The following is a 115,343-nucleotide window of genomic DNA, read 5'->3' on the forward strand; positions in this document are numbered from 1 at the left end:
GACGAAACCGAGCTTGCTTTCTTTGGGCTGCAGGCTCCACGTCGCGGCAGCCAGGGCCGCTACGGCAGCGAGGCCCGCGGTGAGGCCGACGACCAGCCGCCCGGCGAGACGATGACCCCTCGATGACAATACAGACGACGTCATGATCGATCCTGTTTCAGTTTGACCGGCAGCATGCGGCGAAGCACGTTGTCCTTGTCGATGAAATGATGCTTGAGCGCCGCCGCGATATGCAGCACCGCCAGCCCGAACAGTGTCAGCGCCAGCAGCTCGTGCGTCTCATGAAGAAAATCATAAGCGGGCCGATTGGGCTTGATGAAATCCGGCAGGGTCACCAGACCGAACCAGCTGACAGGAAAGTTGCGGGCCGATGACATGAGCCAGCCGACCAGCGGCGTGATCAACAGCAGCGCGTATAGACCGATGTGTGACACGCGCGCCGCTATTCTTTGCCACTGTGGAATATCCAGCGGCTCGGCCGGCACCGGATTGAGCCAGCGCCAGATCAGGCGCAGCAGTGCCAAGCCGAGAATGGTGATGCCGAACGATTTGTGCTGGGCGAGCACTGCGATTTTCGCCGGGCCCAGCGGCAGGTCGTCGGCCCGGCTGGCCAGGATGAACTGCACTATGATCAGGACCACGATGGCCCAGTGAAATAACTGCGCGACGACGCCGTAGCGAAATTCGTCGTTCTTCAGTTGCATCACTTTGCGGATCCAGTGGGTACTTAGAGACGACAGTGTAAGCGATTCGGGGAGCCGGGCCACGGGGCCTGCAAATCTGACACGAACCAGGGGTCGAAACGGATGCCAGACAGCTCCACAGATCGAATGAAAGCGGCTCGGATCGGAGCCGTCCTGCTGTTGTGTCTCGGGCTTGTCGCCTGTCCGCGACCGGTGCGTCCGCCCGCGCCCGCGCCGGAAGTCCCGCCGCAACCGACGCCGACCCAGCCGGCGCCGCCCCCCGGCGAGGCGGGGGCCACGGTTTACCAGGTCGATCCGCAGGCCTCGGTGCTGCATATCTTTGTCTATCGCGGCGGGACGTTCGCGCGGCTCGGCCACAATCATGTGATGACCAGCAAATCGGTCGCCGGTCGGGTATGGATGCGTTCCCCTTTCCCGGCGTCCGGTTTCGAGCTGTCGTTTCCTGTGGCCGACCTGATCGTCGACGATGCGGATGCCCGGCGCGCGGCGGGCAGCGACTTTCCGCCCGAGATTTCCGCTTCCGACAAGGAGGGCACGCGCAAGAACATGCTTCGTAAGGAAGTGCTCGATGCCGAGACCTATCCGAACGTGACGGTCAAGTCGGCGACCGTCGACGGCTCGTTGCAGGCGCCGAAGATCACCGCGCGCATCACGATCAAGGACGCAAGCAAAGACGTGGCCGTGCCCACCAGCATTGTCATGAACGGCGATCGCCTCACGGCCAGCGGGGAGTTCGACCTGCTACAGACCGACTTCGGCATGAAGCCCTTCAGCGTGGCGCTGGGAGCTCTGGAAGTGCAGGACCGTTTGCATGTGCGTTTCGAGCTGGTCGCGGTCAAGCGCTGAAAGTCAGCGCTTGCCCAGCAATTCTTTGGCCAGATCGTTCGCGCCGTAAACGTCCTTCAGCGCGGTGAGGATGATGGCGGGATGTACGGCCACCGTGCGATTCATCGTGCCGTCGTACCAGAAGCTGCCGGCGATGGAATGAATGTTTCCATCGAAGGCCAGACCGACCAGTCGACCCTGCGCGTCCACCAGCGGGCTGCCGGAGTTGCCGCCGACGATGTCGTTGGTGGTCACGAAACAGAACGGCGTGTTCATATCGAGCCGGTCGCGCGCGTCCAGCCACCCTTGCGGCAGACGGAACGGATCTTTGCCGGTGGCGCGTTCGAACAAGCGGGACAGCCGCGTGAACGGTTCGACTTGCTGGCCTTTTTCCGTCCAGCCTTCGACCGCGCCGTAGCTCAGCCGTAATGTGAACGTGGCGTCGGGATAGGTGTTCGTGCCATACACCGCGAAGCGCGCCTTGGCGATGCGCTCTTGAGCGGACGCGACCGGTGCCTGCACTTCGTCTTCATAGATCTTGCGGACCGCCCGTGCCTCGCCGTCGATGTCACGAGCCAGCGCGATCATCGGATCATTCGAGCTTGCGATGGCCGCCGCTCCGCCTTCCCACAGCGCTTTGCGGACTGCAGGATCGCCGAGCTTGGTTTCAGTAATCAGTTTGTTCGCGAGCGAGTCGGGCGACTCCTTGCTCAACAGTTTACCAACGATCGAGTCGTCCGGGCCCAGCGCTTCGCGCAGCTTGTCGAGCGAGAACGATAGCGTGACTTGCTCGAAGTTCGGATACAGCGGCGTCGTCGCGAGCAGGCTCGATGAGACTTTCGGTAGATTCGAATCGGCGTACTCGCGCAGGCGTTGCTCGTTGGGCTTGGTACCTTCGGCGGCTCCGCGCACCAGCGTGCGCGCATACGAGAAGAGCTTGCTGTTGAAACCGGCGCCGCCTTCCAGATACAGATAACGATCGTAAATCTGGCGGTAGCGCTCTTGCGCAGCGGCCGCATCGTTCCACGCATTGCCGACGGCGCCGGCGAGCTTCTGGTCGCCCTTCACCCGCTCGCGCAACTCTCGTTCCTGTGAGGTCTTTCGCGCAAACAAACTGTCGTCGAGCAGGGCGGTTTGGAATCCCCGATACACCTTCAGCGCGTTCTCCACGCTCTGCAGATAGTCGCTGGCGATGCGTGCGGGCTCGTCACCGGTTTTGCTCCATTGAATCAGCCGGCCCCGCAGCTCGGAGTTGCGGATCAGATAAGAGGGGACGGAGGTGTCGCGCTGAAAGCGCAATTGCTCGACGGTCAGCAACCGGCTCGTGCTGCCAGGATGACCGGCGACAAAGGTCGCTTCGCCGACCTGCGGGCCTTCGGGACGCCAGGTCAGATGATTCGGCGAGCGCAGCGGCTTGCCGTTTTCGTAGACACGGAACAGGCTGAAATCCAGACTCCAGCGCGGGAAGTTGAAATTGTCCGGATCGCCGCCGAACGCCGCGATGGCGTGATGCGGGGCGAACGCCAGCCGCACGTCGTCATAGCGACGATACTTGTACAGGAAATATTGGCCGCCTTGATACAACGTCACCGACTCGCAGGCGAGGCGGTTCTTTTCTGAGCTCTTGGTGCACGCGGCTTCGAGCTTGCTCAGCTCCTGTTTGCGCGCCTGGTTCGCTTGCGCGTCCTGCATGCCGGCGGTCGCGGCGGCCACCTTCGCGGTGACGTTCTCCATTTCCACGAGCACCGACAGAATTTGCGTCGGACATTTCTTCTCGGCGCTGCGCGTGGTCGCTTTGAAACCGTCGTCCACATAATTGGCGCTCTCGCTGGAAATCTCGGCGAGGCATTGCATGGCGCAATGATGATTGGTGAGCACCAGGCCATCGGGTGACACGAACGAGCCCGTGCAGCCGCTTTCGAAGCGCGTGATGGAGCGCTGCACTTTATTCAGCCAGGGCGGGTCGAGCTTCGCGTTATATTTCTGCTGGATCGTGGCTTGCGGCACGTTGTCGAAGGTCCACATGCCTTCATCGGCGACGGCGGCGGTGGCCAGCAACGCCATGCAGGCGGCGGCGAGACTCCGGAACATCGAATTCTCCTTGTGTCAGTCTTCGGACTGTATCAGCAGCAGCCGCGTTCCTTCCGGGGCAATCAGGATGGCGTTGCACGACTCGTCGAGGCTATCGGGCATTTCGTCGGAAAGTTGCAAGCCGCGCTCTTTCAACCTCGCCAGGCGCTCACGCATGTCAGGATCTTCGAAGGTCAGCACCGGCTGGCGGAACGCCCGGGAACGATACAACGATAGATTCAGATGGTCACTGGTGATTGCCGTCCGTGCGAATGGCTCAGATTGCTCATCCCACGCCACGAAGCCCAGCGCTTCCCAGAACACACGCATCGCGCCCTGTTCGCGGGCCGGCAGTCCGTACTCCGTAAAGTAACCGCAGGTCGTCGCCGGATGACTTTCGAATTGCGGCGGCGAGAAGGTGCGGGCCTCGAACACGTTGACGTATTGACCCGAGGGGTCGCGAAAGCTCACGCGATTGAAGACTTCATTGCCCAGCTGCAGGTCTTCGAGCTCGATGCCCAGCTGTTCCAGCTGCTCGATGCCATGCATGAGCCGCGGCATCACGAAGGTCAGCGCCGGGGAGGGCAGGGCTCGACCGTGCAGGCCTAGAAACAAGCGGCCGTCGGTAACGACTGCGTAGGGATGAGGGAAGGTCTCGCCGACCGGCGCCTGCACGAAGCCCAGCGATTCATAGAACGCCAGCGAGTCGCGAATCTCGGGCGCGTGCACGCTGATTTCCAGGAATCGGCCGAACATCGCTGCTATGCCCAGCCCTGCAGGTGTTGCTCGAGCAGACGAGTCAGCGCGACGACGTGCGCGTCGCTGGCGTTCAGCGAGGGGACGTAGTCGTAAGCTTCGCCCCCGGCGTCGAGAAACAATTGTCGATTGCGAAGCGCGATCTCTTCGAGCGTTTCCAGACAGTCTGTGGCGAAGCCCGGGCATACCAATGTGACTTTCTTCGGCCCGCTGCGCGCGTACTCGAGCAAACGTTCGTCGGTGTAGGGCCGCAGCCATTCCTCTCTGCCGACTTGCGATTGGAAGCTCACGCTCCACTCCTTGTCGCTCAGCGAAAGTCGCTCGGCGACCAGGCGCGCGGTCTGCATGCACTGGCTGTAATACGGATCGCCCGAGGTGACGTAGCGTTTCGGAATGCCATGGAAAGAAAACAACAAATGATTCTTTTCGTGCGTGCGCCAGTGGTGATCGATGCTGGCGGTGAGAGCATCGATATAACCGGCGTCGTCGTGATAGCTGCCGATGAAGCGCAGCTCCGGCACCCAGCGCCAACGTTGCAGGTGCCGAGTGACGCGATCGAATACGGATGCCGTCGTCGTTCCCGAGTACTGCGGGTACAGCGGTAGAACGACGATGCGCGTGGCGCCTTGGCGTCGCAGTTCGTCCAGTGCCTGGGGAATGGATGGTGAGCCGTAACTCATGCCGAGCGCGACAGGCGCATTCCAGCGCGGCTCGAGGGCTTCGCCGATGCGTTTGGCCAGGGCGGAGCTGTACACGAGCAAGGGTGAGCCTTCGGGCGTCCAGATCTGTTGATAGGCGTGAGCGCTCTTCGACGGGCGAATTCGCAGAATCACGCCGTGCAGAGCCAGCCACCAGATCAGCCGCGGCGCCTCGACGACGCGCGGGTCCCATAGAAATTCAGCCAGGAAGCGCCGGACCGAGGACGGATCGGGGCCGTCGGGCGTGCCGAGGTTGGCCAGCAGCACACCGATGCGGTTGGAGCCGCCATCTTGGTGAGAGGAATCGCCGAGGTAATGAACCATGGGGCGCAAGTTTAATGACCCGCGACCCTGATTCACTAATTGAGCCTTGCGATGGGAGAGATCGGGTACATGGATGTACCCCGCCGCCGCAGGTGGCGGGCGAGCGGCAAAAGTCACGCCTTTTGCCGCCTCGCCGGGAGGGTCGTGGCAGGAGCCCGATCCCGACCGATAGAAAAGAAAAGCCCCGCCGAAGCGGGGCCTTCCCACCAGGATTGGTTAGTCGTCGATCAGGCCTGAGCAGCCTGCTTGCGACGGCGCTTGCTCAGCGCGATGCCGACCAGGCCGACGCCCAGCAGGCCCAGAGCACCCGGCTCCGGCACGTTGGCGACCTGGCGCAGGCCCTGCGCGGTGATGGTCGAGTTGACCAGGTTGAAGTCGCCGAAGATGGAGTTGATCGTGACCGTCAGGGTACCCAGCGCATTCAGCTGCAGCAGGCCGAGGATCGAGAAGCCGCCGTACTCTTCGCCGGCGAGGCCGAAGCGGCTGACGAAGGAATCGCCGGTGAAGCCCGGGATGTCCACGAACGCCAGCTCGTAGGCATCGTTGCGCTGGTCATCGGCCAGGTTGATCGACAGGTGGAAGCTGGTGATCAGGTCGGTCAGCGGGCGGAAGCCGGTGTCGTTCAGGTTGTGGGTATAGGTGAACGACTGGCGCTCGCCGATGTACACGTTGTTCGCGTCGGTGGCCACATCGACCCAGGTGGCGGGGATGTAGTCGGCACGAGCGGCGCCAGCAAACCCGAAGGCGAGCAGCACGAGAGCAAAAAATCGGTTCATCTGAAAAATTCCTGTGGGCGTTTGTGGCACGCGATGTAGATAAAGCAACCGCTGTGCCACGAGCATCTTTTTCCTTTTGTGTCAGTGCACTAGCGGGTCGGGGAGGGTGCGGTGCAAGGGCAGTGATGAATGCCCTGTAATACAGCCCGACGTATCGGCACATATATGTTTACGGGAATAAGTAAAACTGCCGCATCCGTCACATGCACTATTGCGAAACAGTCGGGTGCCGCTGTGAGGGTATTTACCTCGGTTTGTCGCTATACCTCATAGGATCTGCGTGCATGTGATTAAGGATGTCTTCACAAGGACCCGCATGGTCGGGGCATGCAACCGGGCAAGGACGCCTTCACTTCTTTTTCTAATCCCTGATTGCTACAGGTCGGCCTTTCCGCCACCGGCCTTTCTCTGATTGATTGCTCGAAGTGTCGCGATTCGTTACTGCCCCCTCCCCGGGATCGCGGCACCTCGCGCAGGGGACTGAGCACTGGTTTAACTTATTCCAGGATCGGTCCGGACGGCGGTCGGCAGGCATCTTCCATCAGAGCCTGCCGACCGCCTCCATTTTGATCGGGATTAGCGTTCGATAATTGCGGTGACACCCATGCCGCCCGCCGTGCATACGGAGATGAGTCCGCGGCCGCCGCCGCGCTGAGCGAGTTGCTTGGCCAGAGTGGCGATGATGCGTGCGCCCGTGGCCGCGAAGGGATGGCCGATGGCGACACTGCCGCCTTTCAGATTCATCTTGCTCCGGTCGATGCTTCCCAGCGGCGCGCTGAGACCCAGCCGGTCGCGGCAGAACTCCGCCGACTCCCAGGCTTTGAGCGTACAGAGCACCTGCGCCTCGAACGCTTCGTGGATTTCGTAGATGTCGAAGTCCTGCAGCGTCAACTTGGCATCCGCGAGCATGCGAGGCACCGCATAGGCGGGCGCCATCAGCAGTCCTTCCTTCTGCACGAAATCGACCGCCGCGTACTTGCCGTATGTGAGATACGCGAGCACCGGCAGTCCGCGCGCCTTCGCCCATTCTTCGCTCGCGAGCAGCACCGCGGCCGAGCCATCGGTCATCGGCGTCGAGTTGCCGGCGGTCAATGTGCCGTTGGCCGCGAACGAGGGCTTGAGCTTCGCGAGCTTCTCGATCGAAGTATCGCGACGAATGTTGTTGTCCTGCTTCAAGCCGCGGAACGGCACCACCAGGTCGTCATAAAAGCCTTCATCCCACGCCGCGCCGGCCTTGCGATGACTCTCGAATGCCAATTGATCTTGATCGGCGCGCGGGATCTGCCAGGTCTGAGCCATCTTTTCGCAGTGCTGTCCCATCGACATGCCGGTGCGAGGCTCGCTCACGCCGGGCAGTTGTGGCTTGAGGAAGCTCGGACGAAAACTCGACCACGGTGAAAGCCGTTCGCCGAGCGATTTGCCGCGCGCACTGCGCAGAAGCAATTTGCGATACGAGGTGGGATAGACGATCGGAACATCGCTGGCCGTGTCGACGCCCGCGGCGATGGCGGAGTCGATCTGTCCGACTGCGATTTTCAAACCGAGCACGATGGCAGTATCGAGACTGGTCCCACAGGCGCGCTGCAGATCGAACGCGGGCGTTTCTGGCGCGAGACCGCTATCGAGCACGCTCTCGCGCGTCAGGTTGAAGTCCTTGGAATGCTTGAGCACCGCGCCGGCGCCGACATCGCCGAGCACTTCACCGCGCAGGTTGAATTTCTCCACCAGGCCTTTCAGCGAGGCGGTGAGCATTTCCTGATTGCTGGCCTCGGCGAACACGCCCATCGAGCGCGCGAAGGGAATGCGCGTGCCGCCGATGATGGCGACGCGTCGAATCGACGAACCTACGAGCATGATGGCTCCAGTGACGGGCAACGAAGGTGGCAAGCATGCCAGCCGTGATCGCCCGAATATAGTTGAGGATCGCTGTTGGCGCGGCGACCCGAAGTCCGTACGCTGTGCGGCCCACAGTTCCCGCCAACGCTGGCGGTTTCAGCCACATGAGTATTCACAGCCGCGACCGCCTGGTCGTGGACGCCCGCGCTATTGTCGCGCTCGGCGGCCCACTGCTAGGTAATAACCTCTCGATCACCGGCATGGCGTTCGCCGACACCGTGATGGCGGGCCAACTGGGTGCCGTCGATCTGGGCGGGCTGGCGATCGGCGCCGCCAGTTTCAACCTTTTCATGTTTGTGGGCTTCGGTTTGCTGATGGCGACTTCGCCGTCGGTTGCGCACGCCTATGGCGCCAACGATACGTACAAAGTGACGTCCTATGCCCGTCAGTCATGGTGGCTGGTGCTGGCGCTTTCAATCCTGTTGTTCCTGGGCATGCAACAGGCGGATTGGTTCCTGCCGGCGATCGGGATCGGCAAGGACGTGCTGCCAGTGGCGGTTGGATACATTCACGCCATCAGCTGGGGAATGCCGGGCCTGCTCGCGTTCTTCTCGCTGCGTTATATGAGCGAAGGGCTCGGTCGCACCAAGCCCATCATGTTCTCGGGCTTCCTCGGCCTGACCGCGAACGTCATTGGTAACTGGATCTTCATGTACGGCAAGTTCGGCGCGCCCGCGTTGGGCGCGGTGGGCTGCGGCGTCGCCACTGCGATCTCGATGTGGCTGATGTTCTTCGCGATGTTTCTACACGTACGCTTGCATCGCGCTTATCGACCTTTCAACTTTTTCGCGCGTATCGATCCGCCTAACTGGCCGGTGCTCCGAGAGCTGACTCGCATCGGCGCGCCCATTGCCGGCAGCATCCTTGCCGAAGGCGGTTTGTTTGTAGCGGCGGCGTTGATGATGGGCGGCATGGGTGCGGTCACTGCGGCCGGACATCAAATCGCGCTGAACTACGCTGCCTTCATGTTCATGGTGCCGTTGGCGATCAGCTCGGCCACGACCATTCATGTCGGCCATACGCTGGGACGTGGCGATCTGGTCGGTGCTCGCAATGCGGGTCTGATCGGCGTGGGGATGTGCGCGATCGTGATGACCGTGTCAGCGATTGTGATTTTGTTGTTCAACGATCACATCGCGGCACTGTACACACGCGACGTGCCGGTGCGCGAGCTGGCGGCCAGTCTGCTATTGATGGCTGCGCTGTTTCAGTTTTCCGATGGTGTGCAGGTCGGCGCGGCGGGCGCGCTGCGCGGCTTCAAGGACACGACCATTCCCATGGCCCTGTGCATCTTTTCGTACTGGGTGGTTGGGTTCACCTTCGCCTATTACTACGGCGTGTACCGTGGCGAAGGACCGAGACTGGTGTGGGTCGGACTGAACGTCGGACTGACGATCAGCGCGGCGCTGCTGCTGGCTCGCTACTGGTCGGTGACCAAGTCGCGATTGAGAAATCAGCTTCCGGAGTTGTAGGTGCCACGCTGCGGATCGTTGTAGCCGTAGCCCAGCGTCTCCACCTCATCGACCACGCCATCGATGAATTTCACCCGGCGCATCAGCTTGTTCGGGCCGAAATTGTACGTCCAGGTTTCCACCGGGATTTCGATCAGCCCGTCGCCGGAATAAAAAATCCGGCCGCCGACGGTGTAGGTCGGTCGACGCAGGATGGTGCGCGTCTGCACGTCGGCGGGCTCGCCGCAAAACGCCCGTACTTCGGAGCGCGCATCTCCGTCGCGGATCAAACGGCTGCCACAACGCATACCGTCGGCATGCGCCGGCGCCGCGAGCGCGCCCGCAACGACCGTCAAACCAATGAGCAGTGGGATACGCATGATCTTCACTATGCCTCTCGGCGTATGAATTGCCAATGAATCATGGCTGAATTCACACTGTGTTGAGCTTGCCCTCGATGCAGTTCCGATACAACTGAGCAAAATCAGCGACCGTCACCGGGATCGGATTGCCGCCGGTGGAAGGGTCGTCGAACGCCTGTTGCGCAAACGCCTGTGCATGCTCTGATGTAACGCCCAGCTCCGACAATGTATCCGGAACACCGATGGTATTTCGCAATTCCAGGATCCAGTCCAGCACGCCGTTGAACGACTGCTGAGGCAGGTTCAGGTAGGCGGCCAGGCGCTGCATCTTCGCGGTCAGCGCCGGACGATTCCATGACAGGACATAAGGCATGACGACGGCATTGGTCAGGCCATGATGCGTGTTCAGGTTCGCCGAGCACGGATGACTCAGGCTATGCATCGCGCCCAGCCCCTTCTGAAACGCGGTCGCGCCCATCAGCGACGCGGCCATCATTTGCGAGCGGGCTTCGATGTCGCTGCCGTCGCGCACGGCGGTTGCCAGATAATCGTGGACCAGGCGCATGCCTTCCAGCGCAATGCCTTCCGCCAACGGATGATACGAAGGCGAACAGTACGCTTCTAGATTGTGAGATAGCGCGTCCATGCCGACCGCCGCGGTGACTTTCGCGGGCAGGCCCAACGTCAGTTCGGGATCGGCAATCACGATGGACGGCAACATCTTCGGATGAAAAATGATCTTCTTGGTGTGATCGCGCACGTCGGTGATCACGGATGCGCGTCCGACTTCGGAGCCTGTGCCGGACGTGGTCGGCACTGCCACCGTTGGCGCCATGCCTGAAACATTCACTCGCGTGAACCAATCCTCGCGATCTTCGAAGTCCCAGATCGGACGGGTTTGGCCCACCATCAACGCGACGGCCTTGCCGGTGTCCAGTGCGCTGCCGCCGCCGAACGCAATCACACCATCGTGCGAACCGCTGCGGTATGCATTCACTCCATTCGTGACGTTCGACTCCACCGGATTCGCTTGTACGTCGCTGAACACTTCGCACTCGAGCCCCGCGGCCTTACAGGCGGCGACGGCGTTGTCGATCATCGGCAGCTTCGCCAACGCGGCGTCCGTGACGAGCAGCGGACGTTTCATGTTTAATGATTTGCATGCGTCCGGCAATTCGGCGATACGGCCGGGGCCGAAGCGTACGGCGGTGGGATAGTTCCAGTTGCCGCGTAACGAAGCCATGATGTGTTCCTTCAAGTGCGCGTGCGCAAGTGGAATGACTTGGGTCGAGTGAGATGTTCGTAACCGACGACTGACAGCGTGCAGCCGCGGCCCGAGTCCTTCACGCCTACCCAGGCGAGCGCCGGGTCGAGATAATCGCAACGATTCATGAACCACGTGCCGGTGTCGATACGATCGCCAATCGACAGCGCCGCGCCTTCGTCGCGCGTCCAGATCGCGGCGGTCAAACCGAATACCGTGTCGTTCATCAGTGCGATGGCCTGCTCGTCCGAGCTCACCTTCATCAGACCGGCGACCGGGCCGAAAATTTCCTCGCGCATGACGGTCATCGAGTGGTCGACGTTCAGCAGGGCTTGAGGGGCGAGGTAGGGTGTGCCGGGTTTGCTGTCAGTGAATTTCGCTTCGTCGATGGCGGGCTTTGCGCCGGCGCTGATCGATGCGGCGATCTGCTGACGGATCGCATCCGCGGCGGCGGTTCGGATTACTGGACCGAGTGTGGTGGTCTGCTCTAATGGGTTGCCGAGCACATATTTGTTGGTGAGATCGATGAAGCCTTCGACGAAGGTGTCGTACACGCGCTCGTGAACGTAGATCCTTTGTAGGCCACAGCAGGATTGCCCGCTGTTGAAGTAGGCGCCATCGACGACGTTCTCTATGGCGTGCGGGAGGTCGGCATCGTGCCTTACGTACACCGGATCGCATCCGCCCAGTTCCAAGCCCACGCCAATGAAGCGTTCCGCCGCCGCGCGTTGCACGGCGTGTCCGCCGGCCACTGAGCCGGTGAATGCGACGAAGTCGATGCGTTTGTCGCGAATGATCTTCTCTGTGTCGGCGTGGCTGAGGTGAAGGACTTGAAATACGCCTTCGGGCAGGCCGGCCGCCTTGAGACACTTTGCGAATCGTTCGGCGCAGAGCGGGGTCTGTGCGGAATGTTTCAGGATCACTGCGTTGCCGGCCATCAATGCGGGGACGATGCTGTTGACGGCGATGAGGTACGGATAATTCCAGGCAGCGATCGTGAGCACGACGCCGAGCGGTTCTCTGCGAACGAAGCGCGTAAAGTTTTCCTTCCGCCCGGCGTCGATGTCGGCGAGCGCTTGCGGAGCGATAGAGATCATGTGACGCGCGCGTTCGAGCGTGCCGTTGACTTCGCTCGGTGAGTAGCGGATGGGGCGACCCATTTGCCACGTCAGCTCAGTGGCGATGTCCGCTCGCTGAATTTCGAAGAGGTCGCAGAAGCGGGAGAGGATCTTTGCTCGCTCCGCAACCGGCGTTGCCTTCCATTCGCGCCGCGCGACGCGAGCGCGGTCGAGCGCTTCGTCTATGACCGCTGGCGTCGCCAATTCCAGCTCTACGTAGACACGGCCATCAATAGGACTAATCGTCTTTTGCATGTCGTCATCCGAAGCTGCACTGCCCGAGCCTTCGGCCGGGCTAAGTTGGCGACCCGCCCTTCGGCCGGGCGCCACGGTTGTCCTTTAGAGCGATCATCTTCAGGCGGCGCGCCACGTCCTTCAAAGAGCCAACCTGTGGCCCGCACGCCGTGACTTCTTTGAGCAGGCGCCCCGACCTACAGCCAGTACCATGCATCCATCACCTGCAGCGACCCGAGCCTGCGGCTGGCACCATGTTTCCATTGAAGCGGCGATCGTAGCCCCGGCCGGCGCCACGCTTCCATCAATACAGCGCCCCGAATCTGCGGCTGGCAGCATGCTTCCATTGAAGCGGCGACCCGAGCCTGCGGCCCGCGCCATGCTTCCATTAAATCAGCGACCCGAACCTGCGGCTGGCACCATGTTCCATTGAAGCGGCGGTCCGCACCTGCGGCCGGCGCCATGCTTCCATTAAATCAGCGACCCGGGCCTGCGGCTGGCACCATGCTTCCGTTGAAGCGGCGACCCGAGCCTACGGCCGGCGCCATGCTTCGATTAAAGCGGCGACCCGAGCCTACGATCGGGCCATGGCGTTCCCTAAAACGGCATCCGATCGCGGTCCAGCGAAGTAATCTTCCTCGGAAGCAGCGGCCCGGCCGAAGGCCGGTGCCGCGATCTTCGCGTCAGATGATCTCGAAGTACCGCGACAGCTCCCAGTCCGTGATGTGCTTGCGGAACTCGCGTTCTTCCCATTCGCGGGTGGCGGCGAAGTGGTCGACGAAGGCGTCGCCGAAGTATTCGCGTGCCATGCGCGATTGTTTCAAGCGTTGGGCGGAATCCCACAGTGTCCGTGGCAGCGCCAGGCGCTCCGGGAATTTGTGGTCGTAAGCGTTGCCTTCGACCAAGGGCTCCGGTTCGATGCGATGTTCGATGCCGTACAACCCCGACCCGAGGGCCGCGGCGAGAATGATGTACGGATTCGCATCCGCCGCCGCGACTCGATACTCCACGCGTTGTGATTTCGCGCTCCCTGGAATAACGCGCAACGCGCACGTTCTATTCTCGACGCCAACAGTCGAATCCGTGGGTGCCCAGAAGCCCGGGATCAAGCGCGTATAGGAGTTGACCGTCGGCGCCACCATCGCAAGCAACTCCGGCATCAACTGCTGAAGACCGCCGACGAAGTAACGCATCGTCTGACTCATCTGATGCGGCTGATCAGCGTCGTAAAACACCGGCTTACCGTCACCATCTTTGAGCGACAAGTGAATGTGACCGCTCTGCCCCGGCCAATCGCGCGACCACTTCGCCATGAAAGTCGCCATCATGTTGTTGCGCTGAGCGAGCACTTTCACAAACGTCTTGAACAGCGCCGCCTTGTCAGCCGACGGCAAGGCCGCGTCGAAAGCGATTGCGGCTTCGATCACGCCGGGGCCGGTTTCTTCATGCAGCCCTTCGATGCCGAAGTCCATGGTCTCGCAGGTCGCGAGCATCTGACGATAGAACTCCGACGCGGTCGAATTGCGAATGACGGAATACCCAAACCACCCCGGCGCCATCGGCTTCAAATCTCGATAGTGCTTGGCGCGCACCGACTCGGGCGTTTCGTCGAAGAAGAACACTTCGTATTCGAAGCCGGCGTACGGTTGAAAGCCGAGCTTCGCGGCCTTGTCGAGCACGCGTCGAAGCACGCCGCGCGGACAAATTTGTTCCGCCTGACCGGTGAACTCACTCAGAAAAAACAGATTGTTATCTTCAAATGGCAGCGGCCGACACGTGTCCGGAAGGATGCGCACCGGTGCGTCGGGATACCCCGTGTGCCAACCGGTGAACTTCACATTGTCATAGAGCTGGTCCTGACAATCCCACCCGAGCACCACATCGCAAAACCCGTAGCCGGTCTCCAAGGCCGAGATGAACTTCGCGCGTGACATGTATTTGCCGCGCATGATGCCGTCGATATCGAACACGCCGACTTTGACGTGCGACAGACCGCGCTGCTCGACGATGGCTTTGGCGTCGGCAGCGCTCTTGACCTGGCGAGGTTCCATCATGATGCGGTGTCAACCTTGGTGGTGCCGTAACCTTCGCGTTCGGGATGGCCGTGCTGCCCACCTGTCATCGCGAATTCCTCCTCGGGCGACAGCACGAGTTTGTGACGACCCACAAAAGCAAAGTACAGAACGCCCGCGACATACCAGGCCAGCGCCGAATACACGCCAGCGCGATACACCGGATCCTGCAGCTGGAAGTACAACGTGACGATGGCGATCACGACCGTCGCCGCCGCGCCGGGAACGCCGAGCGGGCTGCGATAAGGCCGCTCGATGTTCGGCATGTTCCTGCGTAACAGGATGAACGAGATGCCCTGGAACGCGTAAGAAATCATCGCGCCGAACACCGCCATGTTCAGCAAGGTCGCGCCAATGATTGCGCCGCCTTTCTCCGCGCCGCGCGAGAACCACACTGCGAGGATCACAGCGAGACCGATGGCGGCACCGGTGAACAACGCGATGTGCGGAGTCTTGCGCGAGCCGTGGGTGATCGACATCGCCGCCGGGTAATAGCCGGCGCGTGACAGGGAATAGATCTGTCGACCGAACGCGAAGATGATCGTATGGAAACTGGCGATCAGGCCGATCACCGCCAACAGCGCCAGCAGCTTCGCGATGTCGCCGGCGAATATCACGCGGAAGCCATCGAGCAACGGCTCGGCGGAAGTCGCCAGCGAATAGGCGCCATGCAGCTTGCCTTCGTCGGCGGAGCCGATGGAGGCATTCAGCAGCATGATCATCAGCGCCGAAATGATCAGCGTGAACATGCCGAAGATCAATCCTTTCGGCATGTCCTGTTTGGGATCGACCGACTCTTCGGCGGCGAGCGGCAATTCCTCGATCGCGAGAAACAACCACACGGCGAAGGGCAGGGCCGCGAGCACGCCTTTCCAACCGAAGGGCAGGAATGCACCGCCGCCTTGTGCCAGCTCCATCGGCTTGCCGTCGGGGCCGGCGGCGATATTCAACGCCCAGCGCGAAAAGTCCGCGTGCGGAATCGCGCTGACCCAGAACACCACCAGCACTGCCAGTGCCATCACCGTGACGACGACGGAAATCTTGAATGACAGCTCCACGCCCGCGTAATTGAGCAGCACGAACACCAGATAACAACCGATCCACCACAACGGTTGATACGCGGCTGGAGTTTCAAAGATGCCAGTGAGATACGAGCCGATGAAGAACACGATGACCGCCGGCGTCATGATGTATTCGATGCTCTCCGCCAGGCCGGTGATGAACCCGCCCCACGGCCCCATGGCGCTGCGGGCGAACGAATAGGCGCCGCCGGTGTGAGGCAGCGCGGGCGACATTTCGGCCAGGCTGAAGATCAGCCCCAGATACATGATGGCGATGATGATGGCCGCGATGAACAGCCCGCCCCAGCCGCCGGCGCCGATGCCGAAATTCCAGCCGGAGAAATGACCCGAGATGACAGCGCCGACACCCAGCGCCCATAACGACCAGACTCTCGCGTGGCGCCGTAGCCCGCGTTTCTCGAAGTAATCCTTGCCGGCGTTCTGATAGGTCACGCCGCCAACCGTCTTCTTATCTGTCATGCGATTCTCCCTTCCAAAGGAATGCCAATCGCTCGCGACCCACATTCCTTGTAACTGTTGTTATCGAGGATGAATGCGACGAATCGACTATACGCCGACCGGATGGGGATAACGCAAGGCAGGGAAAGATTAGGACGCGAGCTCGACGACAGGGCGCTCGGCGCTGGTCGCTACTGGTGCATTGGCCATGGCGATGCGGTTCCTTCCCTGGCATTTGGCTCGATAGAGCGCCTGATCGGCCGCCCGCAGCAATACATCGGGTGCTGTATCGTGGAAGCCGGGGCTGCCGGGCGCGATGGCGGCGACGCCGCCGCTGATGGTGATGCGTTCAGCGGATTCGCCGGTCCCGCTGGAGATGGCCAGCCGCCAGATCCGGCGGCGCAGGCGCTCCGCATACAGGCCGGCGCGGTGAGCATCCACGCCGGGCAGGACGACCGCGAACTCTTCGCCGCCGTATCGGGCAACCAGATCGCCGCCGCGCCGGAAACTCTCATCCAAGGTGCGGGCCACCCGGCGCAACACCTCGTCGCCATGGGCGTGACCGTAGGTGTCGTTGAAGTGCTTGAATTCGTCGAGGTCTAGGAAGATCAAGGACAGCGGCCGCTGTTCGCGACGGGCACGGCGCACTTCGCGATCCAGGGTCCGATCGAAATGACGGCGGTTGGCGATGCCGGTGAGGGGGTCGGCGGCCACCAGGTGGCGGAGGCGTCGATTCGCGGTTTCCAGTGCCAAGCGCAGACGGCTCAGCTCCTCATTGCGCGTTTCCAGCGCGCGGGTGCGCTCGCGGACCCGATTCTCCAACTCGTCATGGGTTGCCTGCAGTTGCGCTTCGGCTCGCTGGCGTTGCGCCAGCTCGATCTCCAGCTCCCGGGTGCGCCGGGCCAGGCGGCCGTGCAGGACCAGGGTGCGCGCCAAAGCGGCAATAACCGTCAGTGCCAGGGCTGCGACCACTCCGATCGACAGATACGCGGTTACCAGCTCAGGATCGAAGACGGTCGTCGGCTCCACGGATCTCCCAGCAACGCATCGAACGGGACAATCAAAGCACACCGGCCGCGCTGGCGGTATCAGACTTTACGATGCGCCAACTGTCATTCACTTGTGTAATGCCCGCCTGACGCTTGACGCGTCGGACGCGCCTCGGGAAACTTGCCGGCCTTTTCCAGTTCCCATCAGACATGAGCAGCTCCGGCATCGACCGCGCCTTTGAGCGTCGCCTGGCGACGCTGATCAACACCCGCGAGCCGCGTGTCCTGCAGAACGGCCTGAAGGGCGTGGAAAAAGAGTCGTTGCGTGTCTCGCCCGACGGCCGTCTCGAGCACAGCCCCCATCCTATCGCGCTGGGCTCGGCACTCTCTCACGAGCACATTACCACCGATTATTCGGAAAGCCTGATCGAGCTGGTGACGCCGCCGTTCCGCGAGTCCTGGCAGCTCCTGCAATATCTGTGCGACCTGCATCAGTTCGTCTACCGCCATCTCGGCGAGCAGCTGCTCTGGGCAACCAGCATGCCCTGCATGCTGACTGGCGACGCTGAGATTCCCATTGCACGCTACGGCCGCTCGAATATCGGGCAGATGAAAGAGGTGTACCGGCTCGGGCTGGGCAATCGTTACGGCCGGATGATGCAAGCGATTTCCGGCGTGCATTTCAATTACTCCTTTCCACAGACGTTCTGGCCGGTGCTGGCCGAAGTCTTGCAAGAGTCGCAGGCCGGGCAGGAGTTCATCTCGGCGCAATATTTCTCGTTGCTAAGAAATTATCGTCGCCATGGTTGGTTGATTTTGTATTTATTCGGCAACTCGCCGGCACTGTGCAGCTCATTCGTGCGCGGCCGCGATCATCAATTGGAAACATTCGCGCCCGGCACGCTTTATGCCCCGCACGCGACTTCGCTTCGGATGAGCGATCTGGGTTATCGCAACAAGAGTCAGGCCGGCGTGGAGATTTCCGTCAACAGTCTGGACGAATATGTCCGCGATCTGACGGCGGCGGTGAGCACGCCGAATCCGGAATACGAAAAGCTCGGGGTCAAGGTGGATGGCGAGTATCGGCAGCTCAACACCAATCTGCTGCAGATCGAGAACGAGTATTACAGTTATATCCGGCCCAAGCGGGTGGCCCGCTCCGGCGAGCATCCGTCGCAGGCGTTGCGTCGTGGCGGCGTGGAATATGTCGAGTTTCGCGCGCTCGACGTGAGCGCGTTCGATCCGGTCGGTGTCAATCAAAACAAGCTGCGCTTTTTGGAAGCATTCGCGGCGCTGTGTGTACTGAAACAGAGCGATCCCATCGACGCCGGCGAGCAGGCGCAGCTGGACGCCAATCATGCCGTGGTCGCGCGGCGCGGCCGTGAGCCGGGATTGAAACTAAAGCGCAATGGGCGGCCCGTAGAATTACGAACCTGGGCGCTGGAGCTCATCGACTCGATGCGCGGCATCTGCGAGCTGCTGGATCAAGGCGATGAGCGCAAGCCGTACACCGCCGCGTTGGATTTGCAACAGACCAAGATCGACGACGTGGACCGCACACCGTCGGCGCGAAGTTTGCAAGAGTTGCGAACCACCGGGGAAAGTTTTGCTCAGTTCGCGCTGCGGATGTCCCGCGTGCACAAAGCGTACTTTCTGGACCTGTACCCGCCCAACGAACAGCGCTTGGCGGAATTCAGTGCCGAAGCCGGCGAGTCGCTCGAGCGACAGGCCGCGGTCGAAGCCGCCGACGACATGACTTTCGACCAGTTCCTGGTCAAGTATTTTGCAAGATAGAGTTCGGCGCCGCTCGAGCTGAGCCTTTTCGTCAGCGGTTTAATTTCAAACAGCTCGTGCGAATCCAGATATCGCAGCGCCGCGATTTAGCGGGTGAATATTATTTTTCGCACCGACTAGCACAAGTTTATAGCGAGAGTTACATTCGGCTTCCTGGCTAGCGCATCGATCGCTGAACATAATCGAGCGATTTCGAATGCGTACCCACGTCTGTCGAGTGTCTCGCGCACGGAAGTCTCAACGAAGACGCCCAAGGTTCCGAAACTGAGAACTGCGCACGCTTTTACGGTCGGGTGAGAAATAACATGGGCACGTTTTTTTCATTCGAAGCTGCGTGAGAGCGCTCCGCCGACTGACTTTTATGAGCACACTAATCAAACCTGCCATCAGCCAGATCATCAGTGGAGGATCGGCGGCCAATGCCGATCAGCTCGGAAGCGCTATCGCCCTGACGGCGCCGGAGGTCGGCATCGACACGGTGATCGAACCGAACATCGGATCCACCGGGGGCTGGGATGCCTACGAAGTATGGCGCCGCTTGATCAAGGACGCGCGCGACCGTCGCAAACATCAGGATTCGATCTAATCCCCGAGCCGGCGGCAAACACAGGTTACGCAGGCGGTGCAGAGGCGCCGCCCCAGTCTGCTTACGCGCTGCAGCTCCAGCGCGGCTTTCCGCGCCTCAAGTTCGACGATCGCGATCTGGAACGGCGCTTCCGGCGCTCGCATCTCGCCAGGAACCGCGCTCAGATCAGTCGTAATCTGCTGCTGGGCATCGGCTTCGTCATCGGTTTCTCAGCAATCAATCATCTGGTGCTGCCCGCGGCGGTGAACCGGCCGCTGGATCTGATTCGGCTCACGGTGCTCGGGCCGATCTTCCTGATCGCGCTCCTGCTGGTGCACACCCGGCTATATCAACGCTGGTATCCCATCATATGCCCGTATGGGGCCACGCTGTTCGGCATCGGCGTGGTGGTGCTCGCGGTGATCGCGGCCACTCAAGGCGTCAGTCTGATCGCCTCGGTGGTGCTGGCGATGATCTATAACTATCTGATGCTGGGCCTGGCTTTCCGTCCGGCGCTAAGCGCGTCGCTGCTGGTGCTGATTTCCTATCCCATCATCGCCACGCTCGCCGGCATGCCGGCGCCACAACGGCTGGTCGATGTAGGTGTATTGCTGTTCACCAACGCGATCGGTGCGATTGTTTGTTATTCGCTGGAGCGCGCCAACCGCACCAACTTTCTCGAGTCGCAGCTGCTGATGGAAACGGCGCGCCGTGATGGATTGACCGGCATCGCCAACCGTCGCACGTTCGACGAGCACGTCGATCGGGTCTGGGCCCAGGCGGCGCGCGAGGGCCGGCCGCTCACCTTGCTCATGATCGATATCGATCATTTCAAAGCCTACAACGATCGCTTCGGTCATCAGGCGGGCGACGAGTGTCTGCGTCGGGTCGCCTGGTCGTTGAGCAGTCACGCGCGCCGACCGTTGGATATCGCGGCTCGTTACGGCGGCGAGGAGTTCGCGATGGTGCTCTACGACGCGAGTCGTCAACATGCCGAGGACATGGCGCGACAGATCCAGGCCGGCATCGAATCGCTGGCCATCACCCATGGCGCGTCGCCGATCTCGGGCAAACGACTGACCGTGAGCATCGGCATCGCGTGCGTCCAGCCGATGAGCGATCGCAGTCACTACGGCTTCATCCAGCTCGCCGATGAGGCGCTGTACGCTGCCAAGGAGCGCGGCCGCGATTGCATCGTCATCATGGACAAGGAATACGGCGACCTCACCACCGGCTCGTTTCGCAAGGAAGCGGCCGCGGCAGCCGGCGCCGAGCACTAAGAAAGCGCTGTCAACGCGATGACCGGCGGTGTCATCGCCGCCGCCGATACTTTGATCTCGAAACCCTATTGGCCTCGGTCTTGCAGGGGATGAGCTGGCGGCTATGATCGCTGGATCTCGCTGCCACCGGCAGCTCCATCCATCGATTACTACAAAGCCCGGCGGTTGATGCGGGCGGCGAGTGTTGTCATGCCCCAGAAGATCAAGAGCCTGCTGATCGCCAATCGCGGCGAGATCGCCATCCGCGTGATGCGCGCCGCGGCCGAGCTCAGCATTCGCACTGTCGCGATCTATTCGCAGGAAGACCGCTTCTCGCTGCATCGAATGAAAGCGGACGAGAGCTATCTGGTCGGCGCAGGCAAAACGCCGGTCGAGGCTTACCTGGATATTGCCGACATCGTGCGCATCGCGAAGGCTGCGCAGGTCGACGCCATTCATCCCGGCTATGGTTTCTTGTCCGAGAACCCCGAGTTCGCCGAAGCCTGCGCCGCCGCGGGTCTGATCTTCATCGGCCCGACGCCGGAGATCATGCGTCGACTGGGTAACAAGGTGATGGCGCGCAACCTCGCGGTCTCGGCCGGCGTGCCCGTGATGCCCGCGACGCCGCCGCTGCCCAGAGATGATGCGGAGTCGTTGCGCCTGGCGCGCGAGGTCGGCTTCCCCGTGATGCTCAAGGCGAGCTGGGGCGGCGGCGGGCGTGGCATGCGCATCGTCGAGACCGAAAAGGAACTGCCGGAAATGGTGGCCACCGCCCGGCGCGAAGCCAAGACGGCCTTCGGCAACGATGAGGTTTATCTCGAGAAGCTGGTCCGACGCGCGCGTCACATCGAGGTTCAGCTGTTAGGCGATGCCCACGGCAACCTGGTGCATTTGTTCGAGCGCGATTGCACCGTTCAGCGCCGCAATCAAAAAGTGATCGAGCGTGCGCCCGCGACGTTCTTCAGTGCCGAGCAGCGCCAGTCGCTGTGCGAGGAGGCGCTGAAGATCGGCCGCGCCGTGCGTTATCTCAACGCCGGCACGGTGGAGTTCCTACAGGACGCCGACAGCGGCAAATTTTATTTCATCGAAGTGAACCCGCGCGTGCAGGTCGAGCACACAGTGACAGAGGCCGTCACTGGCATCGACATCGTGCGCGCACAGATCCGGATCGCCGAAGGGGCGAGGATCGGCGATGCCGAGAGCGGCGTGCCGAATCAGGAAGACATTCGGCTCAATGGTTACGCGATGCAGTGTCGCGTCACCACCGAAGATCCCGAAAACAACTTCATTCCGGACTACGGCCGCATCACGGCTTATCGCAGCCCGGCGGGCTTTGGCATTCGACTCGATGCGGGCACGGCGTATTCGGGCGCGATCATCACGCGCTCTTACGATTCCCTGCTGGTGAAGGTGACGGCGTGGTCGCCGACGCCGGCTGAGACGATCGCGCGTATGCATCGCGCGTTGTGGGAGTTCCGCGTTCGTGGCGTCGTGACGAATCTGCGCTTCCTCGATCAGCTGATTCTGCACCCGCAGTTCGCGTCCGCTGAATACACCACCAAGTTCATCGATCAAACGCCGGAGCTGTTCCGCTTCCCGCGCAAGAAAGATCGTGCATCGCGTTTGTTGAACTTCATCGGCGATGTGGTCGTGAACGGCAATCCCGAAGTGAAGTCACGACCGCGTCCGCAGCGGCTGGTGCAGCCGAAGTTGCCCAAGATCGAATTGCCCACGCCGGCGGCCGGCACCAAGCAGAAGCTCGATGAGCTGGGACCGGAGAAGTTCGCGCAGTGGATGCTCGAGCAGAAACGAGTGCTGCTCACCGATACAACGATGCGAGATGCGCATCAGTCGCTGCTAGCGACCCGCTTCCGCACCTATGACATGAAGGCGATTGCGCCTTACTACGCGAGCTTGCTGCCCGATCTGTTCTCGGTGGAGTGCTGGGGCGGCGCGACGTTCGACGTGGCGATGCGCTTTTTGAATGAGTGCCCGTGGGAGCGCTTGCAGGAATTCCGTCGCACCATGCCGAACCTGCTGTTACAGATGCTGCTGCGTTCGGCGAACGCGGTCGGATATACCAACTATCCCGACAACGTCGTGAAGTACTTCGTGAAGCAGGCGGCGCAGTCGGGCATCGACTTGTTCCGCGTGTTCGACTCGCTGAACTGGGTTGAAAACATGCGCGTCGCGATTGACGCGGTTCGTGAAACCGGCGCGCTGTGTGAGGCCGCGATTTGCTACACCGGCAATCTGTCCGATCCCCGCCAGACCAAGTACGACCTGAAGTATTACTTGTCGATGGCGCGCGAGTTGAAGTCGGCGGGCGCTCATATTCTCGGCATCAAGGACATGGCCGGTTTGTGTCAGCCGCGCGCGGCCTACACGCTGGTCAAGGCGTTGAAGGAAGAGATTGGTCTGCCGGTGCATTTCCATACGCACGACACGAGCGGCATCGCGGCCGCGAGCGTGCTGGCTGCAATCGATGCGGGCGCGGATGCGGTCGATGGCGCGTTGGATGCGATGAGCGGGCTCACGTCGCAGCCGAACTTGGGTTCCATCGTCGAAGCGCTGCGGCACAGCCCGCGCGATTCCGGGCTCAATCCGGAAAATCTGCGCGTGCTGTCTGGGTATTGGGAACAGGTGCGTCACTGCTACAGCGCGTTCGAAAGCGATCTGCGTTCGGGCGCGTCCGAGGTGTATGTCCATGGCATGCCCGGCGGACAGTTCACCAACCTGCGCGAGCAGGCGCGCTCCCTGGGCATCGACGATGTGCGCTGGCCGGAAGTGGCGCGTGCGTATGCCAAGGTGAATGAGATGTTCGGTGACATCGTGAAGGTCACGCCGACGTCGAAGGTCGTCGGTGACATGGCGATCATGATGGTTACCAGCAATATCACTCCCGAGCAGATGCTCGATCCGAACACTGAGATTGCGTTCCCGGAATCGGTTGTTTCGTTGTTCCGTGGCGATTTGGGCCAGGCGTATGGCGGGTTCCCGGCGGCTTTGCAGAAGAAAGTGTTGAAGGGCGCGGCGCCGATGACGGGCCGGCCGGGCGAGGTGCTGGCGCCCATCGACTTGAAGAAGGCGCGCGACGATGCGCAGAGCAAGACCTGGCGAGAGATCACGGATGAGGAATTCGCTTCGTACCTGATGTATCCGAAGGTGTTCCTCGACTACATGAAGAACCGGCTGGACTATGGCCGTGTCAGCGTGTTGCCGACGCCCTTGTTCTTCTATGGCATGGAGCCGGGCGACGAAGTGACGGTCGACATCGATCGAGGCAAGTCCCTCATCGTGCGCTTCGTCGCTGTGAGCGACAGCCATGAAGATGGTACGCGCACCGTGTTCTTCGAGCTGAACGGTCAGCCCCGCTCCGTAAAGGTCCCCGACCGCAGCCAAGTCGCCCTCAAACCTCCTCGTCGCAAGGCCGAGCCCGCCGACGCCAACCACGTCGGCGCCCCGATGCCCGGCACCGTCGCAACCGTCGCCGTTCGCCAGGGAGACAAGGTGAAGCGCGGCGACGTGCTGCTGACGATTGAGGCGATGAAGATGGAGACGTCGGTCCGGTCGGATCGCGATGCGACGATTGGCGAGGTCGTGACCCGAACGGGCGAGACGGTGGATGCGAAGGATCTGCTGGTCGTGCTGGCCTGATCCCTGGACAAAGCTGGACTGAGGGCCTGGGCTACCAGGCCCCGATCGATTCCATCGACACCGGCATCCCGATCGCGAAGCCCTGCACAAAATCCACGCCGATCAGTCGCAGCTTCTCCATCGCTTGCAGGCTTTCAACGGACTCGGCGACCACTTTCTTGCCCATCACGTGGCCGATGTCGGTGATGGACCGGACCATCTCATAGTCGATGCGATCGGTGACGATGTTGCCGATGAACAGCCCGTCGATCTTCAGATAGTCGACCGTCAGTGCTTTGAGATAGGCGAACGAAGACACGCCGCTGCCGAAGTCATCCAGTCCGAACGCGCAGCCCAGCTCCCGCAAACCGGCGATCAGTTGATTCGCGCGCGTGAGATTGCCGATGGCTGCGGTCTCGGTGATCTCGAAGCCGATCCGTTCCGGCGGCACGTCCATCTCAATGATGGACTGGCGGATGAACTCCTGCAGCTGCGGGTCGCCTACCGAGTCGCCGGACAGGTTCATGAAAATCCTCGACACGCGCTCGATCTGCGCACGATGCGTCGAGATCCATTGCAGGGCCGTGGTGATCACCCAGCGATCGAGTCGTTGCGACAGGTTGTAGCGCTCGACCGCCGGCAGAAACGCGCCGGGCGGCACGACTCGCCCCGACTCGTCCCGCATGCGAACCAGCAACTCGTAGTTGCGCTTGGCTTGCCGATCGCCTTGTAACGGCACGATGGGTTGCGCTTCGAGAAAAAACCGGTTGTCGTTGAGCGCTCGCTTGACTCTCGCGACCCACTGCATCTCGCCGTGCCGTTGCGCGACCAGCGAGTCGTCTTCCTGATAGACGTGAATACGATTGCGGCCCTGATCCTTGGCCGCATAGCAGGCCGCATCGGCCGCCTGCAGCACCTGAGTGACGCGGCGGAAGGTCGGCGTGACCGGCACGAGTCCAATACTCGCGCCCACCGTGAACGTGCTATTCCCCCACACGAACGCGTGATGCTCGACCGCCTTGAGCAGGCCGTTGGCCACCATGATCGCATCGTCGACGCCGCAGTCATGGAGCAGCAGGCCGAACTCGTCGCCGCCCAAGCGAGCCAGCGTGTCGTTGCTTCGAACCCGACCTTGCAGCACTTGCGCCAGTTGCCGGAGCAATTCGTCGCCGGCGATGTGACCGCAGGTGTCGTTGATGATCTTGAACTGATCCAGATCCAGGTAGCAGACCGCGTGCGTCGAGCCGGACTGTACCGAGTCCAGAGCCCGTTGCAGACGCAGCTCGAACTCGCGCCGGTTGATCAGGCCCGAGAGCGCGTCGTGACTCGCTTCGTACGATAACTGCCGGGACAATTCATGCGCTTCTGTGATATCGGTGAGCGTGCCTTCGTAGTAGATGGCCTGGCCCTGCTCGTCGCGGACCGCGCGGGAGTTCTCCAGCACGACGATCTTGCGGCCGTCCTTGCGCTTCAACACCAGCTCGGCGTTACGGATCTCGCCCGCGACCGCCATGCTCCGCAGCCAGTTGTCGCGTTCCTCGGGATACATATAAAGGTCGCGCTCGATCCGCAGCTCCAGCAGCTCGTCCTCGTTGGCGTAGCCGAGCAGGCGCACGAGCGCCGGGTTGGCCGCCATGAACTTGCCGTCGGGCGTGGTCTGGAACACGCCGGCAACCACGTTTTCATACAACTCGCGGTAACGGGTCTCGGAGGCCTTCAGTGCCAGCAGGGTGTGGGTGCGCTCGGTGGCGTAGCGCAGCGCCTTGTTCAGCAGCGTACTGACCACCTGTTGTTTGATCAGGTAGTCGAGCGCACCACGCTCCACTGCCTCGACCCCCAGCTCCTCATCGACCTGGCCGACCAGCACGATGATGGGCCGGTCGGCGGCCTTGGGCTGCAGCCGCAGGAAGGTGGTGAGGCCCAGGCTGTCGGGCAGATGCAGGTCCAGCAGCACGACGTCGACAGGGGCCTGACCCGGGCGCAGCCGGACCAGCCCCTCGGCCAGGGTTCGAACCACTTCCAGCTCGAATGGCTGCTCGCGGATCAGAGCCAGTTCCTCGCGGAACAGTTGCTCGTCCTCGGCGTTCGCATCGATGAGCAAAACGGTTGCGGGCATTTGAGCGGGGAGTATATCGCGGCAGCCACTACTTCCACGGTGCTGCCTTGCGTGGTTAGATCGGGCCTATGACGCTACTGCGAGTCGCCGAACCCCAAGAAGAGCGCGCACACAGGCTGGAGCGTGAATTTCAGGCCGTGCTGGACGCGGCGGTCGATGCCGTTGTGCTGTTCGATCATGAGGGGCGCATCGAGCTGTTGAACCATGCCGGCGAGCGCATGTTCGGTTACAACGAGCAGGAGGTCATCGGGCTGAAGGTCAATATCCTGTTGCCCGAGCCGTACCGCTCGCAGCACGACGACTACCTTCGTCATTACATCGAAGCCGGCGAGCCTCGCATCATCGGCATCGGGCGCGAGCTGCTGGCCAAGCGCCGGGACGGCAGCGAGTTCTCCGCCGAGCTCGCGGTCGGTCGGGTGCAGGGCACGGACCCGCCGCGCTTCGTCGGGTTCATTCGCGATATCACCGTGCGACGGAACGCTGAGGAAGCGCTTCGTCGTAGCGAGGCGCAGCTGACCATCGCGCAGGAGATCGCGAACCTCGGCAACTATGTCGTGCATGCCGACGGCAAGTTCGAGGACTACTGGTCACCGCATCTCTATCGTGTGTTGGGGCGTCGTTACGGCGAACCGTACATCGGGGTGTATGAATATCTCGAGCCGATGGTTCATCCCGCCGACCGCGCGCGTTGGCAAGCGGCGCGCGACGAGCTGGAAACCAGCGCACGCTCCATGGACATCGAATATCGGGTCATTCATCCGGACGGCTCGCTGCGCTATGTGCATCACATTGCGCAGACAACGCGTCGACCGGATGGACGAGTGTTGAGACAAGTGGGGACGTTGCACGACATTACCGACCGTCGTCGCGCCGAAGACGAAGCGCGACAGATGCAGGACCGGATCGCCCACTTCGGGCGTATCTCCACCATGGGTGAGATGGCGGCCGGCATCGCGCACGAAGTGAATCAGCCGCTGACGGCCATTGCGACCTATGCGCAGGCCTGTCAGCGCTTGATCGCGGCCAACGACTTCTCGCAGGAAGAAGTGGAGGCCGCGCTCAATCACATCGGCGCGCAGGCATTGCGTGCCGGCGAGGTCATTCGCCGACTGCGCACGTTCGTCAAGAATCGGGAAGTGCGGCGGGAATTGATCGAAGCGAATCGCCTGCTCGACGACGTGGTGACGCTCGCGCAGACCGACGCGCGACACAACGGTGTGCGGCTGGTGCTCGAGCCCTCGTCGTTGTCGCCGCAAGTGCAGGCGGACGCGGTACAGATTCAACAGGTGGTCTTGAACCTGGTTCGTAACAGTATCGATGCGATGTTGACGGTGCCCGAAGTGCGCCGGGAGATCCTGTTGCGAACCTCGGTGGACAGCGAAGGCGATGTCGAATTCATGGTGGCCGATCGGGGCACCGGCGTCGATCCGGCGGCGATGGCCGAGCTGTTCAATCCTTTCTTCACCACCAAACCCGGTGGCACCGGACTCGGCCTGTCGATCAGCCGGTCCATTGTTCGCGCTCACGGCGGCAAGCTGTGGTGCAGCGCCAATCCCGGCGGCGGAGCGCGATTCTTTTTCACACTGCCGGCAGTGCCGGCGTCAGCAGGGAGTCAGCAATGATGAGAGCTAGCGTGACCAACCAGCGGCCCACGATCTTCGTCGTCGACGATGACTCGGCGGTGCGCGACGCGCTGAAGCTGCTGCTTCGGTCGGTCGGGCAATCGGTCGAGACGTACGGTGCGGGATCGGAATTCCTCGAGGCGTACAGCGAGGATCGCCCGGGCTGCCTGGTGCTCGACATTCGCATGCCGGGAATGTCGGGACTCGAGCTGCAACAGAAGCTGAATGAAAAGCACTCCATATTGCCGATCATTTTCATCACCGGGCACGGCGACGTGCCGATGGCGGTGGAGGCCATGCAGGCCGGCGCGGTCGACTTCATCCAGAAGCCGTTTCGCGATCAGGATCTGATCGACCGTATCAATCAGGCACTCGAGAAGGACACCAGCAATCGCGCTGCGCTCGGCGAGCGCAACGATATCCGTCGCCGATTAGAAACACTGACGCCGCGTGAGCGCGAAGTGCTCGACCTGGTCGTGCACGGCAAAGCGAACAAGGTGATCGCCGGCGATCTGAAGCTCAGTCAACGCACCGTGGAAATCCACCGCGCGCGGGTGATGGAGAAGATGCAGGCATCCTCGCTCGCGCATCTGGTGCGCATGGTGCTGGAAGTCGGTCAAGTGTGAACGTGCGTATACATATGTGTGTGGTGGATATGATTTTGCTGAGCTGACAGACGCTTGCGGGCCATCGGCGATTCGCTTGGTCCGACCCTAGAAAAAACCCTTAAAAACCCGGCGAAGCAGCGTTCAGCGGCGCTGCCTTCCTTAAGTACAAGTGCGACTTTTTCACGGGTGGCGCTCGGCCAAGATAACAGCATGCGACCACGGCCCACAGGCGAGTCCACCGCCCCCAATCCTCCCTGCGGCTCGGGCTTTCCTAGCACAGTGGCCGTGGCCGCTTTTTTCTCAGCGCAGCTCACATCGTTATTTTTGTTGTGTCGTACTCCCGCCCCATCGTTGCAGTAATCGAAGCCGACGCAACGGACCGCCGAATGCTTTGTTCTTTGTTGAGTAAGCTGAACGCGGATGTTCAGGATTACGACAGCGCTGAAAGCTATCTCGCGTCGCCGTTCGGCATTCGGGGCGGTTGCCTGATCACCGATATGACCTTGCCCGGCATGTCCGGCCTGGACCTGCTGAAGCGCCTGCGCGCGAATCACACGTCGACGCCCGTGATTTTGTTGGGAGAAGATGCGGATGTGCGCGCCGCGGTGGCGGCCATGCGCGAGGGGGCGGTGGATTTTATCGAGAAGACGCACGTGGACTTGTCCATCGTGCGTCGCGTGGCGTATCTACTCGATCATTCTCAACACACTCACTGAGAATAGTCTCAAGAATAATTTCACCCCGCCTCCGGCGGGGTGAGTGCGTTGGTATCTGGGACCTTCGGCGGGGCGGGCGTGTTGGCGATTACTGCAGCTCCGCTCGCGGATCGAAAGGCAACTCGCGTTGCATACGTTCATATAGCTCGCGTGCTTCCTGCGTATCGGCTGGGGGCAATACGATCTTCAATACTACGTATTGATCTCCCGCGGTCGTGCCTGGCAGGCCGCGACCTTTGAGTCGCATGCGTTGTCCCGCTTTCGCATTCGCTGGAATGCGCAAGTCGACCGCGCCGGCCAACGTCGGTGTCGGTACGGTGGCGCCGAGCGCCGCTTCCCACGGCGCGATCGGCAATGTCAAAGTCACATCGCGACCTTCCACTTGAAACAACTTGTGCTTGCGGAATTTTACTTCGAGATACAAATCGCCCGCCGGCCCGCCGCCGTGACCGGGACTGCCCTGACCGGCGAGACGAATGCGCTGACCTTCGACGATGCCTTGAGGAATCGTGATCTTCAGCGTGCGCGCCGCGCCGTGGCCGCTCTTCAACTCGATGGTCTGCGAGCCGCCGCGGAACGAGTCTTCCAAATCGATTTCGATGGACGCGACTTGATCGTCGCCCGCCATGGCGAAACCTCGTCCACCGGCCCCGCGTGCGCGACCGCCGCCGCGAGCGGCACCGGCGCCACCGAACAGCGATGAGAAGAAATCGCTGAAGCCGCCTTCCTGATCGCCGAACGCGTTCGAGAACTCGAAGTTCTGGCCCCAATCCGGCGGCGGACGGAATTCCTGGCCCTGCCGCCAGTTGCTGCCCAGCTGATCGTAAGCGGCGCGCTTCTGCGGATCCTTCAGGACCTCGTAGGCTTCCTGCACTTCCTTGAACCTGGCTTCGGCATCCTTTTCCTTGCTGACGTCAGGATGATATTTGCGCGCGAGCCGGCGATAGACGCGCTTGAGCTCGTCCTGGCCGACGTCGCGGGCGACGCCCATGATCTTGTAGTAATCCTTGTATTCAGGCACGGCGAAACTACACCTCACGCCCGAACCGCGTCGGGCCGTTACAAGCGACCGATACTAGGGCCTGTGAACATTCATTGGATGGGCTGCGTTGCGAGACGCAACCCATAATGAATGAATACCTTTGATGGGACGAGCTATTGCGGTTCAGGACGTCGTTGCTCCTCCCTTGTGTACAGAGAGTACACGGCGGTCGTCCCGCCTAGCCCTGAACCGCAATAGCTCGTCGCAGCCCATCCAATGAGTGTTCACAGGCCCTAAGCCGCCCATGGAATGGGGCACGGATTGTCCGTGTATGGCGACGTAGATGGCGCTTACAACCGCGCTTTCAAGCGGCCGGTCCTGCGCGTCCCTGCGCCCCCGGCATTCGGGCATCCTGCCCAGCACGGCCTGTGCGTCACGGACGGGGAAGTGAGCGGATGAGGCGCGCCTGACGATTTTTCAAGCCGAGCACGCCCAGGAGCAGGGCGAGCAGCCCAAAGCCGGCAGCACCGCCGCCACCGCCGCCGCCCGAGTTGGCGGTCTGGGTGGCGGACATCGCCGAGCCGGTGACAGTGACCGTGGTCGTCGCCGTGTTATTGGCCGCGACTGGATCGATCTGCCCGCTGGAAATCTGCGCCTGAAGTACCGCGTTGTCGGTGGTGGTGGCCTTCAGCGTCGCGGAGCCAGTCACGCTCGCGCCCGGGGCCAGCGAAGGCAGCGTGCAGGTGATGGTGCCGTCGCCGATTCTGCAGTCCGTGCCGCCGAAGATCGCGCTGGAAGCCGTCACTCCCGCGGGCAGGGCGACGGTGACCAGCACGGTGTCGGCGCTATCGTCGGATAAGTTCGCGGCGGACAGCGTGGCGTTGAAGGACGTACCTGCCGCGATGGAGGCCGGCGCCTGCAAGCTCACCGAGAGGTCCACTTCCGGCAGCGTGCTGATCGTGCCCGCGCCGTGATTGTTGGTCAGGTTGCTTTCGTTGGCAGCAGTCACATCCACCGAAATGGAATGTGACGTAGCGACTTCGCTGCGCAGGGAAAGATTGACCACCGCCGAGTTGCCGCCAGCGATATCACCCAACTGGCACAGGACGACGCCCGCGCCACTCGTGCACGAGCCACCGGTCACGACCGCTTCTTCGATCGTGAGATCCGGCGGCAGCAGAATCTCGGCGCGTGCATTCGCAGTGGTCACGCCACCCACGTTGCGCACAGTGAGATTCCATTGGAACGAATCGTCGAGCGGCCGCTGCAGAGTGCCGAGGTTGGCATCCACTTCGATATCGGCGCTGGCCAGTGCGGTCACGCAGCTCGCGCCCGCGGCCCGCGCCTGCATGATGTTCAAGCTGCATGAAGAGAATTTGTCGCTGCCATTGATGGACGGCGACATGAGATACGAGCCGGCCGGAGTACTGCCGCACGCCTGAGTCGAATCGCCATCGTGAGGCGCGCCGAAGCTGTGGCCGATTTCGTGAGCGGCAATCAACGATTCCACCCAGCGCGTGTTGCTCGATTCGGTCAGGCCGGCGCCGTACTGACGATCGCAAACCGAGTTGACGAAGGCGATGCCCACCGTCGTGCCATCCAGATTGCGGCCCGTGAACAGGTGCGTCAGGCCGCGCGAGTACAGATTCGGCGAACGCTTGCGCAGATCGCCCAGCTCATTGAGCAGCGATGACGCGTTGGTGGTGGCGGACAGCGAGTCGCCGATGTCGATGCTGGGCACGCTGATCTCGATACCGAGCTGCGAGCTGAAGATGCCGTCGACGTTGTTGAGCCGGCGCAGGATCTCATCGCGCGCCTGCGCTTCGGTGCCGAAGCGGTTCATGAACAGGACGTCGCCGAGTGCGGCGATTTCGATGCGCTTGGTCGCGCCGACCGCTTGCATGATCGCGGGCGAGCCTTTCAGCTCGGCGAGCATGGAGCTATAGGCATCGGAGCCCTTGCTGCTCGCTTGAGTGCTGGTGTCTGAACCGCACGAAGCGGCGCCGGGCGCCATCACGACGTCTTTGAGCCGGAAGATGGCGGTGGCATCCGGGTCGGCCGGCGTATTCGCAGGCAGCGAGTCCTGGACCTCTTCCACCGGCTCGATGACATACAGCTCCGAGCCGTCCCACAGCATGCCCTCGATCTTGCCGTCCGCCATCGACAGGCGGGCCCACGAGCCCGCGGCGTTGTTGATGCTGCCACGGTAGAGCGTGAGGTCGCTGCTGGTGCCGGACTTGCGCTGAATCAGCGAGGAGAGCTTGTCGTTCGGCTCGAGCGTCACGACGAAGCGGCGGCCATACGCGTCGAACTGCAGTTCGCGCGCTTGGGAAGACGACTTCTGCTGGCCGGCGGTCGGGGCCGGCGCGGTGAGCTGGATGGGCTCGTAATAAAGAATCTGCGAGTCGCTGCGGTCGAGACCGAATGCGGAACCGGTCACAGCGCTGCAAACGACAGCCGCGAGCCAATGAAGGCGTCCGCCAGACAGCCTGGCGCCGTTATGCGTCCCGCCTCCCATCGATCGATGAACCCGCTGCTGTTGTTATGACCGCGCACCTTTTCGCACACGGCCGTGAGGCCGACAACAGCACCAACGGGCCATTTGCGCGAGGACGCGATCTGGATCACGTGCCAGTGTTCAATACTGCGATGAAGGTTTGATTTCGGCAAAGTGACCGAACCACCCTATAAAGCCTGGGGGGCCGAATCCGACCACGCTGGTTTTCCAGCCCCGGACGGCGCCTGAGGGGTGCAATCCACCGGCTGCACCAAACGCGCGCGGCGGGCCTGAATCGCGCGCTAAACTGGTGCGTGCGCAATCAGTTTTTTACCGTCACGCTGCTGGTAAGCTGAAGGCTAGCGGTCACGCTCGGTCGTTCGTCGCGGCATGGAACGTGCATTGCAAAGCTTCGCCGCGGTGTGCAAGGTTGTCTGGCCACGCCACGCGACCCGGCGGAAATGACAGACCCATAGCGCAAGCGACAGGAGCCACGGGGAATGAAACTCATCAGCGCAATCATCAAGCCGTTCAAGCTCGACGACGTTCGTGCCGCGTTGTCGGAAATCGGCGTGTCCGGCATGACAGTCACCGAGGTGAAAGGCTTCGGCCGGCAGCGCGGTCACACCGAGCTGTACCGAGGCGCCGAGTACGTGGTGGACTTCGTCCCGAAGACCCGGATCGAAGTGGCGGTGAAGGATTCGCTGGTCGATCAGGTGACCGAAGCCATCATCAATGCCGCCAAGACCGGCAAAGTCGGCGACGGCAAGATCTTCATCACCGACCTGGAGCGCGTGCTCCGTATCCGCACCGGCGAAGCGGACGACCAGGCGTTGTAATCCGTCTCCGGCGGCGACAGGCGGCGAACCTCGCCGCCTGCAATCGTGCCGTCCCGTCACCGCTGAATTGATTCGTTGGTCGAAAGCGACGGCGGTCCTAGAATGCCGCCATGACCGGCATCATTCGCTTTCATGAAACAGGCGGCCCCGACGTTCTGCGTTGGGAATCCATCGAGCTTGGCGAGCCCGGGCGCGGCGAAGTAAAGCTGCGGCATGGTGCCGTCGGCGTGAACTTCATCGACGTCTATGAGCGCAACGGCCTCTATCAGAAGCCGCTGCCCGCGACGCTGGGCAAGGAAGCGGCTGGCGTCATCGAGGCTGTCGGCCCCGGCGTCAAACATGTGAAAGTCGGCGATCGCGTCACCTACGCGCAGGGTTCGGGCGGTTACTCCGAAGCTCGCGTCATGTCCGCCGACGATCTGGTCAAGCTCCCGGACAGCATCGACGATCAAACCGCGGCCGCCGCGACACTAAAAGGTCTCACGGCGCAGATGCTGCTGCGTCAGGTCTATCGCGTGAAGAAGGGCGATGCGTTGTTGATCCACGCCGCCGCCGGTGGTGTCGGAACGATTCTCGTGCAGTGGGCGCGTCATCTCGGCGCGACCGTCATCGCGATCGTCGGCTCCTCCGCCAAGGCCGATATGGTTCGCGAACTGGGGGCGCAACACGCGCTGCTCAGTGACGACGATTGGGTCGGTCAAGCCAAGGCGATCACTGGCGGACGAGGCGTCGCGGTCGCGTATGACTCCGTCGGCAAAGACACCTTCATGCGCTCGCTCGACACCATCCGCACTCGCGGCTTGATGGTGAGCTATGGCAATGCTTCGGGCGCGCCGCCGGCGATATCACCGCTGGAATTATCCAAGCGCGGCTCGCTGTATCTCACGCGACCCACGATGTTTCATTTCACTTCGACCCGTGCGGCGCTGACCAAGGCCGCCAGTGAGTTGTTCGATCTCATGGGTCGGGGCGCGATCAAAGTGCAAATTGGCCAAACGTATCCGCTAAAAGAAGCGGCTCGTGCGCATGCCGATCTCGAGGCCCGGCGCACGACGGGCTCAACGGTCTTGTTACCTTAGGCTGAAGTGATGGGCGCCCAGCGCGGCTGCGACGACACGCGGTCGCACCAGCTGCGAATGTTTGGATAGGGCGCCAGATCGAAACCGCCCTCGTGAGCGACATGCGTGTACGCGTACAGCGCGATGTCGGCCAGCGTGAATTGATCGGCGACCAGAAAGTTACGCTCGCGCAAGCCGTCTTCGAGCACGTCGAGCGCCGCGTAACCGCTCTTTTTCTTTTCTATGAGCTTTTCGCCGAGCTCGACCCGCGTCTTGCCCAGCATCTTCAGCCAGAAGCGCACGGTGCCGATGTTCGGCTCCAGGTTGTACTGCTCGAAGCACAGCCATTGCCACATGCGGGCGCGCTGATAGGGATCGTCCGGGATCAGCGCCGAGCCTTCGGCCAGGAAGGAGATGATGGCGTGGCTCTCGGCCAGACAGCCCTTTTCCGGGATTTCCAGCAGCGGAATGCGGCCGTTGGGATTCTTCGCCAGGAATTCGGGAGTGCGGGTCGCGCCGATTTTTATATCGAGTTCGATCAGCTCGTACGGCAGCGCCAGCTGCTTGAGCACCAGGCGCACTTTATAGCCGTTGCCCGAAGGCAAGTAGTCATACAGGCGATACATCGTCTCTCCAATCCATCAGCGTATGCAGGCATAGTTCCAAGAACGCGTTCAAATGAATGAACACGTCCCCGAAAACATCCTGCCCCGTGATGTTTGCAGAGATTGCCGTAACGAAATGCGAGCCGGTCAGGCGCGGAGCGTGGTCGCTCCCCGCAAGATTGCCAAGGCACCGCTGCGCACGACTTCGAGTACTTCGCCGAGATTCCCCGCTTCGGCAATGAACCTGTTGATCTGCGCTTCGCTATCGGTCAGTTCGACGGTATAGCTTTCCGCGTCATCCGACAAGACTCTACCGCCTGCCTTTTGCACAGCAGAGTTCACTGCCGCCAGTTGCGACCCCGGCACGCGCATCTTAAGTAACAACAGCTCGCGCTCCACGTGCTGGTCGCGCGTCACGTCGTCGACGTTGACGACGTCGATGAGCTTGAGCGACTGATTGACGATTTGCTGAACGACCGCCTCGGTTCCGGTAGTAACCAGTGTCAAACGCGATACCGTCGGATCCTCGGTGGGCGCGACGTTCAACGATTCGATGTTATAGCCGCGCGTGGAGAACAGACTGGCGACGCGCGTCAGCGCGCCGACTTCGTTCTGTAACAGAATGGAGACGATGTGGCGCTTGCGGGAGCTCATCGCGGTGGCCTTCGAGGTGGCGGAGGTGGTCCAGGCCCCGGACTGGGGCGTCACAATAGTAGTCATGAGTTCGCGCAAGCGTCGCGGGGATGAGGGTTGAGGAGCATACGGGACTGACCGGTCCTGCGCCTACGGGGTCCGGTGCCAAATAGACGCTGCCGCCACCTTGCTGTACGCTGCCTCGGTCGCATAAACCCGGTCGCATTTGGTGCATCGGGCGCATTTTTTTCCGGAAACCGTCGTGAAACACAGTCCTGCCGCGCTCTCCGCCGCCAGCCACCCGCTCGCGGGCAAGCAGATGTCAGGCGCCGAGATCATCGTCCAGGTGCTCGCCGATGAAGGCGTCGAGACGGTCTTCGGCTATAGCGGCGGCGCGATTCTGCCGACATACGACGCGATCTTCGTCCACAACCGCGATGGCGTGAAAGAAGGCGCCAAACCCATGCCGCTGGTCGTCCCGGCCAACGAGCAGGGCGCGGGCTTCATGGCTGCGGGCTATGCACGGGCCACTGGCAAGGTCGGGGTGTGCGTCGTGACCTCGGGTCCGGGCGCCACCAACACAGTGACTCCGGTCCGCGACTGTATGGCGGATTCGGTGCCAATCGTGGTCATCTGCGGCCAGGTGCCGACCGGCGCGATCGGTAGCGACGCGTTCCAGGAGGCACCGGTGGCCAGCATCATGGGCTCGGTCGCCAAGCATATTTTCCTGGTGACTGACGCCGCGAAGCTGGAAGCCACGGTCCGGACCGCGTTCGAGATCGCTCGCACCGGCCGGCCCGGTCCCGTGGTCATCGACATTCCCAAGGACGTGCAGAACTGGCGCGGCCCGTTCCAGGGCACCGGCCGACTGCCTGTGCCGGGCTATCGGCATCGCATGAACCGGCTCCTGCGCAGCGCGCTGTCGGATGCTCAATGCGCCGAATTCTTCAACATGCTGGGCGAAGCCAAGCGGCCGCTGATCTACGCCGGTGGCGGCGTGATTCAGTCGGGCGGCTCAGCGGCGCTGCGCGAGCTGGCGCTCGAATTCAACATTCCGGTCGTCACTACGTTGATGGGCCTGGGCGCGTTCGATACGACTCATCCGTTGTCGATGCGCATGCTCGGCATGCACGGTGCGGCGTTCGCGAACTATGCGGTCGACGATTGTGACTTCCTGATCACGCTCGGCGCGCGTTTCGACGATCGCGTCGCTGGCAATCCGCCGAAGTTCGCGCCGAATGCCAAGCGCATCGCGCAGATCGATATCGATGCATCTGAAGTGAACAAGGTTAAGGCGGTCCACTGGCATCACGTGGGCATGCTTCCGGAAGCGTTGCGCACGCTGCTGGCGTACGGCCGGCGTGGGAACTTCAAGCGCGACTGGTCGGAATGGATCGAGCACTGCGCGCAGCTGCGTCGCGATCACGCGATGAACTACGATCGCAACAGCGCGCTGATTCAGCCGTATCACGTCATCGAAGAGATCAATCGGCTCACCAAGGGCGATGCCATCATCAGCACCGGCGTCGGTCAGCATCAGATGTGGTCGGCGCAGTACTTCGATTTCCGCAGCCCGCGTTTGATGCTCACGTCAGGCAGCATGGGCACCATGGGCTTCGGCTTGCCGGCCGCGATCGGCGCGCAGCTCGCCAATCCCGACAAGCTGGTGATCGACATCGACGGCGACGCCAGCATTCGTATGAATCTGGGCGAGCTGGAAACGGTCACGACCTACGATCTGCCGGTGAAGATCGTGGTGTTGAACAACTGCGGCGACGGCATGGTGAAGCAGTGGCAGAAGCTGTTCTTCAAAGGCCGGCTGTCCGCCAGCGACAAGTCGCTTCATAAGAAGGACTTCATCAAGGCCGCGCAGGCCGATGGCTTCCCGTACGCGGTTCGCTTGGATCGTAAGGAAGACATCGAGCGGGTGGTCCGCGAGTTCATCGAGTTCAAGGGCCCCGCGTTCCTCGAGGTCATGATCGATCCCGATGCCGGCGTCTATCCCATGGTCGGCCCGGGTCAGGCCTATAACGAGATGATCACCGGCCAGCACATCAACTCCCGCAATTCGCCGACGCAGATCCGTCCGCCGGACGCGTCCGAGATGTTCTAAACGCGCTCCGGCCGCCCCGGCCGGCAGACGCCTCAAAATCGTTTTTCGAAAGCCCGGTTTGTAGCGCCGGGCTCGGACGCCCGTGGCCGTTCGCCGGCGCCTGCCGTTCTATTTTCTCCCGTGGCCAGCTTCACAAGCCGCCTTCCGCCCGCATCGCGAAACCCGCCGGCCACTGTTGCGTGCACGCAGCATCCATACCCATCCTTGGAAAAAGACATTCCCTGAACACGAACTCGGGGCTTCCCGCCAGAAACCGGTGTCATCAAGCGGCCGGTTTGTTGTATCGAGACAGCACGGCCGTCACAAATCCAGGGCCGAATTTGACGCTTCTCACACTCCAATGTGAAGTTTGTATTAGCAGAGCAACAAAAGGCCTTTTGACATTGGTCAGCGCTTGACGACCGGTAGGGGGATACCGCAGTTTCCAACACCGTAAAAAATGCCGACGAGCGCAGCGGGATGGCTGCGCAAATCGGACACCACTGAAACGTATTGGCGAAAGGCTTCGAAGTTGTCATCCGGGGTGCTGCGGCCGGGCGGATGCACCGGTTTGCCCGGACTATGTCAGGAGGATTCATGAGTTCGTATCTACGTTCGACTATCCACACCGCTTTGCTGGCGACCGCGCTGGGGGCAGGAGTGGCATCCGCGGCTGAGCCGCAACAAACGACGTTCATCGAAGAAATCGAAGTGATCGTCGTCACCGGTTCGTACATCGAGGGCGCCGCCGAGGACGCCGCGCTGCCCATCGATGTGTTGCGAGCCGAAGATCTGGCCAAGCAGGGCTCGCCCAGCATGGTCGAGCTGATCAAGCAGATTCCGTCCGTGCAGGGCGTGGTCGGCGAGTCGAATCAGTTCACCGCGCCGAACACGTCCGGCACCGCGAACATCAACCTGCGCGGCCTGGGCGGCGTGCGCACGCTGGTGCTCATGAACGGCCGCCGTCTGGCGCCGTCGCCGGCCGGCACGATCGGTTACGACGTGAACCTGTTACCGACGGCGGCGATGGGTCGCATCGAAGTCCTGAAGGACGGCGCCGCGGCGACTTACGGCTCCGACGCCGTCGCCGGCGTCGTCAACTTCATCACCAAGCGCGGCTACGAGGGAATGAACCTCGAAGGCTCGTACAACTACGTCGATGGGTCCGATGGCGACTACAGCGCCAACCTGCTGTGGGGTGCGAAGGGCGATGACTGGGATGTGCTGGTGGCGGGCGGTTATCGCCATCGCTCCGAGCTGTCCGCGACCGATCGTGACTTCGCGATCCGTCCGATCACTGAGAATCCGAACGGCGGTTATTCAAGCTTCGGCAACCCCGGCCAGATCCAGTTCGAGAACCTGGCGGGCTCCCTGACTGGCGTGGGCCGCGATCCGGGTTGCGTGCCTTCGGGCAATCTCGCCACGGTCTCCTCCACGGGCTCGCCGACCTGTACGTTCCAGTTCACTCCGTTCGATAACCTGGTCGAGCGCGAAGAGCACTACAACGTCTACACCGAGTTCAACAAGCTGTTCGGCGAGAGCACTGAGCTGCACGTCGAAGCGATGTATGCCGTGCACGAGACGCCCGAGGAAAATGCTTCGCCGTCCTATGCGCCGAACCTCGGTCCGGTGCTGGACGGGAACGGCAACCTGACGGCGCCGGACTTCGATGTCCCGCTGGATAACCCGGGCATGACGGCGCAGCTGCGCAGCCTGTTACAGCAGCAGCTCACCGGCAATTCGCTCACTGCGTTCAACAATGCCGCCCGCTATCGCATGAGCGGTCTGAGCTGGCGTCCGTTCGGTGCCGGCGGCAATCCGCTCACCGGCGAAGGCAAACAGGACGAGCGCAACTTCGATGCATACCGCGTCTCGACCAGCTTGAAAGGTCAGACGGACGTCTTCGGTTGGGACGTGGGCGTGACCTACATGGAGACCACGCGCGAAGTCATTACCCTCGACATCGTCACCACGCGTTTGCAGGATGCATTGAACGGCTTCGGCGGTCCGAACTGCACCAGCCGGGCCACGCCGGGTGGGAACGGCTGTTTGTGGTTGAACCCGTTCTCCACCGCCGTGCAAATGAATCCGGCCACCGGCGTCGTGAATCCCTTGTACGATCCGAGCACAGTGAACACGGCCGAGCTCGCCGGCTGGCTGTTCCAGGAGAACCAATACAAAGATACGGCGACGACGTTTGTTGTAGACGCCGTCCTCAACGGTCAGTTGCCGTTCGGCTTCTCGGCCGGCGAGATCGGTTGGGCGGCCGGCCTTCAGTACCGCGAGGAAACGCTCGAGCGCGATCCGAACGATCTGACCGATGTGACCAAGAATCCGTGCGTGGACTCGCTGTCGCTCGGCAATATGAACTGCACAGTGCAGTCGGGTGTGTTCACGTTCCTCGGTCCATTCTCGCCGCTGGATCTGACTCGTGATATTTCCGCTGTGTTCACCGAATTGAACGTGCCGGTGCTCGAGAGTCTTTCGGCACAGCTCGCGTTCCGTTACGAGGATTACGGTGGCTCGGTGGGCTCGACCACGAATCCGAAACTTTCGCTGCGCTGGCAGGCGCTCGACTGGCTGACCTTCCGTGGCTCGGTCGGTACCACGTTCCGTGGTCCGCAACAGACGCAGTTAGCTAACTCGACTGCGACCGTGCTGTCGTTCATTCCGGCGGCGGGTGGCTACAAGTCGATCGACAACTCGGGCGATCCGAACCTGAAGCCTGAAGAGGCGACGACGTTCAACGTCGGCACCATCGTCAAGGCCGGCAACTTCACAGCTACGGTCGACTACTGGAGCTACGACTTCACCGACTCGCTCGAAGCGGAGAGCGGCGCGGAAATGGCTGCGGTGTTCCTCTCGTCAGTGGCCAATTGTACTGACGCGCGCTTCGCAGGCTTGCGCTCGCGCTTCGTGTTCCAGGGCGGCCAATGCGTCAACCCGCTCAACCCGCAGGCGATCAACGTCGGCGGTTTGATCAAGATCCAGACCAACACCATCAACGGTCCGGATCAGAAGCTGTCGGGTATCGATCTGGGCACGTCGTATCTGTTCGACGATCTGCTGTTCGGCACCGACATGCTGGTCGGTGCCGATGCGACGTACACGCTGGAGTACGAGCGTGAAGCGTCGTTCGTGGAAGGAATCCAGATCCAGGCGGCCGGCGACTTCGCAGGTACGCGCGGTGCTTCTGGTTTGGGTGCAGGTTCGCTGCCCGAGCTTCGTGGCGCGGCGTACTTCGACTTCTCGCGCGAAGGTCAGGGTCTGCGCCTCACGGCTCGATACATCGATGGCGTGAAGGATATCCGCACCAGCCTGACCCCGGGCCCGGGTGTCGAGGTCGGCTCGTTCCTGACGTTCGACGCGGTGTATCGCCTGTCATTGCCGGGTGAAACGACGATCACGGCCTCGGTGATCAATTTCACCGATCGCGATCCGCCGCTGGCTCGTCTCGACCTGAGCTACGACCCGTTCCTCGCCAATCCGTACGGCCGCTACTTCAAGATGCTGCTGAACAAGAAGTTCTGACGGAGGCGTTCGAGACAGGAGTGACCGACGATCACGGATGGGGTCGCCGGTTGGAAATGGGGCCCACGCGGGCCCCATTTTTATTCTGCAAAGAGGCCCACGAGCATGGGCTTCGCATACAGCTCATGGGTTTGCTCGCTGGTCGCGCCGGGCACCCACCAGCGATATTCCGCCGACGCGTTCAGCGTCGCCGAGAACATCTGTGCGCCGATCATCGGATCGACCGCGCGTATCGAGCCGGCGGTGATGCCATCGGCAATCACGCCTGCAAACCGGTTGGACACCTGGCCATAAGCCTCGATCATTTCCTGGCGCATCGACAGCGGTAACGCGACCAATGCCGACGTGCGCAACAGCGGCCCGCGCTCGGATATTTGATAGGCAAACAGCGCCGCCGCCAGTGTGGTCAGTTGTTCCCAGTGATCGTCGCTTCGGGTCAGCACCGTGCGCTGAATCTGTCGCATGGTGTCGAAGCTGCGCTTGAAGCAGGCCACGACCAGGTCGTCCTTGGCGTCGTGGTGGTAGTAGAACGAGCCCTTGGTGACATTCAGCCGTTCGGAAATCTTCTCGACCGAGGCGCCCCGGTAGCCGCGCTCATTGATCAGTCGGGTCGCGGCGATCAGAAATGTTTCCTGCGCGGCGGATTGCTGAGCCTCGGGCAGCATTTCATCGAGAGCGACCGGCACGTTCCGCCAGGTGCGACCCGCGCCCGCAAATCCATGGAGCAGAATGTCACACATGCGCGTGTGTACGCGGACGAAGTCGTCGGGGTCGTAACGCCGCAGCCAGATCACGCCCCAAAGGATTTGTTCGCTGAGGATGTGCGCGCGGGCGGCGCGGAGCGTCGGCGTCATCCAGCCGAACTCTGGAGACTCGAACAGCGCGCACAGCTTGGCGAAGAAACGGCGATATGCATCGCCGACGATCGTGCGCTGAGGTTTCTGTAGCGTGCGCATGTCGCCGAACAGGGCGACCGGCGGCTCATCGCCGGTAACGACGCGATAGCGCAGCTGCAGCCACAGGTAAAGCAGGCGTTGCACGCGCGCCGGCGGATCGGGCTCCTGCGCCGCGGCCTCGACCAATGCATCGACACGGGCTATTGCGTCCAGAAAGCAGGCGACCGCCAGATCTTCCTTCTTGCGGAAGTAATAAGTAACGCTGGTAGTGATGAGCCCGACGCGGCTCGCGACGTTCGCGAGCGTCATGCCTTTGACGCCGTCACGATTCAGGATCTCGCTGGCAGCAGCGATGATCGCCTGCTGTTTGCGGGCATATTTAGTATCGCCGCCACTCGCCTTGGCTGCCCGGCGCGGCGCCGGCGGGGTGACCTCTTTGTCCGAAGCAGACATCCGCGGTGATCTCCGAGGAGCGGAATGTGAGCATCCCGCCCCCTGGGTTTCCTGACAAGCAGAGACCTGTCGATCTGCCGCTTTGTTCCGCAGTTTAGAAGATTTCGAACAGACCGGCGGCGCCCATGCCGCCACCCACGCACATGGTCACGACGCCGTACTTGGCGCCACGGCGCTTGCCTTCGATGAGCAGGTGGCCCGTCATACGAGCGCCGGACATGCCATACGGGTGACCGATGGAGATAGCGCCGCCCGACACGTTGAGCTTGTCGTTCGGGATGCCCAACTTGTCACGGATGTACAGGACCTGGCTGGCGAACGCTTCGTTCAATTCCCAGATACCGATGTCGTCCATCTTCAAGCCATGCTGCTTCAGCAGCTTCGGCACGGCAAACACCGGACCGATGCCCATCTCGTCCGGATCGCATGCCGCGACCATCATGCCGCGATATGCACCGAGCGGCTTCAGGCCGCGCTTCTCCGCTTCCTTCGCTTCCATCAGCACGCAGGCCGACGCGCCGTCGGAGAGCTGCGAAGCATTGCCCGCAGTGATGAACTTACCTTCCTTGATGCGCTGACCGCCCTTGAACACCGGCTGCAGCTTCTGCAGGTCGGCGAGCGTGGTCTGCGGACGATTGCCTTCGTCGAGCTTCAAGGTCACGGCCTTCTCGGAAGTCGCGCCGGTTTCCTTGTCGGTCACGATCATCGTCGAGGCCAGCGGCGCGATCTCGGCGTCATAACGACCTTCCGATTGCGCGGTGGCGGTGCGCTGCTGAGACTGCAACGAATATTCGTCTTGAGCTTCGCGGCTGACGCCGTAACGCTCGGCGACGATTTCCGCAGTCTCGATCATCGTCATATAGATCTGCGGAATGTTCTTGACCAGCCACGGATCGGCGGCGCGGAACTTGTTGATCTTGTCGTTCTGGACCAGCGAGATCGACTCGATGCCGCCGCCGATCGCGATCTGCATGCCGTCGTGAACGATCTGTTTGGCCGCGGTCGCGATGGCCATCAAGCCCGACGAGCACTGACGATCCATCGACATGCCGGACACCGTGACCGGCAGGCCCGCGCGCAGCAGTGCCTGACGAGCGACGTTGCCGCCCGTCGAGCCCTGCTGCAAGGCGCAGCCGAGAATCACATCTTCGATCAGAGCGCCGTCGATGCCGGCGCGCTTGACCGCTTCGGCGATCGCATGACCGGCCAGCTCCTGGCCCTGAGTGTTGTTGAACGCGCCCCGATAAGCCTTGCCGATCGGTGTGCGCGCGGTGGAAACGATGACTGCTTCACGCATGGGGATGTTCCTTACGACAGTCGGTGATTACTTCAGGTCCTGAAACTTCTTGCCCTCGGCCGCAAGCTTTTCCAGCAGCGGCGAGATCTTGAAGTCGGCGCCGAGCTTCGGGCCGTATTCCTTGAGCTTCGCGACCACGGTCGCCAGGCCGACGGTGTCGGCATAGAACATCGGGCCGCCGCGATATACCGGCCAGCCGTAACCGTTGATCCACACGATGTCGATATCGGACGGGCGGATCGCGATCTTTTCTTCCAGAATTTTCGCGCCCTCGTTGATCATCGGATAAATGCAGCGCTCGAGGATTTCCTGTTCCGAAATCTGGCGCGGCTTGACGCCGGCCTTGGCGGCGAAATCTTTGATGATCTTCTCAGTGACCGGCGACGGCTTGGCATTGCGCTGCTCGTCGTAGTCATAGAAGCCGGCGCCGGTCTTCTGACCGCGACGATCCATCTCGCACAGCACTTCGCGCACCGTCGAGCTCTTCGATGTTTCCTTGCTCCAGCCGATGTCGAGGCCGGCGAGGTCGCCCATGGCGAACGGGCCCATCGGCATGCCGAAGTCATACAACGGCTTGTCCACGTCCCAAGGCATCGCGCCTTCCATGAGCATCGCCTGCGCCTGGGCCTGACGGGCCGCGAGCATGCGATTGCCGACGAAGCCGTGACACACGCCGACCAGCACGCCGATCTTGCCGATCTTCTTGGCGAGTTGCATGGCGGTGGCGACGACTTGTTTGGAAGTCTGTTCGCCGCGCACGACTTCGAGCAGACGCATCACGTTCGCAGGCGAGAAGAAGTGCAGGCCGAGCACCCATTCCGGACGCTTAGTGGCGCGGGCGATCTCGTTGACGTCCAGATAAGAAGTGTTGGAGGCGAGGATGGCGCCTTGCTTGACGATCTTGTCGAGCTTGCCGAACACGTCCTTCTTCACGTCCATGTTTTCGAACACGGCTTCGATGACCAGGTCGCAGTCGGCGAGCTTTTCCAGCTCGAGCGTGCCGGTCAGCAGGCCCATGCGCTTCTCGACATCTTCGGGCTTGAGCTTGCCGCGCTTCGCGGTGGTCTCATAATTCTTGCGGATCACGCCCAGGCCGCGCTCGAGCGCTTCCTGTTTGGTTTCCACGATGGTGACGGGAATGCCGGCGTTCGCGAAGTTCATCGCGATACCGCCGCCCATGGTGCCGGCGCCAATGATGCCGACCTTGGCGATCGGCAGCGTCGGCGTGTCGGACGGCACATCCGGAATCTTCCACACTTCGCGCTCGGCGAAGAACACGTAGCGCTGCGCGGCCGATTGCACGCCGCCCATCAGTTCCTGGAACAGTGTGCGCTCGACCTTCATGCCTTCGTCGAAAGGCAGATTCACCGCGGCTTCGATGGTGCGGATGTTGTATTCGGGAGCGAGGAAGCCACGGAACTTGCGGGCATTCGCCTTGCGGAAGTCAGCGAAGAGTTCCGGCTTGCCGCGAGCGGCTTCGACCTTGTCGTTGATGTCGCGCACTTTCTTGAGCGTGCGCTTCTCGGCGGCGACTTTCTTCGCAAAGGCGATCGCGCTGGCGCGCAGTGTGCCTTCAGGAACGATCTCATCGATCAGGCCAGCGGCGTTGGCGGTCTTCGCATCGATGTGCGCACCGGACGTGACCATCTCGAGCGCTTTCTCAGGACCGACGATGCGAGGCAGGCGCTGCGTGCCGCCGGCGCCCGGCAACAAGCCGAGATGAACTTCCGGCAATCCGCACTTCGCGGAGGGAACAGCGACGCGATAGTGACAACCCAACGCGACTTCGAGACCGCCACCGAGCGCGGTGCCGTGAATCGCGGCGACCGTTGGCTTGCTCACATTCTCGATCTCGACCACGACTTCAGGGAGCCACGGGGCCACCGGCGGCTTGCCGAATTCGGTGATGTCGGCGCCGGCGTGGAAGGTGCGACCTTCGCAAATCAAAACCACCGCTTTCACCGCGGGGTCGGCATCCGCCTGATGCATCGCCTTGACGATGCCATCGCGTACCGCATGTCCCAGTGCATTCACGGGTGGATTGTTGATCGTGATGATCGCGATCCCGTCTTCCACAGACAGGTCGGTCACTGCGTTGATTGCCCCCATCGGTGCGTCTCCTGTTGACTTGATTGATCGGTCCGCGAGGCGGAATGAAGCGCGCGACGGGTGTCACCACCCTGGCGGCTATGACATCGCGGGGCCGGCATTATGGCGCACTTTCGCGCGCTTTACCGCACTGCAAAGCATTCCGCTGCGCGGGTTGGTTACCAACAGGTAATCAACGACTTGCGGCGGTCGGATGGTCCGACAATCAGCGTCGATCGGAGGATTTGGTCGCGGTCGGATGCACTTTGCATCCGTACAGCGCAGGCTCTGCCGCGCACACATCCGCAATGCCTTGTTCTTGCCAGAAGGCAGGCAGCCCGGCTGCGCTCACGATTTGCTCGAAGCGCGAATGTTGTCGCAAGAACTGCGTTTGCGGCATCCACAGCACACGCAGCGGCAAGCGCTCGCCTTGTCGCTGCAGTCGTGACATTCGATTGAAAACGAACTCGGGTTGTTTCAACGCCGCGCCACAAAGAATTTCCGTGGCGGGATCGATCTGCTGTTCGCTCGCCGCGAGCGTCACCGCCTGCAGCGCTCCGGGAATGTAACGACGATTGTCCGCCGCACGCAGCAGCGGCTCGGCCCAGCGATTGAAGTCCTGCGTGCTCAGCGCGCCTTGCAATATTTCTTTTGCAGAGGAGTTATCGCCGGCAAGGATGGCTTCGAGTGCGCGCACGGGCGACGGCGTTGCTTGAATCGCCGGCGGTGCCGGAGTCGTCGTGAGCGTGTATGAGAAACATTCGTTCGCGCCGACGCTCTGCGGCTGGATGGCGACGGCTTGCGCGGCGAACGGTGCGGCTTCCTTATATCGCCCCGCATCCACCAGCAAACACGCAAGCCCTTCGAGCGCGGCGCCTGTTTGCGCATCGAGCGTCAACGCGCGCTCGAATTGCTCGCGCGCGGCGACCCATTCGTTTCGTCGCAGATGGGCGAGGCCGAGCGCGGCGTGCGCATCCGCGATGCTGTCGTCGAGTGTGAGCGCATGCTCAGCGCTGGTTTCGGCGAGTTGCGTCAGCGATGTTTCATCTTCGCCGCCGAGGCTGAGATAGCCGGCGGCGAGCGCCCCCCATGCTCGCGCAAACTTTGGCTGACTGCGAATCAAAGATTCCAGTCGCTCCACCGAGCGCGCACGACTCGGCGCCGACGGCGGCTGGGTGAAGCCCGAGCTTTGCGGGCCCGACCACTCGAGCGAGCTGTTTAGAAACGTGTCATACGCTTTGGCGTCTTCAGTGCCGATGAGCGCGACCCAATCGCCCGTCGTATGCGCGGCGTTGAGAAAGCGGGGCAACGCAGTGGCGAACGCGCTGATGGTCGCGAGGCGAGTGTCGTCCGGCAGCGGCAAGGGGCTCTCGCGATCGACGTTATCGTCGGGTGCAATCAGTGCGAGCTTCGCTTGCTTGCCATCCGCGCTCAGTGTCACACGCAGGGTGAATACCTTGGGATCGCCCGGATCGGTCGAGACCGCGGACATGTGCATCTTGCCGCGAGCTAGCAGATGGTTCAGTTCGTACCGCAGCCACGCGAGATCGGCGTTCTCCGCTTCGCTCTGCAATTGCAGGCGCAGAGGCTTGGACGCGTGGAATTCTTCGCGCACGGGCGGCGCGGGGACGGTCGGCTCCGGAGTTTCGGGCGCACAGCTGCGAAGGATGGGCCACGACACGAGCGCGGCGAGCACGACCAGGCCCGCCACTCTTCGGGCGGTCCGGAAACGATGGGCGGCGGGCTGTTGTTCTTGGGTCGGGGCTTCCACGGCGGCGCTAGTTTAGTGCCGCCATGGCATCAATCGCCAATGGCTAGTGCCATTCGTTGCCGCCTTGATCCAGCACGCTCGCGAACTCCGCCCGGTGCGGCACGCCCTGGAAGGTGGAGGTGCGCACGAACATCTTGGCGCGGTCGGTGGCGTTGAACGAGCCGTTCAATCCTTCGATGTGACTGTTGGCGACATGCACGATGGCGTCTTCGACGATCAGGCCCGTGCCGGTGGCGACGATGGTGCTGTTGGTGATGTACAGCTCGCAGCCGCCGCGGGCGATGATCGCGTCCCCTTCCACGTACATCTTGCGATCGTCGAGCTTCAGCATGCGCTTGCCTTCGCAGATGATCGGCTCACTGGTGCGTGCGCTGGCCACATTCGATGCGCTCGACGCCGTGCCTTTGCCGGAGCTGACAATACTGACGCCCGGGCCGGAGACGCGCAGCTGGCCACCCGTGCGATCGATGGTGTAGTTCGATTCAGCGGCTTGAGCGCGCTCGGCGGCGGCAGCGGGTGAGTTGTCGGCAACTTGCGCGGGCTGCGCGGGCGAAGCCGGATTTGCCGGAGGCGCTGCGTTCGGTGCCGGCGCCGCTGCTGGCGCTGCAGGAGCGGGCGGCACTGCCGCCGTAGTCGCTGCCGGCTCTGGCGCCGCGGGAGCTGCGGGGGCGGCTGGTGGCGGCGCTTTCAATTGCGCGACGGGTGCCGCGGCCAGGTCGTTCAGGTTGATCGTCTGAACCTGGCCGGTCGAGCGATCGCGCACGGTGAACACGCGCGTCTGCGAGTCGCTTGCCAAAACTTCGTAACGTGGATTGCGCTCCAGGGCGGCGCGTGCCCAGGTCAATTCCGCGGGCTCGTTGGGCAACAGGCCGGCGGCTTGCTCGCCGCCACGATTGCAGGCGCTGAGCACGGCCAGCGCGATACAACTGAGAACGACGCGAGCGGGGCGGGAATGGGCTGCTGAGCGGATGACGAATGACGACATGGCAGTCTCCAAAAGCAGATCGCTATCGTCACTCCGGCGGCGACGAGAGTCCATCTCTTCTGTTCGACTGACCTGCGTACTTGGATGAAGGGCGGCCGCCATTCGTGACGGCCGCCAGTCATATGTCACATCGGGCTCAGGCCTTCAATTGTTTGAGCAGCTCTGCTTCGCGCTCGGCCGTGAGGCCCGCGCGCAGCTTGGCTTTCTCTTCGGCCGGGCGCTGGTTGTGCCAGGCGAGCGTGTCTTTGACCGTCGTATCCAGATCGCGGAATCGCAGGCCCTGCGCCACCGCTCGTGCCGAGCTCACCAACGTCGCGCCGGCTTCTTTGCCGATGGGCGGCGCCCAGATCGGAATCTCGCCGTTCTCGACCAGCTTCTGCTGTTCGATGAATGACTGACTCGCCCAGGTGAACGACGCATTCGACTTCGACACGCGCTTGCTGGTTTCGAGCAGTTCACCCATGGTCACGGAGCCCGGGGGATTACAGAGGTTGTAACGACCTTTGATCTTGCGCTCCACGCAAGCGCGCATGAAGTCCGCCATGTCGCGCACGTCGATGAACTGCACCGTGTCGTTCGCCGTGCCGGGCGCGAGCACTTCACCGCCGCGGGCCACGCGCACCGGCCAATAGGTGAAGCGATCCGACGAATCGCCGGGCCCCACAATATATGAAGGACGAATCACCGCCTGGCGCTCGCCGAATGTTTTCTCGACGATCTGCTCGCACGCCGCCTTCAAGCCGCCGTAGTTGTCGTTGGTGATCTCAGTGGCATCCGGGTCTTTCAAATCCGCCAGCTTGTAGTCCTCATCGATGCCCGGCGGTGTGAGATCGGCGTAAGCGGAAATGCTCGACACATAGATGTAGTGCTGCGTGTGATCTTTGAGCAGGTCCGTGCTCAGCTTCAGCTGTCGGGGGAAGTAGCCGGAGTTGTCGACGACCACATCCCAATCGCGACCCTTGAGCACGTCGAGCGGACCGTTGCGATCGCCGATCAATGTTTCGATGTCTTTGAACAGGCCCGGATTGCGCTTGCCTCGATTGAGCAACGTGAGCTGATGACCGGCGTCGCGCAATTCACGCACCAGGTGCGGACCGCTGATACCCGTGCCGCCGAGGATCAGAACTTTGAGCGGCTTCGTCTTTTTCGTCTCCGCCGCGAACGTCTGTCCCGCGAGCAGCGCCGCGGCCCCCGTCATCAATAGTGCTTCACGTCGATTGATCGTCATTGTGACACCTTGTTTTGTGTGGTCTCACCCGGAGCGGACGACACCGCACTGGCATCGCCCGGACCGGGCCGTGCATATTTTTCGAGCCATTGCCGCGACGTTTCGTACCAGAACAGCGAGTTCTGCGGCTTCAGAATCCAGTGGTTCTCGTCCGGGAAGTACACCAGCTTGCTGGGCACACCACGATTCTGCAGCACGTTGAACAGCTCGATGCCGTGGTTCACCGGCACGCGTTGATCCAGTTGGCCATGGATCACGAGCGTCGGTGTGTTGAAGTTCGCCGCGAAAGTATGCGGCGAATTGCGCGCGAAACGTTCAACGTCTTCCCAGAATTCGCCGAAGCGTTTCTTTTCTGCGCCGAAATCGCTGCCGTACTCTGTGTATTGGTTGTACACCGCTGCGTGCGCCACCAGGGTCTTGAACGGATGCGGCTTGCCCAACAGGGAAGACGCAAGATACCCGCCGAAGCTGCCACCGCCAGCGGCCATTCGTTCACTATCTATCCAGGGCTGCGCGCGGAACCAGTCGGCGGCCTTGATGGTGTCTTCATACGGCAGCGCCATCCATTCCTTGGTGATGGAGTCGGTCCACGCCTGGCCGAAGCCGCTCGAGCCATGAAAGTTGTGCCAGGCCGTGACATAGCCCCAGTTGGCGAACACCTGCGCATTCCAGCGCCACTGATAAGCATCGGTGACGCCGTTATGCGGGCCACCGTGCAAGAGCAGATACAGCGGCCACTTGCGATCCGGCGTGAAGTTCGGCGGATACACCACCCACATCTGCACGTCTTCGTTGTTGGCGCCCTTATAAGTGACGCTTTGAACCTTGCCCGGCGTGAGTCGCGACAACACGCCGTCGTTGAAGTCCGATAGCTTGGTCGGCGTGCCGGTGCGCGCAATGATGCTCACGAGTGTCGGTGGTTCGGTGAAGCTCTGGCGCAAGCCGACGATCACCGGTCCACTTCCCGCAATCGCGAGCGAGTCGAAGCTGTGCTCGCGCGTGACCGGCTTGGGTTCGCCGCCGCCGGTATCGAAGCGATAGATGCGGCGTGTGCCGGCATCGTCGATGGCGCCGAACAGCGAACTGGAATCCGGCGACCACACCAGACCGTCGGCGGAGCGATCCCACTCTTCGGTGAGATTGCGCAGCTTGCTGGCACGACGGTCGTACAACATCAGACGCGCGCGGTCCGCGTAGAAACCTTTGATCACCTGACGCCGGAACGCCAGCGACTTACCGTCTGGACTGTACAGCGGGACCGTGTCGTCGGCCGCATTGTCCTTGGTCAGGTTGGTGAGATTCTGCGGCGAGCCGCCTTCCACCGGCAGCGTGAAGATGTCGAAGTTCGGATCGATGCCGCTGCTGTCGGTGTTGACCGCGAACGCGACTTCGGTGCCGTCGGGTGAGATGTCGTAAGAATTCCCATCGGGCTCGCCACGATCCAGCGACACGCCGGCATTGCGTGTGATGGCCTGCGGCTCGCCGCCGTCGATGCTGATGGAATAAATGTGCGTGTCGCGGTCGTCGAGAAAATGATCCCAATGACTGATGGGCGCTTTCTCCCACACCTTCGCGGTCATCTTCGCTTCGTTGCGCTCGGTCATGCGCTTGTCCATCTCGGCCCAGGTGTTGAGGTCCGGCCACACCTGCGACAGAAAGGCGATGCGTCGCGAATCCGGAAACCACTTCGGCGCAATCACGCCGGTGGGGACATTGGTCACGCGCCGCGCTTCGCCGCCGCCGACCGCGATGACATAAAGCTGCTGCTGTTTATCGTCGCCGCGCTTGCCGACGAATGCGATCATCTCGCCGTCGGGACTCCACACCGGCGAGGAGGCCGAGCCGCCGGAGCTGGTGAGCTGACGTAGCTTGCCGGGCTTGGTCGGCACCAGCCACAGATCGGTGTCGCCCTTGTTCTTGTCGACGTCATACCGTGTGACCGGTACGACGGCGAGACGCCCGTCCGGAGAAATATCGGGCGTGCCGAGTCGCTGGAGCTGCCACATCGCCGCGGCCGTGTAAGGCTCGGCATGCGCGAGGGTCGCGAGCATGACGCCGGCGATGAGTGCGACCACGCCTGTGGTGCTGTGCGGATTTTGCTTATGACAATGCCCGCGCTCGTGTCTGCGAAGGAGCGGCATGCGTCTCATCGGTGTGCCTCTTGCTGTTCTGTGTGGGTCCGTGCAATTGACATTAGTCTATCCAACCGTCTGTCCATGCTGTGCAAGCTGAGAAGTGGGTCCATTTCTTCGCTGTCATCGCTACGTACACTTTCGACTGTCCAGCAAGTGCGCGGCCCCGCTTGAATACGCGACCCGCGCGCACGGCTCGCGAGAGCCACGCTCAACTCGCACGGAGGCGTCGGTCGCATGGAGCGTCAGAAAAGGGGACTTCGAGTGATCCAAGCCAAGTATCGTAACCGCCTGCCCTTACCCCAGCCCGCCGTCGTGCACGTGCGCCGCTCCTACGCCGAGAGCCGCTACGGCCAGATTCATCTGTCCACGGCTTACCCTTCGGGCGGCGGTTTCGACGAGCGTACACCGGTTGTCTGCCTGCATCACAGTGGCGGGTCGGGCCGGTTGTTCTCACCCATCCTGCGCGAGCTCGGGCATGACCGCAGCGTCTACGCGCCCGATCTGCCGGGTCACGGTTACTCCGATCCGGCCACCAGCAAGGCAACCGTCGCCGACCTGGCCGCCGCGATCGGCGATTTCGTCGACAGCCTGCGTCTGCGCAGTGTCGATCTCGCCGGTTATCAGTTGGGCGCGCTGGTCGCGGCTGAGCTCGCCATCGCGCGTCCGCAGATGATCCGTCGCGTGCTGCTGTGGGGCGTGCCGTCCTACTCCGCGCAGGATCGTTCCGCGCTTCTGCAAAATGTGCCGTCGCCGGGGACGCGTGAGGATGGCAGCGATGTGTCCGAAGAATGGAAGCGCACGCTCGAGCGTCGCGGGCCGGGCGCGCCCATCAGTGCCTTGACCGAAGAGCTGAGCGATCGGCTGCGCGCCGGTGCCGCCGGCACCCGTGCATTCACCTCGATGCTCGAGTTCCCCACGTCCGAGCGCTTGCCGCTGGTGAAACAGTCGGCGCTGGTGCTGCGGTTGAAGGACGAGTTCTGGGAGCACTCGGGTCGTGCTCGCGCGTCGCTGCCGAACGGCTCGATGCTCGATCTGCCCGACTATGGCCAGGGCTTCCTGAGCGCAGCTCCGCAGCGCTTCACGTCCGTGGCCCGCGAGTTCTTCGATCGCTGATTAACTTAGATTAAGGAGCGCTCAGCCCGAGCGCTCCCAGCTCCACGCACAGGCGAGACCTGCGATCAGGCAGGTCGTCGCCCAACGCGACGCCATCAATGCCATCGTCTTTGTGGACAAGCCGCGCTCCGGCGCAGCGCTGATCCATGCCGCCACCACCGCGGGCAGCGAGACCGGCACCCAGCACAGCATCGCGAACGATATGCCGCGGATCCACCATGGCACGTCGACCACGCCTGCCAATCCCCAGCTGAGCCAGAACAACAGCCCGAGCCCGGTGCCGCAGATCAAATGCAGGAACGCGTCGGTGAAGCTCACCGAGCTCATGTGCGTGCCGCGCGAGCGGATCAGCTCGTACACGGAATAGATCACCGAATGAGCCAGCACAGCGACCAGGCCGCTGAGGCTGCCCATGATCAGCAGATAACTCAATGCCACCATGACTTTCCCGGCTTGCGCGTTTTCAGCGTAGTACTTGTTGTAGACCGGCGAACAGCTTGTCGATTTCGTCGTGCGTGTTGAACGCGTGCAACGAGATGCGGACCGCGCCTTCGCTCTTGCCGGGCCATTGCATGTCCCGCGCGAACACCCGATGACCGCGCACCAGACCGAGCGTGATGTCGGAGGCCAGGCGTCCGGGCACATGGAACGCGAGGATGCCGCCCCACAGGCCGGGACGATTCGGCGTCAGCACGTCGACGCCGGGCAGTTGTTGTAAACGCAGACGTGCGTAGATCGTCAGCTCGCGAATGCGGGCTTCGATCCGGCTGCGCAGGACTTGCTGCTGAAAATCGAGCGCCACTTCGGCGCCTCGCAGCGGTGCCCAGCTCAGCGGCACAATGTTTCCTAATTTATGCAGCGCCGCCGGCACGCCGATATGACCGTTGGATTGAGTCGGCGTGATGACGGGCGGCGACGCGTCGATGCCGCGCGGGAGCGAGGGCCAGATGCGATCGAGCATGTCGCGACGGACATACAACATGCCGGTGCCGTTGCTGCCGCCGAGCCATTTGTGAAATGAGGTGCCGTAGAAGTCGCAGCCGAGATCGCGCAGCTGGAAATCCAGCATGCCCACCGCCTGCGCGCCGTCGACGACGCTGATCAGATTGCGGCTGCGGGCAAACTGACACAGCTCCTGCACGGGCATCAACGTGCCGTCCGCATATTGGACGTGCGAGAACAGCAGCACTCTGGTGCGATCGGTGACCGCGCCGGCGAACAGGCCGAGCGCTTGTTCGGGGCCACTCAGCGGTGCCGGCAGGTCGATCTGTTTGACCACGATACCGCGGCGTCTTGCGAGCAACAGCCACGGACTGAGGGTCGCCGGATGCTCACGATTGGTGGTGAGGATTTCATCGCCGGCGTTCAGGTCGAGACCGTTCGCGACGGTCGCCATCGCTTCGCCCGTGCCCCGCGTGAACACGATCTCATCGGCGTCGCAGCCGATGAAGCCGCCGAATGCGGTGGCCATGCGTGTGCTCTCGGCGCTCCACTGACCGTCGGCGAACGAGGCGAGGTTCAGGCTTTGCGAATCGCGGACTCGATATTCGGTCGCCATCGCGGCCCGCAGCGTCGGCCCGGCGGTGGCCACATCCAGATACGTTCTTTGCAGATCCAGCACCGGTTGAGTGCGGAACCACTGCCATAACTCCTTGGTGGTGGCCGGCATGCTGCCGATCGGTTGGGCCGTGGCCGGTGTGGATGATCCCAGGGCAGCGGCGCCCAGCGATGTCACCACGGACGAGGCAAGGAGATCGCGGCGGGTGAGGCGGGTGGTCGAATCGTTCATGCGGACATTCAGAATAGAGGAGTCAGCGGACCTGATTGGCGGTCGGGGGCGCGGCGCGCATTATTGCAGGAATGCGGTATCCTGGCCCGTATGTCCCACGATTACCTCGAACGTATTCTCAAAGCGCGCGTTTATGACGTCGCTATCGCCACTCCGCTCGACGCGGCACCGCGGCTCAGCCGCCGGTTGAGTAACAGCATTCTCTTCAAACGAGAGGATCTGCAGCCGGTGTTCTCGTTCAAGATACGCGGCGCTTACAACAAGATTGCTCACCTGTCGGAAACGGCCGCCAAGCGCGGCGTGATTTGCGCCTCCGCCGGTAATCATGCCCAGGGCGTGGCGTTGGCCGCCAAGCGTCGCGGCATTCCGGCCACCATCGTCATGCCTCAGACCACGCCGCAGATCAAAGTGCAGGCCGTCTTGGATCATGGCGCCGAGGTGGTGCTCCATGGCGACGATTACGATCAGGCGTACGAGCATGCGATGAAGGTGATGAGCGAGCGCCAGCTGGCGTTCATTCATCCGTTCGACGATCCGGACGTGATCGCCGGCCAGGGCACCATCGGCATGGAGCTGTTGCGCCAGTGCGCGGGCGAGCAGATCGACGCCATCTTCATCGCGGTCGGCGGCGGCGGCTTGATCGCCGGGGTCGCGGCGTATGTGAAGTATTTGTTTCCGAAGATCAAGATCATCGGCGTCGAGCCCGACGATGCGGATGCGATGTCCAAGTCGCTGCAGGCGGGCAAGCGGGTCATGCTGGAGCGGGTTGGGATTTTTGCTGACGGCGTCGCTGTGCGACGGGTCGGTGAGGAAACGTTTCGGCTGGCGCGTGAGTATGTCGATGAGATCATCCTGGTCAGCACGGATGAGATCTGCGCAGCGATGCAGGACATCTTCGAAGAGAACCGCACTATCGTCGAGCCGTCCGGTGCCTTGTCGGTAGCCGGCATCAAGCGCTACGTGCAGCGCGAGCAGTGCAAGGATCGCACGTTCATCTCTATCAACTGCGGCGCCAACGTGAATTTCGATCGGCTGCGTCACGTTGCTGAGCGCGCCGACATCGGCGGTCAGCGCGAGGCGCTGATCTCGGTGGAGATTCCGGAAGTGAAGGGCAGCTTCCTGCGCTTCTGCGAGCAGCTTGGCCGGCGCGCCGTGACTGAATTCAACTATCGCTACAGCGACACCGCTTCTGCGCAGTTGTTCGTCGGCTTTTCGTTGAGCGCTGGCCGTCGTGAGAAAGAGGCAGTCATCAAGTCGCTGAAGGACACGGGTTATACCGTGCACGACATGAGCGACAACGAAGTCGCCAAGCTGCACGTCCGCTACATGATCGGCGGCCACGCCCGCGGCCTCGAGAACGAACGCCTGTTCCGCTTCGAATTCCCCGAGCGCCCCGGCGCGCTCCTGAAGTTCCTCAACGCCATCGGCACCCGCTGGAACATCACCCTCTTCCACTACCGCAACCACGGCTCCGACTACGGCCGCGTCCTCGTCGGCGTCCAGATCCCTCCCTCCGAAAGCACCGAGTTCGACCTGCACGTCCGCGAACTGAAATACGTGTACGCGGAGGAGACGGACAACTCGGCGTACAAGATGTTCTTGGGTGGGTGAGAGCGATGGCGGCGCCAGTCTCCCGTCTCGGAAGACAGATCGCCGAAGTCACGACGGCGCTGCGAGGCATCGACGCGCAGTTTGCGTTGATCGGCGGCCTGGCACTGGCGTCGCATAATGTGGTGAGAGCCACGCAAGATGTGGACTTGCTGGTCGACGCTGACCGAGCGGACGACGTTCATGCCGCTGTGACGCGCCTCGGATACGACTGCCTGCATCGAAGCGCCGAGGCAGGCAACTACTCGCGCCATGATGAGCGGGTCGATTTCCTGTACGCGAGCCGCCCGATTGCTCGCAGATTGCTGGCCGGTGCCCGCGAGGTCAAAACCTCCTTCGGCGACCTGCGTGTCATCAGCACCGAGGGGCTGATCGGCTTCAAACTCCAAGGGTGGGTCAACGATCCCCGCCGCACGCGCGATATGGAAGACATTCGGGCACTGCTGCGCGCAAATCGGAGCGCCGTGGACATGAAGGAAGTACGCGAGTACTTTCAGTTGTTCGACCGTATGGAATTGCTCGATGAGCTCCTCCAAGAAATCGACTGACGCTCCAATAGCAGCGGGAGGCGGTGTCACTCCGCCGGTGGCTGCGCCTGCCGATCCATTTCAGGCGCTGGACGACCTGATGGCCGTGGTTGAGGAGCTGTGCCCGGTCTGGCCGCCGCGGCCAACGTTTACTAAGGAATCCCAGAACCGTTTGTAATCAGAGCGGTTACTCGGCACTGCCCAGGCTGGCCAGCGCTTCTTTCGCGCGCTTTGTAATCACCGCGTCTTCGCCTTGCGCTCTGGCGAGAATGGGATAGCTGGCGCGCAGGAGGGGGGCGGCGTCGGTGGGGCGTTTTTGGGCGAGGAGGGTGCGGCCGAGGGAGCTGTTGATGGCAGCGAGTTGGGGGCTGTCGGCGGCGAGGGATTTGGTGGCGATTTGCGAGGCCTGGCGCAAGGTCTGCTCGGCTTCTTTCAGGCGACCTTGTTCGAGCTGCGCGCGGCCGAGGCCGGACAGCGCGGAGGCGGTGTAGGGATGGTCGGCTGGAAGAGTGGCGGCGTAGATCGCCAGCGCCGCGTTGAAATCTTCTTGAGCGCGAGCTGGATTGCCCGCATCGATGCGGACGAGGCCGAGATTCACGAGGTCATGCCCCACGTAAGGATGCTGATCGCCGCGGGCCTTGCGATCCAGTTCGACGACGCGCACCAGCACCTGCTCCGCATGCGCGAGATCGCCGCGACGATGCAGGAACCGCCCGTAGTTGCCGCTGGCATCCAGAGTCATCGGATGCGTTTCGCCTAACACCTTACTCAGGATCTGCAGCGATTCCGTATAGAGCGGCGCCGCCTCGTCGAGTTTGCCCTGGGATTGCAGAGTGAACGCCAGATTCTGCACATGGATGCCGGTGCTTGGGTGATCGTTGCCGAGCACCTGACGATCGATGTCCAAAGCCGCGCGATATAACGTCGCCGCGTGCTCGAATTTACTGCGATACGCATCCAGGCTGGCCAGCTCGCTCAGCACGGACGCCGCCTCGAGGGTGCGGTCTTTCTGATGGTGTTTATAAAGTGCCAGCGCATCGTTGAAATAACGTTCCGCCCCGTCCAGGTCGCCGCGCAGCTGAGCCACACGCCCGTGAGCCTGCAGCGTCGGCGCGATCGCCAGCGCATCGGCGCCCAACAATTCTTTCTGCAGGGTCAACGCGGCATTGAGATGCTCGGCACACGCATCGAGCTGGCCGCGATCGCAGAGTGCGTTGCCGAGAGCCACGCGTGCCAGCGCAACTTCGGGAGCGCGTTCGCCGTGAATGCGGACACGTGATTTCAAAGCATCTTCAAGCAACTCAACGGAGCTGTCATAGAGTCCCATGCTGCCGTAAACGCGCCCGATGGTTCCCAGCAGCGTCGCGCGGGTTTCGGGTTGATCGTTGAGTCCAAGGCGGATCCGTCGTGCACCGATGTCGAGCATTTCGCGAGCGGTCACTTGATTGCCCCGGCTGCGCGAAGGATCGGACAGCTCGAACAGCTCCACCAGGAACGACGATATCTGCTCCGCGCGAGTCCGCTCGGCGGTGGCAACGTCGCGTTCCTGAGCAATCCGCTGCGACTGGATATAAGTAACGGCAGAGAAGGCGGCGAGAGTCAGAACAGTCACGACACCCGCAGCCACCGACCACGCATGACGCTTGATGAACTTGCGAGTTCTGTACAGCCAGGTGTCACTGGTTGCTAGTACCGGCTGGCCAGACAGGTGATGTTCCAAATCCGCCGCGAGTTGTTCCGCGGACGCATAGCGACGCTCGGGATCCTTGCGCATCGCCATGCCGATGATGTTATCCAGATCGCCCCGCAACTCTCGCTCAAGTCGCGCCGGGGTTGTCGCGCGATGCGCGGCGAGGTCCGCCATCAGCTCGGGGGATTCCGTATGCACGCGCGCCACCATCGCGCTCGGCGGTAACGCCTCCTGCTCACAGATGATGCGTTCCATGTCCGTGAGACTGGTGCCGACCAGATGGAATGGCCGCTTCCCGCACAACAATTCGTACATCAGCACGCCAAGCACATAAATATCGCTGGCGGTCGTAATCACATCGCCGCGCACTTGCTCGGGGCTGGCATGCGCGGGCGTCATTACTCTGTACTCGAAGTGAGTGACTGCGAGCGTATGCGCGGAGTGGCGCGAGTCGAGCAGCTTGGCGATGCCGAAGTCCAACAGCTTCGGCACGCCATCCGGCGTGATCAGGATGTTGTTGGGCTTCAGGTCCCGATGCACGATCAGGTTCTGGTGCGCGTAATGGACGGCGCCGCAAATCGTGCGAATCAGCTGTAACCGCGCTTCGAGCGGCAGCCGACGACGGTCGCAATAAGCGTCGATAGGCTCGCCATCGATGTACTCCATGACCAGATACGGCGTGCCGTCGGGAGCGCGACCGCCATCGAGCAGGCGCGCGATGTTCGGGTGCTGCAGCGTCGCCAGGATCTGCCGCTCCATGCGCAGGCGGCTTTGAATCTGCGGTGAGAACAGCCCGCCACGCACGATCTTCAGCGCGACCCGCTGCTGATACTCCTCGTCGGCACGCTCGGCGAGATACACATCGCCCATGCCGCCGGAGCCGAGCTTGCGCACGATGCGGTAGCGGCCCAGCAGTTGCCCTTCCAGCGATTCCAGCGGTGACGCACGGATGCTCTCGCCGGCCGCGACTTCGTCCCAGAAGCCTTGTTCTTGTGCCGCCTTTTCGCCGAGTGCGTCGCCAAGCGCCTGCATGACATGCGACAGCAATGTTTCATCGGCACCGCAGGCACGGCGCACGTAGTCGCCCCGGTCTTGCGTGCTCAGTCCACGGGCGTGGGCGACGATGGTCGTGACTTGTTCGTGAATGTTCTTGCCGTTTTCCATCGGCCGCCATCATGCATCAGAGTGCGATGACCGTGTAATATTCTTCCGGCACGAGACTTAACGTGACACAAAACTGAAAAGTGGGACTAACCCGGAGGAATCATGGCAACGAAGCGTAAAGTGAGCAAAAAGGCCGGCAAGAAGAAAGCGGCCAAGAAAAAGGTCGTCAGCAAGAAGAAGGCCGCCAAAAAGAAGGTGGTCCGGGCCGGTGACGGCGTGGTCCGCACGCCGCAGAAGAACTGAATGGAGACCAGGGTCGGTAACAAGCAGCCGTCCCTGGTGCGTAGTCCAGCCGGTACATCCTTGTACCGGCGTTCGCGTCGTTCGAGGCGACGTTAAGTCGCCTCGAAAAGGCATCGACGCTCACCCCGAAAGGCGTACGGTATCGCCATTCCTCCTTCAGACCGCCGCTCTAATTCATGTATAGATCCCTGCGCCCCCTCCAACACCATAAGCTCCAGGCGCGCGATCTGACCTTCCATGTGTATCGCTGGCCCGGCACCGATCCGGATCCGCTGGTGCTGTTGCATGGCTGGGGCGATACCGGCGAGACCTATCAATTCCTGGTCGATTGCTTTGCCGCCGACCGCACCTGTGTCGCTATCGACATGCGCGGCTTCGGCCGGACGCAACGCCCCGTCGATGGCTATTGGTTTCCAGACTATCTTGCCGATCTCGACGCGCTCCTGGACCAGCTGGCGCCGGACGCGCCGGTCGATCTCATCGGTCACAGCATGGGCGGCAACATCGCGACGCTGTATGCGGGCGTGCGGCCGCAACGCATACGCCGGCTCGTCAGCCTCGAAGGCTTTGGGATGCCGCGCACGACGCCCGATCAGGCGCCGGCCCGCTACGCGCAGTGGCTCGATGAAGTGAAGCAAGGAACTGAATTCGCTGTTTACGAAAGTTATGACCAGTTGGTTCGTGTGCTCGGCCGTCGCAACCCGCGCACGCCGAGAGATCGGGTGGAGTTCATCGCGCGCTCCTGGGGACAGCCGAGAGACGATGGCAAGATCGAGCTGCGGGCCGACCCGAAACATAAACGAGTGAACCCTGTGCTGTACTCACGCGAGCAGGCCGAGGCGTGCTGGCAGGCGATCGAGGCGCCGGTGTTGTTTGTATTGGGCGATCAATCCGATCTGGTGAAGCGCATGGGCGATGAGCTCGCCGAGGCGAAGCTGCGCTCGATCTATCGTAATCTCAGTTTCGCCACCGTCAGCGACGCCGGCCACATGATGCATCACGAGCGGCCGGATGAAGTGGCGGCGCTGATCGAAGATTTCCTCGAGTCCAAATAAGAAAGGCCTGTGTCACTCGCGTGACACAGGCCTCCTGGATAAAGAAACAAACGCTCCGGTTATTTCTTTTCTTTCAATTCATCCGCTGCATCTTCGGCGCCTTCGCGCGCTTCGTCGACAGCGTCATCGACCTTGTTGGCCGTCGATTCCTTGCCACCGTTCTTGATCGTGTCGATGGCCTCGTCGACTTCTTCGCCGGCCTGTTCCACCGGGCCTTTCTTGTCGCACGCGGCCAGGCCGACGCTCAGGGTGGCGGCGAGCATTGCGGACCAGAGCAGTTTCGCAGTCGTCTTCATATGTTTCCTCCACGAGCCATAAATTCGTCAGAAAAACGTTTACGCATGCGGGAAGTTCCGAATTGCTGCGCTGGAACCGGACATAAGCTCACGCGTTCGGACACTGAAAGCGGCTGGCATAAGGAGGTTGCAAGCTGAGGATTTTTCAACGAGGGGTTACGGAGGTTCACATGCTGTCTTGGGCGCTGACATTCTTTGTAGTCGCGATCATCGCCGCCGTGCTGGGCTTCACCAGCATTGCCGGCGCCGCGGCCGGTATTGCGAAGATCTGCTTTTTCATTTTCCTGGTCCTGACCTTGGTCGCACTGGTGGGTGGCGCATTGCGCGGCAGGCCACCGGTTTGACGAGCGGGACAAGCAAAAAGAAAACGGGGCCGAAGGGCCCCGTTTTTTTGTGCCTGGAAAATGGCAGGCGTTACGCGAACAACAACGCCTGACTGACCGCCACGCGCACTGTTTCGGGCACGAACGGCTTGGTGACCAGAAATGTAGGCTCAGGACGCTCGCCTGTCAGCAGACGCTCCGGATACGCCGTGATGAATACGATGGGCACTTCGACTTCGCTCAGAATCTGGCGGACCGCGTCAATGCCGGAGCTGCCGTCGGCCAGCTTGATGTCCGCGAGCACCAAGCCCGGCTCGGTCTTGCGAGCGGCGCGGACTGCTTCGTCCCGCGTGGTCGCGATCGCGGCGACGGTGTGACCCATCTCGCGCACGATGCTCTGCAGGTCCAGAGAAATGATGGGCTCGTCTTCAATGATGAGCACCTTGGTGCTGGGCTGATTGGAGATCTCCCGCACCGCCTGGCTCACCATCTGTTTCACTTCTTCTTCATCGACGCTGAGGATGTGGGCCGCGTCGCTGATGTTGAATCCTTCCATCGCGGTGAGCAGCAGCGCCTGACGGCGTGCCGGCGTGAGCTCGCTCAAACGGCGCTCGACCCCATCTGCATCGCGCTTCAACGCGGCCGCGGGCACTTCGATGTGCGCGCTGTTCCAGAGCTTGTGGAACAACCGATACAGCCCAACCCTTGGGGACAGGCGCGCATCCAACACGGAAGTATCGGCAACAATGGCTTCCAGACATGCCCGGACATAGGCATCGCCACTTTTCTGCGTGCCGCACAGCGCCCGGGCGTACCGGCGCAGATAGGGCAGATGTTCGGCGATGGCGTGAGCTAAGGCCATGGAGACTCCTCAAACGGTTTCTTTAGCGGCGCGATAGGGCGCTCTAGAACGAATGCAGCAATACTATGTACGAAGGGGGTGGAAGGTTCCTTACTCCCTGGAACTTTTTCACGGCGTGGAGCGTTTCCTCCCCCAACTGAACCGACCCTGCCGGCGTCGAGCCGCGCCATTACCTGAATCAGCCATGATCATGAGTGAGCAAACCAAGCCTGGCGAGCCCGTCGAAGCAGCGGCTACGAGCGCGACGGAGCAAGTCCCCGACTGGCTCGGCTCGCGCCTGAAGCGCATGTTCACCGACGTCATGGACGAGCCCGTGCCCGATGAGTTCAAGGCGCTGCTGAAACAGCTGGAAGACAAGGAGCGTGGCGCTTGAGTGGCGATGACGTGGCGAACGCGCCCGACGCTCAACAGCAGCCCAGCCAGCGGAAGCCGTCTATGACCGGCCAGGACAAATTTCTCGAACAGGTAACCGCGCTGCTGCCGGCTTTGCGTGCTTTCGGACGATCCCTGTGCGGCGACCCGGCGCGTGCCGACGATCTGGTGCAGGATACCGTGCTGAAGGCGTGGACCAACCGTGAGCAATTCCAGACGGGCAGCAATCTGAAAGCCTGGTTGTTCACCATTCTGCGCAATTGTTACTACTCGGAGCTGCGTCATCGCAAGTTCGAGATCGAGGATCCGGACGGCATCTGCGCGTCGCAGATGGCCATCGCGCCGGATCACGATGCCAAGCTGCATCTGCGCGATTTGAACCGCGCGCTGCAGGAGCTGCCGGTGGATCAGCGCGAAGCGTTGGTGCTGGTGTGCGCGACCGGCCTGTCCTACGAAGAAGCGGCGGACGTGTGCCAGGTCGCGGTCGGGACGATCAAGAGCCGGATTGCGCGTGCCCGCGATCGCCTGGTCGAGCTGCTCGGCGAGGACGCCACACAGGTGACCGGGACGTTACCCGCGGTGAACTCTCTCAGCGAGTCCAACATTAGCAACGAGCGGCGCTCGGGCGCGTCCTGAGCTTCCGGGCTGCGCTGGGATTTAGATGTAGTCGTCGCGGGGAGTCGCTTTGAAGAGCGCCAAGATCGTTGCCGCGCCACGTTCCTGGTTTGGCCGGAATGCCGGCCTGCGCCCGCGACTCGTGCTCATCGTCGGCATTGCGATGCTGGCGCCAGGTGCGCTCGCGGTCCTGCAAGCGATCTCCAGCTACAACAGCAGCATGCGCATCCTGGAGCAGAACCTCGCTCAAGCCGCGCAGCTGTCGGCGACCGAGCAGGTCAACATGATCTCGGCGTCGCGCGAGATTCTCACCAGCCTGGCCGCGCAACCCGACGTTCGTAACGGTGAAGGTCCGGCGTGCCGGCGCGCCTTGCAGCGAGCGATCGGCGGTCTGGATCAATATTCGGGAGCGTCGGTCGTCGATGCGAAAGGCGAGTTCACCTGCGCCTCGGGCCCGACGCGCACGGGGGTGAACGTTGCCGACCGGCAGTGGTTCATCTCAGTCATGAGTGGCGATGGGTTCGTCATCAGCGATCTGATCGTGAGTCGCTGGCTCGGCACCTGGGGCATCGTCACTGCTGTGCCGCTGGTGGACGAGAACGGTGTGATTCAAGGCGCGGTGGCGCTGTTCATCGGCCTGGACTGGCTGACGCGCCGTTATCACTACGGCAACGAGACCGACGACACCGCGTTCGCGCTGCTCGACAGTCAGGGCGAGATCATCACGGGTGAATCCGAACGTTCGCCGGCGCGGTCGCCACTGCCGTCGCGTGACATCGTGAACGAGCATCTGCGCGAACATATGCAAGGCGGTCAGACGCAGACCTTCCGTGCGCGCGGTCACGATGGAACGTGGCGGCTCTATGCCATCAGCCCGCTGCTCGGCGGACGCATCTTCGTGATCCTCGGCACGCCGGTGCTGACCGCGATCGGTCCCTTGGCGTTGCAAGTCGCCTGGGGTGTGTTCACTCCGTTACTGATGTGGGCATTGGCCATCGCGGTCGTGTGGTTCGGCATCGAGCATCTGGTCGTGCGCTGGATCACCTATCTCGAGCGAATCACGTCGGCTTATGCGGCTGGTCGTCACAGCGTGCGTCCCGAGCGAGTGAGTGCCGCGCCGGCGGAGATTCGCAGTCTGGGCGAAACGTTCTCACGCATGGCGGACTTGTTGTCGGCGCGTGAGAACGAGCTGCGCGACTCGCTCCAGCAAAAAGAAATCCTGGTGCGCGAGATCCATCACCGGGTGAAGAACAACCTGCAGCTGGTGATGAGCTTGCTCAATCTGCACGCGCGCCGTATTCGCGATCCGCGTGCCGAGGTTGCGTTCGCCGAGGCGCGCAGTCGTATCAATGCGCTCGCGACGTTGCACCGACGTTTATATGAATCGGAGAGCCTGCAGGAGATCGACCTGAAGTGGTTCCTCGAAGATCTGTGTGCCGAGCTTCGTCGTGGCGGTCTTTCTCGGGGTCGTAATGTCGAGCTGGCGGTCGATTCGCCAAGCGAAGTGATCGGCCCCGACGTAGCCGTGCCGCTGGGCTTGCTGGTGACCGAAGCGATCACCAACGCGTACAAGCACGCGTTCAACGAGCGCGACGGCGGCCACATCCAAGTGCAGATCGTGCGCGAGTCGCCGGCGACGCTGCTGCTGATCATTCGCGACGACGGTATCGGCTTCGACATGGCAGCCAGCTCACCGGATCAAAGCGGCTTGGGTCGCTCGCTGATCGAGGCGTTCGTGCGTCAGCTGCGCGGCGAGCTGGAGACGCGCTCCGACGATGGCACGGTGGTGCAGGTCAAGTTCCCGGCCCCGCTCAAGGCGGCCGACAAGAAGCATGGCGCGCATCACTCGCCTCATCATCCGAGCGCGCACAACGTGTCCGGCATGGCGCAGCCGGGGCCGGTCGCGCCGACCGCGCCGGCGCCTGACGAGCCGACGAGCAAGTCGGCCTAGCGGCGCAAGGCGCACGCATTTAGTTGGGGCGCGAGCACAAATCTAATCGCTCCCGACTGGGTCTTTGGGGCGCGGGCCAGTATGCTGGCATGTCTGTAACGGACGCCTTCCCAGCCTCGCATGACCAGTCTGAGCGCGCCAACGCGAAGCGTGCTGCGCCACCCTAATCTCTTGTGCTTCATCGGCGGCCGCTTTCTGGCGTCGCTCGGCGCACAGATCCAGGTCGTCGCGGTGGGCTGGCAGATGTATGACATCACCGGCGATCCGCTCGACCTGGGCTTGATCGGGCTGTCGCAGTTCATTCCGTTCGTGACATTGATCTTTCCGGCCGGTCACGCCGCGGACAACCACAACCGCGCTCGCATCGTCACGACGTGTTACTTCACCAGCTCGATCTGCGCGCTCGCGTTGCTGATCATGACTCTGCATGGGCTGCTGTCGGCGTGGCCGATCTTCATGGTGATGATGGTGCTCGGCGCCTCCCGCGCGTTCTCGATGCCGGCCTCGCAGTCGCTGTTGCCGAACCTGGTGCCGACCGATGCGTTCCGGCGAGCGGTCGCATTGAATTCATCGTCTCAACAGATCGCGACCATCATCGGCCCGGCGGTCGGCGGCGTGCTCTATCTCGCCGGTCCATCGGTGGTGTATGCGACAGTGATGACGCTGGCGCTGACGGCCGCGGCGCTGATGTTTCAAGTGCGTGGCGGGAGCGAACTGGTAAACCCGACGCGCGAGCCGTTGAGTCTGCAGAATCTGCTTTCCGGCTTGAAGTTCGTGCGCTCGCGACCGGTGGTGCTCGGTGCGATCTCGCTCGATCTGTTCGCGGTGATGCTCGGTGGCGCGACGGCGTTGATGCCGATGTTCGCGAGCGACATTCTTCACGTCGGTCCGACCGGCCTCGGTTTGTTACGAACCGCACCAGGTATCGGCGCCGCCGCGTGCGGCTTGTTGCTCGCGTTGAGCCCGATCTCGCGACACGTGGGTTCATGGATGTTTGGCGGCGTCGCGATGTTCGGGATCGCGACCATCGTGTTCGGTCTGAGCACGAATTTTTATTTGTCGATGACCGCGTTGGTCGTACTCGGCGCGTCGGACATGGTCAGCGTGTACGTGCGTCATCTACTCGTGCAGCTCGATACGCCCGACTACATTCGTGGCCGGGTCAGCGCGGTCAGCTCGGTGTTTATCGGCGCGTCGAACGAATTGGGCGACTTCGAATCGGGTGTGATGGCGAAGTGGTGGGGCGCCGTTCGCGCCGTGATCATCGGCGGTGTCGCCACCTTGGTGGTGACCGGATTGTGGAGCCGATTCTTTCCGGTGCTGTGGAAAATGCAGGAGTTCCCTGAGCAGAAGAAGTAGTTGCCTTCCTGGTTTTATATCCAGTACCATGCTTTCCATGCCCAGCCCGATTCGCCCTGCTGTTCGCATTGGACGCGGCGCCGTGTCGAATCCTGCTGGGCGCTTTGAATCCACGCGCGCCGAGGTTGTGGACGATGGCTGGGGCAGTCTGGATGAAGAACTGCCGCCGCTCGCGACCACGGTGCAACCGGAGCCGGCGCGCTCCATCATCAGCCGCAATAAATCGCCTGATATTCCCTTCGATCAGTCGATCAATCCCTATCGGGGCTGCGAGCACGGCTGCATTTATTGTTACGCACGGCCTTCGCACGGTTATCTGAATCTGTCGCCGGGTCTCGATTTCGAGACCAAGCTGTTCTACAAGGCGGACGCCGCGCGTCTGCTGGAAGAGGAGCTGTCGGCGCGTAACTATCGCTGCTCGCCCATCACCATCGGCGCCAACACCGATCCCTATCAGCCGATCGAGCGTGAGTACCGGGTCACTCGTAGCATCATTGAAGTGCTGGCGAAGCGTCGGCATCCGTTCTCGATCATTACCAAGAGCGCCATGATCGAGCGGGACATCGATCTGCTGGCGCCGCTCGCCAAAGACAACCTGGTGTATGCGCTGGTGAGCGTCACCACGCTCAACAACGACATCAAGCGCACGCTCGAGCCGCGTACGGCGTCGCCGGCGGCGCGACTGCGAGCCATTCGCAGCTTGAGCGAGGCAGGAATTCCGGTAGGAGTGATGATTGCACCCGTCATCCCGGTACTCACCGATGCCGAGCTGGAAAAAATCGTCGAGGCGGCGGCCGCCGCCGGCGCACGTTCGGCCGGCTATGTATTACTGCGTTTACCGTACGAGCTGAAGGAGTTGTTTCGCGAGTGGCTGGAGCAGAACGAGCCGCTGAAGGCCAAGCACGTCTGGTCGAGACTGCACGACATGCGCGGTGGGCGCGATAACGACCCGCGCTGGGGTCATCGTCAGCGCGGCGAAGGTCGATACGCCGAATTATTGGCGCAGCGGTTCGCGGCGGCGTGCGCGCGATACGGACTCAAACATCGCGAGAGATTTGTGCACAACACGGCGTTGTTTGTTGCGGGCTCCACTGCAAGTAGCGGCGAGTCGCGGCAATTGTCGTTGCTTTGAAGCGGCGACATACGCGTCGCTCGCTGTCACATTTGCGGCGAATGGACATTGCCCCAAGGGCCCATTTGACATTGCTCTTTTAATTCGCGATTCACCATCGTCGGTGCTTGCGCGTTTTCCCGGCATTGACGTATGAATGGCTGGCGTATACTCGATCGTAAAGGTCGAGCGAGACGCGACCGGCGGACCGGGCAGGAAGCGAATCGGATTGCCGGGCATCGGCGAACGCTTCAGGACGGATGTTCCTCGAGAGACCTGCAATCCTGGAGAAGATCATGAACTCTGGTGTCTCTGTCTCGCCGCGTCTCGCGATGGCCATCGCGACCGTGACTGCAACGTTGGCCACGAGCGGCTGCATGACCGCGAAGATCGAGGAGCTCCGTGAGGCGCCGACGCAAATCACGCAGAAGGACGCCATCGTGTTGCTCGCCAAGCCGCATCTGGAAGGCACGGGCACGGAAGACAAATTTCTCGATTGTCTGGAGCGCGAGCTGGTCGGTGAATCGGTCTCTGCGACCGTTGCCGAGAGGCAACGCTCAGGCAAGGCCTTCGAGCCGCGCAGTAATCTGAGCAAGGGCCCGTTCCAGATTTACGCGGACCATTATTTCGTCGATGCGTTGTATCCCTGGCTCGAACCCAGCACCGCGCCGGCCAATGCGCAGGGCTTCAGCGCGTTCCTCGCGCGTCCCGGCGTTTCCGAGCGTGTCGCCGAGATGGGCGTGCGTTACATCGTGTGGGTCGACGGCGTGACGCAAAAGACCGACGGTGGCGGCAGCATCGCCTGCGCGGCCGGTCCCGGTGGCGCCGGTTGCCTCGGCCTGGGCTGGTGGGAGAAGTCTTCCGATTACGAAGCGACGGTCTGGGATCTGCGCCAGGGCATCAGTGCCGGCAGTCTGACCACCGACGTGAAAGGCACGTCGGTAATGATCGGAGCCATCGCTCCCATTCCGCTGATCGCACCGGTGCAGAGCACGGCGTGCGATCGGATGGCGGGGCAATTGAAATCGTTTTTGTTGGGCACGGATGACGAGGAGACGGCGGCGGTCTCGCACAACTGAGGTCGCTTGAGCCTGACTCGTGGTTTCGCGCATTGAACTTGGAGGCGGCACATCCATCGAACGTGGGCTGACCTCGACGAGGCGGGTCAGCGCGCGTTCAGCTGACCGGTCGCACAGTTCCTTTGGCGTCATGCGTCCCTCATGTGCGCTTGGGGAATGGAAGGAGAGGACATGCAGAATCAACCCACCCGGATTCTGGCCGCCGGGCCCGGCCCGTCACCGGCGTCGAAGCGTCGCCTGACGCTGGCGATTCAATGTGTGCTGGTGGGCTCCGTGTCCGCCTTTCTCATGGGCGGCTGCCCCCAACAGCAATCTTCTTCATCGTCGATGCCTTCATCGAGTATGCCGAGCGGCGGTGCCTCCGGCTCCTCGGGCGGATCGTCGGGCTCCTCCGGCGGCTCGAGCGGCGGCGGCTCTTCAGGCGGTTCCTCCAGCAGCATGCCGAGCGGCGGGTCGAGCGGTGGCTCGAAGAGCTCGGGTGGTTTCCCTTCACAATCGGGTGGCGCTAGCGGCGGTGGGTCGTCTGGCGGCGCCTCTTCTTCCTCTTCTTCTCAAGGCGGCAGTCAGGGTGGTTCCTCTGGCGGTGGCGCGAGTGCCGGTGGCTCGTCCGGTGGCAGCTCGGGCGGATCGCAGGGTGGATCTCAGGGCGGCGGCAGCGAGAGCGGCGGTGGTTCGCAGGGCGGCGGCTCGCAAGGCGGGTCTGACGGCGGCGCCAGCGGCCAGTCCGGTGGCTCCTCAGGTTCGAGCGGCGGTCAAAGCGGCGGCGGCTCTTCCGGTCCGAATGTGACTGTCGGTACATCGCTGCCTGGCGCGGGGCTGCCCTCGGTTGGGTTGCCCTCGCCCAGCACGGGCGGTGCCTCGGGCGGCGATCAGAGCGGCGGCTTGCCGAGCACTGAGTCCGGCGGCGGTGGCGCAAGCGGCGGTGCTCAGGGCTCGCAGGGCGGCGGCGGTTCAGCCGGCTCCGCAGATTCTTCGAGCGGCGGCACATCCGGTGGCGGCTCTACCAGCGAAAGCATCTTCAAAGGTTCCAGCGGCGGCGGCGGTGCCTCAGGCGGTTCGGCCGGCGGCGCTGCGGGTGGCGGTGGAATGCAGGGCGGCGGCGCATCCGGTGGTGCTGGCGCGAATGCCGGCGGCATGCAAGGTGGCGGTGGCGCGGCCGGCGGTGCCGGTGCGAATGCGGGCGGCATGCAGGGCGGCGGCGCGGCTGGCGGAGCTGGAGCAAATGCCGGTGGCATGCAAGGTGGCGGCGGTTCAGCCGGCGGTGCCGGCGGCATGCAAGGTGGCGGTTCCTCCGGTGGAGGAGCAAATGGCGGCGGTGCCCAAGGTGGCGGCGCGCAGGGTGGCGGTGGAATGCAAGGCGGCGGTTCTGCTGGCGGCGGTGGCGCCGCAGCCGGGGCCGGCGCGACGGGTGGCGGCTCCGCGGGTGGTGCTGGCGGTTATCCGACAGCCGGGGGCGGAGCCGCCGGTGGTGGCGGTGGGGCCCAAGGCTCTCAAGGCGGCGGCCAGAATGGGGGCGGTGGTGCCCAGGGCGGCGGCCAAAATGGCGGCGGCGATGGTGGCGGCGGCCCGATGACGGGCGGCGAGCGCACCGCGCAGATCGATCGCAAGTTTGATGAAACGTTCAGCATCTTCGACGGCCGGATGCGCCAGGAGCAGGCGACCATCGCCGGACAGCGCGGCAACGGTCGCGGCGGCTCGGGTGGTGGACAAGGCAACGGCGACGGCAACAACGGCCAGGGCGCCGGTGCTCAAGGCGCTGGCGGAGACGACGGCACGGGTGCCGGTGGCGGTGCGGGACAAGGCAACGGCAACGGCCAAGGTCGCAATGGTCAAGGGCAGGGTCAGGGCCAAGGTCAAGGACAAGGCCAAGGACAGGGCCAAGGACAGGGTCAAGGTCGAGGCGGCCAGCAAGGTGGCGGCGGTGGCGTAGGCGGCGGAGCCGCCGGCGGCAGCGGTCCAAACACAGTGCCCGCGGGCATTCCCGACGGCAGCGACGACGACATCGTCGCGCGTCAGTTGCGCGAGGCTGCCATGAACGAGACCGATCCGGAGTTGAAGGAGAAACTCTGGCAGGAGTATCGGAATTATAAGAAGGGAACCTGAGAGGGTTCCCATCGAGCTTCAAACAAAAAACTGGCGGAACGATGCGGCGTCAATGGGGCAGGTAAGGCACAGCGAAAAGAACGGCTCAGGTTGAAAAGTTATGAAGCGCACGCTTGCTCTAATCGTCCTGTCAGTGGCCGCGCTGGGCGCGGCCGGATGTGTCACCCATGAGACCCGCCCGCAGCAGCGGGTGAAGGCCATTCAGGCCGCCACCGAGATACCCCAGGCGCAACTGCTGGACGTAGGCGTGCGCTTGTTTGAAGAGAACGTCCCGAAGGACGAGAAGAAGCTCGAGCAGGAGCACATCTTCCCCGAGGTGCGCAAAGCCGAGGCGCGCTACCTCCCGATGCAGCTACGTAACACGCTCGAAGGCACCGGCCAGTGGGGCCAGGTCCGAGTGATGCCGCAAGACGCCGATGCGCTCGACGTGTATGTCTCCGGCAAGATCATTGAGTCGAGCGGTCAAGTGCTCCGCGCCGAGATCACGGTAACGGATGCAACCGGCAGGCAATGGTTCAAGCGCGAGTACAACCAGCTCGCCGATACGCGCTCTTATAAGGATCAAACCGGCAAGCCGCGCGATCCTTTCCAGAACCTGTACAACACGCTCGCGAACGACATGCTGATGTACCGTCAGCAGATGACCGCGGCCGATCTGGAAAACGTGCGCCGTGTGTCCGAGCTGCGCTTCGCTTCCGATCTCGCCCCGTATGCCTTCAGCAATTACATGACCGAGGATAAGAAGGGCGTGAAGCAGGTCGTGCGCCTGCCCTCGGAGGACGATCCGATGCTGCAACGAATGGATCGGATCCGGGAGCGCGATTACGCCCTGCTCGACACGATCAACGAGCATTACTCGCTGTTCTCTGAAAACATGTCCGAGCCGTACACCAACTGGCGCCGCTACAGCTACTCGGAGCTCGAAGCGAAAGACGAGGCGAAGCGCTCGGCGATCACTCGCAAGCTGCTCGGCGCGGCGGCGATCGTCGGCGGTCTCGTGGTCGGCGCGGAAGCGAATACATATGCCGGGCAGGCCGCTGCCACCGGCGCGATCTTCGGCGGCGCGTATGCCGTGAAGAGTGGCTTCGACAAGGGCGCGGAAGTGAAACTGCACTCCGACTCGTTGAAGCAGCTGGGTGAATCGTTCCAGGCCGAAGTTCAGCCCATGGTGGTCGAGGTGGAAGGCCGTACGCTGCAGCTCAAGGGCACGGCGGAAGAGCAGTACACCGAGTGGCGGCGCTTGCTCAAAGAGCTCTACGAAAACGAAACTGGCGTGGCGGTGCCTGTCACCCCCGTGCCGGCGGAAACGGCGTCGAAAGGGGCAGCTCCCAAGCCCGACACCGGCGGGTAACGCGGGGCGCCCGATCCAGAAAGCTCATTCGTCATGCTGGAGCGCGGGCAGGAACTGTCTGCCGATCTGAAACTGGTGCGCCGTCTCGCAGCGGGCGGCAGCGCCGAAGTCTGGCTGGCGCAAGAACGTGAACGCCGCGGCCCGGTCGCGGTCAAGATTTTGTCGGCGGAGTTGGCGCAAGACGAGGCGATCTGCGCGGCTTTGCACGGCGAGTACGCACGAGTCGCGGCGCTCGGCCATCCGAATATTCTGCGAGTCGAAGGGCTGCAGCGGTCGGCGCGCTACGCGTGGCTCGCGATGGATTACGCCGCGGGTGGCGATCTAACTCAGCTGCGCGGTCGTAGCTGTGCCGAGATCCTGCAAGCGACGATTCCGATCGCGTCGGCGTTGGCGACAGTGCATGCCGCGGGCATCGTCCACCGGGATGTGAAGCCCGCGAACGTATTGTTGAGTGCGGACGGCACGCCGTTGCTGGCGGATTTCGGTGCGCTCAGCCGTGGCTCGCCGTTCAGTGCCAGTCCGCAACAGCTCGCCGGTGCGCCGGCCAGTGTCGCCGACGATATGTATGGTTTTGGCGCGCTGCTCTACGAGTTATTGTCGGGTTATCCGCCGTTCTATCCGGACGCGGCGGCGGCGAGCGACGTAACGCGTGAGCCGGCACCGCTGCCAGCCCACGTGCCAGCGGCTGTTACACAATTGGTTACACGGCTGCTGGCGCGGCGGCCCGAGGATCGACCTAGGGATATGGGGAATGTCGAAAGAGATTTGCGTGCGGCGCTTGCCAGTCTGCCGCCGCCTGCGATGATGAGCGATATGAACGAGCCTGCTTCCATCAAGCCTGCTTCGGTGAAGATCGAGCCGCCTGGTTTGCGGCCGCCGCCGGGTCAGGGCGAGACTTTGCGTAGCGAGTGGCAACGCACGACCGCTCCGCGCGTCAGCGAGGACGATCTGCGTCGCCAAGGGTTCCGGCGCGGCTTGGGAGCGTCGCTGGTGGCGCTCGGCGTGGCGGCCGTCGGCGTCGTCTTCTTCGTGCTGCCCAAGGTGATGGAGCGCGAGAAGCCGGCGCAGAAGACGCCGACCGCCGCGGTCGTCGCGCCTCCCAAAGCCGAAGAGCAGCCGGCCGAGAAAAAGGAACTCGATTTCGCCGCCCTGGCCAAGGCCAAGCAGGCTGCCGAGGAACTGCGCGGCGCCATTGACGAGCGTCTGCAGAAGCTCAATGAGCGAGCCGTCGCGCAGTGGGGCGGCGAAGAAATCAGTCGTGCGAATTCGTTGCTGGCGGCCGCCGATCAAGACGTGACCGCCCGCGAATACACCGCCGCCGAACAGAAGCTCAATGAAATTTCGCCGTTGCTCGACGCGCTGGAGAAACGCGCGCCGCAAGTGCTCGCCGAGCAACTGAAGGCGGGCGCGCAGGCATTGAAAGACGGTCGTTCCGAAGACGCCAAGGCTGCGTTCGAGCTGGCGCTGAAGCTGGAGCCGAACAACCAGGTCGCGTCGCGTGGCTTGAAGCGCGCGGGCACGTTGGATCAAGTGCTCGCGTTACTGACCAAAGCGGAAGGTCTCGAGAAGGATGGCAACGCGACCGCCGCGCTCGACAGCTTCCACAAAGCGTTGGCGCTCGATGCCGACGCGACGCGAGCCAGCGAAGGCATCTCGCGGATCACGTCGCGTCAGGCATCCGATGCATTCGCGAGCGCGATGGCACGCGGTTATAGCGCGCTCGCGGCGACTAACTATTCGCAAGCACGCGAGGCGTTCGAGGCCGCCCGTCGCATTCGTCCCGATGCGCCGGAGATTCCGCAGGCGTTACGGCAGATCGAGCAAGAGCAACGCACTGGCGTGATCGGCGTGAAGCTGCAGCAGGCTCAGCAGCTCGAGTCGCAAGAGAAATGGGCCGAGGCGGTCAAGGAATATCGCAGTGTCCTCGATCTGGATTCGACCGTGGCCGCGGCCAACGACGGCGTGGCCCGCGCTTCGCCGCGCGCAGCGTTGAACGAGCAGCTGGAAATGTATCTGACGCAGCCCGAGCGCTTGTTCAGTCAGTCGGTGCGGGTGGTGGCGAAAGAAACATTGACGCGCGCCTCGGGCATCGCCAATCCCGGCCCGATCCTGAGCCGGCAAATCAAGACTCTGGGCGAATGGCTGGCGCGTGCCGACGTGCCGGTGCCGGTCGCCCTGCGTTCGGACAACATCACTCAAGTGACCATTTATCGCGTTGGCGCCCTTGGCACGTTCGAGCAACGTTCCCTGGAGCTCGTCCCCGGCAGCTATACCGTGGTCGGCACTCGACCCGGCTATCGCGACGTGCGACGGGAGATCAGCGTGATGCCGGGAGCAGCGCCGGCACCGGTCGTGATTCGCTGCGAGGATAAGATTTGAGCGAGCTGATCGTTCGCGAGGCCCTGGGCGAGCGCCGATTCACGGCCACGGATTTTCCTATCGCTGTAGGCGGGCAGGGCAGCGCCATCGTCATGGCCGGCCGCCCCGAAGGCGCGGAAGCATATCTGGGAATGCACGAGGATCAGCTGTTCGTGCAGCCCGCCGACGGCGTCGAAGTGCTTCACAACGGCGTGCCGGTACAGAACTCCACGTGGCTGCGCAGCGGCGATGTGATCAACTTCGGCGCGGCACGCTTGCGGCTGCTCGCGCAACGTGACAATCAACGCGTCGTCGAAGTCGACGACGGCAGCAGCGGCAATATCACAGCGCCGCCCATCATCGAGCCGACGTCCCGCTTGCAAGGCGGCGAAGGCGATGCCGAGCGCATCGACCCGCTGCAGTTTCGCCCGAGCGGTCCGGTCAAAACCAAGACCAAGGTTTCGATCGATCTGAAGAAGATCGTCGTCGGCATTGCCGCCGCGCTCGTGGCCGTCGTGCTCTGGTTTATTTTCACCGCGACGTCGGTGAGCGTGCGCACCGATCCCGCTGCCGCGAACGTCGATATCCAGGGCACGTTGCCGGCAGTGCACTTCGGCGGTCGCGTGCTGGTGCGGCCGGGCGATTACACAATCAAGGCGACTCAGGAAGGTTATTCACCCGCGCAGTTGCAAGCCAAGGTCACCAGCGAGAGCAATCAAACATTCTCGCTGAAGCTGCAGAAGCTGCCCGGCAAAGTGAAGGTCGATGTGCCGTCACAAGCGCGCATCACGGTCGACGGCAAAGAGCTCGGTAATGCGCCGGGCGAATTCACGCTGGCGCCCGGCAAACATACGATCGCGATTGCCGCCGCGAGATATCAGCCGTTCTCCGGCGAGCTGGACGTGATCGGCGAAGGCAAGAGTCAAACATTCACGCCGAAGCTTGTGCCGGCATGGGCTGAAGTCACGGTGAGCTCCGAGCCCGCGGGCGCGAAATTGTTTGTCGATGGCGAAGAGCGCGGTGTCACGCCGGTGACGACGCAGATTGTCGCCGGCAATCATCCGGTCGAGCTGCGGATGGACGGCTTCAAGTCGTGGACCACGGACGTGCAGGTGAAAGCGAACGAGCCGATGAATCTCGGCCCGGTCCGACTGGGCTTGCCCGATGGAAAACTGGCGCTGCGTTCCGAGCCCTCGGGCGCCAGCGTTTCCGTCGGCGGTGTCTATCGAGGCCAGACGCCGGTGGCGCTGGAACTGCGACCCGATATTCCACACAACGTCGTGCTGACGTTACCGGGCTACGAAGCCGCGACGCGTGAGGTTTCGCTGTCGGCGGGCGAGAGTCGCACGCTGTCCGTGCCGCTCTCCGGCGTGTTCGGCGAAGTGACCGTGGCGGCTGTGCCGGCGGACGCGGAAGTGTTCGTCAACGGCAAGTCCGTTGGTGCTGCCAATCAGAAATTGCGACTGGTCGCGACCACGCAGGACGTCGAGATCCGCAAAACCGGTTTCGTCACCTACAAGACCAGCATCACGCCGCGGCCCGGCGTGTCGCAGAAGATTGAGACCACGCTGCTCACGCCCGAGCAAACCCGGATGGCCGCTACGCCGACCAACATTCGTAGTAAAGGCGATCAGGCGCTGAAGCTGATGCCGGTGGGCACTTTCACCATGGGCAGCCCGCGTCGCGAGCCGGGCCGTCGCGCCAACGAGGCGCAGCGGGACGTGCAGTTCAAGCGGCCGTTCTACATGGGCGTGAGTGAAGTCACCAACGGCCAGTTCCGCAAGTTCAAGTCCGAGCACCGCTCCGGCATCATCGGCCAGAACACGCTGGATCTGGACAACCAGCCGGTGGTGGGCGTGACCTGGCAGGACGCGGCGCTGTTCTGCAACTGGCTGTCGCAGCAGGAAGGGCTGCCGCCGGCGTACGAGAACAAGGACGGTCGCATGGTGCCGACCAAGCCGCTGACGACGGGCTATCGGTTACCCACCGACGCCGAGTGGGAATGGGTGGCGCGCTTTGAGGGTAACGGCAAGTTCCGGCGTTATCCCTGGGGCGATGCGCTGCCAGTAGCGCCACGGTCCGGGAATTACGCGGATGTGACCGCACGTTTGATCGTTCAGGATGTCATTCCTGATTACGACGACGGCTACGCCGCCGCGGCGCCGACTGGCAAATTCCCGGCGAACCCCCTTGGCCTGTTCGACGTCGGCGGTAACGTCGCCGAATGGGTACATGACTACTACACTGTGAGTGGCGACAGCGGCGGGGTCGCGGTGGATCCTTCGGGTCCCGCCGAAGGCAAGCAACACGTGATTCGCGGCGCCAGCTGGAAACAATCGAGCGTGACGGATCTACGTCTGTCCGCGCGCAGTTTTGGTGAGAGTCAGGCGAATGACGTGGGCTTCCGCGTCGCTCGCTATGCCGAGTGAGAAGAGCCGGAGTAGGTGAGGGGCAACAGATGAAAGCGCTACGACTGCTGACTATTCTGGCTGCGTGTTGCGCGACCGGCACGGTTTCCGTGGGCTGGGCCGCCGAGCCCGCGCCTGCCAAGCCGGCGACGCCGGCGGCCGCCAAGCCCGCCGACCCCAAGCCGGCCGGCGAATCCGCCGCACCGAAGAGCGACGAACAAACTCAAGCTCAGCAGGGTACTAAGACTGAGGAAGACGGCGAAAAAACGCCCGCCGCCAAGCCTGCCAAGTCGTCCGGCAAGGGCGGCTCGCCGGAGCGGTTCGTGCCGTCGGAACAGGTCCGCGCCGATTTCGACGTGTCCTTCCCCATCGATATTTGATTCGACAGGACTCCATCATGGTTACCGCCGCCGCACCGGCTCCTCGCTCCGCCCGCAAGGTCTCGTATCCGAGCGAGTTCTTCGTCACGCTGGCCGCGCTGATCGCGACCATCGTGGTCGTGCATGCCCTGTATGTGTCCTGGATACGTCCTACGGGTGACGAGCTCGTCGCCACCGAGCAGGCCCGCATGAAGGCCGACAAGGATTACGTGCCGGAGCGCTCGTTCTACCTGACTATCAACGCGCCCGAGCAGGAAATCGAGATCATTCACTTCATCTGGGCGCTGCTGATCCTAGGCTACAAGGCTGTCCTGGTTCGTCGCGAACGTAAGCTGCTCGAACTCGAGCTGATCCACGTGCCCGAAGGCATCAAAGTCTTGCCCGAGGACGCCAAGGATTATTCGCGACAACTCGAAGCAGTGCCGGAGCAACACAAAGGCTCGCTCGTGGTGCGCGCGTTACAACGAACGCTCGATCGTTTCGCGTCCACGCGCAGTATCCGCGACTCCGCCGAAACCTCGAAGGCGGTGTGCGACTCCGAAGCGGATCGCCTCGACTCAGGCCTGGCGATGATTCGTTACATCGCCTGGGCCATCCCGGCCATCGGGTTCATCGGCACCGTGCGTCACATCGGCGACGCGCTGTTACAAGCTCATAAGGCGGTTACCGGCGATATCAGCGGCGTGACCTCGGGCCTGGGTATCGCGTTCAACGCCACGTTCGTCGCACTGCTGCTGACATTGATCCTGATGTTCTTCCTGCACCAGCTGCAACAGTCGCAGGAGCAGTTCGTGCACGACACCGATCATTGGATCGACCAGCATCTGATCCGGCACATGCAGGTGAGGTAGTGCTAGCTCTTGAACTCATCGACGCTGCATTAGTAATCGCGCGTAAGCAAGGCGAGAGTGTCGACGTAGTCGCTGACGCCCCCGGCGTCGCCTTGCTGGAAGAGCAAACAACGATCACGGGTCTGGATGCGCTTCAGCGGCTGCGAGTCAAGCCGCTGCTGGCGAATACAAACTTCTGGCGCGGGCTGAGCACTCAGCCGCTGACGCGTCCGTCGCGGGTCGCAGGCACGACCGCTGACGTCGCGTTCGCGCAGGCCGAAGCGTTGCTCGGCCGTTTCAAGCAGGAAAACGAAGGCGTGTTGCTCGCCGTGCCCGCGGGCTACAGCCGCGAGCAATTGGGTCTGTTGCTCGGTGTGATCAACGAGACGGGCGTGCGTGTCGCGGGTCTCGTCGACGCCGCGTTGGCTGCGTGCAGTCTGGAGCCTGTGCCCGCGCGAGTGCTTCATCTCGATCTCGAACTGCATCAGGCGTTGCTGACCGTGCTCGAATATTCGGGCGGCGAACATCCCGGCTTGAAGCGCAGCCGCTATGAGATCGCCTTACGCCACGGCTTGCTGGGCATTCAGCAGACGCTGGCGAAATTCATCGCCGAGAACTTCGTTCGTAAAACCCGTTTCGATCCGTTGCATGAAGCCGGCAGCGAGCAGCGACTGGTCGATCAGTTGCCGCAATGGCTGAGCGAGCTCCAGCAGGCGGAAGCGATCACGCTGTCGTTCCAATTCGGCGAGCGCGAGCTGCAGCTGGAGATGGAACGCGCGCAACTCATCGCCGCCGCCGAGCCTCACTATCTCGAATTGTTACGACTCGTGCAGAACGCACGCGTCGCGGGCCTGCCGATCGAGTTGCGAGTGTCACAGCGGGTCGCGGCGATGCCGGGGCTGCTGGATCGTCTGAAAACACTGCGCGATTGCACGATTCAAGTGTTGCCGCCCGCCGCCGCCGCGTGGGGCGCGCTTCAGTACGAAACAACGATTCGCCGCGCGCCGGACTCACTGGCTCTCGTGTATCAGCTGCCTGTGCCGCGCGCCGAGACTGGCGACGAGCACTCGTCGGATGTCGAGTCGACTCCGCCGCAGCTGCGGCCCACGCATGTTTTGTTTCAAGGCCGCGCCTGGAGCATCACCGAGCACCCGCTGACCATCGGCTGGGCGGTCGACGGTGGCCGGCGAGCGCTGATATTGCCGAGCGCACTGCCGGGCATATCGCGCGCTCACTGTACGGTCGTGCGGCGTAATGGCGCCGTCATGGTCGAAGATCAGAGTACCTATGGCTCTTTCGTCAACGACGAAAAAGTCTCGGGACGAACCGCGCTGACAGTCGGCGATCGACTGCGCCTGGGCTCGCCCGGCGTCACGCTCGAGCTGATTCAACTGGTGAACGACGATGGCGCGCCGCAAGACTGAAGTCTTCAGCATGTCGTTCCTCGATTGCATCACGTGTGCATTCGGGTCGGTCGTGCTCGTCTATACGTTGATCAACGCGCAAGGCGGTTTGCGTGCGCAGACCATGGATCAGACCCAGCGCGCCGAAGTCTCCAAAATGGAAGAGAAAGTGCTGGAGGGCTACCAGAAGCTGGTGGTGCTGCGGAACTCGATGATCGAGACCGACAAGGAGTCGGTGCGCACCGAAGGCATGGGCACCCGGGTTCTCGAGGAGACAGAGCGCCTCAAGGTCGAGCTGGCGGACTCGGACAAAGAAACATTGTCCCGTCGCGAGGCCATCGAGCGACTCAAGGCCGATTTGAAGTCGCTGGAAGAAGGCAACCGTCGCCTGGAAGGCGCGAGCAAAGATCCCAGCGCCACCGGCACGCGCGTGCGCGGCTTCGTCGGTCAGGGCGATCGTCAATATCTGACGGGTCTGAAGGTCGGCGGCGATCGTATTCTGTTGTTCGTCGATGTGTCCGCCAGCATGCTCGACGAGACGGTCGTCAACGTCCTGCGTATGCGTAACATGTCTGACGCCAAGAAGCTGATGTCACAAAAGTGGCGTCGCACGGTGTCGACGGTCGAATGGCTGGCGGCGCAGATGCCGCTGGAAGGACAGTTCCAGATCTACGCGTTCAACACCAAGACCTACGCGCTGGTGGAAGGCTCGGAAGGCAAGTGGCTCAAGACCAACGATCCCAACGCACTGACCGAAGCGCTCGATAAATTACGTAAGACCGTGCCCGCGGACGGCACCAGTATCGAGAACGCTTTCATCGCGTTGAACGCGCTCAATCCGAAGCCGGACAACGTCATCATGGTCACCGACGGTTTGCCGACGCAGGCCGCGGCTGCGCCGCTGATCCGCAAGACCATCGACGGCGACGCGCGACTCAAGTTGTTCGAGCGGGCGTTCGCCAAATATCCGCGCACCGTGCCGTTCAACGTCATATTGATGCCCATGGAGGGCGATCCGATGGCGCCGGCAGCGTTCTGGGTGGCGGCGCGCGACACCGGCGGCTCGTTCATGAGCCCGTCGAAGGATTGGCCATGAGCCGGAGCACCAGCCATGGGTAAGCGGGCACGCCGCGAAACGGAAGTCTTCAGCATCTCGTTCCTGGACTGCATCACTTGCGGCCTGGGGTCGGTGGTGTTGCTGCTGGTGTTGAGCAATATCCGTACGCCGAGCATCGAGCAGTCGCAGGAAGACCTGCAGGAGCAGCTGCTGAGCCTGCAGGACGAGCTGATCGAGATCGAAGGTCAGGCCGATATTCTGAATCGCGATTTGAAAGCGAAGCAGGAACAGTTATCGGATGAGAAACGGCGCATCGCGCGATTGCAAGGCGACCTGAGCGACGTCAAAGGAAAGTACAACGCGTCCAAACAGGAAGCGGACGTCGCCAATCAGCTCGAAGGCCGGCTGGCCTCGGCGCAGCAGACCTTGACCGAGGAAATGAAACGGCTGCTGGGCGCCGGCTTCCGTCGCAAGAAAGACGATGCCATCGGAGGAATTCCGGTAGACAGCGAATACATCATCTTCATCATCGATACTTCGGGCTCGATGTTCAATTATGTGTGGCCCATGATGCTGCAGAAGGTGGAGGAGACGCTGAACGTCTATCCGCAGTTGAAGGGCTTTCAGGTGATGAGCGACGAAGGCACCTACATGTTCAGCGGTTATCGCGGCAAGTGGATTCCGGACACGCCGACTCAGCGGCGCACGGTGATCGATCGCCTGCGCACCTGGAACGTGTTCTCCAATTCCAGTCCCATCGAAGGCATCGTCGAGGCGATCCGCACCTACCACTCGAAGGACAAGAAGATCAGCCTGTACGTATTTGGGGATGAATTCACCGGCTCCTCCATCGACTCGGTGGTCAAGGGCGTGGATATCATCAATCGCGAGGACGCGACCGGCGAGCGCCGCGTGCGCATTCACGCGATCGGCTTCCCGGTGCGCCCGGACGCGCCCCAGTACACCAGCATCCGCTTCGCGACCCTGATGCGGATTCTTTGTCAACGTAACGGCGGCTCGTTCGTCGGCCTGCAGGATCCGGCGCGTGGCGGTCCGCGCTTCCGGATCGGCGACAACGAAGCCACGCCGGCCGCGGGCGGCGATCCTGTCGTCCCGGCCTTAGCTGCGGGCTCAGCGCCTTGAGGTCATCGTGAAAGAGAATCGACTGCTGTCTCGCTCGAGCTCGTGGCTGCAAGCCTGCCGACGGCAACTCGTCGTCGCGGCGGCTTGCGGTCTCGGCACCGTGCTGGTGGGGCTCGCGGGCTGCGGTCCGGTGAAACTGGTTGCGAGCACCAACATTCCACCGCCGCTGGTGGTGAAGATTCCGATCGGCGTGGCGTTGTTCGTGCCCACCGAGTTTGCCAATTACGTGCACAAGGAGGAGCGCTGGAGCACCAAGTGGCACGTCGATCTGGGTAAAGCGCAGGCCGATGGCATCACGCGATTGATGAATGCGATGTTTGAGCGCGTGATCCCGGTGGATAGCGTCAACGCGGGCACTCAAGTGCCGGGCGGTGTCGCTGCAATTCTGGAACCGAGCATCGAGGAATATGCATTCGTCACGCCGCGCGACGCGGGCTCGCCGTTTTATGCAGTGAGCATCAAGTATCGCGTGAACGTGTATCTACCCGACGGCAAGCTCGCCGATTCGTGGGGCTTCACGGGATATGGCACGTCGCCGTCGCAGGGCTTGTCGAGTGAAGCGCCATTGTCGACGGCCACAGCACTGGCGATGCGAGATGCGGGCGCCAAGCTCGCCGTCGAATTCCGCGAGCAAGCCGTGATGCGTGGACTGTTGCCCGAATCGGCAACGGCCGATGTGCCCGTGACGCCTGCCGCCCCGGGCGCCGCGCCGACGGTTAAGACGTTACCGCCTGCTCAGCCCGCAACAGCGAAAGCCCCCGTGGTGGCGCCGTTGCCCAAGGTCACTGTGCCCGCGAAGGAGAACGAGGACGCGTCGAAAGAGATGGACGTGGAAAAGTCGGACGCTGAGAAGAAAGACGATTCAGAAAAGAAAGAAGAAACACCGCCTCAGCCCGAAGCGATCGGACTGGCGCCCGTTCAGTCCTAGTCGCGGGCTCAGGACTGGCTTTCGTCGCCGTCCTGTTTCTTGATCTTGAACACTTCGCGGTTGACCACGCCCTGGGTGTCGACCGGCTCGCCGTTGACGAACTTCGGTCGATAGCGTGACGCGCGGATCGCTTCCAGTGCTTCCGACGCCTGGCGTTGCGAGCCGTTCTGCTCGACCACCTTCGCGTCCTGCACTTCGCCCGAACCGGTGACGGTGAATTCCACCGACACGAATTTCTCATCGATCTGCGCTGGCGCCAGCTGACGATTACGCATCGCCAGCGGCGGCGTCGGATAGTAGACGCGCACCGGAAAACTCAGCGGTGAGCCCGCTGCTTCGGGCGCGGCCTTTTCATCCTTGGCCACCAGCGTCGCGGCGCGCCGATAGTAGGTGAGCGCCTTCTCGGGCTGATGCTTTACCTGATACCAATCGCCGAACTGGATCAGCGTGTCCGCCAGCAATGCCGGCGGCGTGTCGGCATGCGAATCTAGAATCGTCAGTGCGCGTTGCAATGCCCGCTCGCCGTCGCTGCTGATGTACTTGGGATTGATGCCTCGGGGCTCCATCGGCGTGGCATCCATCTGACCGCGCTGCTCCATCGGCTGGTAGCCCTGCGAGATGAAATACACCTCCTGCAGATAACTCCGCGCCAGCGAGCGCAGCGGCAGCACCAGCGCCAGGTCGTTCTTGCCAAGCCTGCTCTCGACGACGTCCAGCGCGGCTCGATAGCGCTCGCGCGCCAGCATGAAATTGCCGGTATCGACGTACCAGTCGCCGACCACGCAGTACACCGGCGACATGCGCGGATCGCGTTCGCCATAGGTGCGTTCGCCGATACGTTGCAGATAAAGCATCTGCTTCTGACCTTCGGCACCGCGTCCAATGCGTGTCAGACTGGCGGCGAGTTGACGTAACAAGCCCTGCTGACTCGGATCGAACAGGCCGAAGGAGCGACGGCTGATGATGAGTGCGCGCTCCAGATAGGGAACGGCTTCTTCATGGCGTTCGAGCAACGCCAGTGAGTAGCCCAGGCCACGCAATGGATCGACTGCGGCCGGCCCGGAGCCAGCGCCTTGCGATTCAGTGATCTGCAGCGCTTCGCGGAAGGTGCCTTCGGCACTGGCGCGATCGCCGCCGCTGAGCTGCGCGTTGCCCAGGAGCGTCAACGTGCTGGCGAGCTGCAGCGGATCGCGGGAATTGGCGCGCGTCTGTTCGACCAGGCGGCGCGCTTCCTCGATGGCGGCGGACCAATCGCGCTTGTCATAGAGCGCCCAGAATTCCTGTTGCGATTCCGGGCGCGGCGGCGGAGGGGCGGCATTGGCGGCCATCAAGCCCGTGAGGCCGAGCAAGGCACTCATCGTCACCGCTCCAAGCACGGGCCTGATGTTCATCGTCACCCCACCGACTCGTCAGCTCGACATCGTTCTCTCCGCTGCGGGACAGGCTACGACGCGCGGCCCGCATGCACAAGATCAAAGGTTGGCGTCGGACTATTTGGTAAACAAGTAGTGCGAGACGAACCACTCGCGGCCGCCGCGATAACCCCACAGCTCGGCGCAGGACATGAAAAACACGCGCCAATACACCCACCAGCGGCGCATGTTTTCCGCACCGTACGTGGCTGACAGAATCGGCTCGATGCGCGCACGATTGGCATCCATGTTGTCCAGCCAGCACTCGGCGGTGCGACTGTAATGGATTCCGTCAACGCGCCAATGGTCCGACAGCCGTAAGTCGCGCTGGAAATAGCCGAGCAGGTCGTCGCTCGGCATGATGCCGCCAGTGAAGAAGTAGCGGGCCATCCAGTCGTTCTCGTCGCGCACGTCGAACGGATAGGCGTAGTCGCGATGAGTGAAGATGTGCACGAACAGCGTGCCGGCCGGCTTCAGCCAGGAGCCGATGCGCGCCAGCAGTTGTTCGTAGTTGCGCATGTGCTCGAACATCTCCACCGACACCACGCGATCGAAGCGCTCATGATCCAGTGCCAGATCGTTCATGTCGCAGGTGATGATGTGAATGTTCTTCAAGCCGCGACTCGCGGCGCGAGCTTCGATGAATTGCTTCTGAGTGCGTGAGTTGGATACGCCGGTGATGCGCGCGTTCGGATAACGCTCGGCCATCCACAACGTGAGCGAGCCCCAGCCGCACCCCAGCTCGAGAATGTCTTCGCCATCGGCGATGCGGGCGCGCCGGCATGTCAGCGCCAGCATTTCGGCCTCTGCTTCATCCAGCGACGCCACGCCCGGCTGGAAGTAGCAGGACGAATACTTCATGTGCTTGCCCATCACCATTTCGAAGAACTCGCACGGCAGCTCGTAGTGCTGTTCATTGGCCTCGCGCGTGTTGATCGCGATCGGGCTGGCCTTGAGCTGCGCTATGAAACGCATCAGTTGCCGCTGTTGCGCCTCTTCACTGGTGCGCTTCTCTTCGCGCAGCCGCTCGGCTAGCAGCCTGCGAATGCCGAAGCGCACGACCGAGTCCGGCAGTAGATCGCGCGCCAGCAGACGGAAGGGCAGGGAGACCGCCGGATCGGCGGGACGGGGTGTAATGACGGTTGCTGTCATGGCTGAGCTCGGTGGAATGCGAAAGAAAGTTTTCTACAGTGTCGGCATCGATTCCAATGGACCACGGCTGGTTATTAACCGTTGGTCGTCTTTTCCGCGAAGCGCTTCCTTGGTAACGGAACAAACATACTCGTGCGCTGCTGATATTCACGATACCGCTCACCTTTGGAGCGCAGCGCCTGCTCCTCGGTGGCTTTGACGCCGGTGACGTTGATCAGGAAATGCAGCATCAATGCCGGCATCGCCAGCGCCAGCCATCCCCACGGGGAGGCGAGCGCGAACACGGCGTAGCCGACCCAGAGGGTCCATTCGAAGAAATAATTCGGGTGACGCGAGTAACGCCACAACCCTACATCGCAGACACGGCCGTGGTTGGATGCATTCCGCTTGAACGCGGCCAGCTGACCGTCGGCGATGCTCTCGCCGATCAAGCCCACCAGCCAGATCGCGACGCCGGCTGCTTCGAGCAGGTGCAGGCTCGGCTCGGGATTCAGGCAAGCGATGAGCAGCGGCACGGCCAGGATCACGTTCAGTAATGCTTGCAGCTGAAAGAAGCCGAAAAACTTCGCGTTGAGATTGGCTGCCCAGCGCTGGCGCAGCTCGATATAACGACCTTCTTCCGGCTCGCCGATGATGCGTTTGGCCAGATGACCCGCGAGCCGCACCGACCACAGTCCATACATCGCGGCGATGATCCACTTCCGCGTTTCCCAACCGGGAGCGAGTGCCGCGTATAGCAGGGCGAGCAACGCAAAATTTCCCGACCAGCCAATATCGACGTAGCTGAAGTTTCGATTACGAATGCCGAGCAGCCAGAGCGCGGTCATGATTAGAAAGACCAGCAGCGTGCCCAGCGTGACGAGCAGCAGCGCGTTCATCTCGCCAGCTCGTTTCGTGAAGTGAGGATGTCCCTGGCCGGCGCGCCGGCCGGCAGCTTCTGTAATTGCCAGAGCACGTAACTCGCCATCGCCATGTTGCCCAGGGCCATGATGGCCACGAACCAGAGAACGCGCGACAGGAATCCCCGCTCTTTGAAGCACACCCAGACAAAGAACGTCAGGAAACCGTAGTACGCGTCGATGAGCGTCGCAATGGTCCAGTGCCGGTCCGGGCCTTTGGCCCAGCCTTGCCATTGCCAGACGGGCTGTTGGCTGCTGGCCCACACGGTGTAGGCGAGGAGAGACAGCAGGATGGCTGCAAACAGGAGCTGCAGCAGGGCTCGGGTGGTCATGGAATGCCTCTTATTTGTTTGCCAGAGGTATTCGTAGCGACGGGCTTGGCTGGATGCAGATTCCTGAACGGCAGGCCTCGTCCCGTCCCGGAGGCCTGAGTGGTTCGCGGTGGCTGTTGGGGGGAGTGTCCTCCCGGCACCGCGCACACGCCGGCGCTACGCTTCGCTCCCGCTGACGCGCGCGACGTTGCTGTACATCCATGTAGCTGCTATCGGACCACCGTCCCTGGGTGGATCCAATTGCCGGGAGGACACTCCCCCCAACAGCCACCGCCGATACGGCCGTGCTGGTGCCGACGTTCGGAATGCGGACACGGCGCCGGCTATCGCCGATACGTTTGTGATGGTGCTGACGTCCGGAGTGCGATACGCCGCGCCGGCCACCGCCGATACGTTGCGGATGGTGCTGACGTCCGGAATTCGGTAGGCCGCTCCGGCCACCACCGATGCGTTGTGGATGGTGCCGACGTCCAGAGTGGTTACGCTGCGCCGGCCATCGCCGATACGTTTGTGGCGGGCGCCGACGTTCAGAGTGTGTTATGCCGTGCCGGTTGTCGCCGCTAGGCTGGTGGTTGGCGTCGACGTCATGTAGCGCGTGCGGCAGCGAAAACTGGCGCCGAGACGTTTGTTGTAGCGACGTCCGTAATGTGTGCGCGACGCCCGCTAGTGCCCAAGTCTTTGTGTTGGTGCTGAACTTCCGGAATGCAGCGCCAGCGCTAGCTGGCCGCCTCTTACGCGGCTGACCGCAGCGTTTGCTCGTTCTCGTGCGTGCTCGGAGTCACGGTCGCTGCATGCGATGTGGTCTCGCTCTTCGCCCTTGCCACATCGCTGCTCAACGTAAACATTCCAACTGCATCCAGCAACGTCTCCACCTGACCCCGCAGCGACTGCGCGACGGCAGCAGTCTCTTCGACGCGGGCGGCGTTCTGGTGGGTGTCGCCGTCGATGCGATCGATGGATTGATGGAGCTGGGCGATGTCGTCGCTCTGTGTGCGGCTGGCCATCGCGATTTCTTGCATGATGTGAGAAACGCTTTCCACCGACGCGAGGATTTCCTTCATCGTGTCGCCGGCACTATTGACCAGCGCCGCGCCTTTCTGCACGTCTTCGAGCGACGCGCCGATCAGCTTTTTGATCTCATTCGCCGCTGTGGCAGAACGTTGTGCCAGGCTGCGCACTTCGCTTGCGACCACCGCGAAGCCGCGGCCTTGTTCGCCGGCACGCGCGGCTTCAACCGCAGCGTTCAGTGCGAGCAGATTCGTTTGAAACGCGATGTCATCGATCACGCCGATGATGTCGCCGATCTTCCGAGACGAACTGGTGATGGCCTGCATGGTCTGCACGACCTGACCAACAGCCTGATTACCACGGGACGCGACACCCCGCGCATCAGTGGACAGACGCTCGCCTTGCAAGGCGTTGTCGAGGTTGCGCTGGACGTTGCCTTGAACCTGTTGAGCGCGTTCGGCGGTCATACGCACAGCGGAGGACTGCGACGCTTCGCGCTGAGCAAGTTCATCATTAGAGCTGGCGATCTGCTGACCGGCGCTATCGATCTCGCCGGTGACTTCACGAATGCGCTGGACCAGATTCTGCAATTGTCCGCGGCTGCCGTTAAAAGCATTCAGCAGCTGTGCGATCTCGTCCGTGCCGCGTGCGGGATAGTTCGTCGTCAGGTCGCCTTGCGCGAGCTTGCGCATGCGAGTCATGAGCGCATCGAAGCCGCGCACGTTCGACCAATAGAAGGCTGCGATCAGATACACGGCGATCGACAGGCCGATCAAAGTAATCGCGAGCAAAACATTGCGCTGATGCTCGAAGCCGTCGATGCGAATCGCCAGCAAATCATTCAACACGCCGGTGGTGGCCGTCGACACCGACATTGTTTCGTCGCTGAGCTTGCCGCCGACGCCCGGCTGGGCGGCGGTCAGGTCGCCTTTACGCAGCTTCTCGGCCTGCGTAGTGAAATCGAAATACGCCTGCTCGAGCTTGCTGCCGTTGAGCTTGGAGGAGAGCGAGGGGTTCGCGCCGATGGCGCGCTTGATGGCCAGGGTGAGCGAATCGCGATAGGTCGACGCACGCGCGGCGATGAACTGAATGGCGGCATCGTCAGCGCTGGACACCGTGCCGGCCGCTTTGATCTGCAGGGCCAGGGCGTCGAAGCGGGCCGCGGTCTCGGCCAGCTTCGGGGCATAGTCCATGACGATGGCCATGGCGTAATAAGAATCCAGATCCGGATCGAGGGTCAGCTTCGAGTTGTCGCTGATCAATCCGTACAAAGAGAGCGCCTGCGCGGCAGTATCTTCGATCGCGTCGCTCTTCCAGCTCGCTTGCAGACGGCGCAGCTCCTGGTCGATGGCGAGGGCGTTGTCCTGCGACTGGTTCACGACAGTCGCCTGGTCGAGCGCATCCGAGCCGGCGCCGGTCGCGCTGCTGCCGCCACCGGCGCGCCGGGCGGACAGGGAATCCATGAACTTATTCATGGAGGGCAGGAACGCCGTGCCCAGCTCTTCCTGCTGAGCGAATTCGATATTGCTCTTGGAATAGCTGACCACGCCGTACACCGCGACGCACAGCGGCACCATGAAGGCGGTACTGATGATCGCGAACTTGATAGAGAGGCGCGCCACCTGCATCAGCTGGATGCCAGGCGATAGAAAACGGTCCAATGTACTCGACATACGTGCTTTTCTTAGTTCGCGGCGAGCCTGATTCGGGCGAAGCTCGCCCTCAGACCGGAATCGGCGGGCCCGGGGCGTTCTTGAGAGAAGCGCTGCCCCAGTCGGTATAGGGGTGATGGCTTTTGTGACTCGGTTCACTCGCTGTCCGAGGGAACCCGACAACCGGTCCGGTGCGTTTGAACCCATCGACCCTCGAGCTCGTACAAGCGCCAGAACATGAGCGACGATCCGCTTTGGTACAAGGACGCCATCATCTACCAGATGCACGTCAAGGCGTTCCAGGACGCCAATGGCGACGGCATCGGCGATTTCGCCGGCCTGGCGCAAAAGCTCGACTACATTCAAGAGCTGGGCGTCAACACCATCTGGCTGCTGCCGTTCTATCCGTCGCCGCTACGCGACGACGGCTACGACATTGCGGATTACACCAACGTTCATCCCGACTACGGCACGCTCGAGGACTTCCGCCAGTTCATCGACGAAGCGCACCGGCGCGGCCTGAAGGTCATCACCGAGCTGGTCATCAACCACACTTCCGACCAGCACCCCTGGTTTCAGGCGGCCCGACTCGCGGCGCCGGGCTCGCGCGAGCGCGAGTTCTACGTATGGAGCGACGACGACAAGAAGCTCGCCGGCACGCGCATCATCTTCACGGATACCGAATCCTCGAACTGGGCCTGGGACCCGGTGGCGCGCCAGTACTACTGGCATCGCTTCTTCTCGCATCAGCCGGACCTGAACCACAACAATCCCGAAGTGGTCGAGGCGGTGGTCCAGGTGATGCGCTTCTGGATGGACATGGGCGTTGACGGCATGCGGCTCGACGCGATTCCCTACCTGTGCGTGCGCGAGGGCACGAACAACGAGAATCTGCCCGAGACGCACGCGGTGCTGAAGCGCATGCGGGCCGCGATGGACGAGAGTTACACCGGCCGCATGTTCCTCGCCGAGGCCAATCAATGGCCTGAGGATGTGCGCGAGTATTTCGGCGACGGCGATGAATGCCACATGGCATACAACTTCCCGCTGATGCCGCGCATCTTCATGTCGGTGGCGCTCGAAGATCGTTATCCCATCGCTGAGATCATTCGACAGACGCCGGACATCCCCGACAATTGTCAGTGGGCCATCTTCCTGCGCAATCACGATGAGCTGACCCTGGAGATGGTCACCGATCGCGAGCGCGACTACATGTACAAGATGTACGCCGCCGAGCCGCGCATGCGGGTGAACGTCGGCATTCGCCGTCGTCTCGCGACCCTGCTCGGTAACGACGTCGATCGCATCAAGCTGATGAACAGTCTGCTGCTGTCCATGCCCGGCTCGCCGATCATTTATTACGGCGACGAGATCGGCATGGGCGACAACATCTACATCGGCGACCGCAACGGCGTGCGCACGCCGATGCAATGGAGCATCGACCGCAACGCCGGTTTCTCGCGCGCCGATCCGCAGCGTTTGTATCTGCCGGTGATCATGGATCCGATCTATGGTTATCAAGCGGTGAACGTGGAAGCGCAGAGTCGCGATCCATCGTCCCTGCTGAACTGGACACGACGCCTGCTGGCCGTACGACGTCAGTTCCAATGTTTCGGTCGCGGCTCGCTGGAGTTCGTGAGGCCGCAGAATCGTAAGATCATCGCGTACGTGCGCAGCTGCGGCTCGGAAATGATTCTATGCGTCGCGAACCTGTCGCAAACGGCGCAGGCGGTGGAGCTGGATCTGTCGAAGTACAAAGGTCGCGTGCCGGTGGAGATGCTCGGACGTAACGCGTTTCCACCGATTGGAGACTTGCCTTACTTCCTCACACTGCCCGCGCACGGGTTCTTCTGGCTGCAGTTGAGCGAGTCGGCGTCGCCGCCGACCTGGCATGTCGAGCGTTTGCCTGCCACGGAGTTGCCTGTGCTGGTGTTGACGGAAGGGCTCGCAACCTTCCTCGCTGAAGTCACCAAGGCGGCGAGCGGTGGGCTGATGCGCCGGACCTTGCAACAGCTGGAAAGCGAAGTGTTGCCGGAATTCATCGGTGCGCGGGGCTGGTTCTCACATCGTCGCAGTGAGATCGCATCGGTGCATCTCGGGCCGCGCTCGCTGTGGCGCTACGAGCAGCGTTCATACTTGATCTGCTTCGTCGATGTGGACGGTCCGGCCGGTCGGCATCGATACATCATGCCGCTCACCATTGGCTGGGACGACGGTGTCGACAATGTGCTGAAGACGGCGGAGTGGACGCTCGCCAAGGTTCGTGAGCACGCGCGTGTCGGCGTGATGATCGACGCCTTCGCCGATCCGATCTTCTGTCTCGCGTTGATCCAGAACATGGCGAAGCGTGCGACTCTGCCGTTCGCTGGCGGTCAGCTGCGCTTCGAGGCGAGCACGCCATTGCCGGAATTGCCCGAGCCGGATCTGCAGAATGTCCGTCACGTGGGCACCGAGCCCACCAACACCAATATCGTCATCGACGAAGTGCTGTTCCTGAAGGCCTATCGGCGTGCCGAGTCCGGGCCCCATCCCGATCTGGAAATGTCACGGCTGCTCACCGACGCCGGCTTCAAAGCCATCGCGCCGATGCTGGGGCATATCGTGTGGGAGGATGAGACGCCGACGGTGCTGGTGTCGCTGTTCGGCTATGTGCGCAATCAGGGCGACGTGTGGAATTACGCGCTCAACCATCTCGATCGCCATGCCAGCTTGCTCTCGTCGCAGGATGCGAATGTGCCAGAGGCGCCGCATGCGTTGTTCACGACGCAGATGCAGACCTTGGGTCGGCGGATCGGCGACATGCATATGATTCTGTCGCGCGCCACCGATGTGGCCTTCGCGCCGGAACCGATTCGTTCGCAGGATTTATCGCGCTGGTATAGCGCCGTGCAGTTCGATGCCGAGGCGGTGCTCAATGTGCTCAGTCAGCGCCTGCCCACGTTGGCAGAGGGCGTGCGTGCGCGAGCCGAACAGCTGATCAATGCCCGTGAGCGATTGTTTGCTTACATTCGCGAACTGACCGCCACGCCGATCGACGGTCTTCGCACTCGCATCCACGGCAACTTGCATCTCGCCAAAGTGATGCTCGCCGCGGATGACTTCCTGGTGACGGGCTTTGAAGGCGACACGAGGTTGCCGCTGGAAGAGCGGCGTCAGAAAGATTCTCCATTGCACGACGTGGCGAGCGTGTTGCTGTCGTTCCAGTACGCGCACACCGTGGCGCTGGATCACGCCGTCACGCATCGACCCGAGTTGCGCGAACGGCTCGAGCCCGAGTTCGCGCAATGGCAGCTGCTGACGACTCGGGCCTTCTTGATGGGCTACCGGCGTGGCGTGATCGAGTCGGGCATTCTGCCGAGCAACGAGTCCAGCACGCAGCGACTGCTGAAACTGTTCATGGTCATCCGGGCCGTGCAGGCGCTACGTCATGAACTGGAGCGTCGGCCCGAAATGCTGCTCGCGGCCGTCGAGGCGTTGTATGCACAGCTGACCGTCTCGTTCGAATGAGCTAGCCGAAACTTTCCGTGGTGTAGAGCCACACCTGCATGTCGGGTGGCCAGAAGTCCGCCGGCCATCCGGCTTTCAACTTCAGATGACGAATGAAGTCGCGCGGGCTCGGCAGTTGCTCCCAGACCGCCGGTAGAAACGTGCTGCGTCTCGCGCCCGTCTGCAGAATCACACCATCGATGCCGGGGCGTAACACCTCCAGCAACTCCGCTTCACTCCGCACCTCACAACGTTCGGGCTCGCTCAGTACGGAGATCTCGATGCCCGTGTCGCTCCACTCGGCCGGCGTGAGTGCGGGGAATCGCGGATCGGCGAAGGCGGACGCATACGCGTTGTTCCAAACATCCAGATGCAGCGGACGCGTTGCTTCGATACTGCCGCAACAGCCGCGCAGGTCGTCGCCGACGCGCAACGTGACAAACGACGAGCCGAGTCGAGTCAAGCCTGCGTGCAGCGGCGGCCCGTCGTACGGTGCTCGTTCACCAGTGGGCAGGGACGCTTCAATCGATGTGCGTGCCAATGACAGCAACTCGGCGCGTTGCGCGGGGCTGAGACTCATGCCACCGACTCATGTAGCGCGAATGCGCCATAGCCCACCACTCGATTGCGATCGCCTGCGGTATCGCCGGAGTTGCAGCGGGCGATTTCTTCGATGCGGGCGTCTCGCTGCCGGGCGAGAAACGTGAGGCCATTGATGCCTATGCAACCGCAGGCTTGCTCACCGGTGAGTGTCGCGTCGTTACGCAGGATCGCAGTGCTCGTTTCCGCGTCGGCGCTGCGCGCCTCGTCGTAAGGCAAGTAATGACTGAGATCGGAACTCACCAGCACCAGCGTTTCCTCGTCGCCCCAAACGTCCGCGAGCGCAGCGGCCACGGCCGGCGGCGAGGCCGAGCCCAGCGCGACGGGTAGCAGCGTGAAATCATCGAACATCATTTGTAAGAACGGCAGCTGCACCTCCAGGCTATGCTCGCTCGCATGAGGCGAATCGGATTCGACGACGTGCTCTTGTTCGAGCACGCGTGCCTTGAGTTCGCGATCCACGGGCACCATACCTAACGGCGTCTGAAAGACTTCGGCCGAGGGCACGGCCATACCGCGCAGGTAGACGCGATGGCTGGGGCCGATGAGCACGATGCGACGGATTTGCCTACGTCGATGTGCGACGTGCGAGTACGCCGCGGCAGCGATGACGCCTGAATAGATATATCCCGCATGCGGCACGATCAGAGCTTTCGGCACTGGGCCTGCGACGGTAGGTGCTTGTGCTAAATACTCCGATACCACATCGCGCAGCTGTTCCGGATCGCCCGGATAAAACAGTCCGGCGACGGCGGGCGGTCGAACCTTCGTGCTCACTGCGTTTCCCACCGAGGGTTGAGGGGCGATAATGTGTATACGCCGGTCCCGACTACGATGAAAGCTCATCCCACCACCCATTGGCATGCTCTGGAGGATGGACGCGTTCAGTGCGACGTCTGTCCCCGTGAATGCCGCATGCATGAAGGTCAGCGCGGCCTTTGTTTCGTGCGCGGCGTCGAAGGCGGCGAGGTCAAGCTCTACACCTATGGCCGCTCGAGCGGTTTCTGTGTCGATCCCATCGAGAAAAAGCCGCTGAATCATTTCCTGCCAGGCACGTCGGTGCTGTCGTTCGGCACCGCCGGCTGCAACCTCGCCTGCAAGTTCTGTCAGAACTGGGACATGAGCAAGTCGCGCGAGATGGACACGCTCGCGGATCGAGCCACGCCGGAGATGCTGGCCGCCTCCGCCAAGCAACTCGGATGTTCCAGCGTCGCCTACACGTACAACGATCCGGTCGTGTTCATGGAATACGCGATGGACGTCGCTGACGCGTGCCGCGAAGCCGGCGTGAAGAGCGTGGCGGTGACGGCGGGCTACATGAGTCCCACGCCACGCGCCGAGTTCTACAAACACATGGACGCCGCGAACGTCGACCTCAAAGGATTCACCGAACGCTTTTATAAGAAGATCTGCGGTGCCGAGTTGGCGCCGGTGCTCGAGACGCTCGAGTATCTGAAGCATGAAACGTCGGTGTGGTTCGAGATCACCACGCTGCTGATTCCCGACGAGAACGACTCGGACACCGAGCTGGACCAGATGACCCGCTGGGTCATGGACAAGCTCGGTCCTGATGTGCCGCTGCACTTCACCGCGTTCCATCCGGATTGGAAGATGATGGACAAGTCGCATACACCGGCCGCGACTTTGACCCGTGCAAGAAACATTGCACGGGCGAATGGACTGCACTACGTCTACACCGGCAACGTGCACGATCCCGCCGGCGCGAGCACCTACTGCGTTGGCTGCGGCAAGCGCGTGATCGAGCGCGACTGGTACGAGCTGGGCGAGTGGCGGCTCGATGTCGGCGGCAAATGTTTGCACTGTGGCATGCAGCTGCCCGGCGTATTCAAAGGGGCGGCCGGTAAGTGGGGCGCGAAACGCATGCCCGTGCGCCTGGCCGCGATGGCTCGCTGAAGAAATAAAAAGCCCGCCGATGTTGTCATCGGCGGGCCCCCATGGTGCTTCCGGTCGCTCTAGACCGTCCTTTCGAACCTATCCTCAGAAGCGCCATTGTCCGGTCAGCCACAGGGCGTTCGAATCTTCGGCGCGATCGAGCTCGATCTTCTCGTACTCGAGCTTGGCGTGCAGACGATCGAAGAAGGTCGCACCGACACCGACGCCATACATCACATCCTCGCCACTATCGCTCCGATTCAGCTCCGGATCGTCGATGTCGCCGGAGAGTTTCAGATCGTAGATGTAGTAGCCGAGCTTGGCGGAAAGTTCCACGGGACCCAGTGGCAGGGTACCGATGATCGAAGGGGCAAAGCCTGAGAGCTGAGCGCGGAACTTTCCGTGATCGCCGGCGCTGCTGGTGAAATCGTCTTCCGGTCCGCCGAAATCGACATACGCTGCCTGCAGCGAAATGTATGGATTCAGGCGCCAGCCGATGAATGCCTGCCAGGCCGTGTCATCGTCGTCCAGCGTGCGCAGCGCATCGTCGAATGTATCGAGCCCCTCAACCTCGATGTTGAATTGACCGACGCCGCCGCCGATGTAAAAACCTTCATCGTTCTCAGGCGCCGCGTAAGCAGCCCCGGAACTCAATGCCAACACCGTCGCCGCGATAATTGCGCGATTCATGCACACACTCCGTTTTGCAACTACTGTGTGCCAAACGCTTGTTTGCTGCGGCAGTTCCCTGATGCGCGTGCGCTACTGGCCAAACACCCAGCGTATCAATTCTGCATGAACGGCTTCTCCCGATCCTCCCTGCGCCCCGGGATGATTGACCATGATCACCACGACATAAGTTTTTCCCGAGGCGGCGTTGACGAAACCCGCGAGCGCGCTGACGTTGTCGAGATGGCCGGTCTTCAAACGAATGCGTCCTTGCATGCCGGGCGATTTGAACCGATTGCGTAAAGTTCCATCGGTCGCGGACAACGGCAGCGACGCGGCGAACTCCGGCATGAACGGGCTGTGCCACGCCATATCCAACATTTCGCCGAGACCGCGTGCGGTCACTCGCTCGGCGCGCGATAAGCCGGAGCCGTTGTCGAGCACGAAGCCCGGCATGTTGATGCCACGATTCGTCAGCCACAATCTAACGGCATTGCGACCGCTCTCGACCGTGGCAGGAGGACCATACTTCTCCGCGCCGAGCGTCAGCATCAGATGCCGCGCCATGACGTTGTTGGAATATTTGTTCACCAGTCGGATGATCTCGGCGAGCGACATCGACTCGTGCTCATAGATCAGCTTCGCGCTGGCAGGCAACGGCTCTATCCGCATCTCGCCGTCCATCGCGCCGCCGGATTGAGTCCACAAGGTGCGGAACGTGCCGTACGCATAGTCGGGCGCCGTCATGATGGCGCGGCCGATGGTGTAAGTGCCGCAGGACGTTGGCAACGTGCCGCCGACCACGACGGTGTTCGGATGATCGATGGGATCGGGCGTGCTGAAGGTGACGCCGGAGGTGTAGCACTTGCCGCCCACCAGTCGCACTTGATTCTGCAAGTCGAGGTTGACGGGCAGAGGATTGACCAGGATCAGCGGCCGTCCGCGCTGCTCGTTGGTGATGAGCGTGAAGCGCGACGTTTGAAAGTTCACCATCAACGCATCGGGCAACACGTTGTAGCTGCGGAACGGTTGCGAGTCGAACTCGCCGCGAGTGCCTTCGGCGGGCGCGAAGTAGCTGCGATCGACGACGAAGTCGCCGGTGATCTTGGCCAGCCCCTGCTCGCGCAGGCTCTGCACGAAGCGCCACCAGTGCTCCGAGGTCATGTACGGATCGCCGCCGCCGACCACGAACAGATCGCCGTTCAACACGCCGTTGGCCAGGGCGCCATTGGCGTAGGCGCGCGTCTTCCAGGTGTAGCTCGGGCCCAGCGAGTCCAGCGCTACATAGGTGGTCAGTACCTTGATCACCGAGGCCGGGCTGCGGGGCTGGTTGTCGTTGATCCCGAGCACCACCTCGTTGGTGTTGGCGTCGCGCACATAGATGCTGACACCTTTGGCCGGGATGCCGACGTTATTCATGACACGCAGAACCGCCGGCGGCAGCTGCGAGTCGCGGGCCAGCGCGAGCGGGTGAAATACAACGGCGACGAGCGCGGCCAGCGCGACGAGAGGTTTGAGCATCGGCGGCGAGTATACTTCGCGCTCCCTCGGCGGTGACTTACGGGCTTCGACGATGCGGCGATTGTGGAATACCTTTCTGAAAGGCCTGGCGGCGGTGCTGCCGCTGGCGCTCACCGTCTACGTCGTGTTCTGGCTGGCCTCGGCCGCCGAGTCGGTGCTGGGCGGCCCGCTGCGCGCCCTGTTGCCGGAGGATCGCTATTGGCCGGGGCTCGGGCTGCTGGCCGCCTTCCTGCTGATCCTGATCGTCGGCTTGCTGGTCGACGCATACATCGTGCGGCGGCTGTTTCGCTACGGCGAATCGATCCTGGCGCGCATCCCCATCGTCAAGACCATTTTCGGCGCCTTCAAGGACTTCAGCCGCTTCCTGCCGGCCGGCGGCAAAGGCCGCGACCTGAAGCGCGTCGTGCTGTGGCGCTTCGGCACCGCGCAGCTGATCGGCTTCGTCACCGAGGAACAGCTCAACCCGAAGCTGTTCGGCCCCAACGAGGATCTGGTCGCGGTGTACTTTCCCATGAGTTATCAGATCGGCGGCTACACCTTGTATCTGAACAAGGACGAGCTGCGCGAGACCGAGCTGTCGGTGGAAGAGGCCATGCGCCTGGTGCTCATCGGCGGCGTGACGAGTCAGCCGGCCGCAGGAAACGGATAGGGCCCTGTCATGGTTTGCAGCTAGGCTGGGCGAATGCTCATCGGTGACATCCCGGTCCGCACGCCGTTTCCCTGGCAGGTGCTGCTGGACTACTACTCACATCGTCTCACGCCCACGTTCGAATCCGTCGAGGGTGGGCGCTATCAGCGCCTGGTCGGCAAGCGGACCGTCACGGTTGAGTACGAGGCCAGGCCGTCTCGATTGATCGTGAGCGCGACCGGGCGGGTCAACGCCGATGAAACATTGGCGGCGGCGTCGAGGTTGTTCGACGTCGAACATGACCACGAGCTGATTCATCAGCATTTGCATCGCTCGAAGCCGCTCAAGCAACGCCTCGCCAATTTGCCCGGCATGCGGCCGCTGGGCGCGTGGTCGCCGTTCGAGCTTTGCATTCGAACCATTCTCGGACAACAAGTGACGGTCGCCGCCGCGGGCACGCTGATGCGACGCCTGGTGGAACGATGTGACTCGATCACGCCGGAGTGTGTGGTCGCGGCGGATGTTTCCAACATGGGCATGCCCGGCAAGCGGGCGGCAGCGTTGCAATCGTTCGCGCAGGCGCTCGTCGATGGACGAGTGGATTTCTCGCAGTCCTGGGCGCAAGTGGATGCGGCGTTACAAGCATTGCCGGGCTTCGGGCCGTGGACGCGCTCGTATCTGGCGATTCGTTTGGGCCGCGATCGGGATGCGTTTCCCGCGTCCGATATCGGATTGATCCGTGCCGCGAAGGTGGAAACGCCCGCCGAGCTGCTCAAGCTGGCTGAAGCGTGGCGGCCGATGCGGGCCTACGCGGCCATCTATCTGTGGGCGGTCGCTCCCTGAGTCGACCGGCGAAACTTTGCTGGGCAGGATGCCCGAATGCCGGGGGCGCAGGGACGCGCAGGACCGGCCTGCAAGGGGCTGCAGTAAAAACGCCCTGAAACAGCTCATCCCCGGCCTTGCGCGTGCTGTGTTTGTGATGGCGCTCTCGACCTGCCAAATCCTGGCCGGTACCTGCCAATTCTTGTCACCTGCGCACTGTCACACGAACTGTGGCGGGTTTAACAATTTCACACTCTGCCTCGCGCGCATTGAATCGGACTACTGTTACGATTTCGTCATTCACTCCGTAACAGGACTCCGAGCGACGGTCTGGTCGTGTCCGACGCCAACTTTCGACAAATACGCGTGTTGCATCTGGTGAGCGCCGGCGGCGTCGCCAGCGCCTTGCAGCCTTCGCTGTTCATGCCGCTGCTGACGCGCTTGCCTCGGCAGCGCGTGAAGGCGCAGGTCGCGTGTCTGTCTCCCGGTGCCGTGCCTTCTGCTGTGCTTCGTCAGAACGGCGTGCCCACGTTCGATCTGGCGCTGTCGCGCAAACGTTTCTCGCCGAAAGCGTTCCAGGAGCTGGTGCAGTCCACGCGTAACTTCCGCCCGGACGTGATTCAGGCGTGGGGCCACACGGCGCAAGTGATATCGACGCTGCTTCGTAAGCGTTGCGAGTGGAAGCCGCGCCTGGTGTGGAGCGTGTCCGATACGACGCCGCTCGCGAAGAACGCAGGCTTCATCGATAAGCAGAAACTCAAGTACGCCGCCAAATTTTCCACGCGCGCCGATCGGATCGTTTATGCGTCTGAGTCCGGGGCTTCTCAACATCGCCGCGTCGGCTTCCCGGATGGCGGTCATGAAACCGTTCCGCCGGGCGTGGATGCGACGCGCTTCAAACCGGATTTCGCCGCCCGCCGCAAGCTGCGCGAAGAGCTGAGCCTGCCGGGCGAAGCGTTCGTGGTTGGCATGGTCGCACCGTTCCAGGCCGAATCCGACCATACGACGTTGATCCGGGCGATCGGCGAGTTGATCAAGACGAATCCAAACATTGCGCTGGTGCTCGCGGGGCACGGCGTGCAGAAGGGCAATGCGCCGTTGATGGCGCTGGTCGGCGGCGGTGCGCTGTCGACTCGCGTACATCTGCTCGGCGAATGGTCCGATATCAACGGTTTGTATAACGCCTGCGACGTCGTTTGCTCCAGCGCGGTCAACGATCAGGCGCGCATGAATGTCGTCATGGCGATGCTGTGCGGTGTGCCCGTGGTTGCTACCGGCATCGGCGCTCAAGGTGAATTGATCGGCCAGCATGGTGTCGCGATCGAGCCGGGCAGCCCGGCGGCCTTCATCAAAGGCATCACTCGCGTCATGCAGCTGACGCCTGAGAAGCGGACTCATATGGCGCAGGGTGCGCGCAAACACGCGCTGGCCAACTATGTGTACGTGCGCTCGCTGCAGAAATATTTGCAGCTCTATTACGATTTGATCGGCCGGCAGTCGCTGGTCACCAAGGATCTGCCCGCACCGGAGATCGATGCGGCGCTGACCGTGCCGCCGGCGTTGCCGACCGAAGCGGAAATGAATGCCAGCAAGCGCAAGCCGATCACCGTTGTCGACTTGTCCGATCCGGATTCGCTGGAATCCCGGGTGACTGAGCGCCAGCCGGAAGAATTGCCCAAGTGGCGTCTCGAGCAGGAACAGGAACGCGCCAAGCGCGAGGCCGAGGTCGAGGCGAAGGTCGCCGCGAGCCAGTCCGTCGGTGACGTGTTGGAAGTGTTCGAGAGCCAGCGCGTCAAGGCGCTCAGCTCCGAGTCGCCGATGACCGAGCGGGCGCGCGGCGTGGCTGACGATTCGGAAGAGTTGTTGTCACAAGAGTTATTGGAAGTCGAGGCGCCTCCGCCGCCACCGCGTGTTTCTAATGCGCCTTCAGGTGCGAAGAAGTCTACGCCGTCCCCGGCGCAGGCCGCGCCTCAGCCGGATGCGGCGAAACAGGCTGCGCTGAAAGCTGCGCGCATGGCCGCGCTTCAACCAATTGCCCCAGCCCCGCGGCCCACGGCTGCGCCGAAGGCTGCGTCCGCCGTGACCCGACCGCCCGTGTCGACCACGCGCCCGCCCGCGACGGCTTCGACTACGCAACCACCGGTGTCCGCGCCTGCGACGCGTTCGCCCGCGACGAGTTCGATTACACAACCGCCGGTATCCGCGCCTGCGACGCGTCCGCCCGCGACGACTTCGACTACGCAACCGCCGGTGTCGACGCCTCTGACTCGTCCGCCCGCGACAGTCCCGGCTTCTGCTGATCCCGCGACCTTGCTTGAGCCCGCGACCTTGCTTGAGCCGGCGACGTTGCTTGAGCCCGCGACCTTGCTTGAGTCCGCGACGTTGCTGGAGTCCCTGCCGCTCTCGGTTGATGCCGTGTTGTCGAAGCCGACTTCGCCCGAGGCCGCGGTATCGACTGCACCCGAAGCCGCAGTATCGATGCCACCCGCTGTCGCGAAGGCCGCAGCCAAAGCGGATCTCGCCGGCACGCAGCCGCTCGAATCGTTGCCGGAAGGCACGCAGGCAGGTCTGGCTGCGTTAAAAATTCCCGAGGCCGTCGATGTTTCCTCGACGACCGCAAAACGGAAAGTCGACCTCAGCAGCACACAGCCGCTAGGCACATTGGCCGAGGATCTGGCCAAGGCCGCGCTGTCCGGCAAGGACCTCGCGGATGTTGCCAAGGCAGCGCCCAAACCGGCAGTTTCTGACATCTACCTTGCCAAGTCAGCGGCTTCCAAGCCCGCGGCTTCTAGTATCGACATCGCCAAGTCCGGTGCTACCAGCATCGACATCGCCAAGTCCGGTGCTACCGGCATCGACCTTGCCAAGCCCGATGTTTCCAAGATCGCTGCTTCCAACATCGAGGCGGCCAGTTCGGCGGCTTCCAAACGCGAGGCTTCCAGCATCGACATTGCCAAGCCCGTTGCTACCAAGTCCGGTGCTCCCAGCATCGACCTTGCCAAGCTCGATGTTTCCAAGCCCACTGCTTCTAACAGCGTCCCTGCCAAGTCCGATGCTTTCAAGCTCGCGGCTTCCGACATCGACCTTGGTAAGTCCGATGTTTTCAAGCCCGCAGCTTCCAAGATCGACCTGGCCAAGCCCGATGTTTCCAAGATCGATGTGTCCAATCTGGACTTCGACTTGGAGGCCTTCATGTCGCCGGCCGATTCCAAGCCGGCTGTCTCGCCAGCTCCGGCGGTGAAGGCGACGGTCGATGTGCCTCAGTCCAAGGCGGTATCGGCGAGCAGCGAGCCGAAAGAGCAGCCGATTGCGAACGGCAGCATGACTGAATTCGGCGAGCTGACGTTGCTCGCGACAGGCGAGTGGCAGGCCATGCAGCGCACGGACACCGCAAAGCCTGAAACGAAGGCGAAGGCTGAACCGGCCAAGTCGGCTAAGCCCGCCAAGCCCGATGAGCTCAGCGACACTCAAACCCTGTCGCTGATCTCCAAGCCGGCACCTGAAGCGGACGAGCTAGCGTTGCTGCCCGAGCCTCAGGTCGAACCGAAGCGCGCGGCGAACGGCGAGTAACGCTACTTCGTCTTCGCGAGCGACGAAGCGTCCTTTGCAAGCTGCTCAATCGCAGCCCAATCTCCCGCCCGAATCTTATCCGTCGGCGCAACCCACGACCCACCGACGCACGCCACATTCGGCAGGGCTAAAAACTCCGGGGCCGTTGCACGAGAAATGCCGCCGGTCGGGCAGAACACGACTTCAGGGAACGGCGCGCCGAGCGCCTTCAGCATCGCGACGCCCCCGGCCTGCTGGGCAGGAAACAATTTGAACGTGTCATAGCCCCAACCCAAGCCGGCCAACAATTCCGTCGGCGTCATGATCCCGGGCAGCATCGGGAACGAGGCCGCACGCGCGGCCGAGGCCATCTCTGCAGTCAGTCCGGGGCTCACACCGAACTGCGCACCTGCATTTCCGGCCGTCACGAAATCGCCCGGACGAGCGAGCGTCCCCACGCCCACCACCGCATCCGGCACAGATTTACGCATCGCCTCAATCGCAGGCAAAGCCGCCGGCGTACGCAAAGTGACTTCCAACACGCGCAGACCGCCAGCGCTGAGCGCACGGGCGAGCGGCACGGCGTGATCGATGTGCTCGATGGTGAGCACGGGAATAACAGGAGCGAGCGCGAGAATGGAGCGAATGTTCATGAGAAAAGAAGTGACTGATGACTGGTGACTAATGAATGGTCAGAGGGCGCCTGCGTCAAGTTCCGCCGTAAACGGAAGCCGCGCCGGCCTCGGCGTCGCCGGCCACTGCCCGGAACGTAGCAAACAATTCCCGGCCCATGCCGAAACCGTTGTGACTCAAATCCGGCTTGGGCACGACCCGACTGCGCAGCACCGCTTCGGACACCTTCACTTCGAGGACGCCGGTGTAGCTGTCCAGAAGAATGATATCGCCGTCCTGCACTTTTTCGAGCGGCCCGCCGGCGAGACATTCCGGTGTCATATGAATCGCCGCCGGCACGGCGCCGGATGCACCGGACATGCGGCCGTCCGTCACGAGCGCGACTTTAAAGCCTTTGCTCTGCAGAGACGTGAGCGTCGGCGTCAGCTGATGCAGCTCCGGCATGCCATTGGCGCGCGGGCCCTGATAACGAACCACGACCACGCAATCGCGTGCCAGCTCGCCGGCCTTGAACGCTTTGATCACATCTTCCTGATCGTTGAAGACGCGCGCAGGCGCTTCGACGACGCGATGCTGAGGCTGGATCGCCGAGGTCTTGATCACGCCGCGCCCCAGATTTCCACGCAACACCTTCAGTCCGCCATCCGCGCCGAAGGGATCGGTGATCGGCCGCAGCACTTCGCGGTCGCCGCTGTGTTCGGGCGCGGGCCGCCATTGCAGGCCGTCCGGAGACAGCCACGGCTCGCGCGTATAAGCCTCGAGGCCCTGACCGACCACGGTGATCGTGTCCTGATGTAACAACCCCGAGCTGATCAATTCGCGAATCAGGAAGCCGATGCCGCCGGCGGCATGGAAGTGATTCACGTCGGCGGCGCCGTTCGGATAAATCCGCGCCAGCAACGGCACGATCTCGGACAGCTCGCTGAAATCGTCCCAATTGATATTGATGCCGGCAGCGCGTGCCATGGCCACCAGGTGCAATGTATGGTTGGTCGAGCCGCCGGTCGCGAGCAGGCCGACGATCGCATTCACGATCGCTCGCTCATCGACAGTCTCGCTCAACGGCAGATACTCATCCCCCAGCGCCGTGATCTGCGCGGCACGTCGAGCGGCGGCGCTCGTGAGCGCGTCGCGCAGCGGAGTGTTCGGAGTGACGAAGGCCGCGCCCGGCAGGTGCAGGCCCATCACTTCCATCAGCACTTGATTGCTGTTGGCTGTGCCATAGAACGTGCACGTGCCTTGCGAGTGATAACTCTGCGCTTCCGATTCGAGCAGCGCGTCGCGACCAACCTTACCTTCCGCGAACAGTTGTCGAATGCGCGCCTTTTCTTTGTTCGGAATGCCCGAGGTCATCGGACCGCCCGGCACGAAGATCGTGGGCAGGTGACCGAAGGTCAGCGCGCCCATCAACAAGCCCGGCACGATCTTGTCGCACACGCCGAGACACAGCGTGGCATCGAACATGTTGTGAGAAAGCGCGATCGCCGTGCTCATCGCGATCACGTCACGACTGAACAGTGACAGCTCCATGCCCGGCTGCCCTTGCGTGACACCGTCACACATTGCGGGCACGCCGCCGGCAAACTGAGCCACCGCACCGACTTCGCGCGCGGCCAGCTTGATCAGCTCCGGATAGCGCTCCAGCGGCCGGTGCGCCGACAGCATGTCGTTATAAGAGGAAACGATAGCTAAATTAGGCCAACGGGCGACGCGCAGTTTGTCTTTGTCCTGCGCGTCCATGGCGGCGAAGCCATGCGCCAGATTGGTACAAGACAAGCCGGCGCGCGTCGGTTTATCTCTACGCTGCGCTTCGCGCATGCGCTCCAGATAGGCACTTCGGGTGGGCTGGCTGCGCTCGCGAATCCTCTCGGTTACGGCGCGCACGCGTTCATGCAGGGGTGCGCTGGTCTTCATGTGTACTCAATACCCACGTGCGGACAAATCATCGGCGTCGGCTCGATCATGTGGGCCATTCTAGCGTCTCGCGCGGCGCATCGCCTCGGGACTCACGCTATCATCCGTGCTCCACTTTGGAATCCCCGACCGCTCACCGAAACAAATGTCCACCGAATGTCTCGCCATTTGTTTGCGGGTGTCACTGTAGGACGCTAAGTTAGCGGGCGCGATTGAGGATTTCCTGCAAGGCGTCAGTATTCATGCAACCCCTTCCGACTTTCGATCTGGTCTTGTTCGGCGGCACCGGCGACCTCGCCATGCGCAAGCTGTTGCCCGCTCTGTATCGCCGTAAGGCGTCCGGTTACCTGTCTCCCAAATCCCGCGTGCTCGGCGTGGCGCGCAGTGAGCTGTCGCGCGATGAGTATCTTGCGCAAGTCCAGGCCAGCTGCCAGACCCACCTCGGCAAGGATTACGACGAGAAACGCTGGGCAGAATTTTCACAACACGTGGACTATCTGAAGGTCGACGCCTCGTCCCCCGAGGACTTTGCCGGCCTGAAGAAAAAGCTCGAAGGTTGTGAAGATCACGGCCGTGCGTTCTTCCTGTCGGTCGCGCCGGATTTGTTTGCGCCGATTTGCGAAGGGCTCGCGACCTATCAATTGGTGACGCCGAATTCGCGCGTCGTGCTGGAAAAGCCGCTCGGTCACGATCGCGCGTCCTCGGCGCAGATCAATGAGCGCGTCGGCCGGATCTTCAGTGAGCAGCAGATCTTCCGTATCGACCACTATCTCGGTAAGGAGACAGTGCAGAACCTGCTGGCACTGCGTTTCGGTAATACGCTGTTCGAGCCGCTGTGGCGTCGAGGCCGCGTGAAGCACGTGCAGATCACGGTCGCCGAAGAGCTCGGCGTCGAGCGTCGCGCCGGCTTCTATGACGAGACCGGCGCGTTGCGCGACATGGTTCAAAACCATCTCCTGCAACTGCTGTGCATTATCGCGATGGAGCCGCCGGCCACGTCCGATCCGGACGCGATGCGCGATGAAAAGCTCAAAGTGTTACGCGCGTTGCGGCCGCTGAAAGGTCGCGATGTTCTGCAGAAAACGGTGCGCGGCCAATACAAGGCCGGTGCCGCCGGCGGCAAGCCGGTGGTCGGTTATCTCGATGAAAAGGACGTGCCGGAGAACAGCCGGACCGAAACGTTCGTGGCCTTGCGCGTCGATATCGATTCGTGGCGCTGGGTCGGCGTGCCGTTCTATCTGCGCACCGGCAAACGGCTGCAGGAAAAGCTGTCCGAGATCGTGGTGACGTTCGAGGACGTGCCGTTGTCGATCTACGAGCGGCCGGACACGCCGCAGGCGCTGAACCGCCTGGTGATACAGCTGCAGCCGGATGAAAGCATCGAGCTCACCGTGCTGGCGAAGTTCCCCGGCGAGGTCATGCGGCTGCGCCCGGTCAATCTGAGCCTGGATTTCTCCGAGACCTTCAAGGCGCCGCGCCTGGACGCCTATGAGCGCCTGCTGACCGATGTGTTGAAGGGCAATCTGACCCTGTTCATGCGTCGTGACGAGCTGGATGCCGCCTGGCAGTGGGTCGATCCCATCCGCGAGGCCTGGGACCAGTCTGACGAGGCGCCGAAAACGTATACCGCCGGCAGCTGGGGCCCGGCCGCGGCCAGCGCGCTGCTGGGTCGGGATGGCTTCGCCTGGCGTAACGAGCTGTAATACGAGGTACTAGCAGCCGCAGTGAGAACTCCATGAGCTGGGTGCACGAACACCGCTTTCCCGACTCGCTGGCCTTGGCGCACGCGCTGTCGGGCGAGATCAAGGTCGATCTCGAGGAGGCCATCCAGGAGCGGGGCGCGGCCAGTCTGGTGGTCTCTGGCGGGCGCACGCCGACCAAGCTGTTCGAGCAGCTGCGCGCCGAGAAGCTGGACTGGTCCAAGGTTTGGATCACGCTGGCGGATGAGCGCTGGGTGGAGACCGCCAACCCTGCGAGCAACGAAAAACTGGTGCGGGAAACCCTGCTGACCGGCCCGGCCGCGGCGGCGCATTTCGTGGGATTGAAGAATCCGGCGCCGGCGCCCGAGGCGGGTGCCGATTGGGCCACTCGCGCGTTAACCCGGGTGCCGCACCCGTTCGACGTGGTGCTGCTGGGCATGGGCGATGATGGTCACACCGCGTCGCTGTTCCCCGGCTCACTGGCGCTGGGCAAGGCGCTGGACCGCTCGGCGCAGCCGGGCTGCGTGGCCATCAACTCGCTGACGGCGCCGCATGCGCGGCTGAGCTTGAATTTGTCGGCGCTGCTGGACTCGCGCCGTATCATTTTGCATATCGAGGGGGAGTCGAAGTGGCAGGTTTATCAGCGCGCGAAAGCGGCGGGGCCAGTGGCCGAGTTGCCAGTGCGCTCGGTGCTTCAGCAGAAGGAAGTGCCCATGGACGTGTACTGGGCGCCGTGAAGAGCCGCACATGAGTCGCACAGCTCTTCCTCCGCGCATGATCGCGGACATCGGTGGCACTAACGCACGCTTCGCGTTGCTCGACGGCCTGGATCGTCGTGACGAGATCGTGCTTGCCTGCGCCGACTATCCCGATCTGGTCTCGGCCGCCGAGGAATATCTCAAACGGGTGGGCGCCAAGGTCAACGGCCGTCCGCTCGAAGCCGCGATTGCGATCGCGGGCCCGGTCACTGGCGACATCATTCGCATGACCAATCATGTGTGGCAGTTCTCCGCCGCGCATACCAGACAACAACTGCAACTGCGACGTCTCATTGTCTTGAATGACTTCACTGCGCTCGCCATGGCCGTGCGCCATTTGAAGGGCAGCGACCTCGATCAGATCGGCGGCGGCAAAGCGCAACCGAACGCGCCGATTGCAGTCATCGGTCCGGGCACGGGCCTGGGTGTTTCAGGGTTGATTCCATCCGGCCAGCACTGGATCCCGCTGCAAGGCGAGGGCGGTCATGTGACATTGTCCGTGATGAACGAGCGTGAGCTCGCGGTGCTTCAGCAGCTCCAGCAGCGTTTCTCACATGTCTCGGCGGAGCGCGTGATTTCCGGGCCGGGATTGGTGACGTTGTACGACGCGCTGTGCGGTGTCGAAGGGGTGATTCCTGAAGTGCTCACACCGCCTGAGATCACCAAGCGTGCGCAGGAAGGAACTTGTCGATTGTGTTTTGAAACAGTCAGCATGTTTTGCGCTCTGCTCGGCACGATGGCCGGCAACCTCGTGCTCACCCTCGGTGCACTCGGCGGTGCTTATATCGGTGGCGGCATCGCGCCGGGATTGGGGCCGATGTTCACCAGCTCGCGCTTCCGCGATCGCTTCGAAGACAAGGGTCGCTTCACCGATTACGTTTCGCGCGTGCCGACGTATGTCATACGCGCTGAACTACCGGCGCTGCTGGGTCTGGCCAGCGCGTTCACCGACCCGGGGCCGCGTCTGGAAGCCGACTGAATCCCTGGCACACTCATTGCAACGCAGTAGGTATCGGAACATCGGTTCCTCCTACTAAACGAAGTGAGCGTGCATAGTGCGTGTGCTCGTCATCGCTGAATCCGCGGATCGTGCGGAGATCCTGAGGTCGGGAGTGCAGTTGGCCGGTCATGAGCTGACCGAAGTGCTGCCCCTCGATAGTGCTTTGTCGCCCGCGCTGGAACGGGGCAAACCCGACGTGCTGCTGCTGGAGGCGCGCTCGCCGTCGGTGGATCTATTGGATCGTTTGATCGACGCCATGGGCCCGAGCGCCGTGCCCTTCGCGGTATTCGCGGCCGACGCCTCGTCGCAGACCATTGAAAATGGCGTGCGCGCCGGCGCCGCGGCCTATGTGGTCGACGGTCTTGAAGCGGCGCGCGTTCCCGCCATTCTCCAAGTCACCCTCGCGCGCTTCGACTACATCGCCGGTCTGCGCAGCGAGCTGGGTCTCGCCCAGCAGAAGCTGGCTGAACGGAAGTTCGTGGAGCGCGCCAAGGGACTGCTGATGAAGGCGCGCAATCTGAGCGAAGACGAGGCGTATCACACGCTCCGGCGCATGGCGATGGAGCGCAACCGGCGGATGGGCGACGTGGCCAAGTCGGTCATCGAAATGGCCGAGCTGTTGAACTGATTGGTGCACGACCTGCGCCGATTGCACCAGAACAGGTCTGTCCCGCTTAGAGCTTCACCAGGCTGCTGACTTCCAGCAGCCGATGGCTCGGCACGCCGAAGTGAATGGCGGCCAGCTGGCTGTTGCGGCCCATGAGCGCGAACAATCGTTTGCGCCACAGAGGCATGCCGGAGCCCGACGTGAAGATCGGATTCTCGCGGCCGACCACATACACCGTCGAGTCGGGCTCGTACGGTTCGCCTTTCTCTTCGGCGCCGCGCAGTGCCGCGACGACGTTGGGCGTTTCCATGAAACCGTAGCGCGCGATGATCCGGCACATGCCGTCGCCGAGGTTTTGAACCTCGATGCGCTCTTCTGGTGGCACGAACGGTACCTCCGGTCGCACGAATGTGAGCAACACATTGCGCTTGTGCAGGACGCGGTTGAACTTCAAGTTGTTCAACAACGCGCGCGGCATGCCGCCTGCTTCGGCGGCGAGATACACGGCAGTGCCTTCGACGCGGGTCGGCGGATCTTTTTCGATCATCGTCATGAAGTCGCGCACCGGCATTTGTTCGCGAGCGATCAGCCACGCGAGCGTGCGACGGCCTTCCTGCCATGTGCTCATCAAAATATAAATGCCGATGGCCACCGCCACGGGCAGCCAGCCGCCGTGCGCGAACTTGAGCAGGTTGGAAAAGAAGAACGCCAGCTCCACGATCAAGATCAGCGACAGCAGCGTGATGATCTTGCGGTTGTGCGGCTCCATCCGGACCCGGAGCAACATCATCACCAGAATGGTGTCGATGAGCATCGTGCTGGAAATAGCGATGCCGTAGGCGCCGGCCAGCGCGCTCGAGGAGCGGAAGCTGAGAATCAACGTCAGCGTGCCGGCGAACAATAGCCAGTTCACCGACGGCACATACACCTGACCGATCTCTTCTTCCGATGAATGCAGGATGCGCAGGCGTGGCAGATAGCCCAGGTTCAACGCTTGGCGCGTGATCGAGAATACGCCCGAGATCACGGCTTGCGATGCGATCACCGTCGCACAGGTCGCCAGCACGATTACAAGCGGCAGCAGCCAGGTCGGCGCGAGCAAATAAAACGGATTCTTGATCGCGGTGGGATCGGCGAGCAGCAGCGCGCCCTGGCCGAAGTAATTCAAGATCAACGCCGGCCACACGATCCGGAACCACGCCTTGCGGATCGGCGAGCGACCGAAGTGGCCCATGTCGGCATACAGCGCTTCACCGCCGGTCACGGCAAGAAACACCGCGGACAGAGTGACGAAGCCCATGACGCCGTTGTTGATGAAGAAGTGCACGGCGTACATGGGATTGATCGCGAAGATCACATTGGGCGATTCCGCGATGTGACTCGCGCCGAGCCCGGCGAGAGTCAGGAACCAGATCAGCGTAATGGGGCCGAACAATCGCCCCATCGCGCCCGTGCCGTGACGTTGCATTAGAAACAGCGCCGTCAGAATCAGTACGGCGCCGGGTAATACAAAACGCTCGAGTTTCGGGGTCGCGATCGTCAGGCCTTCCATCGCGCTCAACACCGAGATGGCCGGCGTGACGAAGCCGTCGCCGAAGAACAGCGCGGCACCGAACAAGCCGACCGCGCTCACCGGTGCCCACACCTTCCAGTTGGGGCTCGCGGTGGAGACCAGCGTACTGAGTGCCAGCACGCCGCCTTCGCCGCGGTTATCGGCGCGAAGCACGATGGCGACGTACTTGATCGAGATGACCAGGACCAGCGACCAGAGAATCAACGACAGCAGGCCGAGAATGTTCGCCTCGTTCACGGCGATGCCGTGCTCCGGATTGAAACATTCGCGCAGCGCGTACAACGGGCTGGTGCCGATGTCGCCGAAAACCACGCCCAGCGCTGCCAGGACCAATTTACGATCTGCGCCGTTACGGTCACCGTCGGCGGAGTCGTCGGATGAGCGGAAGCCCATGATGTTGTTGTTACACGCTAGGCGTGGCGGCAGCTGCCAAGGGCGCGGGATTCTAGAGGATTTGGAGCAGCCCAGCGAAGCTGGACGTCACATGAGGGTCGGAGCTCAGTCGGCCAGCCGGGCCAGCCAGGGGGCGAACACCATGCCGAGCGCCCCGCCCACCACCGCCGTGATGCCCAGGCGCAGGTAATCGACGGAACGGCCGCCCAGCTCCGCGGCGCCTTGGGCGACCAGGTTGCTGGTGATGCCGGAGCTGTCGAGCCAGCTCATGAGCGCTACGGCGAGCACGATGCCGCCGATGATGCCCGGAATGACAAAAGCGAGCGTTCGGCGCCAGTTGCGGCTCAACGACTGCATCTGTTGCTGCCATTCCTGCTCGAGCCGGCGGCGCGCTTCCAGCCGCTTGCTCTCGTCGATGGCGTCGATCCGGGCCAGCAGGTTCTGATCGAAGGCGGCGTCCAGTTGCAGCGGCGGGGAGGCCTCGACCAGCGCCTCATCCAGCGCCTCGAACTCCGGCAGACTGCGCTGACACAGCCCGCAGCCGGCCAAATGGGCCTCGAACGCCGCGCTATCGGCGTCGTTCAGCTCGCCATCCAGCCATTCCTGGAGGGCATCGTCCCACTGGGCGTGTTCGTTAGGCTGCTTCATAACTCAAGCCGCGGCGGCTTCCGCCTCCTTGGTCAGCTCGATTAGGCGCTTGCGGGCCCGATGAAGCAAGGCTTTGACCGTGCCCAGGGGTAGCCCAAGACTGGTCGCGGTCTGTTCGTAGGACTTGTCCTCCATATAGAACAGCACCACGGCCTGGCGGTACCGCTCGGGCAGCTGGTCGAGCAATTGCCCGACGCTGACGGTCGCGGAGTCGTCGGCTTCCGGGGCGGCCAGGGCGGCGACCGCCGGGTTGTAGCTGTCCTCGTCATCGTTCTGGTCCAGGGACACGGTCGGCTTGCGCTTACGGATCTCGGACAGGGCGCCGTTCTTGGCGATCGCATAGATCCAGGTCGACAGCTGCGACTGGCCGGCGAACCCCGGCAGCGCCTTCCAGACCCGCAGGAGCACGTCCTGGGTGCAGTCCTCAGCTTGGGCGCGATCGCGTAACATACTGAATATGAGGCGAAAAACCTTATCCCGATAACGTGGCAACAACAACGCGAACGCCTCGCGATATTGCTTGCTGGACAGCCGCTCCAGTATGTCGGCGTCTGTCTGGAAAGCTGACGAGGACGTCATTGGCTGTTGGGACGTAGTGGGGTGGGGGAAAGGTTGCAGTGGGCTCACTTTAACAATGTGAGCGATTTGTTAGTCCTAACACCGCCGCCGCTGGCCGGTTACAACCGGTTATTCACCGACCCCTCATAATGTGTGGCGACCAGTGCAACCTTGCATGGGGTCGGATGCGTCTCAACCCCACGTTCAGACAGGCTCGGTAGTTCGAGGCAGGCAATCATGCTCAGCGATCTCGTCCCAATCTTCGGCATCATCTTCGCGGTGGGCTTGCCCCTGTCCATTCCCATCGTCTACATCGCGCTCAACTACCGGAAACGCAAACGGCTCATGGAGCTCAGCCACGCCGAGCGCATGGCCGCTATCGAGCGCGGCATGGAAGTGCCGCCGCTGCCGCTGGAGTTGATCGACGGCCAGAGCCGCCGGCGCCGCAGCTCGCTGTTACCGGGCCTGGTGTGGTTCTTCATCGGCCTGGCCATGGTGGCCGGCTCGATGAGCATCGGCGATGAGCTGCCGGTGGTGTTCGGCCTGGTGCCGCTCGGCATTGGCCTCGCGTATCTCATCTATTACGGCATCGAAGGCCGTCACGTCGAAGCCCGCCAGCTGGAACAGGAACTGCGCGAGCGCGCCGAGCGCAACGGCCGCTACTCGCAGCAGGGCCCTGCAACCTTGTAAGCATCGCTCGCATCCAACAATAAGAATTCGTTTCCGCTAGTTCATCTCTAACAAGCTCGTCGAAATGAGTGCGCCGGTCTCGCCGGCGTCAAGGGAGACGCTCATGCTCACGATTCGTAACCTGTCGAAGTCCTACGGCAGTGTGGCCGCGTTACGCAATGTTTCTTTGCAGATTCCCGCCGGCATGTTCGGCTTGCTCGGTCCCAACGGCGCCGGCAAGTCGTCGCTGATGCGGACCATCGCGACCCTGCAGGATCCCGACTCCGGCAGCATCACGTTCAACGGCGTCGATGTGGCCACAAACAAAATGGCGATCCGGCGCACGCTGGGGTATCTGCCGCAGGACTTCGGCGTGTATCCCAAAGTCAGCGCGCTCGGGCTGCTCGATCATTTCGCGGTGTTGAAAGGTTATTTGAATCGCGGCGAGCGCGCCGACGTGGTCGAAGCACTGTTGCGACAAGTGAATCTCTGGGATGTACGCAAACGCAAACTCGGTACTTTCTCCGGCGGCATGCGTCAGCGCTTCGGCATTGCGCAGGCGTTGCTCGGCAATCCCAAGCTCGTGATCGTCGATGAGCCCACCGCCGGTCTGGATCCCGAAGAGCGCAATCGTTTCCTGAACCTGCTCGCCGATATCGGCGGCCAGGTCGTCGTGATTCTGTCCACTCATATCGTCGAAGACGTGACCGATCTGTGTCCGCGCATGGCGATGATCTGTCGTGGCGAAGTGTTGATGAGCGGCGAGCCGCGCGAGGCCATCTTGGCCATGCGCGATCGCGTGTGGAGCAAGCTGGTCAGCAAGGCGACGCTGCCGGACTATCAGTCGCGATATACGGTGCTGTCGACGCGGTTGATTGCCGGCGAGCCGCTGATTCATGTGTACAGCGAAGCGCGCCCTGAAGAGGGATTCGTGGCGGTCGATCCGGATCTGGAGGATGTTTATTTCCAGCGACTGCGCCAGCACGACGCGGCACCGGCCAGTCGCGCAGCAGCCTGAACGATTGCAGGAGGCGCGTATGTTCAGCGAATTCTTTCGTTTCGAGCTGCGTTATCAACTGCGCTCGCCGCTGCCCTGGGTGATCGGATTGATGTTCGCCTTGATGGCCTTTGCCGCTACCACGACCGACGTCATCACCATCGGCGAAGGCATCGGCAATGCGAACCGCAATGCCCCGTACGTCATCCTGACCTTCCTCAAAGTGTTCTCGACGCTGGGCATGTTCGTCGCCGTCGCGTTGATCGCACAGCCGCTGCTACGTGACTTCGAGCTCGGCACCGAGGAACTGTTCTTCAGCAAGCCGCTGAACAAAGCGACTTATCTGTGGGGCCGCTTCGCGGCCGGCTCGTTCATGGCGCTGATCGTCATGACGATCACGGCGCTGGGCATGATCCTGGGCTCGTTCATGCCCTGGATCGATCCGCAACGTCTCGGGCCGTTCTCGCCGGCGCCCTATCTGTGGGGCTTCGGCGTCATGATCATTCCGAACCTGTTATTCACCGGCGCACTGCTTGGCCTGCTCGCGGTGACGACGCGCCGATTGCTGTTGGTGTTCGTCGGCGTCGTCGCGTTCATCGCGCTATGGTCGATTGCCGGGGCGCTCACCAGGGACATTCAATATCACACGATCTCCGCGCTGATCGATCCGCTTGGCGGCGAGGCGAT

91 protein-coding genes (2 of these 91 running past the window's edge) are annotated in these 115,343 nt (G+C 62.4%); 47 read left to right on the forward strand and 44 right to left on the reverse strand.

Annotation, left to right across the window (positions count from 1 at the left end; genetic code table 11):
* A protein-coding gene (locus tag ACFPN2_RS16100; RefSeq protein WP_380598241.1) for a YceI family protein crosses the window boundary here: on the reverse strand, positions 1-144 show its 5' end (the start). It extends 453 nt beyond the left edge of the window; only the first 144 of its 597 coding nucleotides appear in the window; it begins with the start codon at positions 142-144; its stop codon lies beyond the left edge, outside the window.
* Positions 141-767: a cytochrome b gene (locus ACFPN2_RS16105; protein ID WP_380598243.1), complete on the reverse strand. Its 627-nt coding sequence runs from the start codon at positions 765-767 to the stop codon at positions 141-143. The genes ACFPN2_RS16100 and ACFPN2_RS16105 overlap by 4 nt, the downstream gene beginning before the upstream one ends.
* A gap of 63 nt (positions 768-830) precedes the next feature.
* On the opposite strand from ACFPN2_RS16105, the gene ACFPN2_RS16110 reads away from it, so the two are divergent.
* Entirely contained in the window at positions 831-1,550 is a 720-nt protein-coding gene (locus tag ACFPN2_RS16110) for a YceI family protein (RefSeq protein ID WP_380598245.1), read from the forward strand.
* Positions 1,551-1,553: 3 nt separating this feature from the next.
* Here ACFPN2_RS16110 and ACFPN2_RS16115 read toward each other — a convergent pair whose 3' ends face one another.
* The 5 genes from ACFPN2_RS16115 to ACFPN2_RS16135 all read right to left on the reverse strand — a co-directional run bounded on the left by ACFPN2_RS16115 (position 1,554) and on the right by ACFPN2_RS16135 (position 8,007).
* The gene (locus tag ACFPN2_RS16115) at positions 1,554-3,620 is read right to left on the reverse strand and encodes a S46 family peptidase (protein WP_380598247.1); all 2,067 of its coding nucleotides are present in this window, start codon (positions 3,618-3,620) and stop codon (positions 1,554-1,556) included.
* Between the two features lie 15 nt (positions 3,621-3,635).
* Positions 3,636-4,355, reverse strand: coding sequence for a VOC family protein (locus ACFPN2_RS16120; RefSeq protein WP_380598249.1), 720 nt, complete (start codon positions 4,353-4,355; stop codon positions 3,636-3,638).
* A gap of 5 nt (positions 4,356-4,360) precedes the next feature.
* Complete coding sequence (gene hemH / locus ACFPN2_RS16125) at positions 4,361-5,377, reverse strand: ferrochelatase (protein ID WP_380598253.1); 1,017 nt, start codon at positions 5,375-5,377, stop codon at positions 4,361-4,363.
* 227 nt (positions 5,378-5,604) lie between these two features.
* Positions 5,605-6,153 carry a PEP-CTERM sorting domain-containing protein gene (locus tag ACFPN2_RS16130; RefSeq protein WP_380598255.1) on the reverse strand — a complete coding sequence of 183 codons (549 nt, stop codon included), beginning with the start codon at positions 6,151-6,153 and terminating at the stop codon, positions 5,605-5,607.
* Positions 6,154-6,729: 576 nt separating this feature from the next.
* Positions 6,730-8,007: an acetyl-CoA C-acetyltransferase gene (locus ACFPN2_RS16135; protein WP_380598257.1), complete on the reverse strand. Its 1,278-nt coding sequence runs from the start codon at positions 8,005-8,007 to the stop codon at positions 6,730-6,732.
* Between the two features lie 146 nt (positions 8,008-8,153).
* Between ACFPN2_RS16135 and ACFPN2_RS16140 the strand changes: the two genes are divergently transcribed.
* Positions 8,154-9,521: an MATE family efflux transporter gene (locus ACFPN2_RS16140; protein WP_380598259.1), complete on the forward strand. Its 1,368-nt coding sequence runs from the start codon at positions 8,154-8,156 to the stop codon at positions 9,519-9,521.
* On the opposite strand, the gene ACFPN2_RS16145 is transcribed toward ACFPN2_RS16140, so the two are convergent.
* From ACFPN2_RS16145 to ACFPN2_RS16170, 6 genes are all read right to left on the reverse strand, one after another.
* Positions 9,503-9,880, reverse strand: coding sequence for a DUF2845 domain-containing protein (locus ACFPN2_RS16145; RefSeq protein WP_380598261.1), 378 nt, complete (start codon positions 9,878-9,880; stop codon positions 9,503-9,505). The two genes, ACFPN2_RS16140 and ACFPN2_RS16145, sit on opposite strands and share 19 nt — an antisense overlap.
* 52 nt (positions 9,881-9,932) lie before the next feature.
* The gene (locus tag ACFPN2_RS16150) at positions 9,933-11,105 is read right to left on the reverse strand and encodes an iron-containing alcohol dehydrogenase (protein WP_380598263.1); all 1,173 of its coding nucleotides are present in this window, start codon (positions 11,103-11,105) and stop codon (positions 9,933-9,935) included.
* Positions 11,106-11,116: 11 nt separating this feature from the next.
* Complete coding sequence (locus ACFPN2_RS16155) at positions 11,117-12,499, reverse strand: aldehyde dehydrogenase family protein (protein WP_380598265.1); 1,383 nt, start codon at positions 12,497-12,499, stop codon at positions 11,117-11,119.
* A gap of 662 nt (positions 12,500-13,161) precedes the next feature.
* Positions 13,162-14,532, reverse strand: a complete 1,371-nt coding sequence (locus ACFPN2_RS16160) for a glutamine synthetase family protein (RefSeq protein ID WP_380598267.1) — start codon at positions 14,530-14,532, stop codon at positions 13,162-13,164.
* Positions 14,529-16,091, reverse strand: coding sequence for an amino acid permease (locus tag ACFPN2_RS16165; RefSeq protein WP_380598269.1), 1,563 nt, complete (start codon positions 16,089-16,091; stop codon positions 14,529-14,531). Before ACFPN2_RS16165 ends, ACFPN2_RS16160 begins: the two co-directional genes overlap by 4 nt.
* Before the next feature lie 129 nt (positions 16,092-16,220).
* Positions 16,221-17,099, reverse strand: coding sequence for a sensor domain-containing diguanylate cyclase (locus ACFPN2_RS16170; protein ID WP_380598271.1), 879 nt, complete (start codon positions 17,097-17,099; stop codon positions 16,221-16,223).
* Positions 17,100-17,269: 170 nt separating this feature from the next.
* Here ACFPN2_RS16170 and gshA point away from each other — a divergent pair, with 170 nt between their 5' ends.
* The 4 genes from gshA (at position 17,270) to pyc (ending at position 24,334) form a co-directional block, all read left to right on the forward strand.
* Positions 17,270-18,853: a glutamate--cysteine ligase gene (gshA, locus tag ACFPN2_RS16175; protein ID WP_380598273.1), complete on the forward strand. Its 1,584-nt coding sequence runs from the start codon at positions 17,270-17,272 to the stop codon at positions 18,851-18,853.
* A 361-nt stretch (positions 18,854-19,214) separates the two neighbouring features.
* Positions 19,215-19,439 (forward strand): hypothetical protein, encoded by a 225-nt coding sequence (locus tag ACFPN2_RS16180; RefSeq protein ID WP_380598275.1) that lies wholly within the window; start codon positions 19,215-19,217, stop codon positions 19,437-19,439.
* The gene (locus ACFPN2_RS16185; protein WP_380598277.1) at positions 19,382-20,698 is read left to right on the forward strand and encodes a GGDEF domain-containing protein; all 1,317 of its coding nucleotides are present in this window, start codon (positions 19,382-19,384) and stop codon (positions 20,696-20,698) included. The genes ACFPN2_RS16180 and ACFPN2_RS16185 overlap by 58 nt, the downstream gene beginning before the upstream one ends.
* Before the next feature lie 189 nt (positions 20,699-20,887).
* Positions 20,888-24,334, forward strand: coding sequence for a pyruvate carboxylase (pyc, locus tag ACFPN2_RS16190; protein WP_380598279.1), 3,447 nt, complete (start codon positions 20,888-20,890; stop codon positions 24,332-24,334).
* Positions 24,335-24,365: 31 nt separating this feature from the next.
* On the opposite strand, the gene ACFPN2_RS16195 is transcribed toward pyc, so the two are convergent.
* On the reverse strand, positions 24,366-26,429 hold the full coding sequence (locus ACFPN2_RS16195) for an EAL domain-containing protein (protein WP_380598281.1): 2,064 nt from the start codon (positions 26,427-26,429) through the stop codon (positions 24,366-24,368).
* A 68-nt stretch (positions 26,430-26,497) separates the two neighbouring features.
* Between ACFPN2_RS16195 and ACFPN2_RS16200 the strand changes: the two genes are divergently transcribed.
* From ACFPN2_RS16200 to ACFPN2_RS16210, 3 genes are all read left to right on the forward strand, one after another.
* Positions 26,498-28,051 (forward strand): PAS domain-containing sensor histidine kinase, encoded by a 1,554-nt coding sequence (locus ACFPN2_RS16200; protein WP_380598283.1) that lies wholly within the window; start codon positions 26,498-26,500, stop codon positions 28,049-28,051.
* The gene (gene fixJ / locus ACFPN2_RS16205; RefSeq protein ID WP_232831029.1) at positions 28,048-28,677 is read left to right on the forward strand and encodes a response regulator FixJ; all 630 of its coding nucleotides are present in this window, start codon (positions 28,048-28,050) and stop codon (positions 28,675-28,677) included. The genes ACFPN2_RS16200 and fixJ overlap by 4 nt, the downstream gene beginning before the upstream one ends.
* A gap of 311 nt (positions 28,678-28,988) precedes the next feature.
* A complete protein-coding gene (locus ACFPN2_RS16210; RefSeq protein WP_380598285.1) occupies positions 28,989-29,375 on the forward strand; it encodes a response regulator in 387 nt (128 codons plus the stop codon).
* A gap of 88 nt (positions 29,376-29,463) precedes the next feature.
* Here ACFPN2_RS16210 and ACFPN2_RS16215 read toward each other — a convergent pair whose 3' ends face one another.
* Together ACFPN2_RS16215 and ACFPN2_RS16220 are read right to left on the reverse strand one after the other, a co-directional pair.
* Positions 29,464-30,396 (reverse strand): DnaJ C-terminal domain-containing protein, encoded by a 933-nt coding sequence (locus ACFPN2_RS16215; protein ID WP_380598287.1) that lies wholly within the window; start codon positions 30,394-30,396, stop codon positions 29,464-29,466.
* Positions 30,397-30,790: 394 nt separating this feature from the next.
* Entirely contained in the window at positions 30,791-32,797 is a 2,007-nt protein-coding gene (locus ACFPN2_RS16220; protein WP_380598289.1) for a M12 family metallo-peptidase, read from the reverse strand.
* 557 nt (positions 32,798-33,354) lie between these two features.
* Here ACFPN2_RS16220 and ACFPN2_RS16225 point away from each other — a divergent pair.
* Together ACFPN2_RS16225 and ACFPN2_RS16230 are read left to right on the forward strand one after the other, a co-directional pair.
* Positions 33,355-33,693 (forward strand): P-II family nitrogen regulator, encoded by a 339-nt coding sequence (locus tag ACFPN2_RS16225; RefSeq protein WP_116807733.1) that lies wholly within the window; start codon positions 33,355-33,357, stop codon positions 33,691-33,693.
* 110 nt (positions 33,694-33,803) lie between these two features.
* Positions 33,804-34,772, forward strand: a complete 969-nt coding sequence (locus tag ACFPN2_RS16230; RefSeq protein WP_380598291.1) for a quinone oxidoreductase family protein — start codon at positions 33,804-33,806, stop codon at positions 34,770-34,772.
* On the opposite strand, the gene ACFPN2_RS16235 is transcribed toward ACFPN2_RS16230, so the two are convergent.
* Entirely contained in the window at positions 34,769-35,377 is a 609-nt protein-coding gene (locus tag ACFPN2_RS16235) for a glutathione S-transferase family protein (RefSeq protein WP_380598293.1), read from the reverse strand. The two genes, ACFPN2_RS16230 and ACFPN2_RS16235, sit on opposite strands and share 4 nt — an antisense overlap.
* A gap of 126 nt (positions 35,378-35,503) precedes the next feature.
* Positions 35,504-36,076 carry an acetolactate synthase small subunit gene (gene ilvN / locus ACFPN2_RS16240; protein WP_380598295.1) on the reverse strand — a complete coding sequence of 191 codons (573 nt, stop codon included), beginning with the start codon at positions 36,074-36,076 and terminating at the stop codon, positions 35,504-35,506.
* Between the two features lie 232 nt (positions 36,077-36,308).
* Here ilvN and ilvB point away from each other — a divergent pair, with 232 nt between their 5' ends.
* Together ilvB and ACFPN2_RS16250 are read left to right on the forward strand one after the other, a co-directional pair.
* On the forward strand, positions 36,309-38,102 hold the full coding sequence (gene ilvB / locus ACFPN2_RS16245) for a biosynthetic-type acetolactate synthase large subunit (protein WP_380600151.1): 1,794 nt from the start codon (positions 36,309-36,311) through the stop codon (positions 38,100-38,102).
* A 576-nt stretch (positions 38,103-38,678) separates the two neighbouring features.
* Complete coding sequence (locus tag ACFPN2_RS16250) at positions 38,679-41,612, forward strand: TonB-dependent receptor domain-containing protein (protein ID WP_380598297.1); 2,934 nt, start codon at positions 38,679-38,681, stop codon at positions 41,610-41,612.
* A gap of 80 nt (positions 41,613-41,692) precedes the next feature.
* On the opposite strand, the gene ACFPN2_RS16255 is transcribed toward ACFPN2_RS16250, so the two are convergent.
* The 7 genes from ACFPN2_RS16255 to ACFPN2_RS16285 all read right to left on the reverse strand — a co-directional run bounded on the left by ACFPN2_RS16255 (position 41,693) and on the right by ACFPN2_RS16285 (position 52,405).
* Positions 41,693-42,961, reverse strand: coding sequence for a TetR/AcrR family transcriptional regulator (locus ACFPN2_RS16255; protein WP_380598299.1), 1,269 nt, complete (start codon positions 42,959-42,961; stop codon positions 41,693-41,695).
* 94 nt (positions 42,962-43,055) lie between these two features.
* The gene (locus tag ACFPN2_RS16260) at positions 43,056-44,258 is read right to left on the reverse strand and encodes an acetyl-CoA C-acyltransferase (protein ID WP_380598301.1); all 1,203 of its coding nucleotides are present in this window, start codon (positions 44,256-44,258) and stop codon (positions 43,056-43,058) included.
* 27 nt (positions 44,259-44,285) lie between these two features.
* Positions 44,286-46,367: a 3-hydroxyacyl-CoA dehydrogenase NAD-binding domain-containing protein gene (locus ACFPN2_RS16265; RefSeq protein ID WP_380598303.1), complete on the reverse strand. Its 2,082-nt coding sequence runs from the start codon at positions 46,365-46,367 to the stop codon at positions 44,286-44,288.
* A gap of 205 nt (positions 46,368-46,572) precedes the next feature.
* Complete coding sequence (locus ACFPN2_RS16270) at positions 46,573-48,117, reverse strand: tetratricopeptide repeat protein (protein ID WP_380598305.1); 1,545 nt, start codon at positions 48,115-48,117, stop codon at positions 46,573-46,575.
* Between the two features lie 43 nt (positions 48,118-48,160).
* Positions 48,161-49,102 (reverse strand): hypothetical protein, encoded by a 942-nt coding sequence (locus tag ACFPN2_RS16275; RefSeq protein ID WP_380598307.1) that lies wholly within the window; start codon positions 49,100-49,102, stop codon positions 48,161-48,163.
* A 136-nt stretch (positions 49,103-49,238) separates the two neighbouring features.
* The gene (locus tag ACFPN2_RS16280) at positions 49,239-50,330 is read right to left on the reverse strand and encodes an NAD-dependent epimerase/dehydratase family protein (RefSeq protein WP_380598309.1); all 1,092 of its coding nucleotides are present in this window, start codon (positions 50,328-50,330) and stop codon (positions 49,239-49,241) included.
* Complete coding sequence (locus tag ACFPN2_RS16285; RefSeq protein WP_380598311.1) at positions 50,327-52,405, reverse strand: S9 family peptidase; 2,079 nt, start codon at positions 52,403-52,405, stop codon at positions 50,327-50,329. Before ACFPN2_RS16285 ends, ACFPN2_RS16280 begins: the two co-directional genes overlap by 4 nt.
* 321 nt (positions 52,406-52,726) lie before the next feature.
* Here ACFPN2_RS16285 and ACFPN2_RS16290 point away from each other — a divergent pair, with 321 nt between their 5' ends.
* A complete protein-coding gene (locus ACFPN2_RS16290; RefSeq protein ID WP_380598313.1) occupies positions 52,727-53,578 on the forward strand; it encodes an alpha/beta fold hydrolase in 852 nt (283 codons plus the stop codon).
* Between the two features lie 21 nt (positions 53,579-53,599).
* On the opposite strand, the gene ACFPN2_RS16295 is transcribed toward ACFPN2_RS16290, so the two are convergent.
* Positions 53,600-54,019 carry a hypothetical protein gene (locus tag ACFPN2_RS16295; protein ID WP_380598315.1) on the reverse strand — a complete coding sequence of 140 codons (420 nt, stop codon included), beginning with the start codon at positions 54,017-54,019 and terminating at the stop codon, positions 53,600-53,602.
* A 22-nt stretch (positions 54,020-54,041) separates the two neighbouring features.
* A complete protein-coding gene (locus ACFPN2_RS16300) occupies positions 54,042-55,367 on the reverse strand; it encodes an aminotransferase class V-fold PLP-dependent enzyme (protein WP_380598317.1) in 1,326 nt (441 codons plus the stop codon).
* 90 nt (positions 55,368-55,457) lie between these two features.
* Here ACFPN2_RS16300 and ilvA point away from each other — a divergent pair, with 90 nt between their 5' ends.
* Both ilvA and ACFPN2_RS16310 read left to right on the forward strand, forming a co-directional pair.
* Positions 55,458-56,978 (forward strand): threonine ammonia-lyase, biosynthetic, encoded by a 1,521-nt coding sequence (gene ilvA, locus ACFPN2_RS16305; RefSeq protein WP_380598319.1) that lies wholly within the window; start codon positions 55,458-55,460, stop codon positions 56,976-56,978.
* An 86-nt stretch (positions 56,979-57,064) separates the two neighbouring features.
* The gene (locus ACFPN2_RS16310) at positions 57,065-57,523 is read left to right on the forward strand and encodes a hypothetical protein (protein WP_380598321.1); all 459 of its coding nucleotides are present in this window, start codon (positions 57,065-57,067) and stop codon (positions 57,521-57,523) included.
* Between the two features lie 166 nt (positions 57,524-57,689).
* Here ACFPN2_RS16310 and ACFPN2_RS16315 read toward each other — a convergent pair whose 3' ends face one another.
* Complete coding sequence (locus ACFPN2_RS16315) at positions 57,690-60,356, reverse strand: tetratricopeptide repeat protein (RefSeq protein WP_380598323.1); 2,667 nt, start codon at positions 60,354-60,356, stop codon at positions 57,690-57,692.
* A gap of 102 nt (positions 60,357-60,458) precedes the next feature.
* Here ACFPN2_RS16315 and ACFPN2_RS16320 point away from each other — a divergent pair, with 102 nt between their 5' ends.
* Both ACFPN2_RS16320 and ACFPN2_RS16325 read left to right on the forward strand, forming a co-directional pair.
* Complete coding sequence (locus ACFPN2_RS16320; RefSeq protein ID WP_380598325.1) at positions 60,459-60,599, forward strand: hypothetical protein; 141 nt, start codon at positions 60,459-60,461, stop codon at positions 60,597-60,599.
* Positions 60,600-60,775: 176 nt separating this feature from the next.
* Positions 60,776-61,654: an alpha/beta fold hydrolase gene (locus ACFPN2_RS16325; protein ID WP_380598327.1), complete on the forward strand. Its 879-nt coding sequence runs from the start codon at positions 60,776-60,778 to the stop codon at positions 61,652-61,654.
* Positions 61,655-61,713: 59 nt separating this feature from the next.
* Here ACFPN2_RS16325 and ACFPN2_RS16330 read toward each other — a convergent pair whose 3' ends face one another.
* Positions 61,714-61,950, reverse strand: coding sequence for a hypothetical protein (locus ACFPN2_RS16330; RefSeq protein WP_380598329.1), 237 nt, complete (start codon positions 61,948-61,950; stop codon positions 61,714-61,716).
* Positions 61,951-62,120: 170 nt separating this feature from the next.
* Here ACFPN2_RS16330 and ACFPN2_RS16335 point away from each other — a divergent pair, with 170 nt between their 5' ends.
* Positions 62,121-62,294, forward strand: coding sequence for a DUF1328 domain-containing protein (locus tag ACFPN2_RS16335; protein ID WP_129776320.1), 174 nt, complete (start codon positions 62,121-62,123; stop codon positions 62,292-62,294).
* A gap of 70 nt (positions 62,295-62,364) precedes the next feature.
* Here ACFPN2_RS16335 and ACFPN2_RS16340 read toward each other — a convergent pair whose 3' ends face one another.
* Entirely contained in the window at positions 62,365-63,135 is a 771-nt protein-coding gene (locus ACFPN2_RS16340) for a response regulator (RefSeq protein ID WP_380598331.1), read from the reverse strand.
* Between the two features lie 190 nt (positions 63,136-63,325).
* On the opposite strand from ACFPN2_RS16340, the gene ACFPN2_RS16345 reads away from it, so the two are divergent.
* The 16 genes from ACFPN2_RS16345 to ACFPN2_RS16420 all read left to right on the forward strand — a co-directional run bounded on the left by ACFPN2_RS16345 (position 63,326) and on the right by ACFPN2_RS16420 (position 83,583).
* Entirely contained in the window at positions 63,326-63,508 is a 183-nt protein-coding gene (locus ACFPN2_RS16345; RefSeq protein ID WP_380598333.1) for a NepR family anti-sigma factor, read from the forward strand.
* Positions 63,505-64,143, forward strand: a complete 639-nt coding sequence (locus tag ACFPN2_RS16350; RefSeq protein WP_380598335.1) for a sigma-70 family RNA polymerase sigma factor — start codon at positions 63,505-63,507, stop codon at positions 64,141-64,143. Before ACFPN2_RS16345 ends, ACFPN2_RS16350 begins: the two co-directional genes overlap by 4 nt.
* Positions 64,144-64,192: 49 nt before the next feature.
* Positions 64,193-66,073 carry a sensor histidine kinase gene (locus tag ACFPN2_RS16355; RefSeq protein WP_380598337.1) on the forward strand — a complete coding sequence of 627 codons (1,881 nt, stop codon included), beginning with the start codon at positions 64,193-64,195 and terminating at the stop codon, positions 66,071-66,073.
* A 150-nt stretch (positions 66,074-66,223) separates the two neighbouring features.
* Positions 66,224-67,432 carry an MFS transporter gene (locus ACFPN2_RS16360; RefSeq protein ID WP_380598339.1) on the forward strand — a complete coding sequence of 403 codons (1,209 nt, stop codon included), beginning with the start codon at positions 66,224-66,226 and terminating at the stop codon, positions 67,430-67,432.
* Between the two features lie 37 nt (positions 67,433-67,469).
* On the forward strand, positions 67,470-68,564 hold the full coding sequence (locus ACFPN2_RS16365; protein WP_380598341.1) for a PA0069 family radical SAM protein: 1,095 nt from the start codon (positions 67,470-67,472) through the stop codon (positions 68,562-68,564).
* Between the two features lie 275 nt (positions 68,565-68,839).
* Positions 68,840-69,622: a hypothetical protein gene (locus ACFPN2_RS16370; protein WP_380598343.1), complete on the forward strand. Its 783-nt coding sequence runs from the start codon at positions 68,840-68,842 to the stop codon at positions 69,620-69,622.
* 171 nt (positions 69,623-69,793) lie between these two features.
* Entirely contained in the window at positions 69,794-71,725 is a 1,932-nt protein-coding gene (locus ACFPN2_RS16375) for a hypothetical protein (protein ID WP_380598345.1), read from the forward strand.
* A 100-nt stretch (positions 71,726-71,825) separates the two neighbouring features.
* The gene (locus tag ACFPN2_RS16380; RefSeq protein WP_380598347.1) at positions 71,826-73,076 is read left to right on the forward strand and encodes a hypothetical protein; all 1,251 of its coding nucleotides are present in this window, start codon (positions 71,826-71,828) and stop codon (positions 73,074-73,076) included.
* Between the two features lie 33 nt (positions 73,077-73,109).
* Positions 73,110-75,455, forward strand: a complete 2,346-nt coding sequence (locus tag ACFPN2_RS16385; RefSeq protein WP_380598349.1) for a protein kinase domain-containing protein — start codon at positions 73,110-73,112, stop codon at positions 75,453-75,455.
* Complete coding sequence (locus ACFPN2_RS16390; protein WP_380598351.1) at positions 75,452-77,863, forward strand: PEGA domain-containing protein; 2,412 nt, start codon at positions 75,452-75,454, stop codon at positions 77,861-77,863. Before ACFPN2_RS16385 ends, ACFPN2_RS16390 begins: the two co-directional genes overlap by 4 nt.
* Before the next feature lie 29 nt (positions 77,864-77,892).
* Positions 77,893-78,222 carry a hypothetical protein gene (locus tag ACFPN2_RS16395; protein WP_380598353.1) on the forward strand — a complete coding sequence of 110 codons (330 nt, stop codon included), beginning with the start codon at positions 77,893-77,895 and terminating at the stop codon, positions 78,220-78,222.
* A 17-nt stretch (positions 78,223-78,239) separates the two neighbouring features.
* Positions 78,240-79,073: a MotA/TolQ/ExbB proton channel family protein gene (locus ACFPN2_RS16400; RefSeq protein ID WP_380598355.1), complete on the forward strand. Its 834-nt coding sequence runs from the start codon at positions 78,240-78,242 to the stop codon at positions 79,071-79,073.
* Positions 79,073-80,476, forward strand: a complete 1,404-nt coding sequence (locus ACFPN2_RS16405; RefSeq protein ID WP_380598357.1) for an FHA domain-containing protein — start codon at positions 79,073-79,075, stop codon at positions 80,474-80,476. The genes ACFPN2_RS16400 and ACFPN2_RS16405 overlap by 1 nt, the downstream gene beginning before the upstream one ends.
* Positions 80,457-81,551: a vWA domain-containing protein gene (locus ACFPN2_RS16410; protein ID WP_380598359.1), complete on the forward strand. Its 1,095-nt coding sequence runs from the start codon at positions 80,457-80,459 to the stop codon at positions 81,549-81,551. Before ACFPN2_RS16405 ends, ACFPN2_RS16410 begins: the two co-directional genes overlap by 20 nt.
* 15 nt (positions 81,552-81,566) lie before the next feature.
* Complete coding sequence (locus ACFPN2_RS16415) at positions 81,567-82,655, forward strand: VWA domain-containing protein (RefSeq protein ID WP_380598361.1); 1,089 nt, start codon at positions 81,567-81,569, stop codon at positions 82,653-82,655.
* 7 nt (positions 82,656-82,662) lie between these two features.
* The gene (locus ACFPN2_RS16420; RefSeq protein ID WP_380598363.1) at positions 82,663-83,583 is read left to right on the forward strand and encodes a hypothetical protein; all 921 of its coding nucleotides are present in this window, start codon (positions 82,663-82,665) and stop codon (positions 83,581-83,583) included.
* A gap of 8 nt (positions 83,584-83,591) precedes the next feature.
* Here ACFPN2_RS16420 and ACFPN2_RS16425 read toward each other — a convergent pair whose 3' ends face one another.
* The 5 genes from ACFPN2_RS16425 to ACFPN2_RS16445 form a co-directional block, all read right to left on the reverse strand.
* Complete coding sequence (locus ACFPN2_RS16425; protein WP_380598365.1) at positions 83,592-84,974, reverse strand: TonB family protein; 1,383 nt, start codon at positions 84,972-84,974, stop codon at positions 83,592-83,594.
* A gap of 99 nt (positions 84,975-85,073) precedes the next feature.
* Entirely contained in the window at positions 85,074-86,147 is a 1,074-nt protein-coding gene (locus ACFPN2_RS16430; protein ID WP_380598367.1) for an SAM-dependent methyltransferase, read from the reverse strand.
* Positions 86,148-86,221: 74 nt separating this feature from the next.
* Positions 86,222-87,025 (reverse strand): DUF1295 domain-containing protein, encoded by an 804-nt coding sequence (locus tag ACFPN2_RS16435; RefSeq protein ID WP_380598369.1) that lies wholly within the window; start codon positions 87,023-87,025, stop codon positions 86,222-86,224.
* The gene (locus tag ACFPN2_RS16440) at positions 87,022-87,378 is read right to left on the reverse strand and encodes a DUF1475 family protein (RefSeq protein WP_380598371.1); all 357 of its coding nucleotides are present in this window, start codon (positions 87,376-87,378) and stop codon (positions 87,022-87,024) included. Before ACFPN2_RS16440 ends, ACFPN2_RS16435 begins: the two co-directional genes overlap by 4 nt.
* A 731-nt stretch (positions 87,379-88,109) precedes the next feature.
* Complete coding sequence (locus ACFPN2_RS16445; RefSeq protein ID WP_380598373.1) at positions 88,110-90,059, reverse strand: methyl-accepting chemotaxis protein; 1,950 nt, start codon at positions 90,057-90,059, stop codon at positions 88,110-88,112.
* A gap of 216 nt (positions 90,060-90,275) precedes the next feature.
* Between ACFPN2_RS16445 and treS the strand changes: the two genes are divergently transcribed.
* Positions 90,276-93,545: a maltose alpha-D-glucosyltransferase gene (gene treS, locus ACFPN2_RS16450; protein WP_380598375.1), complete on the forward strand. Its 3,270-nt coding sequence runs from the start codon at positions 90,276-90,278 to the stop codon at positions 93,543-93,545.
* A 1-nt stretch (position 93,546) separates the two neighbouring features.
* On the opposite strand, the gene amrA is transcribed toward treS, so the two are convergent.
* A complete protein-coding gene (amrA, locus tag ACFPN2_RS16455) occupies positions 93,547-94,104 on the reverse strand; it encodes an AmmeMemoRadiSam system protein A (protein WP_380598377.1) in 558 nt (185 codons plus the stop codon).
* Positions 94,101-94,901, reverse strand: a complete 801-nt coding sequence (gene amrB, locus ACFPN2_RS16460) for an AmmeMemoRadiSam system protein B (RefSeq protein ID WP_380598379.1) — start codon at positions 94,899-94,901, stop codon at positions 94,101-94,103. Before amrB ends, amrA begins: the two co-directional genes overlap by 4 nt.
* 57 nt (positions 94,902-94,958) lie before the next feature.
* Between amrB and amrS the strand changes: the two genes are divergently transcribed.
* The gene (gene amrS / locus ACFPN2_RS16465) at positions 94,959-96,038 is read left to right on the forward strand and encodes an AmmeMemoRadiSam system radical SAM enzyme (protein ID WP_380598381.1); all 1,080 of its coding nucleotides are present in this window, start codon (positions 94,959-94,961) and stop codon (positions 96,036-96,038) included.
* A gap of 84 nt (positions 96,039-96,122) precedes the next feature.
* On the opposite strand, the gene ACFPN2_RS16470 is transcribed toward amrS, so the two are convergent.
* Together ACFPN2_RS16470 and dacB are read right to left on the reverse strand one after the other, a co-directional pair.
* On the reverse strand, positions 96,123-96,707 hold the full coding sequence (locus ACFPN2_RS16470) for an outer membrane beta-barrel protein (RefSeq protein WP_380598383.1): 585 nt from the start codon (positions 96,705-96,707) through the stop codon (positions 96,123-96,125).
* A 72-nt stretch (positions 96,708-96,779) separates the two neighbouring features.
* Positions 96,780-98,207: a D-alanyl-D-alanine carboxypeptidase/D-alanyl-D-alanine endopeptidase gene (dacB, locus tag ACFPN2_RS16475; protein WP_380598385.1), complete on the reverse strand. Its 1,428-nt coding sequence runs from the start codon at positions 98,205-98,207 to the stop codon at positions 96,780-96,782.
* A gap of 52 nt (positions 98,208-98,259) precedes the next feature.
* Between dacB and ACFPN2_RS16480 the strand changes: the two genes are divergently transcribed.
* The 3 genes from ACFPN2_RS16480 to ACFPN2_RS16490 all read left to right on the forward strand — a co-directional run bounded on the left by ACFPN2_RS16480 (position 98,260) and on the right by ACFPN2_RS16490 (position 103,227).
* Entirely contained in the window at positions 98,260-98,856 is a 597-nt protein-coding gene (locus ACFPN2_RS16480; protein WP_380598387.1) for a DUF502 domain-containing protein, read from the forward strand.
* 33 nt (positions 98,857-98,889) lie between these two features.
* On the forward strand, positions 98,890-99,678 hold the full coding sequence (locus tag ACFPN2_RS16485; protein ID WP_380598389.1) for a DNA-3-methyladenine glycosylase family protein: 789 nt from the start codon (positions 98,890-98,892) through the stop codon (positions 99,676-99,678).
* A gap of 315 nt (positions 99,679-99,993) precedes the next feature.
* Positions 99,994-103,227 (forward strand): glycosyltransferase, encoded by a 3,234-nt coding sequence (locus ACFPN2_RS16490; RefSeq protein ID WP_380598391.1) that lies wholly within the window; start codon positions 99,994-99,996, stop codon positions 103,225-103,227.
* A 2-nt stretch (positions 103,228-103,229) separates the two neighbouring features.
* On the opposite strand, the gene eda is transcribed toward ACFPN2_RS16490, so the two are convergent.
* Both eda and edd read right to left on the reverse strand, forming a co-directional pair.
* Entirely contained in the window at positions 103,230-103,859 is a 630-nt protein-coding gene (eda, locus tag ACFPN2_RS16495) for a bifunctional 4-hydroxy-2-oxoglutarate aldolase/2-dehydro-3-deoxy-phosphogluconate aldolase (protein ID WP_380598393.1), read from the reverse strand.
* 55 nt (positions 103,860-103,914) lie between these two features.
* Entirely contained in the window at positions 103,915-105,753 is a 1,839-nt protein-coding gene (edd, locus tag ACFPN2_RS16500; protein ID WP_380598395.1) for a phosphogluconate dehydratase, read from the reverse strand.
* Positions 105,754-105,995: 242 nt separating this feature from the next.
* Here edd and zwf point away from each other — a divergent pair, with 242 nt between their 5' ends.
* The 4 genes from zwf (at position 105,996) to ACFPN2_RS16520 (ending at position 109,839) form a co-directional block, all read left to right on the forward strand.
* A complete protein-coding gene (zwf, locus tag ACFPN2_RS16505) occupies positions 105,996-107,456 on the forward strand; it encodes a glucose-6-phosphate dehydrogenase (RefSeq protein WP_380598397.1) in 1,461 nt (486 codons plus the stop codon).
* 32 nt (positions 107,457-107,488) lie between these two features.
* Positions 107,489-108,190 carry a 6-phosphogluconolactonase gene (gene pgl, locus ACFPN2_RS16510; RefSeq protein WP_380598399.1) on the forward strand — a complete coding sequence of 234 codons (702 nt, stop codon included), beginning with the start codon at positions 107,489-107,491 and terminating at the stop codon, positions 108,188-108,190.
* 10 nt (positions 108,191-108,200) lie between these two features.
* Positions 108,201-109,190, forward strand: a complete 990-nt coding sequence (locus ACFPN2_RS16515) for a glucokinase (protein WP_380598401.1) — start codon at positions 108,201-108,203, stop codon at positions 109,188-109,190.
* Positions 109,191-109,266: 76 nt separating this feature from the next.
* Positions 109,267-109,839 carry an ANTAR domain-containing response regulator gene (locus ACFPN2_RS16520; RefSeq protein WP_380598403.1) on the forward strand — a complete coding sequence of 191 codons (573 nt, stop codon included), beginning with the start codon at positions 109,267-109,269 and terminating at the stop codon, positions 109,837-109,839.
* Between the two features lie 46 nt (positions 109,840-109,885).
* Here ACFPN2_RS16520 and ACFPN2_RS16525 read toward each other — a convergent pair whose 3' ends face one another.
* The 3 genes from ACFPN2_RS16525 to ACFPN2_RS16535 all read right to left on the reverse strand — a co-directional run bounded on the left by ACFPN2_RS16525 (position 109,886) and on the right by ACFPN2_RS16535 (position 113,011).
* Positions 109,886-111,784 (reverse strand): potassium transporter Kup, encoded by a 1,899-nt coding sequence (locus ACFPN2_RS16525; RefSeq protein ID WP_380598405.1) that lies wholly within the window; start codon positions 111,782-111,784, stop codon positions 109,886-109,888.
* A 105-nt stretch (positions 111,785-111,889) separates the two neighbouring features.
* Positions 111,890-112,432: an anti-sigma factor family protein gene (locus tag ACFPN2_RS16530; RefSeq protein ID WP_380598407.1), complete on the reverse strand. Its 543-nt coding sequence runs from the start codon at positions 112,430-112,432 to the stop codon at positions 111,890-111,892.
* A 3-nt stretch (positions 112,433-112,435) separates the two neighbouring features.
* Entirely contained in the window at positions 112,436-113,011 is a 576-nt protein-coding gene (locus tag ACFPN2_RS16535; protein ID WP_380598409.1) for an RNA polymerase sigma factor, read from the reverse strand.
* A gap of 216 nt (positions 113,012-113,227) precedes the next feature.
* On the opposite strand from ACFPN2_RS16535, the gene ACFPN2_RS16540 reads away from it, so the two are divergent.
* The 3 genes from ACFPN2_RS16540 to ACFPN2_RS16550 all read left to right on the forward strand — a co-directional run.
* Positions 113,228-113,680 carry a DUF6249 domain-containing protein gene (locus ACFPN2_RS16540; RefSeq protein ID WP_380598411.1) on the forward strand — a complete coding sequence of 151 codons (453 nt, stop codon included), beginning with the start codon at positions 113,228-113,230 and terminating at the stop codon, positions 113,678-113,680.
* A 103-nt stretch (positions 113,681-113,783) separates the two neighbouring features.
* The gene (locus ACFPN2_RS16545; protein WP_380598413.1) at positions 113,784-114,677 is read left to right on the forward strand and encodes an ABC transporter ATP-binding protein; all 894 of its coding nucleotides are present in this window, start codon (positions 113,784-113,786) and stop codon (positions 114,675-114,677) included.
* 19 nt (positions 114,678-114,696) lie between these two features.
* A protein-coding gene (locus ACFPN2_RS16550) for an ABC transporter permease/M1 family aminopeptidase (protein ID WP_380598415.1) crosses the window boundary here: on the forward strand, positions 114,697-115,343 show its beginning. It continues 3,034 nt past the right edge of the window; the window shows 647 of its 3,681 coding nt (coding positions 1-647); its start codon is at positions 114,697-114,699; its stop codon lies beyond the right edge, outside the window.

This window comes from Steroidobacter flavus, from assembly GCF_042651805.1.
Taxonomy (GTDB): domain Bacteria; phylum Pseudomonadota; class Gammaproteobacteria; order Steroidobacterales; family Steroidobacteraceae; genus Steroidobacter; species Steroidobacter flavus.

Coding starts and splice junctions, on each gene's coding strand:
- ACFPN2_RS16110 (WP_380598245.1), top strand. CDS start 831: ATGAAAGCGGCTCGGATCGGAGCCGTCCTGCTGTTGTGTCTCGGGCTT.
- ACFPN2_RS16115 (WP_380598247.1), bottom strand. CDS start 3,620: ATGTTCCGGAGTCTCGCCGCCGCCTGCATGGCGTTGCTGGCCACCGCC.
- ACFPN2_RS16120 (WP_380598249.1), bottom strand. CDS start 4,355: ATGTTCGGCCGATTCCTGGAAATCAGCGTGCACGCGCCCGAGATTCGC.
- hemH (WP_380598253.1), bottom strand. CDS start 5,377: ATGGTTCATTACCTCGGCGATTCCTCTCACCAAGATGGCGGCTCCAAC.
- ACFPN2_RS16130 (WP_380598255.1), bottom strand. CDS start 6,153: ATGAACCGATTTTTTGCTCTCGTGCTGCTCGCCTTCGGGTTTGCTGGC.
- ACFPN2_RS16135 (WP_380598257.1), bottom strand. CDS start 8,007: ATGCTCGTAGGTTCGTCGATTCGACGCGTCGCCATCATCGGCGGCACG.
- ACFPN2_RS16140 (WP_380598259.1), top strand. CDS start 8,154: ATGAGTATTCACAGCCGCGACCGCCTGGTCGTGGACGCCCGCGCTATT.
- ACFPN2_RS16145 (WP_380598261.1), bottom strand. CDS start 9,880: ATGCGTATCCCACTGCTCATTGGTTTGACGGTCGTTGCGGGCGCGCTC.
- ACFPN2_RS16150 (WP_380598263.1), bottom strand. CDS start 11,105: ATGGCTTCGTTACGCGGCAACTGGAACTATCCCACCGCCGTACGCTTC.
- ACFPN2_RS16155 (WP_380598265.1), bottom strand. CDS start 12,499: ATGCAAAAGACGATTAGTCCTATTGATGGCCGTGTCTACGTAGAGCTG.
- ACFPN2_RS16160 (WP_380598267.1), bottom strand. CDS start 14,532: ATGATGGAACCTCGCCAGGTCAAGAGCGCTGCCGACGCCAAAGCCATC.
- ACFPN2_RS16165 (WP_380598269.1), bottom strand. CDS start 16,091: ATGACAGATAAGAAGACGGTTGGCGGCGTGACCTATCAGAACGCCGGC.
- gshA (WP_380598273.1), top strand. CDS start 17,270: ATGAGCAGCTCCGGCATCGACCGCGCCTTTGAGCGTCGCCTGGCGACG.
- ACFPN2_RS16180 (WP_380598275.1), top strand. CDS start 19,215: ATGAGCACACTAATCAAACCTGCCATCAGCCAGATCATCAGTGGAGGA.
- ACFPN2_RS16185 (WP_380598277.1), top strand. CDS start 19,382: ATGGCGCCGCTTGATCAAGGACGCGCGCGACCGTCGCAAACATCAGGA.
- pyc (WP_380598279.1), top strand. CDS start 20,888: ATGCCCCAGAAGATCAAGAGCCTGCTGATCGCCAATCGCGGCGAGATC.
- ACFPN2_RS16195 (WP_380598281.1), bottom strand. CDS start 26,429: ATGCCCGCAACCGTTTTGCTCATCGATGCGAACGCCGAGGACGAGCAA.
- ACFPN2_RS16200 (WP_380598283.1), top strand. CDS start 26,498: ATGACGCTACTGCGAGTCGCCGAACCCCAAGAAGAGCGCGCACACAGG.
- fixJ (WP_232831029.1), top strand. CDS start 28,048: ATGATGAGAGCTAGCGTGACCAACCAGCGGCCCACGATCTTCGTCGTC.
- ACFPN2_RS16225 (WP_116807733.1), top strand. CDS start 33,355: ATGAAACTCATCAGCGCAATCATCAAGCCGTTCAAGCTCGACGACGTT.
- ACFPN2_RS16230 (WP_380598291.1), top strand. CDS start 33,804: ATGACCGGCATCATTCGCTTTCATGAAACAGGCGGCCCCGACGTTCTG.
- ACFPN2_RS16235 (WP_380598293.1), bottom strand. CDS start 35,377: ATGTATCGCCTGTATGACTACTTGCCTTCGGGCAACGGCTATAAAGTG.
- ilvN (WP_380598295.1), bottom strand. CDS start 36,076: ATGACTACTATTGTGACGCCCCAGTCCGGGGCCTGGACCACCTCCGCC.
- ilvB (WP_380600151.1), top strand. CDS start 36,309: ATGTCAGGCGCCGAGATCATCGTCCAGGTGCTCGCCGATGAAGGCGTC.
- ACFPN2_RS16250 (WP_380598297.1), top strand. CDS start 38,679: ATGAGTTCGTATCTACGTTCGACTATCCACACCGCTTTGCTGGCGACC.
- ACFPN2_RS16255 (WP_380598299.1), bottom strand. CDS start 42,961: ATGTCTGCTTCGGACAAAGAGGTCACCCCGCCGGCGCCGCGCCGGGCA.
- ACFPN2_RS16260 (WP_380598301.1), bottom strand. CDS start 44,258: ATGCGTGAAGCAGTCATCGTTTCCACCGCGCGCACACCGATCGGCAAG.
- ACFPN2_RS16265 (WP_380598303.1), bottom strand. CDS start 46,367: ATGGGGGCAATCAACGCAGTGACCGACCTGTCTGTGGAAGACGGGATC.
- ACFPN2_RS16275 (WP_380598307.1), bottom strand. CDS start 49,102: ATGTCGTCATTCGTCATCCGCTCAGCAGCCCATTCCCGCCCCGCTCGC.
- ACFPN2_RS16280 (WP_380598309.1), bottom strand. CDS start 50,330: ATGACGATCAATCGACGTGAAGCACTATTGATGACGGGGGCCGCGGCG.
- ACFPN2_RS16295 (WP_380598315.1), bottom strand. CDS start 54,019: ATGGTGGCATTGAGTTATCTGCTGATCATGGGCAGCCTCAGCGGCCTG.
- ACFPN2_RS16300 (WP_380598317.1), bottom strand. CDS start 55,367: ATGAACGATTCGACCACCCGCCTCACCCGCCGCGATCTCCTTGCCTCG.
- ilvA (WP_380598319.1), top strand. CDS start 55,458: ATGTCCCACGATTACCTCGAACGTATTCTCAAAGCGCGCGTTTATGAC.
- ACFPN2_RS16315 (WP_380598323.1), bottom strand. CDS start 60,356: ATGGAAAACGGCAAGAACATTCACGAACAAGTCACGACCATCGTCGCC.
- ACFPN2_RS16320 (WP_380598325.1), top strand. CDS start 60,459: ATGGCAACGAAGCGTAAAGTGAGCAAAAAGGCCGGCAAGAAGAAAGCG.
- ACFPN2_RS16325 (WP_380598327.1), top strand. CDS start 60,776: ATGTATAGATCCCTGCGCCCCCTCCAACACCATAAGCTCCAGGCGCGC.
- ACFPN2_RS16330 (WP_380598329.1), bottom strand. CDS start 61,950: ATGAAGACGACTGCGAAACTGCTCTGGTCCGCAATGCTCGCCGCCACC.
- ACFPN2_RS16335 (WP_129776320.1), top strand. CDS start 62,121: ATGCTGTCTTGGGCGCTGACATTCTTTGTAGTCGCGATCATCGCCGCC.
- ACFPN2_RS16340 (WP_380598331.1), bottom strand. CDS start 63,135: ATGGCCTTAGCTCACGCCATCGCCGAACATCTGCCCTATCTGCGCCGG.
- ACFPN2_RS16345 (WP_380598333.1), top strand. CDS start 63,326: ATGAGTGAGCAAACCAAGCCTGGCGAGCCCGTCGAAGCAGCGGCTACG.
- ACFPN2_RS16365 (WP_380598341.1), top strand. CDS start 67,470: ATGCCCAGCCCGATTCGCCCTGCTGTTCGCATTGGACGCGGCGCCGTG.
- ACFPN2_RS16370 (WP_380598343.1), top strand. CDS start 68,840: ATGAACTCTGGTGTCTCTGTCTCGCCGCGTCTCGCGATGGCCATCGCG.
- ACFPN2_RS16375 (WP_380598345.1), top strand. CDS start 69,794: ATGCAGAATCAACCCACCCGGATTCTGGCCGCCGGGCCCGGCCCGTCA.
- ACFPN2_RS16380 (WP_380598347.1), top strand. CDS start 71,826: ATGAAGCGCACGCTTGCTCTAATCGTCCTGTCAGTGGCCGCGCTGGGC.
- ACFPN2_RS16385 (WP_380598349.1), top strand. CDS start 73,110: ATGCTGGAGCGCGGGCAGGAACTGTCTGCCGATCTGAAACTGGTGCGC.
- ACFPN2_RS16395 (WP_380598353.1), top strand. CDS start 77,893: ATGAAAGCGCTACGACTGCTGACTATTCTGGCTGCGTGTTGCGCGACC.
- ACFPN2_RS16400 (WP_380598355.1), top strand. CDS start 78,240: ATGGTTACCGCCGCCGCACCGGCTCCTCGCTCCGCCCGCAAGGTCTCG.
- ACFPN2_RS16410 (WP_380598359.1), top strand. CDS start 80,457: ATGGCGCGCCGCAAGACTGAAGTCTTCAGCATGTCGTTCCTCGATTGC.
- ACFPN2_RS16415 (WP_380598361.1), top strand. CDS start 81,567: ATGGGTAAGCGGGCACGCCGCGAAACGGAAGTCTTCAGCATCTCGTTC.
- ACFPN2_RS16425 (WP_380598365.1), bottom strand. CDS start 84,974: ATGAACATCAGGCCCGTGCTTGGAGCGGTGACGATGAGTGCCTTGCTC.
- ACFPN2_RS16430 (WP_380598367.1), bottom strand. CDS start 86,147: ATGACAGCAACCGTCATTACACCCCGTCCCGCCGATCCGGCGGTCTCC.
- ACFPN2_RS16435 (WP_380598369.1), bottom strand. CDS start 87,025: ATGAACGCGCTGCTGCTCGTCACGCTGGGCACGCTGCTGGTCTTTCTA.
- ACFPN2_RS16440 (WP_380598371.1), bottom strand. CDS start 87,378: ATGACCACCCGAGCCCTGCTGCAGCTCCTGTTTGCAGCCATCCTGCTG.
- ACFPN2_RS16445 (WP_380598373.1), bottom strand. CDS start 90,059: ATGTCGAGTACATTGGACCGTTTTCTATCGCCTGGCATCCAGCTGATG.
- treS (WP_380598375.1), top strand. CDS start 90,276: ATGAGCGACGATCCGCTTTGGTACAAGGACGCCATCATCTACCAGATG.
- amrA (WP_380598377.1), bottom strand. CDS start 94,104: ATGAGTCTCAGCCCCGCGCAACGCGCCGAGTTGCTGTCATTGGCACGC.
- amrS (WP_380598381.1), top strand. CDS start 94,959: ATGAAAGCTCATCCCACCACCCATTGGCATGCTCTGGAGGATGGACGC.
- ACFPN2_RS16470 (WP_380598383.1), bottom strand. CDS start 96,707: ATGAATCGCGCAATTATCGCGGCGACGGTGTTGGCATTGAGTTCCGGG.
- dacB (WP_380598385.1), bottom strand. CDS start 98,207: ATGCTCAAACCTCTCGTCGCGCTGGCCGCGCTCGTCGCCGTTGTATTT.
- ACFPN2_RS16480 (WP_380598387.1), top strand. CDS start 98,260: ATGCGGCGATTGTGGAATACCTTTCTGAAAGGCCTGGCGGCGGTGCTG.
- ACFPN2_RS16485 (WP_380598389.1), top strand. CDS start 98,890: ATGCTCATCGGTGACATCCCGGTCCGCACGCCGTTTCCCTGGCAGGTG.
- eda (WP_380598393.1), bottom strand. CDS start 103,859: ATGAACATTCGCTCCATTCTCGCGCTCGCTCCTGTTATTCCCGTGCTC.
- edd (WP_380598395.1), bottom strand. CDS start 105,753: ATGAAGACCAGCGCACCCCTGCATGAACGCGTGCGCGCCGTAACCGAG.
- zwf (WP_380598397.1), top strand. CDS start 105,996: ATGCAACCCCTTCCGACTTTCGATCTGGTCTTGTTCGGCGGCACCGGC.
- pgl (WP_380598399.1), top strand. CDS start 107,489: ATGAGCTGGGTGCACGAACACCGCTTTCCCGACTCGCTGGCCTTGGCG.
- ACFPN2_RS16515 (WP_380598401.1), top strand. CDS start 108,201: ATGAGTCGCACAGCTCTTCCTCCGCGCATGATCGCGGACATCGGTGGC.
- ACFPN2_RS16525 (WP_380598405.1), bottom strand. CDS start 111,784: ATGGGCTTCCGCTCATCCGACGACTCCGCCGACGGTGACCGTAACGGC.
- ACFPN2_RS16530 (WP_380598407.1), bottom strand. CDS start 112,432: ATGAAGCAGCCTAACGAACACGCCCAGTGGGACGATGCCCTCCAGGAA.
- ACFPN2_RS16535 (WP_380598409.1), bottom strand. CDS start 113,011: ATGACGTCCTCGTCAGCTTTCCAGACAGACGCCGACATACTGGAGCGG.
- ACFPN2_RS16540 (WP_380598411.1), top strand. CDS start 113,228: ATGCTCAGCGATCTCGTCCCAATCTTCGGCATCATCTTCGCGGTGGGC.
- ACFPN2_RS16545 (WP_380598413.1), top strand. CDS start 113,784: ATGCTCACGATTCGTAACCTGTCGAAGTCCTACGGCAGTGTGGCCGCG.